Source organism: Allobosea sp. CRIB-10 (assembly GCF_900112185.1).
In the GTDB taxonomy this organism is placed as follows: domain Bacteria; phylum Pseudomonadota; class Alphaproteobacteria; order Rhizobiales; family Beijerinckiaceae; genus Allobosea.
In genome coordinates this window covers 1-115,343 of sequence record NZ_FOKP01000001.1, presented here as the reverse complement: position 1 = coordinate 115,343, position 115,343 = coordinate 1, and the positions used below count along the sequence as shown (strand labels likewise).

General features: G+C 66.9%; 96 protein-coding genes, 1 tRNA gene and 3 pseudogenes (1 of these 100 running past the window's edge). 39 read left to right on the top strand and 61 right to left on the bottom strand.

What is annotated here, in order from left to right; all coding sequences use genetic code 11:
• Both BMZ69_RS00490 and BMZ69_RS00485 read right to left on the bottom strand, forming a co-directional pair.
• Nucleotides 1-881: the 5' portion of a type VI secretion system ImpA family N-terminal domain-containing protein gene (locus BMZ69_RS00490; protein ID WP_092153712.1), read on the bottom strand. It extends 622 nt beyond the left edge of the window; only the first 881 of its 1,503 coding nucleotides appear in the window; it begins with the start codon at nt 879-881; its stop codon lies beyond the left edge, outside the window.
• 47 nt (nt 882-928) lie between these two features.
• Nucleotides 929-1,474 (bottom strand): OmpA family protein, encoded by a 546-nt coding sequence (locus tag BMZ69_RS00485; RefSeq protein WP_244543144.1) that lies wholly within the window; start codon nt 1,472-1,474, stop codon nt 929-931.
• A gap of 115 nt (nt 1,475-1,589) precedes the next feature.
• On the opposite strand from BMZ69_RS00485, the gene tssI reads away from it, so the two are divergent.
• From tssI to tagH, 3 genes are read left to right on the top strand one after another with little or no spacing between them, the layout of a single operon-like run.
• Nucleotides 1,590-3,449: a type VI secretion system Vgr family protein gene (gene tssI / locus BMZ69_RS00480; protein ID WP_092153710.1), complete on the top strand. Its 1,860-nt coding sequence runs from the start codon at nt 1,590-1,592 to the stop codon at nt 3,447-3,449.
• 7 nt (nt 3,450-3,456) lie between these two features.
• A complete protein-coding gene (locus BMZ69_RS00475; protein ID WP_092153708.1) occupies nt 3,457-4,014 on the top strand; it encodes a DUF6931 family protein in 558 nt (185 codons plus the stop codon).
• 60 nt (nt 4,015-4,074) lie between these two features.
• Entirely contained in the window at nt 4,075-5,454 is a 1,380-nt protein-coding gene (gene tagH / locus BMZ69_RS00470) for a type VI secretion system-associated FHA domain protein TagH (protein ID WP_092153706.1), read from the top strand.
• A 60-nt stretch (nt 5,455-5,514) separates the two neighbouring features.
• On the opposite strand, the gene BMZ69_RS00465 is transcribed toward tagH, so the two are convergent.
• The 5 genes from BMZ69_RS00465 to BMZ69_RS00445 form a co-directional block, all read right to left on the bottom strand.
• Nucleotides 5,515-5,793: a hypothetical protein gene (locus BMZ69_RS00465; RefSeq protein WP_092153704.1), complete on the bottom strand. Its 279-nt coding sequence runs from the start codon at nt 5,791-5,793 to the stop codon at nt 5,515-5,517.
• A gap of 119 nt (nt 5,794-5,912) precedes the next feature.
• Nucleotides 5,913-7,502, bottom strand: a complete 1,590-nt coding sequence (locus tag BMZ69_RS32440; protein ID WP_092153702.1) for a transglycosylase SLT domain-containing protein — start codon at nt 7,500-7,502, stop codon at nt 5,913-5,915.
• A 58-nt stretch (nt 7,503-7,560) separates the two neighbouring features.
• Nucleotides 7,561-9,120, bottom strand: coding sequence for a methyltransferase domain-containing protein (locus BMZ69_RS00455; protein WP_092153700.1), 1,560 nt, complete (start codon nt 9,118-9,120; stop codon nt 7,561-7,563).
• A gap of 41 nt (nt 9,121-9,161) precedes the next feature.
• Nucleotides 9,162-10,334: an OmpA family protein gene (locus BMZ69_RS00450; RefSeq protein ID WP_139218944.1), complete on the bottom strand. Its 1,173-nt coding sequence runs from the start codon at nt 10,332-10,334 to the stop codon at nt 9,162-9,164.
• Nucleotides 10,335-10,379: 45 nt separating this feature from the next.
• Nucleotides 10,380-11,906: a caspase family protein gene (locus BMZ69_RS00445; protein WP_092153698.1), complete on the bottom strand. Its 1,527-nt coding sequence runs from the start codon at nt 11,904-11,906 to the stop codon at nt 10,380-10,382.
• Nucleotides 11,907-12,047: 141 nt separating this feature from the next.
• Here BMZ69_RS00445 and BMZ69_RS31980 point away from each other — a divergent pair, with 141 nt between their 5' ends.
• Genes BMZ69_RS31980 through BMZ69_RS00430 form a run of 3 tightly spaced genes read left to right on the top strand, consistent with a single transcriptional unit; the run spans nt 12,048 to nt 15,559 of the window.
• Nucleotides 12,048-13,298 (top strand): DUF4399 domain-containing protein, encoded by a 1,251-nt coding sequence (locus BMZ69_RS31980; RefSeq protein ID WP_139218943.1) that lies wholly within the window; start codon nt 12,048-12,050, stop codon nt 13,296-13,298.
• Entirely contained in the window at nt 13,295-13,750 is a 456-nt protein-coding gene (locus tag BMZ69_RS00435; RefSeq protein WP_210187969.1) for a DUF4399 domain-containing protein, read from the top strand. The genes BMZ69_RS31980 and BMZ69_RS00435 overlap by 4 nt, the downstream gene beginning before the upstream one ends.
• A 57-nt stretch (nt 13,751-13,807) precedes the next feature.
• Nucleotides 13,808-15,559, top strand: a complete 1,752-nt coding sequence (locus BMZ69_RS00430) for an SUMF1/EgtB/PvdO family nonheme iron enzyme (protein ID WP_175506617.1) — start codon at nt 13,808-13,810, stop codon at nt 15,557-15,559.
• A 45-nt stretch (nt 15,560-15,604) separates the two neighbouring features.
• On the opposite strand, the gene BMZ69_RS00425 is transcribed toward BMZ69_RS00430, so the two are convergent.
• The 7 genes from BMZ69_RS00425 to BMZ69_RS00395 form a co-directional block, all read right to left on the bottom strand.
• Nucleotides 15,605-15,988, bottom strand: coding sequence for an SUF system Fe-S cluster assembly protein (locus BMZ69_RS00425; protein WP_092154553.1), 384 nt, complete (start codon nt 15,986-15,988; stop codon nt 15,605-15,607).
• A gap of 42 nt (nt 15,989-16,030) precedes the next feature.
• Nucleotides 16,031-17,269 (bottom strand): cysteine desulfurase, encoded by a 1,239-nt coding sequence (locus tag BMZ69_RS00420; RefSeq protein ID WP_092153694.1) that lies wholly within the window; start codon nt 17,267-17,269, stop codon nt 16,031-16,033.
• A 1-nt stretch (nt 17,270) separates the two neighbouring features.
• The gene (locus BMZ69_RS00415) at nt 17,271-17,480 is read right to left on the bottom strand and encodes a tautomerase family protein (protein ID WP_092153692.1); all 210 of its coding nucleotides are present in this window, start codon (nt 17,478-17,480) and stop codon (nt 17,271-17,273) included.
• Nucleotides 17,480-18,829 (bottom strand): Fe-S cluster assembly protein SufD, encoded by a 1,350-nt coding sequence (gene sufD, locus BMZ69_RS00410; RefSeq protein WP_092153689.1) that lies wholly within the window; start codon nt 18,827-18,829, stop codon nt 17,480-17,482. The genes BMZ69_RS00415 and sufD overlap by 1 nt, the downstream gene beginning before the upstream one ends.
• Nucleotides 18,829-19,581 carry a Fe-S cluster assembly ATPase SufC gene (gene sufC / locus BMZ69_RS00405; RefSeq protein ID WP_092153687.1) on the bottom strand — a complete coding sequence of 251 codons (753 nt, stop codon included), beginning with the start codon at nt 19,579-19,581 and terminating at the stop codon, nt 18,829-18,831. Before sufC ends, sufD begins: the two co-directional genes overlap by 1 nt.
• A 110-nt stretch (nt 19,582-19,691) precedes the next feature.
• The gene (gene sufB / locus BMZ69_RS00400) at nt 19,692-21,164 is read right to left on the bottom strand and encodes a Fe-S cluster assembly protein SufB (protein ID WP_092153685.1); all 1,473 of its coding nucleotides are present in this window, start codon (nt 21,162-21,164) and stop codon (nt 19,692-19,694) included.
• Between the two features lie 60 nt (nt 21,165-21,224).
• Entirely contained in the window at nt 21,225-22,430 is a 1,206-nt protein-coding gene (locus BMZ69_RS00395) for a cysteine desulfurase family protein (protein WP_092153683.1), read from the bottom strand.
• Nucleotides 22,431-22,721: 291 nt separating this feature from the next.
• Between BMZ69_RS00395 and BMZ69_RS00390 the strand changes: the two genes are divergently transcribed.
• Together BMZ69_RS00390 and tyrS are read left to right on the top strand one after the other, a co-directional pair.
• Nucleotides 22,722-23,393, top strand: coding sequence for an alpha/beta hydrolase (locus BMZ69_RS00390; RefSeq protein WP_092153681.1), 672 nt, complete (start codon nt 22,722-22,724; stop codon nt 23,391-23,393).
• A 132-nt stretch (nt 23,394-23,525) separates the two neighbouring features.
• Nucleotides 23,526-24,776: a tyrosine--tRNA ligase gene (gene tyrS, locus BMZ69_RS00385; protein ID WP_092153679.1), complete on the top strand. Its 1,251-nt coding sequence runs from the start codon at nt 23,526-23,528 to the stop codon at nt 24,774-24,776.
• 168 nt (nt 24,777-24,944) lie between these two features.
• On the opposite strand, the gene BMZ69_RS00380 is transcribed toward tyrS, so the two are convergent.
• Nucleotides 24,945-28,409 carry a hypothetical protein gene (locus BMZ69_RS00380; protein WP_092153677.1) on the bottom strand — a complete coding sequence of 1,155 codons (3,465 nt, stop codon included), beginning with the start codon at nt 28,407-28,409 and terminating at the stop codon, nt 24,945-24,947.
• A gap of 224 nt (nt 28,410-28,633) precedes the next feature.
• On the opposite strand from BMZ69_RS00380, the gene BMZ69_RS00375 reads away from it, so the two are divergent.
• Nucleotides 28,634-29,098, top strand: coding sequence for a peroxiredoxin (locus BMZ69_RS00375; protein ID WP_092153675.1), 465 nt, complete (start codon nt 28,634-28,636; stop codon nt 29,096-29,098).
• Between the two features lie 260 nt (nt 29,099-29,358).
• Nucleotides 29,359-30,684, top strand: coding sequence for a M23 family metallopeptidase (locus BMZ69_RS32320; protein WP_092153673.1), 1,326 nt, complete (start codon nt 29,359-29,361; stop codon nt 30,682-30,684).
• Between the two features lie 208 nt (nt 30,685-30,892).
• Here BMZ69_RS32320 and prfB read toward each other — a convergent pair.
• The 4 genes from prfB to BMZ69_RS00350 all read right to left on the bottom strand — a co-directional run bounded on the left by prfB (nt 30,893) and on the right by BMZ69_RS00350 (nt 36,307).
• Nucleotides 30,893-32,021 (bottom strand): peptide chain release factor 2 gene (gene prfB / locus BMZ69_RS00365; RefSeq protein ID WP_139218942.1). Its coding sequence is split into 2 segments (ribosomal slippage): nt 30,893-31,951 and nt 31,953-32,021, totalling 1,128 coding nucleotides; the frame shifts between segments, so codons are not numbered across the junction.
• A 99-nt stretch (nt 32,022-32,120) separates the two neighbouring features.
• Nucleotides 32,121-32,375, bottom strand: coding sequence for a hypothetical protein (locus BMZ69_RS00360; protein WP_092153669.1), 255 nt, complete (start codon nt 32,373-32,375; stop codon nt 32,121-32,123).
• Nucleotides 32,372-34,819, bottom strand: a complete 2,448-nt coding sequence (locus tag BMZ69_RS00355; RefSeq protein WP_092153666.1) for a penicillin-binding protein 1A — start codon at nt 34,817-34,819, stop codon at nt 32,372-32,374. The genes BMZ69_RS00360 and BMZ69_RS00355 overlap by 4 nt, the downstream gene beginning before the upstream one ends.
• A 156-nt stretch (nt 34,820-34,975) precedes the next feature.
• Entirely contained in the window at nt 34,976-36,307 is a 1,332-nt protein-coding gene (locus BMZ69_RS00350) for an N-acetylmuramoyl-L-alanine amidase (RefSeq protein ID WP_280142048.1), read from the bottom strand.
• 574 nt (nt 36,308-36,881) lie between these two features.
• Between BMZ69_RS00350 and BMZ69_RS00345 the strand changes: the two genes are divergently transcribed.
• Entirely contained in the window at nt 36,882-39,632 is a 2,751-nt protein-coding gene (locus BMZ69_RS00345; protein ID WP_092153662.1) for a ribonuclease E/G, read from the top strand.
• Nucleotides 39,633-39,813: 181 nt separating this feature from the next.
• Here the strand turns inward: BMZ69_RS00345 and BMZ69_RS00340 are convergent, their stop codons facing one another.
• The 5 genes from BMZ69_RS00340 to BMZ69_RS00320 form a co-directional block, all read right to left on the bottom strand.
• Nucleotides 39,814-42,078 carry a mechanosensitive ion channel family protein gene (locus tag BMZ69_RS00340; protein ID WP_092153660.1) on the bottom strand — a complete coding sequence of 755 codons (2,265 nt, stop codon included), beginning with the start codon at nt 42,076-42,078 and terminating at the stop codon, nt 39,814-39,816.
• A 59-nt stretch (nt 42,079-42,137) separates the two neighbouring features.
• A complete protein-coding gene (locus tag BMZ69_RS00335) occupies nt 42,138-43,328 on the bottom strand; it encodes a pyridoxal phosphate-dependent aminotransferase (protein WP_092154551.1) in 1,191 nt (396 codons plus the stop codon).
• Nucleotides 43,329-43,392: 64 nt separating this feature from the next.
• Nucleotides 43,393-43,959 carry an ImmA/IrrE family metallo-endopeptidase gene (locus tag BMZ69_RS00330; protein WP_092153658.1) on the bottom strand — a complete coding sequence of 189 codons (567 nt, stop codon included), beginning with the start codon at nt 43,957-43,959 and terminating at the stop codon, nt 43,393-43,395.
• A gap of 61 nt (nt 43,960-44,020) precedes the next feature.
• Nucleotides 44,021-44,989, bottom strand: a complete 969-nt coding sequence (locus tag BMZ69_RS00325; RefSeq protein WP_092153656.1) for a Gfo/Idh/MocA family protein — start codon at nt 44,987-44,989, stop codon at nt 44,021-44,023.
• Nucleotides 44,990-45,046: 57 nt separating this feature from the next.
• Nucleotides 45,047-46,273 carry a GGDEF domain-containing protein gene (locus BMZ69_RS00320; protein WP_139218941.1) on the bottom strand — a complete coding sequence of 409 codons (1,227 nt, stop codon included), beginning with the start codon at nt 46,271-46,273 and terminating at the stop codon, nt 45,047-45,049.
• 175 nt (nt 46,274-46,448) lie between these two features.
• On the opposite strand from BMZ69_RS00320, the gene BMZ69_RS00315 reads away from it, so the two are divergent.
• Nucleotides 46,449-47,363: a MerR family transcriptional regulator gene (locus BMZ69_RS00315; protein WP_092153652.1), complete on the top strand. Its 915-nt coding sequence runs from the start codon at nt 46,449-46,451 to the stop codon at nt 47,361-47,363.
• 6 nt (nt 47,364-47,369) lie between these two features.
• On the opposite strand, the gene BMZ69_RS00310 is transcribed toward BMZ69_RS00315, so the two are convergent.
• On the bottom strand, nt 47,370-47,837 hold the full coding sequence (locus BMZ69_RS00310; protein WP_092153650.1) for a DUF2214 domain-containing protein: 468 nt from the start codon (nt 47,835-47,837) through the stop codon (nt 47,370-47,372).
• Nucleotides 47,838-47,843: 6 nt separating this feature from the next.
• Complete coding sequence (locus tag BMZ69_RS00305; protein WP_092153648.1) at nt 47,844-48,233, bottom strand: DUF6152 family protein; 390 nt, start codon at nt 48,231-48,233, stop codon at nt 47,844-47,846.
• 161 nt (nt 48,234-48,394) lie between these two features.
• On the opposite strand from BMZ69_RS00305, the gene tenA reads away from it, so the two are divergent.
• From tenA to selD, 6 genes are all read left to right on the top strand, one after another.
• A complete protein-coding gene (tenA, locus tag BMZ69_RS00300) occupies nt 48,395-49,069 on the top strand; it encodes a thiaminase II (protein WP_092154549.1) in 675 nt (224 codons plus the stop codon).
• Nucleotides 49,070-49,178: 109 nt separating this feature from the next.
• Nucleotides 49,179-49,445, top strand: a complete 267-nt coding sequence (locus BMZ69_RS00295; RefSeq protein WP_092153646.1) for a heavy-metal-associated domain-containing protein — start codon at nt 49,179-49,181, stop codon at nt 49,443-49,445.
• 460 nt (nt 49,446-49,905) lie between these two features.
• Complete coding sequence (locus BMZ69_RS00290) at nt 49,906-50,409, top strand: TlpA disulfide reductase family protein (RefSeq protein WP_280142057.1); 504 nt, start codon at nt 49,906-49,908, stop codon at nt 50,407-50,409.
• The gene (locus BMZ69_RS00285) at nt 50,406-51,503 is read left to right on the top strand and encodes a transglutaminase-like domain-containing protein (protein WP_092153644.1); all 1,098 of its coding nucleotides are present in this window, start codon (nt 50,406-50,408) and stop codon (nt 51,501-51,503) included. Before BMZ69_RS00290 ends, BMZ69_RS00285 begins: the two co-directional genes overlap by 4 nt.
• A 53-nt stretch (nt 51,504-51,556) precedes the next feature.
• Complete coding sequence (locus BMZ69_RS00280; RefSeq protein ID WP_092153642.1) at nt 51,557-52,702, top strand: cysteine desulfurase family protein; 1,146 nt, start codon at nt 51,557-51,559, stop codon at nt 52,700-52,702.
• Nucleotides 52,703-52,718: 16 nt separating this feature from the next.
• A complete protein-coding gene (gene selD, locus BMZ69_RS00275; RefSeq protein WP_092153640.1) occupies nt 52,719-53,795 on the top strand; it encodes a selenide, water dikinase SelD in 1,077 nt (358 codons plus the stop codon).
• A 9-nt stretch (nt 53,796-53,804) separates the two neighbouring features.
• Here selD and BMZ69_RS00270 read toward each other — a convergent pair whose 3' ends face one another.
• From BMZ69_RS00270 to BMZ69_RS00220, 12 genes and pseudogenes are all read right to left on the bottom strand, one after another.
• On the bottom strand, nt 53,805-54,182 hold the full coding sequence (locus BMZ69_RS00270; protein ID WP_092153638.1) for a hypothetical protein: 378 nt from the start codon (nt 54,180-54,182) through the stop codon (nt 53,805-53,807).
• Between the two features lie 76 nt (nt 54,183-54,258).
• A tRNA-Sec gene (locus tag BMZ69_RS31455) sits at nt 54,259-54,354 on the bottom strand.
• Between the two features lie 108 nt (nt 54,355-54,462).
• Nucleotides 54,463-56,277 (bottom strand): annotated as a pseudogene (gene selB, locus BMZ69_RS00265) (selenocysteine-specific translation elongation factor); the annotation flags it as partial.
• A gap of 4 nt (nt 56,278-56,281) precedes the next feature.
• Entirely contained in the window at nt 56,282-57,025 is a 744-nt protein-coding gene (locus tag BMZ69_RS00260; protein ID WP_092153634.1) for a tetratricopeptide repeat protein, read from the bottom strand.
• Nucleotides 57,012-58,418: an L-seryl-tRNA(Sec) selenium transferase gene (selA, locus tag BMZ69_RS00255; protein WP_092153632.1), complete on the bottom strand. Its 1,407-nt coding sequence runs from the start codon at nt 58,416-58,418 to the stop codon at nt 57,012-57,014. The genes BMZ69_RS00260 and selA overlap by 14 nt, the downstream gene beginning before the upstream one ends.
• Nucleotides 58,419-58,443: 25 nt before the next feature.
• Nucleotides 58,444-59,364, bottom strand: coding sequence for a formate dehydrogenase accessory protein FdhE (gene fdhE / locus BMZ69_RS00250; RefSeq protein WP_092153630.1), 921 nt, complete (start codon nt 59,362-59,364; stop codon nt 58,444-58,446).
• 71 nt (nt 59,365-59,435) lie between these two features.
• The gene (locus BMZ69_RS00245) at nt 59,436-60,131 is read right to left on the bottom strand and encodes a formate dehydrogenase subunit gamma (RefSeq protein ID WP_092154545.1); all 696 of its coding nucleotides are present in this window, start codon (nt 60,129-60,131) and stop codon (nt 59,436-59,438) included.
• On the bottom strand, nt 60,115-61,032 hold the full coding sequence (fdxH, locus tag BMZ69_RS00240) for a formate dehydrogenase subunit beta (RefSeq protein ID WP_092153627.1): 918 nt from the start codon (nt 61,030-61,032) through the stop codon (nt 60,115-60,117). Before fdxH ends, BMZ69_RS00245 begins: the two co-directional genes overlap by 17 nt.
• A 10-nt stretch (nt 61,033-61,042) precedes the next feature.
• A complete protein-coding gene (fdnG, locus tag BMZ69_RS00235) occupies nt 61,043-64,126 on the bottom strand; it encodes a formate dehydrogenase-N subunit alpha (protein ID WP_139218940.1) in 3,084 nt (1,027 codons plus the stop codon).
• Between the two features lie 714 nt (nt 64,127-64,840).
• Nucleotides 64,841-65,641, bottom strand: coding sequence for a TIR domain-containing protein (locus BMZ69_RS00225; RefSeq protein ID WP_092153621.1), 801 nt, complete (start codon nt 65,639-65,641; stop codon nt 64,841-64,843).
• On the bottom strand, nt 65,625-66,008 hold the full coding sequence (locus tag BMZ69_RS30955; protein WP_139218939.1) for a hypothetical protein: 384 nt from the start codon (nt 66,006-66,008) through the stop codon (nt 65,625-65,627). Before BMZ69_RS30955 ends, BMZ69_RS00225 begins: the two co-directional genes overlap by 17 nt.
• A 177-nt stretch (nt 66,009-66,185) precedes the next feature.
• Complete coding sequence (locus BMZ69_RS00220) at nt 66,186-69,911, bottom strand: vitamin B12-dependent ribonucleotide reductase (RefSeq protein WP_092153619.1); 3,726 nt, start codon at nt 69,909-69,911, stop codon at nt 66,186-66,188.
• 703 nt (nt 69,912-70,614) lie between these two features.
• Between BMZ69_RS00220 and BMZ69_RS00215 the strand changes: the two genes are divergently transcribed.
• The 3 genes and pseudogenes from BMZ69_RS00215 to BMZ69_RS00205 all read left to right on the top strand — a co-directional run bounded on the left by BMZ69_RS00215 (nt 70,615) and on the right by BMZ69_RS00205 (nt 73,156).
• Nucleotides 70,615-71,313 (top strand): NIPSNAP family protein, encoded by a 699-nt coding sequence (locus tag BMZ69_RS00215; protein WP_092153617.1) that lies wholly within the window; start codon nt 70,615-70,617, stop codon nt 71,311-71,313.
• A gap of 72 nt (nt 71,314-71,385) precedes the next feature.
• Complete coding sequence (locus BMZ69_RS00210; RefSeq protein WP_092153614.1) at nt 71,386-71,796, top strand: NADH:ubiquinone oxidoreductase subunit NDUFA12; 411 nt, start codon at nt 71,386-71,388, stop codon at nt 71,794-71,796.
• A gap of 124 nt (nt 71,797-71,920) precedes the next feature.
• Nucleotides 71,921-73,156, top strand: a pseudogene (locus BMZ69_RS00205) (MFS transporter).
• On the opposite strand, the gene BMZ69_RS00200 reads toward BMZ69_RS00205, so the two are convergent.
• On the bottom strand, nt 73,131-74,024 hold the full coding sequence (locus BMZ69_RS00200) for an alpha/beta fold hydrolase (protein WP_092153612.1): 894 nt from the start codon (nt 74,022-74,024) through the stop codon (nt 73,131-73,133). The pseudogene BMZ69_RS00205 and the gene BMZ69_RS00200 overlap by 26 nt on opposite strands.
• Nucleotides 74,025-74,189: 165 nt before the next feature.
• On the opposite strand from BMZ69_RS00200, the gene BMZ69_RS00195 reads away from it, so the two are divergent.
• Nucleotides 74,190-74,774 carry a CGNR zinc finger domain-containing protein gene (locus BMZ69_RS00195; RefSeq protein ID WP_092153610.1) on the top strand — a complete coding sequence of 195 codons (585 nt, stop codon included), beginning with the start codon at nt 74,190-74,192 and terminating at the stop codon, nt 74,772-74,774.
• Nucleotides 74,775-74,910: 136 nt separating this feature from the next.
• Here BMZ69_RS00195 and BMZ69_RS00190 read toward each other — a convergent pair whose 3' ends face one another.
• A complete protein-coding gene (locus BMZ69_RS00190; RefSeq protein ID WP_092153608.1) occupies nt 74,911-76,257 on the bottom strand; it encodes an Nramp family divalent metal transporter in 1,347 nt (448 codons plus the stop codon).
• A gap of 235 nt (nt 76,258-76,492) precedes the next feature.
• Between BMZ69_RS00190 and BMZ69_RS00185 the strand changes: the two genes are divergently transcribed.
• On the top strand, nt 76,493-77,098 hold the full coding sequence (locus BMZ69_RS00185; RefSeq protein ID WP_092153605.1) for a DUF2155 domain-containing protein: 606 nt from the start codon (nt 76,493-76,495) through the stop codon (nt 77,096-77,098).
• 2 nt (nt 77,099-77,100) lie between these two features.
• The gene (locus BMZ69_RS00180; protein WP_092153602.1) at nt 77,101-77,481 is read left to right on the top strand and encodes a VOC family protein; all 381 of its coding nucleotides are present in this window, start codon (nt 77,101-77,103) and stop codon (nt 77,479-77,481) included.
• A gap of 5 nt (nt 77,482-77,486) precedes the next feature.
• On the opposite strand, the gene aat is transcribed toward BMZ69_RS00180, so the two are convergent.
• The 5 genes from aat to BMZ69_RS00155 form a co-directional block, all read right to left on the bottom strand.
• Nucleotides 77,487-78,164: a leucyl/phenylalanyl-tRNA--protein transferase gene (aat, locus tag BMZ69_RS00175; RefSeq protein WP_092153601.1), complete on the bottom strand. Its 678-nt coding sequence runs from the start codon at nt 78,162-78,164 to the stop codon at nt 77,487-77,489.
• 165 nt (nt 78,165-78,329) lie between these two features.
• Nucleotides 78,330-79,694: an acetyl-CoA carboxylase biotin carboxylase subunit gene (accC, locus tag BMZ69_RS00170; RefSeq protein ID WP_092153598.1), complete on the bottom strand. Its 1,365-nt coding sequence runs from the start codon at nt 79,692-79,694 to the stop codon at nt 78,330-78,332.
• Nucleotides 79,695-79,723: 29 nt separating this feature from the next.
• Nucleotides 79,724-80,191 carry an acetyl-CoA carboxylase biotin carboxyl carrier protein gene (gene accB, locus BMZ69_RS00165; RefSeq protein WP_092153595.1) on the bottom strand — a complete coding sequence of 156 codons (468 nt, stop codon included), beginning with the start codon at nt 80,189-80,191 and terminating at the stop codon, nt 79,724-79,726.
• 244 nt (nt 80,192-80,435) lie between these two features.
• On the bottom strand, nt 80,436-81,218 hold the full coding sequence (locus BMZ69_RS00160; RefSeq protein ID WP_092153593.1) for a DsbA family protein: 783 nt from the start codon (nt 81,216-81,218) through the stop codon (nt 80,436-80,438).
• A 152-nt stretch (nt 81,219-81,370) separates the two neighbouring features.
• Entirely contained in the window at nt 81,371-82,780 is a 1,410-nt protein-coding gene (locus BMZ69_RS00155) for a M48 family metalloprotease (protein WP_092153591.1), read from the bottom strand.
• Nucleotides 82,781-82,953: 173 nt separating this feature from the next.
• On the opposite strand from BMZ69_RS00155, the gene BMZ69_RS00150 reads away from it, so the two are divergent.
• Both BMZ69_RS00150 and BMZ69_RS00145 read left to right on the top strand, forming a co-directional pair.
• Nucleotides 82,954-83,235: a YARHG domain-containing protein gene (locus BMZ69_RS00150; protein WP_092154542.1), complete on the top strand. Its 282-nt coding sequence runs from the start codon at nt 82,954-82,956 to the stop codon at nt 83,233-83,235.
• A 156-nt stretch (nt 83,236-83,391) separates the two neighbouring features.
• Nucleotides 83,392-84,168 (top strand): bestrophin-like domain, encoded by a 777-nt coding sequence (locus tag BMZ69_RS00145; RefSeq protein WP_139218938.1) that lies wholly within the window; start codon nt 83,392-83,394, stop codon nt 84,166-84,168.
• A gap of 16 nt (nt 84,169-84,184) precedes the next feature.
• Here the strand turns inward: BMZ69_RS00145 and ppx are convergent, their stop codons facing one another.
• From ppx to BMZ69_RS00130, 3 genes are all read right to left on the bottom strand, one after another.
• Nucleotides 84,185-85,747 carry an exopolyphosphatase gene (gene ppx, locus BMZ69_RS00140; protein WP_092153587.1) on the bottom strand — a complete coding sequence of 521 codons (1,563 nt, stop codon included), beginning with the start codon at nt 85,745-85,747 and terminating at the stop codon, nt 84,185-84,187.
• Nucleotides 85,683-87,899 carry an RNA degradosome polyphosphate kinase gene (locus tag BMZ69_RS00135; RefSeq protein ID WP_092153585.1) on the bottom strand — a complete coding sequence of 739 codons (2,217 nt, stop codon included), beginning with the start codon at nt 87,897-87,899 and terminating at the stop codon, nt 85,683-85,685. Before BMZ69_RS00135 ends, ppx begins: the two co-directional genes overlap by 65 nt.
• Nucleotides 87,900-88,044: 145 nt before the next feature.
• Nucleotides 88,045-88,731 (bottom strand): TetR/AcrR family transcriptional regulator, encoded by a 687-nt coding sequence (locus tag BMZ69_RS00130; RefSeq protein ID WP_092153582.1) that lies wholly within the window; start codon nt 88,729-88,731, stop codon nt 88,045-88,047.
• Nucleotides 88,732-88,888: 157 nt separating this feature from the next.
• Between BMZ69_RS00130 and BMZ69_RS00125 the strand changes: the two genes are divergently transcribed.
• Nucleotides 88,889-89,518, top strand: coding sequence for a hypothetical protein (locus BMZ69_RS00125; RefSeq protein WP_092153580.1), 630 nt, complete (start codon nt 88,889-88,891; stop codon nt 89,516-89,518).
• An 82-nt stretch (nt 89,519-89,600) separates the two neighbouring features.
• Nucleotides 89,601-90,830: an acyl-CoA desaturase gene (locus tag BMZ69_RS00120; RefSeq protein ID WP_244543142.1), complete on the top strand. Its 1,230-nt coding sequence runs from the start codon at nt 89,601-89,603 to the stop codon at nt 90,828-90,830.
• A gap of 4 nt (nt 90,831-90,834) precedes the next feature.
• Here the strand turns inward: BMZ69_RS00120 and BMZ69_RS00115 are convergent, their stop codons facing one another.
• From BMZ69_RS00115 to BMZ69_RS00105, 3 genes are all read right to left on the bottom strand, one after another.
• Nucleotides 90,835-91,533, bottom strand: coding sequence for a P-loop NTPase family protein (locus BMZ69_RS00115; RefSeq protein ID WP_092153576.1), 699 nt, complete (start codon nt 91,531-91,533; stop codon nt 90,835-90,837).
• Nucleotides 91,520-92,614, bottom strand: a complete 1,095-nt coding sequence (locus BMZ69_RS00110; RefSeq protein ID WP_092153574.1) for an AI-2E family transporter — start codon at nt 92,612-92,614, stop codon at nt 91,520-91,522. Before BMZ69_RS00110 ends, BMZ69_RS00115 begins: the two co-directional genes overlap by 14 nt.
• A 70-nt stretch (nt 92,615-92,684) precedes the next feature.
• A complete protein-coding gene (locus tag BMZ69_RS00105; protein WP_092153572.1) occupies nt 92,685-93,215 on the bottom strand; it encodes a CDP-alcohol phosphatidyltransferase family protein in 531 nt (176 codons plus the stop codon).
• Between the two features lie 133 nt (nt 93,216-93,348).
• Between BMZ69_RS00105 and purM the strand changes: the two genes are divergently transcribed.
• On the top strand, nt 93,349-94,419 hold the full coding sequence (gene purM, locus BMZ69_RS00100; RefSeq protein WP_092153570.1) for a phosphoribosylformylglycinamidine cyclo-ligase: 1,071 nt from the start codon (nt 93,349-93,351) through the stop codon (nt 94,417-94,419).
• Nucleotides 94,416-95,036, top strand: a complete 621-nt coding sequence (gene purN, locus BMZ69_RS00095) for a phosphoribosylglycinamide formyltransferase (RefSeq protein WP_092153568.1) — start codon at nt 94,416-94,418, stop codon at nt 95,034-95,036. Before purM ends, purN begins: the two co-directional genes overlap by 4 nt.
• A gap of 135 nt (nt 95,037-95,171) precedes the next feature.
• On the opposite strand, the gene BMZ69_RS00090 is transcribed toward purN, so the two are convergent.
• The gene (locus BMZ69_RS00090) at nt 95,172-95,918 is read right to left on the bottom strand and encodes a helix-turn-helix transcriptional regulator (protein ID WP_092153566.1); all 747 of its coding nucleotides are present in this window, start codon (nt 95,916-95,918) and stop codon (nt 95,172-95,174) included.
• A gap of 118 nt (nt 95,919-96,036) precedes the next feature.
• Between BMZ69_RS00090 and BMZ69_RS00085 the strand changes: the two genes are divergently transcribed.
• Nucleotides 96,037-96,753: a glutathione S-transferase family protein gene (locus BMZ69_RS00085; protein ID WP_092153564.1), complete on the top strand. Its 717-nt coding sequence runs from the start codon at nt 96,037-96,039 to the stop codon at nt 96,751-96,753.
• Nucleotides 96,754-96,766: 13 nt separating this feature from the next.
• Here the strand turns inward: BMZ69_RS00085 and BMZ69_RS00080 are convergent, their stop codons facing one another.
• Entirely contained in the window at nt 96,767-97,075 is a 309-nt protein-coding gene (locus BMZ69_RS00080; RefSeq protein ID WP_139218937.1) for a hypothetical protein, read from the bottom strand.
• Between the two features lie 174 nt (nt 97,076-97,249).
• On the bottom strand, nt 97,250-99,340 hold the full coding sequence (locus tag BMZ69_RS00075) for a molybdopterin-containing oxidoreductase family protein (protein ID WP_092153560.1): 2,091 nt from the start codon (nt 99,338-99,340) through the stop codon (nt 97,250-97,252).
• Between the two features lie 226 nt (nt 99,341-99,566).
• Between BMZ69_RS00075 and BMZ69_RS00070 the strand changes: the two genes are divergently transcribed.
• A complete protein-coding gene (locus BMZ69_RS00070) occupies nt 99,567-100,391 on the top strand; it encodes a MipA/OmpV family protein (protein ID WP_175506616.1) in 825 nt (274 codons plus the stop codon).
• 75 nt (nt 100,392-100,466) lie between these two features.
• Here the strand turns inward: BMZ69_RS00070 and ndk are convergent, their stop codons facing one another.
• Nucleotides 100,467-100,889 (bottom strand): nucleoside-diphosphate kinase, encoded by a 423-nt coding sequence (gene ndk, locus BMZ69_RS00065; protein ID WP_057192434.1) that lies wholly within the window; start codon nt 100,887-100,889, stop codon nt 100,467-100,469.
• Nucleotides 100,890-101,034: 145 nt separating this feature from the next.
• Here ndk and BMZ69_RS00060 point away from each other — a divergent pair, with 145 nt between their 5' ends.
• Nucleotides 101,035-103,275, top strand: coding sequence for an alpha,alpha-trehalose-phosphate synthase (UDP-forming) (locus tag BMZ69_RS00060; RefSeq protein WP_092153556.1), 2,241 nt, complete (start codon nt 101,035-101,037; stop codon nt 103,273-103,275).
• Between the two features lie 24 nt (nt 103,276-103,299).
• On the opposite strand, the gene BMZ69_RS00055 is transcribed toward BMZ69_RS00060, so the two are convergent.
• On the bottom strand, nt 103,300-103,569 hold the full coding sequence (locus BMZ69_RS00055; RefSeq protein ID WP_092153554.1) for an SEL1-like repeat protein: 270 nt from the start codon (nt 103,567-103,569) through the stop codon (nt 103,300-103,302).
• A 363-nt stretch (nt 103,570-103,932) separates the two neighbouring features.
• Here BMZ69_RS00055 and BMZ69_RS00050 point away from each other — a divergent pair, with 363 nt between their 5' ends.
• Nucleotides 103,933-104,307: a DUF2147 domain-containing protein gene (locus BMZ69_RS00050; protein ID WP_092153552.1), complete on the top strand. Its 375-nt coding sequence runs from the start codon at nt 103,933-103,935 to the stop codon at nt 104,305-104,307.
• Nucleotides 104,308-104,619: 312 nt separating this feature from the next.
• Here BMZ69_RS00050 and BMZ69_RS00045 read toward each other — a convergent pair whose 3' ends face one another.
• Nucleotides 104,620-105,189, bottom strand: a complete 570-nt coding sequence (locus BMZ69_RS00045) for a TIGR00645 family protein (protein ID WP_092153550.1) — start codon at nt 105,187-105,189, stop codon at nt 104,620-104,622.
• Nucleotides 105,190-105,400: 211 nt separating this feature from the next.
• Between BMZ69_RS00045 and BMZ69_RS00040 the strand changes: the two genes are divergently transcribed.
• Both BMZ69_RS00040 and xth read left to right on the top strand, forming a co-directional pair.
• Entirely contained in the window at nt 105,401-105,853 is a 453-nt protein-coding gene (locus BMZ69_RS00040; protein ID WP_092153548.1) for a BA14K family protein, read from the top strand.
• Between the two features lie 127 nt (nt 105,854-105,980).
• On the top strand, nt 105,981-106,760 hold the full coding sequence (xth, locus tag BMZ69_RS00035; RefSeq protein WP_092153546.1) for an exodeoxyribonuclease III: 780 nt from the start codon (nt 105,981-105,983) through the stop codon (nt 106,758-106,760).
• Between the two features lie 13 nt (nt 106,761-106,773).
• Here xth and BMZ69_RS00030 read toward each other — a convergent pair whose 3' ends face one another.
• The 3 genes from BMZ69_RS00030 to ilvD all read right to left on the bottom strand — a co-directional run bounded on the left by BMZ69_RS00030 (nt 106,774) and on the right by ilvD (nt 109,879).
• A complete protein-coding gene (locus BMZ69_RS00030) occupies nt 106,774-107,142 on the bottom strand; it encodes a hypothetical protein (RefSeq protein ID WP_092153544.1) in 369 nt (122 codons plus the stop codon).
• Nucleotides 107,143-107,208: 66 nt separating this feature from the next.
• A complete protein-coding gene (locus BMZ69_RS00025) occupies nt 107,209-108,162 on the bottom strand; it encodes a tetratricopeptide repeat protein (protein WP_092153542.1) in 954 nt (317 codons plus the stop codon).
• Nucleotides 108,149-109,879, bottom strand: a complete 1,731-nt coding sequence (gene ilvD, locus BMZ69_RS00020) for a dihydroxy-acid dehydratase (RefSeq protein WP_092153540.1) — start codon at nt 109,877-109,879, stop codon at nt 108,149-108,151. The genes BMZ69_RS00025 and ilvD overlap by 14 nt, the downstream gene beginning before the upstream one ends.
• 658 nt (nt 109,880-110,537) lie before the next feature.
• Between ilvD and BMZ69_RS00015 the strand changes: the two genes are divergently transcribed.
• The 3 genes from BMZ69_RS00015 to BMZ69_RS00005 all read left to right on the top strand — a co-directional run bounded on the left by BMZ69_RS00015 (nt 110,538) and on the right by BMZ69_RS00005 (nt 115,183).
• Nucleotides 110,538-111,551 carry an extracellular solute-binding protein gene (locus tag BMZ69_RS00015; RefSeq protein WP_092153538.1) on the top strand — a complete coding sequence of 338 codons (1,014 nt, stop codon included), beginning with the start codon at nt 110,538-110,540 and terminating at the stop codon, nt 111,549-111,551.
• Complete coding sequence (locus BMZ69_RS00010; RefSeq protein WP_092153536.1) at nt 111,548-113,242, top strand: ABC transporter permease; 1,695 nt, start codon at nt 111,548-111,550, stop codon at nt 113,240-113,242. The genes BMZ69_RS00015 and BMZ69_RS00010 overlap by 4 nt, the downstream gene beginning before the upstream one ends.
• A gap of 192 nt (nt 113,243-113,434) precedes the next feature.
• A complete protein-coding gene (locus BMZ69_RS00005) occupies nt 113,435-115,183 on the top strand; it encodes an AsmA family protein (RefSeq protein WP_175506615.1) in 1,749 nt (582 codons plus the stop codon).
• Nucleotides 115,184-115,261: 78 nt separating this feature from the next.
• On the opposite strand, the pseudogene BMZ69_RS30950 reads toward BMZ69_RS00005, so the two are convergent.
• Nucleotides 115,262-115,343: pseudogene (locus BMZ69_RS30950) on the bottom strand (IS5/IS1182 family transposase); the annotation flags it as partial.

Sequence of the window (115,343 nt, the reverse complement as noted above, 5' to 3'; positions counted from 1 at the left end):
AGCGCGGCCTGCGCCTCGGCGACGGAGGCGCAGGCCCCGGCCGGGACCGCCACCTGGGCGACAGTGATCGTTCCGCCGGCGCCGGCCGGCACCTCCGCGACAGCGCTTGCCTGCCCGGCCGGCGCCTTGCGTTCGACCGCGCCTTCGAGAAATTCGGCGATCTGCTTGATCAGGCCGGCGAGCCGCGAGAAGGTCACGGCCTGGTCGGTACCGAGCTTCTCGCTCCAGATCTCGCGCAGCCGCGTGAGCGCATCGCGGATGGCGACGACATGGCCGAGCGTCGCCGTCAGATCCGACAGCTCCGCTTCCTTCAACGCCGCGGCGATGCCGCCGGCATCCGGATGCTGCTCGTCCTCGCCGGCGCGCAACTCGCCGAGCGCGATGAGCTGGCTGCGGAAGATCACCGGTCCCAGCCGCTTGCTGGTGAAGAGCGTCGCATGTTGCAGCGGCAGGACGATCGTCGCGTTCTCGTCGAGCCCCTGCAGCGCGACTTCGCGCATGATGAAATCGCCGTCCTCGGCCCTGGGGTAGACCTCCTCCCAATAGTCCCCGAGATAGCTCACGATCAGGCCGAGACTGCCGGCAAAACCGGCGATGTCGCGATTGAGCAGGCAGAACTTGGCCGCGAGCACGAAGCCGCGCAGGTCGCGGCTCTGCTTCAGGATCTTGCCGAGATCGCCGAAAATCGCCGGGAAATCGATCGCGCTGCGATCGAAAGACACCTGGCGGCCCTCGTCGTCGCGCCGGAAATAGGAGGTCGGCAGCACCACTTCGAGGCGCGCCAGCACGTTCATGATGTCCGGATCGGCATCCGGATCGAGGCCGCAGGGCTCGTCGCCCGGAACCGGCTTCGCCAGGTCAGCGAAATTCAGCGCAGCCATGCCCCCTCACGGTCGATCGAACACGGCCGGACCCGGCTGGCTCGGCGTCATTCCACCTGCAACCGCGTCTCGACCCGGCGATTATCGGCGGAGAATTTGTCGGCGGAGAGCGGTTTGGTCTGGCCCAGACCCCGCGGCACCAGCTTGGCGGTATCGACGCCGCGCTCGCTGAGATAGCGCACCACGGCCTTGGCCCGGCGATCCGAGAGGCTGAGGTTGTAGTCGGCCGTGCCGCTGGCATCGGTATGTCCCTCGACCAGGAAATTGCTGGTCGAAAGCTGCGGGTCCTTCAGCGCCTTGGCGAACTCGTCGAGATTCGCCTTCGCCTCCGGCTCGAGCACGTCGGAGTTGTATTTGAACTTGACGACGAGGTCGAAGGCGGTCGGCGGCTTCACGACGTGGCCGGCCTTGTTGCACTCGGCCTCGGTGCCGACGCACAGGCCGCGCGAGACACCCAGATTCGGCTTGGCGGCACCGAAGTGCTTGACGATGTCGTCCGCCTTGTAGGCTTGGGCCTGCGCGGAAAATGGCGACAGGGCGCAGAAGCCTGCGGCAAGAGCGGCACTAACCATGACAAGGGCCTGCTTGCGCACGGTCTTCCTCCCGTTTAGGTTCGCTGAGGCGGTTGAAGACTGACGGCGCAAATATGAACCGCAGCGTTTGCTGCGTCAATAGTCGTCTCTTATCGCAAGCCATGAGGTTTGGTTAATGGCCGCCGCCGTTGGACAATCGAAAAGACTTGCTTCCTTTACGACACCTGCGGGGCAAGATGTCTTTTCGCTTCTCAAGTTCGAAGCGCGAGAAGCCCTCAGTGAATTGTTCGCCTATCAGGTCGAAGCGACGAGCACGACTGCGAATGCCGACCTGCAAAGCTTGATCGGCGAGAAATGTGCCATCAAGATGACGTTGAAGAACGGCAAGGAACGTATCTTCAACGGCGTGCTGATAGAGGCGCAATGGCTCGGCCGGGAGAACGATCTCGACCATTATCGCTTCATCCTGCGCCCCTGGCTCTGGCTGCTCTCGCAGCGCTCCGATTGCCGGATCTTCAAGAACAAGACCGCGATCGATATCATCAAGGTGATCTTCGGGAAGGAAGACAAAGCGAGTTTCGACGACCGCGTCAGCGAGAAACCGCCGACGATCGACTATTGCGTGCAGTATCGCGAGAGCGATCTCGACTTCGTCCTGCGCCTGATGGAGAAATACGGCATCTATTATTACTTTCAGCATAGCGAGGGCGATCACAAGCTGGTCCTCTCGGATGCACGTAGCTCGCATGATCCCGTCACAGCCGCGGCGGAACCCACCTTCACTGGCGCCGGCAGTGCCTATCCGTTCATGCCGAAGGACAAGAGCCAGCGCCGGCATATCGAGCATCTGACGCAGTGGACGGCGCAGCGGCGGCTGCGCACCGGCAAGGTCGAGCTGAAGGACTACGACTTCGAGAAATCGACCTCCGACCTGACGTCCAAGGCCGAGGACGGCTTTCCGCGGACCAAGGCCTACGAGGCCTTCGACTATCCCGGCGCCTATCTCGACCGCGGCAAGGGCGAAAAGCTCGCCCGCATCCAAGTGCAGGCCGAGCAGGCGCAGGACGAGCGGCGACTCGCCATGGGCGAGGCTCCCAGCCTCAATCCCGGCACGCTGATGACCCTGGCCGATCATCCCGCCGGGGAGAATGGCGAGTATCTGGTCGTGCGCGCGACGCATGCTTACGGCGTTCAGAGCTATCGCTCGTCGCGGCGCACGGACGAGGCGATCTATCATGGCTCCTACGAGTTGCAGAAGGCCGACAAGCGCTTCCGTGCGCCACTGGCGACTCCCTCCCCCCTCCATATCGGCCCCGACACCGCCAAGGTGGTCGGCGAGAAGAACAAGGGCGAAGAAGGCGACATCGACGTCGACAAATACGGTCGTGTCTGGCTGCGCTTCCATTGGGATCGGGAGAAGGAATCGACCTCGTGCCGGGTGCGCGTGGCGCAAAGCTGGTCGGGCAAGAACTGGGGCGGCCAGATCATCCCGCGCATCGGCCAGGAGGTGGTCGTCTCCTATATCGGCGGTGATCCCGACCGGCCGATCATCACAGGCGCGGTGGTCAACGACCAGCACATGCCGCCCTACGACCTGCCCGCCAACAAGACCCAGTCGGGGCTCAAATCGGAATCGACCGATGGCGGCGGTAAATCGGGAAAGTTCAACGAGATCAAGTTCGAGGACCTTGCCGGCAAGGAGGTCTTCTCGATGCAGGCCGAGCGCGACCACAAGACCGAGGTCTTCAACCTCGAGACCCGCGATGTCGGCAAGAAATTCGAGGGCGGCCCGACCGATTTCGCCCGCACGACTCAGATCCTGAACGGCAGCGACAAGCTGCACGTCAAGCAGGGCAAGCGCTATGTCGAGGCGGCGCTGGAGATCAAGCTGGTCTGCGGCCAGAGCGAGATCACGATGACGCCGACCAACATCACCATCTCCTCGCCGACGATCACGGTGCAGAGCACCGGCAAGACAGAAATCCACGGCGGCGGTGCGACCACGATCACCGGCGGCATCATCAAGATCAACTGAGGCGGCGATGTCGAAACTTCGCTTCAGCACGGCGCAGCAGGTCTTCGAGGCCTTTCCGACGGCGCAGCAGGTCATCGGCACCGCGCCGACCACCGAGCCGCCGCTGACTTTCCTGCGCGGCCTCGTCGCCGCCGGCGAGCACAAGGACGCGATCGGCTTCTGCGCGTTCGTGATGCCTCGCCGCGAGACGGTGTGGTGGGCGCTGCAATGTGTCCAGCGCATGCAACCGGCGGGAACGCCGCCCGATCCCGCATTGAAGGCGGCAGAAACCTGGGTGCGGGACCCGACGGACGAGGCGCGCCGCACCGCCCTCGCGCTCGGGGAAGCGGGCCACCATGCCAGCCTTGGAACCTGGGTCGCGCTGGCGGCCGGCTATTCCGGAGGCAGCATGGTTTCGACTCATGCCGTCCCCTGCCCGCCGGACCTGACCGCGAAAACCGCGCGCATCGCCGTATTGACCGCGCTCGGCCGCGTTCCGGAGCGCGAGCGCGATGCCGCATTGCGAAATTGCGTCGAAGCGTGCATTCGTCTCGTCGATGACGAAAGCGGCAGGACGAGAGCATAGCATGGCCCCGGTGCCGGTGCGGCGCCCGGGTTGCGATGCCGGCGAAGCGAGCGGCCCGACATGGCGCTGACGCTGACAATCGAGAACCAGGCCTCGCTGCCGGACGGCGGCCCGCTCAGCGTTACGCTGAGCGGCGGGCGCGGACTCGACATCGGCCGAGATCAGCATCTCGACTGGTGCCTGCCGGACCCGAGCCGTGCCATCTCCGGCCGACATTGCGAGGTCCGCTTCAGCGACAACGCCTATTGGCTGCGCGACATCTCGACCAACGGCACCTTCGTCAACGGTGGGGCTTACAGGGTGCAATCACCCTATCGGCTGCAGCATGGCGACCGGCTCGAGATCGGCCACTACATCATCGCGGTTGCGATCGACGAGGCCGAGCGCGGGTCGCCGGGCCTGGCCGAGCGACCGCCGATGCCGCCGCCACCCGGTGAATCGCTCTGGGATTCGAATGGCGACGAAGCGCCACCGATCGCCCGGCGCGATCTGATTCCGCCGCAAAAATACCAGCCGGTGCACGCGCCCTTCATCGACTGGGCCGCCGATATCCCGACGCCATCCGAGCCGGCACAGGCCTATCCCGCACCGCCGCCGGCGGCGCCCGCTCCGTCATCGCGGCCCGACGATTTCGCCTGGGCTCCCTACCAGGCGCCGCCAGTACCCGAGCCCGAGCCGATCGCCCCGATTCCGACACCGCGCCGGCCGCCTTCGGCCGCACCGGCCAGCAACCCCTGGGACGAGGGGTCGGCCGAGCCACCGGCGCGCCCGAGCTTCGATACTCCCTACGAGCCGCCGCCGCGGCCCGCAGCTTCACCACCGCCACCGCCGATGGGCATCCCGGCCGGCGGCCCGTCGATCTCGGCGGCCGAGTTCATCGCTCGCTTCGCGCGCGGCGCCGGGCTGCCGGTCGAGGAATTATCCTGGCAGGATCCCGGCGCCTTCGCCGAGCAGACCGGCGCGCTGATGCGCCTGATCGCGATCGAGCTGAAGGCGCTGCTGGCGGCGCGCGCCGAGAGCAAGCGCATCGCCCGCAGCTCCAACCAGACGATGATCCAGGCCCAGGACAACAACCCGCTGAAGTTCTCGCCGACGATCGAGGATGCGCTGAAGCTGATCTTCGGCCGGCCGACCAGCGGCTATCTCAACGCCCAGAAGGCGTTCGAGGAGAGCTTCAAGGATCTCAAGGTCCACCAGATCAAGACTTATTCGGCGATGCAGCACGCGCTGCGCATGCTGGTCGAGGATCTCGATCCGCAGGCGGTCGCCGAAAGCCTCGAGGCGGGGCGCGGCCTCGACGGCCTGCTCTCGTCGCGCAAAGGCAAGCTCTGGGACGCCTATGTCGCACGCTGGGAGGCGAAGACCGCTCCTTACGAGGACGGGCTGGTCGACGCCTTCATGCTCTATTTCGCCGAGTGCTACGACCGCGGCGGGCGCTGAAACCGCGTCGTCATTTCTGGAGCGGGGGCGCCACTGTCCATCGACTCGGACCGACGATCGTCAATCCTCGCGGTAGAGCTCACCCCACTCGTCCTGCCAGAGGCATTCGGCATCCTCGACGACGATCGGCGCCTTGATCTCGTTGGCAAGGCGGACGGCCGAGCGGAAGCCCTCGACCGGATCGAGCTCGTCGCTGACGAAATCGTTGGCGAGATGGCCGGCCGCCAGCTCCGCCGGACAGGCGATACGGGCGAAAGTCTTGCCGTCGCGCTGGCCGAGGCTCAGCGTGATGGCATCGGGTTGCGGCTCATCGACCTGCTCGAACCGGTTCTTGGCCATCGTCGTCTCCTCGCCTCTGCGATCGGTTGATCATGGGCCAGCGCCACCTCGGCGGCAAATTCGCTGCGCCTGCAAGCGCTTTGGTCCGACCTGGCGGTTATTCGCCACCGGCCCCTACCCTACTTCTGTGGCTGCCGCGCCGGCGCAGCCGTGGGTCCGCGCACGACCTTGTAGCGGTCGAGCCTGACCTTGATCATCTCGTCGAACTTCTTGTGCACCTCGGAGACCGAGAGCGTCTTGGTCTCGCCGCCGGACTGGGCATAGAAGATCGGCCGGTTGGCTTCGGCCGGCTTCGGCAGCAAGGCGGCCGCGCTCGCGCCGGGCGTCTCCTCCATCGTCTCGATGAAGGTCTGTGCCGCGTCGGGCCCGAGGAAATGGATCAGGTAGATCTCGCCGCCGGTCAGATGGCGCCCCATCGCCTTCTCCAGCCGAAGCGTGTCGCGCTTCAGCATCTCGCCCGCCAGCAGCGCCGAGAGATAGGGTTCGCGCCTGAGATCGAGGATGCGCTGGCGCTCATTGGCGTCAGCGATGACGAATTGCCGGCCATTGCGGGAAATCAGAGCGGCCTCGGCATGGAGCCCATGCTTGCGGCCGAATTCGAAGATAACGCCGAACCAGGTCTGCTCGATGAACTGGTAGAGCCCGGTCGCCGAGGAGGTCTTCGCCTTCACCTCCGTCGCGAACGAGGATTCCTTGTCGGCGACGGCCATCAGCAGCGTGGGATCGGCACCGACGACACGCCCTGCCCTGACGATCATCTCGACCAGGTGCCGGCGGATCTTGATCGGCCCGAAGGTCAGGATCTGGTTGGGGTCGCCGGCATAGTTGATCGGCGCCTGCGGCAGCTGGCTGCGCGGCGCAGTGGCCGGAGCGCCCGGCCTACCGGGCAGCGTCGGCGGCACCAGGATGATGTTGGACGGCGGCATCACCGGGATCGGCATGGCCGGCTGGTTCGGCATCTCCGCCGCGACCTGCTCCTTGATCGCCGCCAGCGAGGGATCCGCGTTCAGCGCGAACTGCGTCGCCTGCCTGGCCGCTTCGAGATCGCCCTCGACCGAGGACAGGATCAGCGAGGGCCGGGTCGGCGCCTTCAATGACGGCGCCTCGACGCTCTCGATCGGCTCGAAACCGCCGCTCACCTCGGTGGAACCCGGCTTCAGCGTCGCGACCGCGACGCCGCCGGCGATCGCCAGCACCAATGCGCCGCCACCGACCAGGGAGGCGAGCCGAAGCCGTGAGCTGCCATCCGCGACTGCAAAGGGCACGCCGGCGGCAACATTGGCGGCGCTGGCGCCGCCGGCCACCGCCTTCTGCGCCAGAACCAGCCAGTCCGGCACCTTGCCGCCGGCGCCAGCCGTCGCCTGCAGTTCGGCGATCATCCGGCGCGCCTGCTGAGCGGGAACACTGGCCTCACGCTCCAGCGTCGCAGCGGCGGCGCGCGGCCCCTGCTCCGTCAGGGCCTTCAGCGCGAAGAACCAGAGCTGCAGCGAGATGCGCCGGCTCTCCAGCGGCGTGCCCTGGCAGGGCGAGACCAGGAAATTGCAATGCGGGCAGGCATAGGCGCGCAGCTTCACGCGCGGCGCGAAGGCCGCGGTCTTGCCGCAGGCCGAGCAGGTCAGCGTCGTGCCGCCTCGCCGCGCCCGCATGATGGTTTCGAGGCAGGCATCCTCCTGGAATGCGGCCTGAAACTGCTTGAAGCGCTGACTCATCCCTCGCTACCGCTGCTGCCGCCTTCCGCAATAGGCAGACGGCCTCTCCGCGACAAGCTCAGCCTGCCAGCAAGGCCAGCCGCGCGACATCCTTCAAATGCAGGTCGACCTCCTCCGCCGTGGCCCTCTTCGGCAGGGACGAGACGTCACGGCCGGATGCATGCGCCTCTGCCAGGAAGGCATTGACCTCGTCGAGCAGCATCGCCGGCGTCCGTGTCCCGTCGAGCAGGCTGACAAATTTGCGCACCACCACGCCATCGAGCGCGACCGCGCGATGGCGCAGATCGGTGACCTCATGGCTGCTCAGCGCCTGGCGCCGCGCCAAAAGGCTCGCGAGCGGCCGCTCGCTGATCAGCGTCGTCAACCGATGCGGCTCCAGGTTGATCTCGAGCAGGCCAGCCCGGTAGATCGCGGTCAGCGCCTCGTCGAGGCGGCCAGCCTCACGCTCGCTGTCGGGACCGAGGCTGTCCCTCGCCTCCCGCAAGGCCAGCGCCGCGAGCTCGGCATGAGCGATGCTGCCCGGCCAGGCCTTGCCGAGCGCCCGCAGCGCCGCGATGGCAGCCGGCAGATCGATGGCGAGGCGCACCCCGTCCGCGAACAGGAAGTTCACCGCATCCGGCCGCTTCTCATCCTTTTCCGCGATCTCCTGGACATTGGCGGCGAGATGGTAGGGCGTCAGACTGAACCGCGAGAAGCCGCGATGCAGCGCGACATCGGCGCGGCAGAGCAGGGTCTGGCGAAAGCAGCGGCCGATCAGGAGGTCGAGCGACTGCTCCTGCCGGAGCGGCTCGGTGATCGGGATCTCGTTCAGCACCTGTTGTGCGGGGCCGCGGGCGCCGCCGAAATTGTTCGGGAAGGAGGCTTCGGCGAGGAATTGCAGGCCATGCGGCTCGGCCGCGGCCAGCACCTCGTGCAGCGCGAAGGCGCGCGCGCCCGGATTGAGGTCGTCGTGATAGAGGACATTGTCCGCTATATCCTCGATCTGCTTCATCCGCTCGCGCAGCGCCGCGCCGTAGAAGGTCTCGGCATCGGTCGCCTCGGCGAATCGCTTGATCGCAGCGCGCGCCGCCCTGACTTTCTCGATGGGGTCGTCGATGTCGCGGGTCTCGAACAGCATGACGTCGCGGGCAAGATCGCGCATCCGGCAGCCCGGCAAGGCGTTGTAGCTGACATAGGCGATGCCCTGCGGCGTCAGCAGCTCGCCGAAGAGCGCCATGATCCGCTCGCGCACCATCTGGGGCACCCAGGAATAGACGCCGTGGACGAGGATGTAGTCGAAACGGCCGAGTGCCGCCGACGCCGCCATGATGTCGAGATGGTGGAAGCTGACATTACTCAAGCCGAGCTCCGCCGCCTCGGCCTTGGCGCGGGCGATCGCCCGCCCGCTCAGGTCGACACCGACGAGCTCCGCCCCGGGGCATTGCAGCGCCATCGGGATCAGATTGCCGCCGCTGCCGCAGCCGAGCTCGAGCACCCGCATCGCCGTCGTCGGAGCCGGCGTCATGCCATGGACATGCGCGATCGTCGCCAGATGTGCCGGATGCGTCTGCGAAAAGGCGTGCCCGGGATAGGCGACCGCGTCGTAAGGGTTCGTCGCCATGTCGTTCATCGAAGACATCCGCCTATCCGGTTCATCTCATTGCGTATTCGACCGCCCGATCAGCAGCCGATCACTTTGAACTCGACCCGGCGGTCGAGCGCGTCGCTCGCGTCGTCCTTGCCGGTGCCGATCAGGTTCTCGTTGAAGCCGCGCCCGGTCGCGATCATGCGGCCGCGGCTGTCCGGCGCGCCGGCCTGGAGCAGATCCATCACATATTGCGCCCGCAGCACCGAGAGCCGCTCGTTGACCAGCGGCAGGCCGGTGCGTGAGGTGTGGCCGACGATCTCGAGGCAGGCGCCCTTCTGCTTGGCGCGGGTCGCGATCTGGCTGAGCCACATCGGATAGGGCTCGGTGACCTGCGGATTGGCGATGAACTGGGTCGATCCGGGCTGGAACAGCAGCTTGACCATCAGCTGATTGCCGGAGAGGCCGCTGTCGACGAGATCGCCGAAGGCCTCGACCGCATCGTCCTTGCGTCCGAGCTTGCTGCTGGCGAGATAGGCGCCGATGCGGACCCGGGGCTGATCGCCGCCGGGCAGAACGCGCGCAGTCCGGTAGAAGGCGAGCGCCTCGCGATAATGCTGCGCCTCGTATTCGAGGATGCCGTCATTGATCAGGGCCGCGACGTTGAGGCGCTCGGCATAGGCCGGATCGATGGCGTCGCCGAGCTTGGTGGCCTGGCAGGTCTTGATATAGGCCTCGGTCGTCGGGTCCTTCGTCCACATCGGCGAGTCCCGGTAATAGCTCGTCGGCGTCACGTCGACGCCTTCGGGCTTGGCCCGGGCCGTGCCCTTCGAGACGATCCGCTTCGCCTTCAGGTCGGCCAGCGCGAGGCAGATCCGGTAGGCGTCGCGCGCCCCCTTTGCATCGCCGGCATTGTTGACCGCCGTGAAGGTGCCGATCAGCACGACCGGATTGCGCGCCAGCGTCTCGGTCGAAAAGGGCTGCATCTGGAAACGCGGATAAGACTTGCCGACCAGTTCGATCAGGCTCTGCTGCATCGAGCGCGTCGAGGTCGATTGGGCTCCGGATATGCCGTCGATCAGCGGATCGATCACCAGCTCGACGCGCTCCGCGTCGAGCTGCGCCTTGGAAAACAGTTCGTTGGCGGCGCGCTGCAGCGCTTCTGCAAACGGCACGGGAGTCGGGGCCGGCGGGGTCTGGGCCAAGCCAGCGGCCGGCGAAACCAGCAGCGCCAACAATGCGAAGCGGACGAGCGAAAAACGACGCATCGAAGCCCCCTGTTCCATCCCGCCGGAGCGATCCCCGGCCAGCCGTCAGCGGCAGTTCTTCGGGACGCCGCCGTCGCCGAGTTGGGCCCGCATCAGCGCATCGGTGCAATCGGGCGCACCGCCGCCACCCGGCCGGCGCCGGTTGTTGCGCTGTTGCGGCTCCGGCGTCGCCTCGATGCCGCCAGTCAGGACGCCGGTCGACTTGCGGTCGATCACCAGACGCTGCGGCGGCTTGACCTCGCGCGGCTCGTGCCGCTGGGGACGCGTGCCGGGCGCGGTGGGCAGCAGCGGCTTCGGCGGAGCCGGCAGCTCGGTCACGCCGCCGGAATTCATCCGCGTCGCCACCGCCTTCTCGCGCTCCTCGCGTTCCTGCGAGAGCTTGGCCTTCTCGGCTTCGAGCGCGGCGAGTTCCTGCTCCTTCTTGGCCAATTCCCTGGCGAGGCGGTCGCGCTCGGCCGCGTCGGCCTGCTTGGCCGGTGTGGCATCGCCGGGCTTCGGCACGGCGCGCTCGGTATCGGCGGTCTTGCCGGCGTCGCGGCCCGCAAGATCGGTCGCCGCCTTGGCGCGGTCCTTTTCGGCCTGCTGGACGCGGTCCAGCAGCGCCTTCTCCTTCGCCGCGAATTCCTGCTCGAGCTTCTCGCGCTCGCCGGCTGCAAGCCCGCGGCGCTCGATCAGGTCGAGCCGGGTCTTGGCGTCGACGGCGAAGAAGCTGGTCGGGAAGCGCTGGATGAAAGCCTTGATCTCGGCGGGGTTGTCGCTGCTGCGCAGGCGCTTCCAGATGTCGGCGTCGGTCTCCTCGCGGTTGAGGTAGAAATCGCCGAGCAAGGACAGCGACAGCTCCGGTGTCTGCTTGCCGCCGGTGGAATCGTAGACCGCCTTCTGGACGCGGCGGAACATGGTCGCGATCTCGAGGCCTGGCTGCTTGATCTCCTGGATCAGCGCCGCGGTGAACGGGCTGTTGCGGCCGGCGCCATCGGCGGCGACGTCGTTGGCCTGCGTCGCATAGGCGGTCACCATGCCCTGCGCCTTGACGATCGGCGCGAGGCCGGTGCCGACCGACATGCTGCGCGTCGTCGACTTCTTCGACAATTGGGCGAGGAAGGGATTGTTGCGGCAGGCGTCGAGCACCATGATCTTGACGCCCTTGGCGAAGCCGAGCGCGGTCGTCACCTCGCTGAGCTTGAGCGTCTCGTACTGGACCGAGACCTCGTCATCGATCTTGGCCTCGACCGGGACCAGGAAGTTCTCGCCGTTGAACTGGAAGCCATGGCCCGCGTAGTAGAACATCACCGCATCGGCATCCTGGGCGAGGCGCGCGAAGCGTGAGACGGCGGCATCCATGCCGCGCTTGTCGAGATCGATGCCATCGACCACCTCGAAGCCGACCTTGCGCAGGGCTTCGGCCGTATCGCGGGCATCGTTCGGCGTATTGGGCAGGGCCGGCGCGTTCTTGTAAGCGGAATTGCCGATCACCAGGGCGACGCGGCGCTCCTGGGTCTGCGCCAGCGCCGGCAAAGCGACGAGCTGGGCAAGAAGAGCGATCAGTGCACAAAATCTGACGGCTGCAGTCATGGCACCATTCCCTGCGTCACCCTAAAGAAAGCGACCGCTAGAATCCAGTTCTATGCGCCTGTCGTGACAGGCGCTTTGCTTGCTCCCCTCCCAGCCCGCTGCTAACTTTACGACGGTCACGCGCCGCGAGGAAGAGCGCCGATGCGGAGGCTTCGACTTCAGCTGATTGTCGGGGTTACGGCGGTTTTCGCCGCGGCCATGCCGGCGAGCATCGCGCAGGAGCGCGCCCGGACGCGCAGCCCCGCGCCCGCCGGCGCCAAGCTCGCCTTCGTCGACTTGCAGAACAATGCCCGCATCGCCAGCAAGGTGACGCTGCGCTTTTCGATAACCGGCATGGAGATCGCGCCGGCCGGCACGGCACGCCGCAATGCCGGCCACCACCACCTGCTGATCGACACCGAGCTGCCGCCGCTCGGCCAGCCGATCCCGAGCGATTTCAACCATCTGCATTTCGGCGGCGGCCAGAGCGAGGCCGAGATCCTGCTCTCGCCCGGCCGCCACACGCTGCAGCTCCTCTTCGCCGATCACGATCACGTGCCCCATGACCCGCCGGTGATGTCGGAGAAGATCACCGTCGAGGTCATGGCCGCGCCGGAGGAGAAGCCGCGCACCACAGCCGCGCCCAATGCCAAGGTCTTTTTCATCGGCCTGCAGGACGGCGCGGTGATCCCGCCCCGCTCTGTCGTCCGCTTCGGCCAGGAGAACATCGCGATCACCCCAGCCGGCACGAAGCAGGACAATGCCGGCCACCACCATCTCCTGGTCGATACCGAGCTGCCGCCGCTCGACCGCGAGATCCCCAGCGATTTCAATCATCTGCATTTCGGTCGCGGCCAGACCGAGACCGAGCTCACCCTGCCGCCCGGCGAGCACACCCTGCAGCTGCTCTTCGCCGATCACGAGCATGTCCCGCACGATCCGCCGGTGATGTCGCAGAAGATCAGGGTGCGGGTGCAGGAGGCCTCAGCCACGGCAGCAGCTACCCCTCCACCCGCCCGCGCCGCCTCCGGCCGGACGCCGGCGCCCAACGACGCCGCGGTCTATTTCATCTATCCGCGCGACGGCACGCGCATCTTCGCGACCTCGACCATCCGCTTCGGGCTGCGCAATATGGGCGTCGCGCCCGCCGGCGTGGTGAGGCCCAATACCGGCCACCACCACCTCCTGATCGACGTGCCGACGCCGCCGCTGGATGCTGCGATCCCCGCCGACCTCAACCACATCCATCTCGGCAATGGCCAGACCGAGCGCAAGATCACCCTGCCGCCCGGCAAGCATACGCTGCAGCTCATCCTCGGCGACGACCAGCACGTCCCGCACGACCCGCCGATCCTGTCTGAGCGCATCACCATCTATGTCGGTGCGGCCGCGAAGCGGAGCGCAAGGCGATGAATGCCACCGCTCGCCATCGCATGACAGCCGCGGTGCGGCTCCTGCCACTCGCAGTGCTGCTATCGACTGCGCCTCCGCTCTCGGCCCAGACGAGCCAGCGCCAAGCGGCGCCGCGCAATGCCCTGGTCTATTTCCACTATCCGCTCGACGGCTTGCGGGTGCCCGAGCGCTTCACCGTGCGGATCGGGCTGAAGGAGATGGGCGTCGCCCCCGCCGGCGTCGACAAGCCCGGCACCGGCCACCATCACCTGCTGATCGACACCGATCCCGGCCCGCCGGACCAGCCGATCCCGTCGGACTACAACAATATCCATCTCGGCAACGGCCAGACCGAGGTGGTCGTCACCCTGCCGAAAGGAACGCATACGCTGCAGCTGCTGCTCGGCGATCACACGCACACGCCGCATCGGCCGCCGGTAATGTCCCAGAAGATCACAGTCTACGTCAGATGAGGGTTGCGTGCGGCCCCGCCGGGTCGCGCAACTGGGCCGCAGCGAAGGATGAACGCCATGTCCTGGTATCGTTGCCTTGCCATCGCCGCGCTGGCCATCCTCGCGCCGCTTGTCCCGGCTCTCGCTCAGGGCAGCGACCGCTCGCCACCGCGCATCGCCCTGGTCGTCGGCAACGCCGCCTATCGCACAGCGCCCCTCGCCAACGCCGCCGCCGATGCCCGCGCGGTCGCGGATGTTCTGCGGCAGGGCGAGTTCGACCTCGTCAGCATCGAGAACGCCGACCGCGCCGCGCTCGAGCAGGCGCTCGCGACCTTTCGCGGCAAGCTCGCGCGCGGCGCCCAGGTCGTGGTCTTCTACGCCGGGCACGCCGTGCACTCGCGCGGCCGCAACTTCCTGGTCCCTGTCGACATTGCGCCGCGCGGCCCGGCCGAGGTCGCGCGCGACACCTTCGACCTCGACCAGCTTGTCGACGCGCTGATCGTCAGCCGGCCGGCGAGTGCGCTGATCGTGCTCGACGCGACGCGCGACAATCCCTGGCAGCCCGGCCTCGGCGGTGGCAAGGGCCTGGCTCCGATCGAGCCGGTCGAGGCGATCGCGTTCATGGCACCGGTCGCTCCGGGACGGACGATCGCCGAGACCCCGGGCCGCGCCAATCCGGCGATCGAGGAATGGCTGAAGGCGATCCGCACGCCCGGCCTCGACATGACGATGGCGCTGAGCCGCACCCGCGACGCCGTCAGCCGGGCGACTCGACGCTCGCAGCAGCTCTGGGTCTCCTCGCCACCACCGGCTGGATTGATCGTCACCCCGACCGGCCGACCGGTCGCGACCGCGCTCAACACCACTCGCGCCATCATCAGCGCACCGCCGCCGCCGGGCCCGCAATCGGACCAGCTCGGTCCCTACGAACTCTCCTTCTGGGAGACCATCAAGGACAGCAAGAACCCCGACGAGTACCGCGCCTATCTCGAAGCCTATCCGAGAGGCCGCTTCGCCGGGCTCGCCCGCACGCGCGAGCAATCGCTGCGCAGCGCCATGCAGCCCGCAGCGACACGGGCCCCCGCGCCAGCTCCCTCCCCCGCGGCGAGCACGACAGCCAAGACCCTGCGCGATTGCGAGGATTGCCCGGAACTCACCTTGATCCCGGCGGGCAGCTTCGAGATGGGCTCGACCGAGATGTTCGAGTTCGAGAAGCCCGTCCGCACCGTCACCATCGCCAGGCCGTTCTATCTCGGCACCGACGAGGTCACCTTCGCGCAATGGGATGCCTGCGTCGCCGAGGGCGGCTGCAGCCACCGCCCCGGCGACCGCAATCTCGGCCGCGGCAGGCGCCCGGTCACCGACATCCACTGGAACGACGCCAACGCCTATGCCGTCTGGCTGTCCTACAAGACCGGGCGCAAATACCGGCTGCCGACCGAGGCCGAATGGGAATACGCCGCCCGCGGCGGCACGACGACGAGCTATCCCTGGGGCAACTCGGTCGACAAGGAGATGGCCAACTGCCTTGGCTGCAACGCGCAGCCGCGCCGGCAGGCCAGCGAGGTAGGCCAGTTCCCGCCCAACCGCTTCGGCCTGCGCGACATGGCCGGCAATGCTGCCGAATGGGTCGCCGATTGCTGGAGCGAGAATTATCGCGCCGCCCCGCGCGATGGCAGCGCCTACGCGCCCGCCAGTTGTCGCGAACGCGTGCTGCGCGGCGGCTCCTTCAACAACGACCCGCGCTATCTGCGCTCGGCGGCGCGCTTCAAATACGAGAGCGATGTGCGCTTCTACACCAATGGCTTCCGCGTGGCGCGGGAGCCGTGACGACGAGCGCTCGGCTCGGGACCCTAGCCCGCCCCGCCGCCGGCCTCACCACATGTCGAGCGCGACCCGGGCCTCGTCCGACATGCGCGACTGGTCCCAGGGCGGGTCGAAGGTCATGTTGACGGTGACGCCCGAGACGCCCGGCACGGCGCCGACCGCATTCTCGACCCAACCCGGCATCTCGCCGGCGACCGGGCAACCCGGCGCCGTGAGCGTCATGTCGATCGTCACCTGGCGATCGTCGGCGATGTCGACGCGGTAGATCAGGCCGAGCTCATAGATGTCGGACGGGATCTCGGGGTCGTAGACGGTCTTCAGCGCCGCGACGATGTCGTCGGTCAGCCGGTCGATCTCCTCCGGCGGCAGGCTGGCGCCCGCATCCAGGCTGGGCTGGTTCGGCTTGAGGTCGCCGACGACGTTGTCGTTCATCATCACGGTTCCGTTCGGCCGAGAATGGCCATTGGGCAGGCTTCAGGAGAACAGCTCCTCGGCCTTGCGCAGCGCTTCCACCAATATATCGACTTCCTCCAGCGTATTGTAGAGGCCGAAGGACGCACGGCAGGTCGAGGTCACGCCATAGCGCGCCAGCAGCGGCATGGCGCAATGCGTGCCGGCCCTGACCGCGACGCCGGCCCGGTCGATCACCGTCGCGACGTCATGGGCATGGGCGCCGGCAAGCTCGAAGGCGATGATCGCCCCCTTCTCCTTCGCCTTGCCGAAGATGCGGATCGAATTCATCTGCCCGAGCCGTTCCATCGCATAGGCGTTGAGCCGCGCCTCATGGGCGGCGATGTTCTCGCGGCCCAGCGCCATCATGTAGTCGAGCGCAGCGCCGAGACCGACCGCCTCGACGATCGCCGGCGTGCCGGCCTCGAAGCGATGCGGCGGGTCGTTATAGGTGATCGCATCCTCGCTGACGGTCGCGATCATCTCGCCGCCGCCTTCATAGGGCGGCAGCTTGTCCAGCCATTCGCGCTTGCCCCAGAGGATGCCCGAGCCGGTCGGCCCATAGGTTTTATGTCCGGTGAAGGCGTAGAAGTCGCAGCCGAGCGCCTGCACGTCGACCGGCAGGTGGACGGCGCCCTGCGAGCCGTCGACCACCAGCGGGATGCGATAGGCCTGGCAGATCTTGGCGACCTCGGCGATCGGGACGATGGTGCCGATCGCGTTCGACATGTGGGTCAGCGCCACCACCTTGGTGCGCGGCGTGATCAGCTTCTCGAAGTCCTCGATGAGGAAATTGCCGTCCTCGTCAACTCCAGCCCATTTGATCACGGCGCCGTGGCGCTCGCGCCAATAGTGCCAGGGCACGATGTTGGAGTGGTGCTCCAGGATCGAGAGGATGATCTCGTCACCCTCCTGGATCTGGAGGTACTGCCCGAGCGAGGAGGCGACCGTGTTCAGCGCCCCGGTCGAGGATCGGGTGAACAGGACCTCCTCGATATGGGCGGCGTTGAGGAAGCGCCGGGCGCTTTCGCGAGCCGCCTCATAGGCCTCGGTCGAGGCGTTGGCGAGGTAGTGCAGGCCGCGATGGACATTGGCATAGTCCTCGCGCATCAGCCGCGTCATCGCCTCGATCACCGCTTCCGGCTTCTGGGCCGAGGCGGCGTTGTCGAGATAGACCAGCGGTTTGCCGTAGACCTCGCGCGAGAGGATCGCGAAATCCTTGCGGATCGCCTCGACGTCGTAGGGCTTCGCGATCGCGTTCATCTCAGGCCTTTCCGGCAGGCTCGGCGGGGCGGTCGGCGACGAGCGTGCCGGCATGTCCCCAATCCTCGCGCTCGATCTCCTGGATCACGATATGGGTGTTCTGCGGGTTCTTGCCGAGCACGCGGACGAGCGTCTGCGTGAACTCCTTGACGATCTCGGCCTTCTGCTGCCGCGTCGCGCCCTTGGTGATCTGCAGGTTGACGTAGGGCATCAGGCAGCTCCTGGCCTGGGTGCACCTTCGCGCTGGCCGAGCCAGCAATCGATCTCGCGGCTGACGATCTCGCGCACGCCCTCGTCGCCGACCATGTCCGAGACCTCGCCGACGAAGGCGGCGAGCACCAGCGCCTCGGCCTGCGGCCGCGGCAGGCCGCGCGCCATCAGGTAGAAGAGCTGCTCGCCGTCGATCTGCGCCACGGTCGCGCCATGGCCGCAGACCACGTCGTCGGCGAAGATCTCGAGCTCCGGCTTGTTGAACATGGTCGCGCCGTCGTTGAGCAGCAGCGCATGGCTCTTCATGCTGCCGTCGACCTTCTGCGAATGCGGACGGACGATGACCTTGCCCTGGAACACGCCGGTGCCCTCGCCCTCGGCGATGGTCTTGAACAGCTCGCGGCTCTCGCCATGGGCTGCGGCGTGGTCCATCACCAGCGTGACGTCGGAATGCTCCTGCTTGCGCAAGAGGTTGATGCCGCGTAGCGCCGCGCGGCTGTGCTCGCCGCCATAGCGCAGGAAGCTCTGCTGGCGCAGCACGCCGCAATTCACCGCGACCGCGACGGAATCGAAAGCGGCATGGGCGCCGAGCTCGACCAGCAGCGACTGCACCTGCACGGTCTCGGCGCGCTGGCGCGAGACCATGCGCACATGCTCGACCTCGGCGCCCTCACCGATGACGAAGGACGTCGCGTGGTTGACCTGCACTGGCGCTGCGCCGACGCTCTCCTGCAATTCGACGACGGTGACCTTGGCGCCGGCGCCGATCCTGACCAGCGAGCGCGAGACGATCGAGGCCTCGCTCGCACCGGTGCCGAGCGCGAGCAGGACGATCGGCTGGTCGAGCTCGGCGCCATCGGCGATCTCGATCACCACGCCGTCCTGAGCAAAGGCGGCGTTGAGCATCAGCGCGCTGTCGTCGCGCGCCACCTCCGGCGGAGCGAAAGCCGCCGCGATCTCGTCCGGGCTCTCGGTCAGCGCTTCGGCCAGGCTCCGCGCCCTGATGCCTTCGGGCAGGCCTGTCAGGTCGGAATCCTCAGCGCTGAACACGCCGTCGATGGTGACGAAGCGGCGGCCGGCGATGGTCTGCAGCGCCAGCCGGTCGGCGATCGCCTGCGGCCGGGTCGGGCGGCGCACCAGCGGCATCGCCTCGCGCACCAGGTTGCGCAGGTCGGTGTAGCGCCAGGATTCGAGCCGGCGATGCGGCAGGCCCTTGGCCTCGAAGCCGGCGAAAGCGTCCTCGCGGACCTTGCGCATCGCGCCGGCGCCCGGCAGCTCGGCCTTGATGTTGGCGAACTGCTCGACGAGCTGCTGCTCGGCCGCGGTCTTGAGCGGGGTGATGATCGCCATCACGCGGCCTCGCCATAGGAGGCATAGCCGCTCTTCTCGAGCTCGAGCGCCAGCTCCTTGCCACCGGTCCGCACGATCTTGCCCTTCGACATCACATGCACGGTGTCGGGCACGATATGGTCGAGCAGGCGCTGATAGTGGGTGATGACCAGGAAGCCGCGGTTCTGGGCGCGCAGCGCATTGACGCCCTCGGCGACGATGCGCAGCGCGTCGATGTCGAGGCCGGAATCGGTCTCGTCGAGGATGCACATGGACGGCGCCAGCAGCGCCATCTGCAGGATCTCCATGCGCTTTTTCTCGCCGCCGGAGAAGCCGACATTGAGCGGCCGGCGCAGCATCTCGCGGTCGATGCCGAGCTTGTCGGCGGCACCGTTGACCTGCTTGATGAAGTCCGGCGTCAGCAGCTCGGCCTCGCCGCGCGCCTTGCGCTGGGCGTTCATCGCTGCCTTGAGGAAGGTCATGGTGGCGACACCGGGGATCTCCAGCGGGTACTGGAAGGCGAGGAAGATGCCGGCGGCGGCGCGGGCATCAGCCTCCATCTCCAGCAGGTTCTCGCCGTTGAGCAGGATCTCGCCGTCGAGGACCTCATAGTCCTCCTTGCCGGCGATGACATAAGACAGCGTCGACTTGCCGGAGCCGTTCGGCCCCATGATCGCGGCGACTTCGCCGGCGTTCACGGTGAGGTTGAGGCCGTTGAGAATCTGCTTGTCCTCGTCGGCGATCTTGACGGTGAGATTGCGGATTTCGAGCATTGGTCAGAGTTCCATTCTGCTGGAGATGGTCGGGTCAGGCCCGACCATGACGCGCTTCATTCAGGCGTCATGCCCGGGCTTGACCCGGGCATCTCGGAAATGATCGGGCGTCAGCCCACGGAGCCTTCAAGGGAAATCGTGATCAGCTTCTGCGCCTCGACGGCGAACTCCATCGGGAGCTGCTGCAGCACCTCCTTGACGAAGCCGTTGACGATCAGCGCCACCGCCTCTTCCTCGGAGAGGCCGCGCTGCTGGCAGTAGAACATCTGGTCCTCGCCGATCTTCGACGTGGTCGCCTCATGCTCGAAGATCGCGGTGGCGGTCTTGGCCTCGATATAGGGAATGGTGTGGGCGCCGCACTGGTCGCCGATCAGCAGCGAGTCGCAATTGGTGAAGTTGCGCGCGCCGGTCGCCTTGCGGTGGGCCGAGACCATGCCGCGATAGGTCGAGTCGGACTTTCCGGCCGCGATGCCCTTGGCGATGATCTTCGAGGTCGTGTTCTTGCCGAGATGCAGCATCTTGGTGCCGCTATCGACCTGCTGGGCCCCGTTCGACACCGCGATCGAGTAGAACTCGCCGCGCGAGCCGTCGCCGCGCAAGATGCAGGACGGGTACTTCCAGGTGATCGCCGAGCCGGTCTCGACCTGTGTCCACGAGATCTTCGAGCGCTTGCCGCGGCAGTCGCCGCGCTTGGTCACGAAGTTGTAGATGCCGCCCTTGCCCTCGGCGTCGCCGGGGAACCAGTTCTGCACGGTCGAGTACTTGATCTCGGCATCGTCGAGCGCGATCAGCTCGACCACCGCCGCGTGCAGCTGGTTCTCGTCGCGCTTGGGCGCGGTGCAGCCTTCGAGATAGCTCACATAGGAGCCCTCGTCGGCGATGATCAGCGTGCGCTCGAACTGGCCGGTATTCTGCTCGTTGATCCGGAAATAGGTCGACAGCTCCATCGGGCAGCGCACGCCCTTGGGGATGTAGACGAAGGAGCCGTCGGTGAAGACCGCGCTGTTCAGCGTGGCGAAATAGTTGTCGGTCACCGGCACGACGCTGGCGAGGTACTTCTTCACCAGCTCGGGATGCTCGCGGATCGCCTCGGAGATCGAGCAGAAGATCACGCCGGCCTTGGCGAGCTCGTCCTTGAAGGTGGTGACGACCGAGACCGAGTCGAACACGGCGTCGACCGCGACCCGGTTCTCCGGCGCGACGCCGGCCAGGATCTCCTGCTCGCGCAGCGGGATACCGAGCTTCTTGTAGGTCTCCAGGATCGCCGGATCGACCTCGTCGAGCGACTTCGGATCGGCGCCCTTCTTCGGCGCGGCGTAGTAGTAGATGTCCTGGTAGTTGATCGGCGGATAGTTCACGCGCGACCAGGTCGGCTCGGTCATGGTCTTCCAGCGGCGGAAGGCGTCGAGGCGCCATTCCAGCATCCATTCCGGCTCGTTCTTGCGGGCCGAGATGTAGCGGACCGTGTCCTCGGTCAGGCCCTTGGCCGGCTTGTCGACCTCGAGTTCCGTGACGAAGCCGTATTTGTACTCGGTCACGTCGATCGACTTGACCTGATCAATGGTCTCCTGGACCGCTGCCATCTCTACACTCCTGTCGCGGGTTCAAGGCCCGCCGGTTCGGTCTTGCTCTTGCGGAAGGCCTCAGGCGGCTGCCTGAACCTTCCGGTTCGGGTTCGCAGCCAGCGCCTTGGCATAGGCCGCGATGAATTGGTCGATATCCGCCTCGCAGGTGGTCCATCCGAGCGAGGCGCGCAAGGCCCCTGCGCTCATGGCAGGGTCGACGCCCATGGCTGCCAGCACATGCGAGCGCCTGACCTTGCCCGACGAGCAGGCCGAGCCCGAGGACAGGGCGACGCCGGCAAGATCGAGCATGATCAGCGCCGTCTCGGCCTTGATGCCGGGCGTGGCGAAGGCGGAGGTATTGGGCAGGCGCGGAGCCCTGCCGCCGAAGATCGCCGTATCCGGCGCTAGCGCCATCAATCGAGCCTCCAGCTGGTCACGCAGCCCGGCCAGCCGGGTGGCCTCGGTAGCGAGCACCTTGCCCGCTTCCTCGGCCGCGACGCCGAAGCCAACGATGCCCGGCAGGTTCTCGGTGCCGGCGCGCCAGCCGCGCTCCTGGCCGCCACCGCGCAGGGGCTTGTCGGCGAGTTCGAGCGCGCCGGTGCGGAACACGATTGCGCCGACGCCCTTGGGGCCACCGATCTTGTGGGCAGACAATGTCAGAGCATCGACGCCCAAGCCATTGATATCGATCGCGATCTTGCCGGCGGCCTGGACGGCGTCGGAGTGCACGAGCGCGCCATGACGCCTGGCGATAGCGACGATCTCGGCGATCGGCTGCAGCACGCCCGTCTCGTTGTTGGCAAGATGGACCGAAACCAGAGCGCGCTCGGCCGGCTTCTCCGCCGCAAAGCGCGCAAGCCGCTCGTCGAGCCAGCCGAGATCGACGAGCCCGTCGCCATCAACCGGGATCGCCTCGGCTTGGCCGGCCGGGAAGCGATGGCCGTCGCGCACGCAAGGGTGCTCGCTGGCGCTGTACAGCAAGAGCGTCACTGGGGCCCGCACGCAATCGCGCGCGCCACTGCAATCGCTGAGGCCGGGCGACAGGATCGTCGCATTGGCCTCGGTGCCGCCGCTGGTGAAGACGACATTGCTCTCCTTGGCGCCGACGAGTGACGCGACCTGCTCGCGGGCCTGTTCGATCGCGCCGCGGGCCGCACGGCCCTCATTATGGACGGAGGACGGGTTTCCCAGCATCTGCAAGGCCTGCAGCATCGCCTCCGCCACCGCCGGGCGCACCGGCGTCGTGGCGTTGTGGTCGAGGTAGCTGCGGGTCGTCGCGAACACCTGCGTCTATGCTCCGTTCCGGAGGGCTGCTCGAAGACGCGGCACGAAATGCTTGAAATCGCACCCCTGCACCGTGCTATAGCCGCCCGTCCGAGCCGCGATGGACCGGAACCGCAAGCGGCCTTCGCCTGCATGTTCCAGTTCTGTTCACGGCTGTTAGAACCATTCTAAGCGCTTGATGTAGGGCGCGAGCGGCGGGGCCGTCAAGGGTGGAACGGGTACGCGGCGGCCGCATGGCCGCTTTCGCGCCCGCTTCACCGACGGTTTCGCCCAGCAAGAGGCGGAATCAGAATGCCTGAGGTGATTTTCAACGGGCCGGCCGGCCGGATCGAGGGCCGGTACCAGCCCGCCAAGAAGCGCGGCGCGCCGCTGGCGATCATCCTGCACCCGCACCCGCAATTCGGCGGGACGATGAACAACCAGATCGTCTACAACCTGTTCTACACCTTCGTGAATCGCGGTTTCTCCGCGCTGCGCTTCAATTTCCGCGGCGTCGGCCGCAGCCAGGGCCAGTTCGATCACGGCGCCGGCGAGCTCTCCGACGCCGCGGCCGCGCTCGACTGGATGCAGGCGCTGAACCCCGAGGCCAAGAGCTGCTGGATCTCCGGCGTCTCCTTCGGCGCCTGGATCGGCATGCAGCTCCTGATGCGCCGCCCGGAGATCGAGGGCTTCCTCTCGATCGCGGCGATGGCGAACCGCTACGACTTCTCCTTCCTCGCCCCCTGCCCCTCCTCCGGCCTGTTCGTGCACGGCTCGGAGGATCGCGTCGCCCCGGTCAAGGAGGTGATGGCGGTGATCGAGAAGGTGAAGACCCAGAAGGGCATCCAGATCGAGCATGCCGTGGTCGAGGGCGCCAACCACTTCTTCGACGGCCGCGTCGACCAGCTGATGGAGCAGGTCGGCGTCTATCTCGACCGCAAGGTCGGCCCCGAGATCCTCAAGAGCGAGCAGGAAAAGGCCTGATCGTCCACGCCGTCATGCTCGCCCCTGTGGCGAGCACCCACGTCTTGAACACCGCGCTTGGTGCGGGAAGACGTGGATGGCCGGGACAAGCCCGGCCATGACGCGAAAACCGTCAAACCATCGAGCCCCGTCATGACCGCCTTCAAGTCCGATTTCCTGCGCGTGCTCGACGAGCGCGGCCTGATCCACCAGATCTCCAATCCGGAGGAGCTCGACAAGCTCTGCCGGCAGGCGCCGCAGACGGCCTATGTCGGTTATGACGCGACCGCGACCAGCCTGCATATCGGCAACCTGATCTCGGTCACCATGCTCTACTGGTTCCAGGAGACCGGACACCGGCCGATCACGCTGATGGGCGGCGGCACCTCGATGGTCGGCGACCCCTCCTTCCGCGACGATCAGCGCAAGCTGCTCTCGATCGAGGAGATCAACGCCAATATCGAGAGCATCAAGAAGGTCTATTCGCGCATCCTGCGCTATGGCGACGGCCCGACCGACGCCCTCATGGTAAACAACGCCGACTGGCTGCTCAAGCTCAACTATGTCGAGTTCCTGCGCGATGTCGGCCGGCACTTCTCGGTCAACCGCATGCTCTCCTTCGATTCGGTGAAGCTACGGCTCGATCGCGAGCAGTCGCTGTCTTTCCTTGAGTTCAACTACATGATCATGCAGGGCTACGACTTCGTCGAGCTCAGCCGCCGCTATGATTGCCGCCTGCAGATGGGCGGCTCCGACCAGTGGGGCAACATCATCAACGGCGTCGACCTCTCGCACCGCATGGAGGGCAAGCAGCTCTTCGCGCTAACGACGCCGCTCTTGACCACCGCCTCGGGCGCCAAGATGGGCAAGACCGCCAGCGGCGCCGTCTGGCTCAATGGCGACCTCTTCAGCCCCTATGAGTTCTGGCAGTATTTCCGCAACACCGAGGATGCCGATGTCGGCCGCTTCCTCAAGGTGTTCACGCGCCTGCCGCTCGACGAGATCGCCAGGCTGGCGGCGCTGGGCGGCTCGGAGATCAACGAGGCCAAGAAGGTGCTGGCGACCGAGGCGACGGCGCTGCTGCATGGCCGCGAGGCGGCGGAGGCCGCGGCCGAGACCGCCCGCAAGACCTTCGAGGAAGGCGGGGCCGCGCAGGACCTGCCGAGCATCGAGGTCCCCGCTGCCGAGCTGAACGCCGGTCTCGGCGTGCTCAGCGCCTTCGTCAGCGCCGGCCTCGTGCCCTCGACCGGCGAGGCCCGCCGCCAGATCAAGGCCGGCGGCCTGCGCGTCAACGATGCCCAGGTCTCCGACGAGCGCGCGACGCTCTCGCCGGCCGATCTGGTCGATGGCGCGGTCAAGCTCTCCTTCGGCAAGAAGAAGCACGTCCTGCTGCGGCCGGTCTGACGGCCGCTGTCGCCAAAGGCCAACTGTTTCGAGTGCTCAGTTCGCCTCGCGAGCCGGGCGCTTTTTCTAGAGCAATTCCGCAATTCTCCGAATCGCGAGATTGCTCTATGCTTTTGTTTTATCGCATTTTCTTCACGCGAACCGGTGCCCACTTCGCTCGAAAATGCTCTAGCGCTCGGGCGTGCCGGGCACTGGCAGATTTCCGCCGGGGCGCGTCTGCTCCAGCGGCCCGCCGCCTAGCGGATCGACGAAGCGGCGCAGGATGCCGGGCGCTATCGCCGAAAGCGGATTCACCGTCATGGTCGGCTGGCTGGCCGAACCGGAAACGCGGAAATTCACCGCGAAGAGCCCGCCATACTGTCCGCCGCCTAGGATCATGCCGACGACGGGAACCTGGGCGAAGGCGTTGTTGAAGGCATAGCCCGGCACGAAGGTGCCGCCGATGTCGACCCGGTCGCGGGCATAGTCGACATTGCCCTGGATGGTAAAGCCGACCTGCTGGCCCCAGAGCACGGCGTCATTGATGTCGATCCGGCTGGCGCTGCGCACGAATTCAGCGCGCAGCTTGGTGAAGGCGACATCACTCGCATCGATGCGCGGCGCCGGCGCGCCGGTGCTGTCCTGCGCGCCCGGCCCTTGCGAGCCCGGCGGACCGACGACGCGGCGCAAAGCCGGCTCGTCCCGCACCGTGAAATTGCGCATCAGCAGCTCGCCGGGCTGGCGCCCCTCGCCGGCGCCTAACTGCAGGATCAGGTCACCGCCATAGGCGCGGCGATAGAGATCGAGGAAGCGCAAGATCGCGCCGCCATTCTCCGACTGCACCACGACCCGATCACCTTGTCTGACCTGCTTGATCGAGAGATCGGCCTTGCCGATGCGGCCCTGATAGCCGATCGAGCGCATCGCCCCGCTGCGGCGCGACAGCTTGAGCTGCGAATTGCCGAGCGCCTCGTTGTTGAAGCCGGTCAGAATCGGCACGTCGAGATCGAGATCGAAATCCGGACCGGGCGCCGCGTTCTGGTTGCCGCGTCCGCCGCGTGTCGGCGCCGGCGTATCGAAGATGTCGCGGACGAAGGGCCGGGCATCGAGAACCGTCCCGCGCACCGACAGCCTGGTCACGTTGCCATCGCGCCCAATCTCGACCTTGGTCAGATTATCGCCCGCCGACAGGCGCAATTGCGAAAAGCTGGCGCTCTCGAACGCATTCTGCTTGTTCAGCGAGATGCGGCCCTTGGCGAAAAGCGGCGCGCTCTCGATCGTCAGGTCTTCCAGGTCCGGGCCATCGTCATCGACGACATAGTTGAACGCCGCCTTCCCTGCCCGGCCCGCCGGCTTGCTCACGCCGGGAACGCCGGTGTCGATCGCGGCCCTGGCCAGGTCGACCTCGACCCGCGGCGGCGCGTCCGGGCTCCTGCCGAGAGGCTTGGTGACCTTGACCTGCAGCGGCCCGCTGATGCCGGTCTCGGGACCGAAGCCGCGCCGCTTGAGCGCGGCATTGTCGAGCATCAGCGTGACGGTCGCCTCGCCCTGCCCCTTGGCGTTCTGCTTGAGCTCGATCGGCGCCTTGTCGCCGCCGACCCTGCCCTCGCCCTTGATCGAGAGCTGGCCGCGGTCGTAGTGCAGCGCGAGATTGGCGCCCTCCAGCTTTTCGCCGCCGAGCAGGCTGTCGGAGGCGATGTTCGACAGCATGCCGCTGCTGCGGATCACGACGTCGCTGAAGGTCAGATCATTGATGAGCGGCAATGTGATCTGCTCGGTCAGGTCGATCGTCCCCCGCAGCGCACCCGGCTCGATCTTGAGCGGCGAGAACTCGCGCAGCGACGGGAAGTTGAGGAGCGCGACCATAGCATCGGCCGGTCCCGTCGACCTGAAGCCGATCCGCGCCTGCGGCCGCTCCGCCCAGGTGTCGGACATGGCGAAGGTGCCATCGCTCAATTGCAGCTTGCGGCCCTCGCCCAACTCGGCCGTGGCCTGGGAGATGACGAGATCGACGGTGCGGCCGGTCGTCGAGCCGACGACGCGCGCATCCGTCAGCAGCGGCAGGCCGGGATTGGGCAGGAAGCTGACCTGCGAAGCCTTCAAGCGTACGGCGACGGCATCGTCATCCATGCCCTTGCCGCTCCACAGCCGCATATTGGCCTCGGGCGACATCGTCACCTTGACGTCGATCTCCTCGACCCGGCCGCCCTTGACCATCTCGGAGAGAGCCCCATGCAACCCGGGCGAGGTGACCGCCGGCCAGACCGCGAGCGCGGCCCGCATGTCGGTATCCACGGCCCTGATCTGGAACTGATGCGAATTCTGCTCGTCGCGCCGACGCGCCATGCCGGAGCCCTCGGCATTGATCAGCGGCCCCTTGAACGAGAGGTTGCCCATCCGCACTTCGCCCGCAGCCGGATCGACCTCGATCTGCGTGCGCAGCGCCGACAGAACGACGGCGGCGTCCTTGCCGATGCCGGCCACCTGCCCGGAGCCGTCGAGCGCCAAATGCCAGATGCCGCCCTCGTTTCGCGCCTGCCCGCTTCCGGCCAGCTTGGTTTCGCCGGCCAGAATCTGGGCGGTCGCGACCTTGATCGTCTTGAGGCCGTCGTCGCTGCCGAAGTCGAGCTTCGCTCCCTGGACCTCGATCGGGTCGAGTCCGGCATTGTGGACCCGGATCACGCCCGGAGCGACGGCGAGCCCCGCCGCGAGCCTGCGCTCGCCGCTGCCTGTCTGGGTGAAAGAAATCTTGCCGCTGAGCGCGAGACCGTCGAGCGCAACCATGGCGTTGCCGAAAGCCAGCGCCACGGCCTCGGCCGGCTCGAAGCGCTGGATGTCGACGGTGGCGCTGCGGGTGCCGTCCGGCGCGCTCGCCAGATCGATCGCCAGCTCCTTCCAGCGCGGCCCGATCCGTCCCCTCATCGACAATCGCGCCTGGCCGCCACCGAAGCGCTCCAGCTTGATGTCGACGTCTTCGAGGCCGGAGCGCTGTCGCCCTGCCGGGTCGATCAGCGTCACCCGCGCCCCCCCGATTCCGGCGACCTCGAGCGATCCGAGCAGGCCGTCATTGGAGACCAGGGCGCCGATCGCGTTCATGGCGCCGGCGAAGGCGTCCCAGTCCACCGGATCGCCCGCCACGGGCGTCTTCGAGACCTGCTCCGGCTGCGCATCCTGCTCCAGCAGCAGCGAACCATCCTGCCGGACGCCGAGCCGTATGTTGACGCCGCGCAGGTCGAGCGAGACCAGGCGGAAATCGCCGCGCAGCAGCGCCATCGGATCATAGCCAAGGACGGCTTCGGGTGCTCGGAAGGAGGCCCCGCCGGCATGTCGGAACGAGACTTCGCGCACCCGCAGGCGCGAGCGGCCATCGGTGCGGGTGAGCTCCGCCTGCGCGGCTTCGACTTTCCAGTTCGGCCCGAGCCGCTCCTCGATGGCGGCCGAGATCCGCCCCTCCAATCCCGAAAGCGGAATGAAGCCGCTGACCAGCAACACGGCCGCGGCGAACCCCAACGTGACGACGGCGACGCACGTCGTGACCGCAATGGTGACGACGCCGCGCCAGGCGCGCTTGGCCACGGCGGCCACTTCCTGACATTCCGCCTCGGCAGCCGTGGCGGGTGTGGGGACCGGGTCGATCTTGCTGTTCTCGCTCAAACGAAATCGCTTCTTGTCTTGCTGCTCGAATCGTGCGGATCGATGCGGCGGCTATAGCAGCCGAGCCGCCTTGCCGTCCGTATGATGCGCCTGATCCCGGGAGCCGTACAGCAGCGACAAGCTAGCTGATTCGTCCCGGTCGGTTCCGGTTTGTGGTCTGAGCCGGCTTGGTGCTCGCGGCTTGCCCGGCCGTTGCACGTGATCGCGACCAAAGGAAGGCGAAGATGGCGTTGAACGAAGGCATTCAGGCTCCCGACTTCACCTTGCCGACAGATGGCGGCGGCTCGTTGAAACTGTCCGGGCTGCGCGGTCGCAAGGTCGTGCTCTACGCCTATCCCCAGGACGATACGCAGAGCTGCACCAACGAGGCGCTTTCTTTCGATGCGCTGCTCGCGGATTTCACCGCCACCGGCACGAGCGTCATCGGCATCTCACCGGATTCGGTTAAGCGCCACGACAAGTTCAAGCAAAAGTACAATCTGAAACTGACGCTCGTCTCCGACGAGGAGAAGACCGCGATCGAGGCCTACGGCCTCTGGGTCGAGAAGCAGATGTATGGCCGCCACTATATGGGTGTGGAACGCAGCACTTTCCTGATCGACGCTACCGGCAAGATCGTCCGCGTCTGGGCCAAGGTCCGGGTCAAGGGCCATGCCGAGGCCGTGCTGGCAGCGGCGCGCGAGCTTTGAGGTCATCGCCAGGACTTCCCTTGGCCCTCATCCTGAGGAGCGATCGCAGATCGCGTCTCGAAGGATGCTCCAGCTTTCTCCAGAGCCTGCTGGACCATCCTTCGAGACGCCGCTGCGCGGCTCCTCAGGATGAGGGCTGAGCGTCCAAGGCAGCTTTGAGAAACCCCAGCTCGCATACGAGGAAACCCATGGCGATTTGCGATTGATTAACCCTAACGGGGTCTAATCACCCTATCGCAGCGTCACGTCCGGTTTTGCGTATGACCTCCTCGAATTCCCGCGTCCAAGCCACCGGCAACGAGCTTGCCGTCACCGGCCTCCTCTCCCGCCGGAGCTTCACGATCAGCCGCTCGACCGCCTTGCTCGGCCTCAGCCTGCTGGCTCTCACCACGGCCTGGAGCGGCGCGACGAGCTGGTACATCCTGCGCAAGGACGACCTCGCCGCCCGGCTGATCAGCCGCGAGACCTCCCGCCAATACGCCTATGAGGACCGGATCGCGGCACTGCGCGCCGATGTCGACCGGCTCGCCAGCCGAGCCCTGCTCGATCAGGACGGCGTCGAAGCCCGTGTCGGCGAGATCGCGATGCGCCAGGCCGAGCTCGAATCGCGCCAATCGCTGGTCAACGCCGTCGCCGAGAGCCTGCAATCGGCCGGGATCGGCGTATCGCAGGCCGCCAAGAACCCGCTGCGCCAGCGCATGATCAAGCCGGAGGAGCCGGTCCGCGCCTCCGGCGTCACCAGCTTCGCCCCGTTCGCCTCGGGCAAACCGACCCCGGCGCCGGAGACGCTGCCCTTGCGTGGCGCGGGTGAGCGTTCGGCGCCCTGGCAATCGGGCGAGATCGAGGAGCCGGTGCCACCGGCCAAGCGCGTTGCCGAAGCGCTGATCCAGCTCGATCAGTCGATCGAGCGCAGCTCGGCTACACAGCTCGCGGCCCTGCGGGAGATCGACAAGACCCTTGGCGACACCCAGAAGACGCTGCGCAGCGCTCTCGCCGAAACCCGCCTCGACACCGACAAGCTCGCCGTCGCGACCCCAGTGCCGAAGGGCGTCGGTGGCCCCCTGGTGCCGGTCAATCTCGACGCCTCGGCGGGGCCGTTCGAGGCGACCCTGAGTTCGCTGCAGCCGCGTATCGCGACAGTCTTCCGCCTGCGCAGCCTCGTCGAGCAACTGCCGATCCGCCGGCCGCTCGCGGGAGAGCTGGAGCTGAGCTCCAATTACGGCTACCGCGCCGATCCCTTTACGCGCGGCGCCGCGCTGCACACCGGAATGGACCTGCGCGCCGAGCACGGCGCACCGATCCGTGCGACCGGTCCGGGCAAGGTCGTGACGGCCGAGTATTCCGGCGGCTACGGCAATATGGTCGAGATCGAGCATGCCGGCGGCATCACCACCCGCTACGCTCACATGTCGGCGATCCTCGTCAGCGAGGGCCAGACGGTCGCCGCCGGCGCGCTGGTCGGCCGCGTCGGCTCGACCGGTCGCTCCACCGGCCCGCATCTGCACTACGAAACCCGCATCGACGGCGACCCGGCCGATCCGAATCGGTTCCTGCGTGCCGGCGACAAGCTCGCCGGGCAGCTCTGACACCTAACCGACCAACGCGCAAAATTCTTCAGAGCTTGCTGCAGCGCTCAGCTGCAGCAAGTTGTTCTATTTCGACAAACGTAGATATCAGACCTTGCTCTCGGAGCACATTCCGATCGGCCCGTACCCCAATTCGATCGGAAGGTGTCCTCCCTCTCAAAGCAAGAGACGGCTTCACCCGATCAGATCGATTCGATCTGATCCAGCCCTAGTCAATATCCTCGACTTCGACGCTCGTGCCGTAGACCCGCTGCGCCAGCGAGGCCTCCATGAACGGGTCGAGATCGCCGTCGAGCACGTCGGAGGGCGCCGTCGACGAGACCCCGGTGCGCAGGTCCTTCACCAGCTGATAGGGCTGCAGCACATAGGAGCGGATCTGGTGGCCCCAGCCGATATCGGTCTTCGAGGCCTGCTCGGCGTTCGCCTTCTCCTCGCGCTTCTTCAGCTCGACCTCGTAGAGGCGGGCACGCAGCATCTCCCAGGCCTTGGCCCGGTTCTTGTGCTGCGAGCGCTCCTGCTGGCAGGCGACCGCGATCCCGGTCGGGATATGGGTGATGCGCACCGCCGAATCGGTGGTGTTGATGTGCTGGCCGCCGGCGCCTTGCGCCCGGTAGGTGTCGATCCGGCAGTCGGATTCCTTGACGTCGATGACGATGCGGTCGTCGACGACCGGATAGACCCAGACCGACGCAAAGGAAGTCTGTCGGCGAGCATTCGAATCAAACGGCGAGATGCGCACCAGACGGTGCACGCCGGATTCGGTTTTCAGCCAGCCATAGGCGTTGTGGCCCTTGAACTGCAGCGTCGCCGACTTGATGCCGGCCTGGTCGCCGTCCTGATAGTCGAGCGTCTCGACCTTGAACTTCCGCCGCTCGCCCCAGCGCCGATACATGCGCAGCAGCATCTCGGCCCAGTCCTGGCTCTCGGTGCCGCCGGCGCCGGGATGGATCTCGACATAGGTATCGAGCATGTCGGCCTCGCCGGAGAGCAGCGATTCGACCTGCAGACGGCCGGCTTCGGCCTCGACCGCCTTGATCGCGGCCTCGCCCTCGGCGATCGTCGCCTCGTCCTCTTCCATCTCGCCGAGCTCGATCAGCGTGAGCGCGTCCTCGACGTCACGTTCGAGCTTGGTGATGCCCGCGATCTGCGTTTCTAGCTGCGTGCGCTCGCGCATCAGCTTCTGCGCGGCTTCGGCGTCGTTCCAGAAATCAGGGCCTTCGGAAAGCGCGTTCAGCTCCGCCAGGCGTCGTTGTGCGACATCCCAGTCAAAGATGCCTCCTCAGCAGTCCGATCGACTGCTTGGCGTTGTCGAGTTGCGTCTGGATTTCGGGGCGCATGATCGTTCGTCTTGGTCCGTCGCTTGAGGCTGACTGGCTGGGCCGCTGACATAGGCACGAAGCGCAGCCGTGTAAATGGTGCTGGCGCCGTCCGATTCGTCAGAAAGCGCAGGCGAGGCATTCGCCGCCGTGACGATACTCCGCTTTCCAGTAATGCGGATCGTCGACGACCTGATAGGCCAGCCCGGCGGTGAGCGGATAGCGCTTGCGGAACGGTCGGGCGAGCAGGACGAAGAGGTCGCAATGCGGCAGCCATTCGCCGTGGTCGAGAACCCGGCTGCCGCGCGCCAGCTCGGCCTCGAGGATCGCCTGGAGCGGCGCGGCCGTCAGCGCCGCGCCCTTGGCTTTCCTCAATACAGTCCGCCCGTGCCGGAGCCGACCGAGCGACCGCCCGCCGGGGCGACGCTCATCGCCCCGCCAGTGCCGTCAGAGGCGCCGATCACCGAATAGCTGTCCGGCGGCGCCGTGCCCGGCTTGAAGGCTTCGAGGATGCCGCCCTCGCCGCCGGCGCGCATGCCGGAGCGCGGGTCGACGCGGATCAGCTTGATGCCGGGCGGCACGCGGAACGGCGTCGCCGGCTTATCCTTCAACGCGACCTGCATGAAGTCGCGGAAGATCGGCGCGGCATACTGGCCGGCGGTCGCCGAGTTGCCGAGCGATTTCGGCTTGTCGAAGCCCATATAGACGCCGACGGCGAGGTCCGGCGAGAAGCCGACGAACCAGACGTCCTTGGCGTCGTTGGTCGTCCCGGTCTTGCCGGCCAGCGGCTTGCCGACCGACTTGACCACCGTCGCAGTGCCGGCGTTGACGACGCCTTCCAGCATCGAGACCATCTGGTAGGCGGTCAGCGGATCGAGCACCTGCTCGCGATTGTCGACCAGGCGCGGCTCGCGCTGATTGGCCCATTTGTCGGCCTCGCAGCCTTCGCAGACGCGCTGGTCGTGCTTGTAGATCGTCGCGCCCCAGCGATCCTGGATGCGGTCGATCAGCGTCGGCCGGATGCGCTTGCCGCCATTGGCGAGCATCGAATAGGCCGCGGTCATGCGCATGACCGTCGTCTCGCCGGCGCCGAGCGACATCGAAAGCACCGGAAGCATGTCGTCATAGATGCCGAAGCGGCGGGCATATTCCGCGATCAGCGGCATGCCGACATCCTTGGCGAGACGCACGGTCATCAGGTTCTTCGAGAACTGGATGCCGTAGCGCAGCGTGCGCGGGCCGGTGAACTTGCCGTCGTAGTTGCTCGGCGTCCACATGCCGAGCCCGCCGCCCTGATCGACCTCGATCGGCGCGTCGAGCACGATGCTGGAGGGGGTGTAGCCGTTGTCGAGCGCCGTCGCATAGACGAAGGGCTTGAAGGACGAGCCCGGCTGGCGCAGCGCCTGCGTCGCCCGGTTGAACTCGGACTGATCGTGCGAGAAGCCGCCGACCATGGCGAGAACACGGCCCGAGAACGGGTCCATCACCGTGATCGCGCCGTTGACCTCGGGCATCTGGCGCAGACGGACCTGGCCGGGCTTGCCGTCGATCGGCTCGACATAGACCACGTCGCCCGCCGAGACCGCCTGCGAGACGCGGGTGCGCCGCGTCCACTTGATGCCCTCAGGGCCGAGGGTCGCCGTCTCGCGCTCCGGCCTGAGCAGGCCGGAGGTCTCGCGGATCGGCTGCAGGCCGACGCGGGCGCTGTCGCCGGCAACGTCGAGCACGACGGCGAGGCGCCACGGCCTGACGTCGCCGAGCACCGGCAATTCGCCGATTGCGAGGCCCCATTCGCGGCTTGCCGCATCGATCTTCTGGATCGCGCCGCGCCAGCCGCGGGCCTCGTCGAAGCGGACCAGACCGTCGACCAGTGCCTTGCGGGCCATCAGCTGCATTTTCGGGTCGACCGTAGCGCGGACGGAGAGGCCGCCTTCGAGCAGCTTCTTCTCGCCATAGCGATCCTGCAGCTCGCGCCGGATCTCCTCGGCGAAATAGCCGGCGGCGATCTGGTTCGGCGAAACCGTGCGCGGGTTGACGCCGAGCGGCTGCTTCTTGGCGGCGTCGGCGTCGGCGCGCTTGAGGAAGCCGTTCTCGGCCATGCGGTCGAGCACATAGTTGCGGCGCTCGATCGCGCGCTCGCGGTTGCGGAACGGGTGCAGGTCGGTCGGCGCCTTCGGCAGGGCGGCGAGATAGGCCGCCTCCTGCGCGTTGAGCTCATGCACCGACTTGCCGAAATAGTTCAGGGCCGCCGCGGCGACGCCATAGCTGCCCTGCCCCGGCGCCGGCGCGCCGAGATAGATCTCGTTGAGATAGAGCTCGAGGATCTTGTCCTTCGAATAGGTCGACTCGATGCGCAGCGCGATCAGCGCCTCGCGGATCTTGCGCTCGATGCTCTGCTCGGAGCCGACCAGAAAGTTCTTCGCCACCTGCTGGGTGATGGTCGAGGCGCCCTGCGGGCGACGGCCGGAGCCGCGGTTGCGGAAGTTCGCGATCGCGGCGCGGGCGAGGCCCTCGGGGTCGACGCCGAAGTGCTTGTAGAAGTTCTTGTCCTCGGCCGAGAGGAAGGCGTCGATGATCAGCTTCGGCACTGCCTGGATCGGCAGATAGAGCCGTCGCTCACGCGCGAACTCGGCGATCAGGCTGCCATCGCCGGCATGGACGCGGCTCATCACCGGCGGCTCGTAATTCCGCAGCTGCGCCGAATCGGGCAGGTCCTTGGAATAGTGCCAGATCACGCCGGCAGCGCCCGCGACGCCGATCACGAACAGGATCGTGCCGGCGGCGAACGCCCATCCGAAAAGGCGCAAAATGAACCGCATCGAGAACTTTGACCTCGGCTAGCGGCAGTATTCGGCGCCCTCCCCCTTCGGCGTCGCGACCTGCCCGGCTGATCTTCAACTCGTCTCTATATCATGCCGGAGATGGCGGAACCGTGGCTTTGCGACCACAAATCGCCATGTTCGACCATTGCCCCGTCAAGGCTTGCTTTGCGCGGCCTTGCCCGGGGTCTGCAAGCGCTCGAAATACTGGTCGACAGCCTGCTGGACCGCGGCCGCCGCCTGATTGCGCCAACCCTCGGAATTCAGCAGCTCGGCATCCTTCGGGCTCGACATGTAGCCGAGCTCGATCAGCACCGACGGCACGTCGGGGGCGGTCAATACGCGAAAACCTGCCGAACGCAACGGCACCTTGTGCATCTTCACCGAGCCGCCGAGCTTCTCGACCAGATTTCGGGCGAAGATCGTCGAGAAGCTGCGGGTCTCGCGCTTAGCGAGATCCATCAGGATCCCGGCGACATCCTGCACGTCCTCGCTCGAATCGAGTCCGGCGACGGCGTCAGCCTGGTTCTCCTTGGCCGCCAGCCGGGCCGCCTCGGCGTCGCTGGCGCGCTCCGAGCCGGTATAGATGGTCGCCCCACGCACGTCCTGGGCCTGGGCCAGCGAATCGGCGTGGATCGAGATGAAGAGATTGGCCTCGACGCCACGCGCGATGCGCACGCGATCGTTCAGCGAGATGAAGGTGTCGTCCGAGCGGGTCATGATCACCCGATAGCGTCCCTGCGCCTCGAGCTGCTCCTTCAGCTTCAACCCGAAGGCGAGCACCACGGCCTTCTCGGCGATTGCCGCGACCTGAGTGCCGGGATCGATGCCGCCATGACCGGGATCGATCACCACGATGCGGCGCGAATCGCCCTCGGCCTTGCGCTCGACCGGAATGCTGGGCAACTGCGTCTTCGCCGCCGCTTCGCGGGCAAGCGCTGCGAATTCCTCGCGGCTCGTGCGCTTCAGTTCGACGACGAGTTCTCCGAAGCCGCCGCGCACCGGCTTGACCGAGACATTCACGATCGCGGCAGGCTGGGCCAGGTCGAGGATGATGCGGGCCCGGTCGGCCATGAACAGGCCATAGCGGAAACCGGAGACGAAACCTGCCGACTTGCGCCCCTGCTTCCCGTCGATCTGGAAGTTGATCGAGGGCATATCGACAATGACGCGATCCGGCCCGGCCATGACCGAAGCGGCGGCCGTGACCGGCCGGGACAGCGCCATGGTCAGCCGAACGACCTCGCCCTGAACCTCCAGCCGCGCGTCGGTGGCGACCGGAAGCTCATTGCTGGCGCGGCCGGGTGAGTTCGCTGTCGCGAGAGAAAGAAACGACAGAAGCAGGGCCGCACATGCGAACAGCCGCAGCGCCGGGATGGCGATGCAGCGCGGGACGCCCCTTAAAGACAGGCGAAGCCGGTGAAGCAGGAGGAAACTCCTCGATTCGCTGGTTCGACGCTTAACGAGCCTTAACCATAGCGTCGCCAATCATTGACAACCCGTTACCACGGCCGACCGGCAGCGGAAACCGCGCCTGCCCGATCTCCCACCGTTAACGCGCTTGCAAAAATGCATCGCCTGTCTGTAATGGAGAAGGTTGCATCGCGAAGGCTACCGCAGCGCACAAGCCGGGCCATAAGCCCGCCGACGCCCTGCGAAACGGCCGAACGACCGGATCTGTCACATGATCCGCGCCGGCGCGGGGGCAGCCAACAACGGAATCGTCCGCGGACGGGCCTGCGCCAGGCAGCAATCGGCGCCGGTACTCTTGTCCGCGAGCGTGTCAAACGCGGTGCGCTTTCCGGCGCGCCGCAGGTCAAAGGTAAGATGTCGGGGCAAACGACGCCGCTTTCTCTTTCGGTGTTTCGTCGAAACCTCTCAGGTGGTGACGGGCTGTCCGCCCGCTCCGCCGCCCGCTTCCGTCGTCCTTCCCTGATCGAACTCCTCTCCCTGCAACATGCCGGCTTCAGCCGGTCGACGCGCGGCGCCCCTGCCCGCGGCCGCGGACTCACGTCCGCAGGCCGGCGGATTGCCAAGGCTGCCGCGCCAATGGAATTGTCCCATGGCCAACAAGATGCTCATCGACGCCACCCACCCGGAAGAGACCCGGGTCGTGGTGTCCCGCGGCTCGCGTATCGAAGAGTTTGATTTCGAATCAGCCAGCCGCAAGCCGCTCCGCGGCAATATCTATCTGGCGAAGGTGACGCGGGTGGAGCCGTCGCTCCAGGCCGCCTTCGTGGAGTATGGCGGCAACCGCCACGGCTTCCTCGCCTTCTCCGAAATCCACCCCGACTACTATCAGATCCCCGTCGCCGACCGGCAGGCCCTGCTCGCCGAGGAAGCCCGCGCCGAGCGCGAGGAGGAGCGTGACGAGGAAAAGCGCGAGCGCCGTGGCCGTCGCGGCCGCCGCGATCGCGACAACCGGCCCAAGCGCGCCGCCGAGACCGGCGAGACCGTCAGCGCCGAGGTCGAGGCCGGTGAAACCGGCAACGGCCATGTCGAGACCGACGGCAAGGAAGCCGCCATGGTCAACGAGGGCGCGCCGGCGTTCGGCGAGACCTTCGCCCCGACCGTCGCCGAATCCGACGGCGAGGACGTCGTCGAGAACGCCGCGCCGCTGACCTTCGAGACCACGACGGAGGCGCCAGCTTCAGAGGACGGCGAGGAAGCGGCTGAAGCGCGCCGTCCGTCGCAGGACGACGAGAACGGCGACGACGAGAATGGCGGCGAGGACGCGCAGGAGGAGCCGGAACAGCTCGGTGGCGGCGATGCGCTCGACGACATCGCCGAGCGGCCGCATCGCCATTCGCGCCGCCAGTACAAGATCCAGGAGGTGATCAAGCGCCGCCAGATCATCCTGGTCCAGGTCGTCAAGGAAGAGCGCGGCAACAAGGGCGCGGCCCTGACCACCTATCTCTCGCTCGCCGGTCGCTATTCGGTGCTGATGCCGAACACCGGCAAGGGCGGCGGCATCTCGCGCAAGATCACCAATGCCGAGGACCGCAAGCGCCTCAAGGAGATCGCCCAGGAGCTGGAGGTGCCGGAGGGGATGGGCATCATCCTGCGCACCGCCGGCGCCTCGCGCACCAAGCCGGAGATCAGGCGCGACTACGAATATCTGATGCGGATGTGGGAGAGCGTGCGTGAGCTGACGCTCGGCTCTGTCGCCCCGGCGCTGGTCTATGAGGAGGGCAACCTCGTCAAGCGCTCGATCCGCGATCTCTACAACAAGGATATCGACGAGGTTCACGTCGCCGGCGAGAGCGCCTATCGCGAGGCGAAGGATTTCATGCGCATGCTCATGCCGAGCCATGCCAAGAGCGTGAAGCCCTATCGCGAGCAGACCCCGCTCTTCGCCGCCTTCGGCGTCGAGAGCCAGCTCGACGCGATGTTCTCGAACACGGTCACCCTGAAGTCGGGCGGCTACATCGTCATCAACCAGACCGAGGCGCTGGTCGCGATCGACATCAACTCGGGCCGTTCGACCCGCGAGCACAATATCGAGGACACCGCCCTCAAGACCAATCTCGAAGCGGCCGAGGAAATCTCGCGCCAGCTGCGCCTGCGCGACCTTGCCGGTCTCATCGTGATCGATTTCATCGACATGGAGGAGAACCGCAACAACCGGGCCGTCGAGAAGAAGCTGAAGGAGTGCCTGAAGAACGACCGGGCTCGCATCCAGGTCGGCCGCATCTCCGCCTTCGGCCTGCTGGAGATGTCGCGCCAGCGCATCCGGACCGGCGTGCTCGAGAGCTCCTCGGTACCCTGCCCGCACTGCGCCGGCGCCGGCCTCGTCCGCTCGACGCCGTCGATTGCGCTGCAGATCCTGCGCGCCCTCGAAGAGGCGCTGATCAAGAGCGCCTCGCATAATCTCGAGGTCCGCACCCGGCCCGAGGTCGCGCTCTACGTGCTCAACCAGAAGCGCGCCCATCTGCGCGACCTGGAGGAGCGCTTCAATATCGCGATCACCATCTCGGCCGACGCCGCTTTGCTCGGCACCCGCTATTTCGAGGTCGAGCGCGGCGAGTTCGTCGGCAACGAGAACCGCGTCGTGCCGGTCTCCAGCATGCGCGCCGAGGCGATCATCGACGAGCCCGAAGACGAGGAGATCGTCGAGGTCGAAGTCGAGGAGACCGAGGGCGAAGGCGAGAGCGAGACGGCTGCGCGCGCGTCCGGTGATGGCGAAGGCCAGGAGGGTCGCGATGGCCGCCGCCGGCGTCGCCGGCGCCGTCGGCGGCGCGGCGGCGAGCGTGACGGCCAGGGCCAGCTCGAGGGCGCGGCCGACGAGGCCGGCGACCATGACGAAGGCGAGGATGGCGACGACGCGACCGTCGGCGAGTCCGACGATGCGGCGCCCGCCGCAGTCGCCGCGCCTGTCGAGGAGACGGCCGAGGCCGTGAGCGAGGCGCCCGCCACCGAGCCGGAGGCCGATGCCAAGCCGAAACGTGCGCGCCGCAGCCGCAGCAAGAAGGCCGAGGCGGAAGCCGAGGCCGCGACTGCCGAAGCAGCCAAGACTGTCGACACCGCCGGCGAAGCCGTCGCCGAGCCGGCCGAGAAGCCGAAGCGCAGCCGTTCGCGCAAGAAGGTCGTGCCGATCACCGAGGACGGCGTCGCTGCCGCTCCGGCCGAGCCGGCGCCCGCTCCTGAGCCGGCTGTGGCCGAGGTTGCAGCGCCCGAGCCGGAGCCCGTCGCCGCGGAGCCGGAGCCCGCGCCGCGTGTCGTCGAGGAGCCGGTAGCGGTCGTGCTGACGCCGCCGGATCCGGACAGGCCGAAGCGCGGCGGCTGGTGGAACAAGCTGGCCGGACGCAAGTAGAAATCAGGGTCTGGACCTCAGGGCCGCCGCGAGGGATCGCGGCGGCCTTTTTTGCGATAGGAGAATGCGTCCGCCGCGCAGCTGTGAGCGCCTGCTGGACCGGGCGATCGCCTGCTCTGCTTCGGCTTCGTCCCGACGCTGGAGTTCGGGCATCGGCCCGGCTGAGGCGGTCAGCCAGCGCTCATTCCGCCGCCGGCACCAGCGGTGTCGGCGGCGGCACGGCCGCGATCGCCGCAGCACCGCTCTTGCCGCTGCCTTCCTTCACGGTAACGGCATTCGACGCGAACGGCACCTGCGCCTCGATCAGGCCGCGATAGACCCGCTTCAGCGCCTCGCGCTGCAGCATCGAGGCCTGGGTCGGCTTGCTGGTGAACTTCAGCCGGATCACGATGGCCGAGTCGGTGATGTCGGCGACGCCCTGCATCTTGAGCTGGGCGATGAAATGCGGCCCGTATTCGGGGTCCTCCAGCAACGCCGCCCCGATCTTCTTGATCGTCTTGCGCGCCTTCTCGATGTCGGCGGAGTGGTCGAGCCGGACGTTGAACTTCACCGTCGCCCAGTCGCGGCTGGCATTGGTCAGCGACTGCACCTGGCCGAAGGGGACCGTGTGGACCTGCCCGCTCTGATGGCGCAACTGCATCGAGCGCAGCGAGATCTTCTCGACAGTGCCCTTGAGCCGGCCGGTATCGACATATTCGCCGACGCGGAAGGCATCCTCCAGCATGAAGAAGAAGCCGGAGACGATGTCGCGCACCAGCGCCTGCGAGCCGAAGGAAACAGCAAGGCCGAGGATGCTGAAGGCCGCCAGGAGCGGGCCGATATCGACGCCGAGGCGCGACAGCAGGACGAGCCCGGTCAGGCCGAACACGGCCGTGAGCACCACGCCGCGCAGGATCGGCATCACGGTCGCCAGCCGTGACGGCACATGGTCGTGCGGAACCGCATCCTCATCGGCCGGGCCGGTCGCGGCCGAAGGCGGCGCATAGGCGTCGAAGAAGCTGCGCAGGAAAACGATCGCGACCCAGCCCGCAAAGGCGAGCACGGCAACGCCGCCCGCCTGGCGCATCAGCACGGCGAACTGGTCGGAACTGACACCAAAGAGGAAGCCGGCCCAGAGCCGCGCCAGCAGATAGAAGCCGCCGGCCCAGATCGCGCCGCCGGCGGCAGCCCGTAGCGCATGACCGACCGCGAGCGAAAGCGGCGCCCTCTCGCCCATCACCGCCGCATGTGCCTGCCGGCAGGCCATCAGGCTGGTGATGCCGACCGCCAGGATCGGCGCGAGCACGATGATGAACTGCGTCAGCGCTGCGGCCTCGGCCCAGCGCGCGCCGCCCTCCATCATCGATGATGCATTGCCGACCATCCAGATCAGGATGGCGAGCGCGGCATAGAGCCAGCCCGTCGTCAGGGCGATCGTGCGGCGCGCCGGTCCTGGCTCATGTGCGGAGTGGAGGATCAGCGCCGCCAGGTCGTGCCGCGCATCGATGAACCACCAGACCTTGAACACGGTCGAGACAATGCCGACCAGAGCGAACAGCCCGACCACGGCTCCGGGGCCGGTGGCATGCTGGATCGACACGGTCGCCGTGAGCAGGACGGGCGTCAGAACGCCGAAGACGATCAGGAAGTTGAAAGCTCGCTCGGCCCGCGGCAGCGGCATCACCCGACGTTGAGGGGCGCCGGGAGCAAGCAGGAAGCGTCCGATGATCAGATAGCCGGCGCCGATGGTGAGGCCGTTGGCGATGGTGCGCAGCACCATATGGGCGAGATCCGGCTCGGGCAGCCAGAATTTGCGGATCGCATGCAGCACCGCGAAGCCGAGCCCGAGCGTCACCAGATCCTGCAGCAACCCCCAAGAGGACGCTATCAGGCGCGGCGTGAACTCCGGCCCTTCCGGCTGCAGCCGTTGTGCAAACCAATTTTTGGTTGCGAGCCGGAATAGCCCGGCAATGGCGAATGCGAGCAAGAGGCCCGCAGCGAGCCGCCAGCCGGCCGAAACCCCGTTAACGCCGTTACGGTTCTGCGCCCAGGCGGCGCGCCAGGCCTGCGGCACCTCGGCCAGGCGCGGCACAGCTGCGAGGCCTTGTGACATCCCATCGACGAAGTGGTCCCAGAACGCCTCCGCCGGGGTTTCATTCTCTGCAGGAGCATTGCTCGACGATGGCGGCAAACCTGCACCGGCGGCAGCAGATGCCGGTGGCGCATGAGCGGTGGCCGCATCGTCCTTGCCAGCGATCCTGATCTCGACCTTGCGCCCACCGGCCGAGAGCGCGTCGACGAGCTTGCGCACCGTCTCGGGCGTCTCGTCGCCGCGCAGCGTCAGCACGGGCGCCGCGTCTGCCTTGTGCTGTTGCGCCGCCAGCTGTGTCGGGCCTGCAACCGCGCCGGCCAGCAACGCCGCCGCGCACAACGCCATGGCTTTCAGCCAGTTCCGCATTGCGACCATGTCCTGCCCCCAAGCCGGATCAGATTGAGTTTACCACTTCGCCTTGGCAAGCGCCCGCTTCAGCGCGCCTTCAGCCAGCGCCCCAGGCGCGCCACCGCCTCTTCGCATTCGGCGAGCGAGCCGGCGAAGGAGAGCCGCACCGTCCGCGCGCCGCGCTCCTCATCGAAATCGAGCCCGGGCGTGATCGCGACACCGGCATTTTCCAGAACATCCCGGCAGAAGCTCATGGAATCGTTCGAATATCGGCCGATGTCGAGATAGATGTAGAAGGCGCCGTCGACGGGCAGGAAGTCGCCGAGGCCGATCTCCGGCAGCGCCTTCAGCAGATAGGCGCGGTTCTCCGCATAGCCGGCCTTGATCGCCTCGCATTCCTGGATCGCGTCGAAGGCCGCCTCGCCCGCCACCTGGCTGAGCATCGGCACCGAGATCGAGAAATTCTGCTGCAGCCGCTCGATCACCCGCACGAGCCGCTCCGGCACCACCAGCCAGCCGACGCGCCAGCCGGTCATGCAATAGTATTTCGAGAAGGAGTTGACGATGATCGCGTCCGGATCGGCGGCGAGCGCCGTCGTCGCCGGCCGTTCATAGGTCAGGCCGTGATAGATCTCGTCCGAGATGTACCAGAGCCCGAGCCGCCGGCACTCGGCCGCCACCGCCGCGATCGCTTCGGGCGCCATCACTACGCCCGTCGGATTGGCAGGGCTCATCGTCAGCACGCCGGCGAGCGGCTTTTCGGCATGGGCCCTGGCGATCAGCTCCGGCGTCAGCGCATAGCGCGTCTCCGGCCCGACCGGGATAGCCACCGGCTCCAGTCCGAGCGCGATCAGGATGTTGCGATAGGCCGGATAGCCCGGAGCCGTGATCGCGATGCGCGCGCCCGGCTCGAAGCAGGCGAGGAAACTCAGGATGAAGCCGCCGGAGGAGCCGGTCGTCACGACCACCCGCTCGGCCGGCACCTCGACACCGTAGGTGTCGCGATAATGCCGCGCGATCCTCGCCCGGAGCGATCCGATGCCGAGCGCCTGGGTATAGCCGATGCGACCGTCCTCCAGCGCCCGCGCCGCAGCCGCCCGGATGCTGGCCGGCGTCGCCGCCGAAGGCTGGCCGACTTCCATGTGCACGACCGAGCCGCCGCGCCGTTCGATCGCCTCGGCCGCATTCATCACGTCCATGACGATGAAGGGCGAGACGCCTTGCGCCCGCCGGGCGGGCTTCGGCGCCGGCGGCAGGCCGGGAACGGCGATGGTCATGGCAGCCTCGATGATCGTCACGTTGCCCGAGCCATGCCCTGCGGGCGCGCCGACCGCAAGCGGCTCAGAGGTCGAGCATAGCCTGCCGCAATGGCAGGGTCTGTGCGCTTTCGCCCGAGCGCAGCTCGCTATGACGCACGATCGCAGCGCTCATGCTGACCCGGTAGCGCTGGCTCAGCGCGGTCGCGTCGAGCCGGCGCACCGCCGGCGTATCCGGGATCAGGAAGGCGGCCGCATAGCGCCGTGCCTGATATTCCATCGAGCGCAGCTTGGCCGAGACCCTCTCGGCTCGTCCGCCGGCCGGTCCCCGGTTCAGATTGCCTTCATGGCCGAGCAGCGCGTGGCCGACCTCGTGCGCCACCGTCATCAGCGCCCTGCCCTCGCCGCGCTCGGCAGCCCGGAACACGGCCTCCGGGATCAGCAGCCTCCTGGCTTGTGAATCCCACTGCGCCTCGGCCCCGCCGAGCGAGCCGTCCGGTACGCGCTCATGCAAGAATTCGGGATAGCGTGCCTTGAGCCTGGCCAGCAGCGCCAGGACCTCGACGGCTTCGTCGTCATGAAAGCCGAGCCCGCGCCGGTGAGCCAGCGCGCGGGCGTCGATCTGCGCATCGGTGAGGAAGGCATGGCGCATCGGCAGGCCTCCTGAGCCCGCCGATCATAGCCCTCCTGCCATGTCGCCTCAATGAAGGCGTCTAGCTGGCGAGAATCGCCTCGACGATCTCCTGGACGTTCAACGCCTCCTCCAGCGTCGCCAGCTGATGCGGCTCGCCGTGGGCCAGCTTGGCGACGCCTTCGAGCTGCCGTTTCAGCGCGACGGGCCGCGCCTCGAGCTGGGTCAGGGCATCGGGCGCGCGCTGCCAGGAGCCGTCCGGCTGGCGCTGCTCGGCCAGCGACCAGTCGCAGAGCCTGATCGCGCCGCCCTCGCCTTCCAGCATCCAGATATTGTGGTCGTCCTTCTGTGTCGTGCCGACGCTGCCGGTCAGTGTCACCGGGATGTCGCCGGCCAGCAGGCGCGCCTCGATCCGGCGCTCCGACCTGTCGGCCTCCGGGAACGAGACGCTCGCTTGCAGGCCATGCAACGTCCCGCCGAGGCGGCGGCTCAGGAACAGGAAATGCGAGACGACCTCGCGGGTGAAGCCGCCTTGCTCGCGTCGATCGAGCCAACCTGCCGCATCGGCCTGCCAGGAGCGCGGCCAGGTGGCGAAGGCGACCTCGATCACGATCCGCCGGCTGCCGCCGACCGTCCCGGCCGCAACCCAGTCCTGCAACTGCGAGACGGCAGGCGAGGAGGCGAAGGGAAAGTTGACCGCGCCGCGCCCGCCCGCCTCGGTGACGAAGGCACGGGAATCGGCGACGTCGATCGCGAGCGGTTTCTCGCAGAACACGCTCTTGCCGGTAGCGAGCGCTGCGCGGGCATGGCCGAGATGGGAGGCCGGCGGCGAGGCGACGTAGACGCAATCGCTCGCCGCGATCACCGCAGCGGGATTCCGCATCCGGGCGACCTGCGGCAGCTCGCCGGCGATGCGCGCCATTGCCTCGGCGGACGGGTCCCAGATCCCGGCGGCACGCACGAGCTCCGGCGATTGCGCCAGGATCGCGCGCAGCATGCGCTCGCCCATGATGCCGGCGCCGATCAGGCCGATGGAAACGGGTGCGGACATGGGGATGCTCTCATCACGGCGGAAGCAAGCCGCATAGCAGCTCTGGAGCGGGCCGGGCTAGCCCGCCCGACGCGTGCGGTTCTCGCCGAGCTCAACGCGGTTCCGACCCGAGCTTTTGCCAGCGTAGAGCGCGGCATCGGCGCGGCGATAGAGCTCGGCCGCCGTCTCCTGGCCGTCGAAGCCGGCGGCCCCCATGCTCACCGTGATGTATTGCGCCGTCGGCGAGGCGGCGTGCTCGATCCTGAGCTCGGCGATCGCCTGCGCGACCCGCTGCAGCCGTTCCTGAGCCTTCTCGGGCGAGGCATCGTAGAGCAGGAGGCCGAACTCCTCGCCGCCGAGCCGCCCGACCATGTCCATCGGCGGGCGCAGCTTGCTGTCGATGGCGCGGGCGATCAGCGCCAGAGCGATGTCGCCGGCCTGATGGCCATAGCGGTCGTTGTAGCGCTTGAAATGGTCGACATCGAGCACGGCGAACACGACCGGCGCCCGGTCGCGCCGCGCCTGCAGCAGCGCCATGGCGACATGCTCCTCGAAGCCGCGCCGGTTGGCGATGCCGGTCAACGCATCCGACATCGCCCGGCTGTGCAGCATGCGCCGCAGCAGGAACTGGTCGCGCTCGGCCCGCTCGCGCAGCCAGGCACCGACGGCGCTGACGAAGACGGCGAAGAACAACAGAACCGAGAGCCGGCCGTGCTCGGCCAGCTGCGCCGGCGCGAGCATGACGAAGCCGAGCACGGTGGTGAACACCGCGATCAGCAGGGCGATGCCGAGGCTCTGGAAGAAGGTCAGGCCGACCGGCAGGAACACGGCAGCGATGATCACCAATTGTGCGATGTCCGCCTGCGGCAGGCCGCGCAGCTTGTACATGTTGGCGATGAAGGCACAGGTCACCCCGATCAGCGCCAGCGCCAGCATGGTGAGGTGGTGATAGGCGTGGGCCTGCCGGTTGCGGCGCACGACCCAGACCAGCTGCAGGATCACCGCGAGCGTCCCCAGTCTCAGCGCGATGGCGAGCTCGACCGAGACATCGCCGTCGCCGATCGTGGCGAGATTCTCGAGCCGGGTGAGGTCGAGCCCGATGAAGGTCAGCCAGATGCCGAGCGCCGTGACGAGGCAGACCAGCGTGCTGCGGCGCTGATCGGCGCGCATATGCTGGCGGAACTCGCGTTCCAGTTCCGGTTCGAAACCGAGTCCGTCGACCTGGCGCGGCCCCGCGGCCGCGCTTGGCGCGTCGCTCGCCGGTTCGGCGTGCCTGGAGATCGGGTCGTGGCGTGGGGCGTGCACGCGCAGGAGAATGGCCGCGACTGGCTAACGCCGCTTTGACGCATTGCCACAGACACACAGTTTTTGTCGGACAGGGTTTCCTTGTCCTTTTCGAGGTCTCTCGCATTCGAACGATCGCAAGATCGGGTCTCGGGCCGCTTGACCCTCCATCTGGTGGAGGCGCTACCAGACCGCCATGACCGACCAGCGCTACACCATCGGCGAACTGTCCCGCCTCTGCGGCGTGCCCGTACGGCGCATCCGCTTCTATTCCGACAAGGGGCTGCTGCCGCCGGCGACCCGCACCATGGCGAACTATCGCGTCTATTCCGATGCCGATGCGGCGCGCCTCGACCTGATCCAGGCGCTGCGCGTCATGGGTGTCGGCCTCGCCGCGATCCGGGGCATCCTCGCCCGCAAGAGCTCGCTCGCCGAGCTCCTGCAACTGCGCCTCTCGGCCCTCGAAGCCGAGATCGCCGGCAAGCGCCTGATCGCCGCGACCCTGCGCGCCGCCCTGCGCCATCCCGAACCCACCGCCGACGACCTCAGGAGACTCTGGACCATGACCAGCCTGTCCAATGCCGACATGCGCGCCCTGACCGAACGCTTCTACGACGAGGTCACCGGCGACAGGATGAACCCGGAATGGAAGCAGAAGGCGATCGCGGCCGGCGCGCCCGAACTGCCTGATGACCCAACCCCGGAGCAGATCGACGCCTTCGCCGAGCTCAGAGCGATGCTTTCAGACGAAGCCGCCATCGCCCAGGCCAAGGCCGATGCCGAGCTGATGTGGACGCCCGACTTCGACCCCGCCGCCTATCACGCCGCCGCCGAGCGCATCTTCGCCGAGGCTCGCAAGGCGATGACGGCGGGCGAAGCCCCCGACTCGCAAACCGGCAGCGCCATCGCCCGCAATTGGCTCGACGCTTCGGCCAGGGCGATGAAGCGCGAGCCAGATGACTCCTTCCGCACCTGGCATCTCGACCAGTATCGCCGTCATCACGACCGCTCGCTGCGCTACCAGCAGCTGCTCGCGACCCTGCGCGGAGAGGATGCGCCCGGCCGCGAATGGTGGTGGATCAACCAGGCTATGACGGCGCTCGTGGTCTGAAGGCCTTCACAGGAAGCCGATCCAGCGCCCGGCGACCAGAACGCAGAGCCAGAGGGAGGCGGAGAGCACGGCCAGGACGCGACCGCGCAAGCCGATCTCTCCCCCCGCCAGCGCCGGCTTCAGCCCTCGATGCTGGAGCGCGATATTGCCCAGCGCCAAGGCAAGCAGGCCGAGCTTGATCAGGAAGGCGGTGTTGCCGAGATACTCGGCCGGCTTCACGGTGAACAGCCAGAAGCCCGTCGCTGATGCGAGCGCCAGCCCGCAGGCGGCCGTGCGGATCAGGATCGGGCCGACCAGCGGCAGCGCCGAGGCGCGCAGCACGCCCGCCAACCTCAGATCCAGCGGCAGGATCGCGCCGAGCAGCAGGCCGATGCCGAGGATGTGCGCGGCGTTGACGAAAAGATAAGCCGTACCGGAGCGCTGCAGCAGTATCGCTCCTGGCCAGCCGCCGAGCCAGTCTACGAGAGCAGACATCGGCGCTCAGTTGGTCTTGATCCGCTCCGGATACATATCGTAATTCTTGCCGCCGATGGTGATGCGCACCGCCTTCATCTGCTTCTTGCTGGCATCCTGATGGCGATTGCCGAGCACGGTGACGGCATCGCCGACCTTCGCGGTGTCGCCGGTGAAATTGGCCCGCGCCGTCTGGCTGGGATTGCCGAGATCGATCTGCCAGAGGACGCCGTCCGTGGCCGCGACCTGCAGCGTCGGATGCGGCGGCGCCATCGAGATCGCGCGGATCGTGCCCTTGAGCTCGCTCTGCTCGTCGACGGCCCAGCCCCAGCCATGATGCGCCAGGGCCGGCAAAGCGAGAATGGACACGGCCGCGCCACAGAGCAGAACCCGTCGGCCGATCGCGGAATTGGTCATCGTCGAACTCTCCCGGTTGCACGAACGAGCGGAGGCTAGCCCGGCTCATGGCCGCTGTCGCGGCAGCGACGGATCAAACCTGCGTCATCCGCGACGCGCCAAATGGGGATAGTTTGCGCTATGACTGCCGCGCGAATCCGATCCGGAGGGAGGCTCAGGCCGTGGACATCTTCGACAGGTTGAAGGCCGCCGCGGCAGCCGATTGGACGTCCTATGTCGAGCACGATTTCGTGCGCCAGATGGGTGATGGCTCGCTGCCCGAGGCCGCCTTCCGGACCTATCTCGTCCAGGATTATCTCTTCCTGATCCAATTCGCCCGCGCCTATGCGCTGGCGACCTACAAGAGCCGCACTCTCGCCGACATGCGCGCCGCCAAGGCCGGGCTCGCAACGATCCTCGACGTCGAGATGGAGCTCCATGTCCGGCTCTGTGAGCGTTGGGGTCTCTCGGCGGCACAGCTGGAAGCCACGCCCGAGCATCGGGCGACGGTCGCCTATACCCGCTTCGTGCTCGACTGCGGCGTCTCCGGCGACCTGCTCGATCTGCATGTCGCGCTCGCCCCCTGTGTCGTCGGCTATGCCGAGATCGCCGATCGTCTCGCCCGCGCTCTCGGGCCGGCGCTCGCGAATCATCCCTATCGCGACTGGATCGGCGAATACGCCGCAGCGCCTTATCAGCAGGTCGCCCACGATGCCCGCCGTCATCTCGACTCCCTCGCCGCCCGCGCCATGACCGAAGCGCGCTTTTCCGAGCTTGCCGCCCTGTTCGGGCAGGCTGCGCGATTGGAGGCCGATTTCTGGCAGATGGGATTGGAGGGCGCGCAAGCCCGACGCTGAAGCCGTCCAGTCCGAGCTGAAAGAACGCACGCAGAGAAAAAGCCGCTTGACCTTACCACGGTGGGAAGGAGCATGCTCCTGCCATCGCCTTCGAAAGGACCAAGCCGAGATGTGCTCTTGCCAGCCGCATTCGACCTCGACCGCAGAGACGGCCGTTCCGAGCTCCGACGCACTGGCCTTTCAGGTCGAGGACATGACCTGCGGCCATTGCGCCGGCACGATCAAAACCGCGATCGAGACGAAACTGCCCGGAACCAGCGTGACCGCCGATCCCGGCTCCAAGCAGGTGAGTGTGCGAGGCTCGTCCGACTTCGCCGCGATCCAGTCGGCCGTCATCGCAGCCGGCTACACGCCGGGCCCGGGGCGGATCGGCTGAGGCCACATGCCGGCCTGCATGCCCCGGCCGCCCTGCCGAGTTCGGGCAGGCCAGATCGCGAAGGCCTCATTCGGCTGCTCCAGCCTGACCCTGCCGAAATGGGTAACGCGCACGCAGGCCGGGAGGATCGCCGGTCGTCTCGACCATCGCACCGAAATCGAGGCCTGCCGGGCTGAGCCCGATCTTGCGCTGGACATTGCGGAACTGCGCCTCGGCCAAGACAGCGGCGCAACAGCTTTCGTTCCTAGCATCGAGAGACGATCGATCTCTGGGTGTCGCGACACCATAGCGCCCGCGCAGCGCTGCCCCGTTTCTCTCAAAAGTAGAAATTGACGCCTCGCCGCCCTTGCTCGCATGATGCGGCGTGGTCGCCGTCACGGCTCCCGAGTTTCGGGGCGCTCATCGACTGAATTCCGGGCTTGCGCTGTTTCGGCGGACCCTGTCGGTCGCCTTTTGGCTTGTGATCGCCAGCGATCCCGCCGCCGCCGATGCATTCAGGCCATGGGGCGCCGAGGCGCCACCAGTGCTCGCGCTCGATCAACTCGACGGGCCCGGAATCGATCTGGCCGACTTGCGCGGCAATCCTGTCATCGTCCACTTCTTCGCGACCTGGTGCGCCCCCTGCATCGAGGAGATGGCCTCGCTCAACGCCCTCGCTGCGACGGCAAAGGGCAACCCGGCCATCCTCGCCGTCAATGTCGGCGAGATCGACGCGCGCCTGCGCAACTTCTTCCGCCAGCGCCCCGTCGCCTTTCCCATCCTGCTCGATCGCGATCGCGGCGCGATGAAGGCCTGGAAGGTCGAGGCCCTGCCGACCAGCTTCGTGCTCGACCGCGATCTCAAGCCTGCGTTGAAGACCGAAGAACCGCTCGACTGGGCGAGCCCGCCGGTCGCGGCAGCACTCGCGGTCTTGTCGTCTTCACAGCCAAGAAACGACCAGAGGGAAAAGGAGACGCCGCAATGATCAATCGTCGCGACATGTTGAAGACCGGCGCCGCCGCAGCGGCCGCCCTCGCCGTCCCGCGCCTCGCCGCCGCGCAGGATGCCCCCTTTGCGCCGAAGCCCGGCGCCTGGCGCGATTTTTCGGTGGCGACCCGCCTCGATCTGTCGGCGAACGGCAAGGCCCAGGCCTGGATTCCTCTGCCCTCGCTGCGCGAGGACGAGTGGATCAAGCCCGGCAAGAACAGCTGGGAGACCAATGCGGTCTCGGCCGAGGTGGTGCGCGATCCGAAATACGGCGCCGAGCTGCTGCACGTCGTCTTCAAGGATGGCGAGACCGCGCCGAGCGTCGAGGTCCGCAGCCAGTTCTCGCTGCGCGATCGCGCCGAGGATCTCGGCACGAAGAGTGCCGTGCCGGCCTTGAGCGCCGCCGACCGTAAGCTCTATCTCGAGGCGACCGAGCTGATGCCGACCGATGGCATCGTCAAGGAGACCGCCGAGAAGGCCGCCACCGGCAAGGCTGGTGATCTCGACCGGGCCCGGGCGATCTATGGATGGGTCGTCGCCAACACCTTCCGCGACGCCAGGACGCGCGGCTGCGGCACCGGCGACGTCGCCTCGATGCTGCGGACCGGCAATCTCGGCGGCAAATGCGCTGATCTCAACGCGCTCTATGTCGCCCTGGTGCGCAGCGTCGGCATCCCGGCCCGCGACATCTACGGCATCCGCGTCGCGCCCTCGAAATTCGGCTACAAGAGCCTCGGGGCCGGCTCGGAGGTCATCACCAAGGCGCAGCACTGCCGGGCCGAGATCTGGCTCGACGGTTACGGTTGGGTCGCGACCGACCCGGCCGATGTCCGCAAGGTCGTGCTGGAGGAACCGCCCGGCAACAACGCGGCCGACAATCCCAGGGTCATGGCGGCGCGGCAGGCGCTGTTCGGCGCCTGGGAGGGCAACTGGCTCGGCTATAATGTCGCGCACGACCTCGTCCTGCCGGGTTCGAAGCACAAGGTCGGCTTCCTGATGTATCCGCAGGCGGAGGTCGCGGGAGCGCTGCTCGACTGCCTTGATCCCAATACCTTCAAATACACGATCAAGTCGGCCGAACTGACGGCCTGAACCCGATCGCGGAGCGAAGGCGTCGCCTCGCCCCGTTCTTGAGAGGATTTTCGATGCGGCCGGTCTATCTCGACTATAACGCCACGACACCGGTCGCGCCCGAGGTCCTCGCGGCGATGATGCCGTTCCTGACCGGCGGCTTCGGCAATCCCTCCTCCAGCCATGCGCTCGGCCGCCAGGCGCATGCGGCGGTCGAGCGCGCGCGGGCCGAGGTCGCCGGGCTGATCGGCGCGGAGGCAGACGAAATCCTGTTCACCGGCGGCGGGACGGAGGCCAACAATCTTGCGATCCGCGGTACGCTCGCCTCCGGCGACAACCGCGCCGTCGTCACCACCGCGATCGAACACCCGGCGACAGAGGAGTGTTGCCGCCTGCATGAGGCCGCCGGGCGCCTCGTCCGCCGCGTTGCTGCCGGCCCCGACGGAGTCGTCCGCACCGCGGACATAGCGGAGGCGATCGCCCAGGGCGCCGGGCTCGTCACGGTCATCCTCGCCCAGAACGAGATCGGCACCTTGCAACCGGTCGCCGAGATATCCGCCCTCGCCCGCTCCGCCGGCGCCCTGGTCCATACCGATGCGGCGCAGGCCGTCGGCAAGCTGCCCGTCGACGTGCACGAGCTGGGCGTCGATCTCCTGTCGATCGCCGGCCACAAGCTCAACGCCCCGAAAGGGATCGGCGCCTTGTTCATACGGCGTGGTGTCACCGTCAGGCCGCTGCTCGTCGGCGGTGGGCAGGAGCGCGGCATCCGGCCCGGCACCGAGAATGTCCCCTACATCGCCGGCCTGGGCGCCGCCTGCGCCTTGGCCGGCGAGCGCTTGACGCATCGGCGCGGCATGCTCGCGGCCTTGAGCCAAAGGCTGCTGACCGGCCTGCGCGAGGCGGTGCCCGGGCTGGTGCTCGTCGGCGATCCCGAGCGCCGGCTACCGAACACGCTGAACGTCCTCTTCCCCGGCGTGTCCGGCCGGCGCCTGCTCGAAACCTGCCCCGCGGTGATGGCCTCGGTCGGCTCGGCCTGCCATGCCGACAGCGAGGAACCCTCCGCCATCCTGACCGAGCTCGGCTTCGAGCGTGCGGCCGCCCTCGGCGTCGTCAGGCTGTCGCTCGGCTGGGACAGCACGGCCGAGGACATCGACACCGCGATTACGGAGCTTGCCGGCGCCTGGCGCTCGCTCGCGTCGGTGCGGCAGAGCGCCGCTTAATATGGAGACCAGAGAGATGAGCGACACGATCGAGCTCGACGCCCCGCAGCGCGCCGCCGCGCCACGCCTGACCAGCCTGGCCCATGGCGGCGGCTGCGGCTGCAAGCTCGCGCCCTCCGTGCTGCAGCAATTGCTCGCCGATCACCCGGCTGCCGGCCCCTACAAGCAACTGCTCGTCGGCACCGAGACCGGCGACGACGCCGCCGTCTGGCAGGTCGACGACGAGACCTGCGTCGTTGCGACCACCGATTTCTTCATGCCCATGGTCGATGATCCCCATGATTTCGGCCGCATCGCCGCGACCAACGCGATCTCCGACGTCTATGCCATGGGCGGCACGCCGATCATGGCGCTCGCCATCCTCGGCATGCCGCTCGACAAGCTGCCGATCGAGGTGACCCGCGAGATCCTGAAGGGCGGCGCCTCGATTTGCGCCGAGGCGGGCATCCCCGTCGCCGGCGGCCATTCGATCGATGCGCCCGAGCCGATCTACGGCCTTGCCGTCATCGGATTGCTGAAGCCGAAGAACCTGCGGCGCAACAGCGGGGCAAAGCCGGGCGATGCGCTGATCCTGACCAAGGCGCTCGGCGTCGGCATCTATTCGGCCGCCTTCAAGAAGGAGCAATTGTCGCCGCAAGCCTATGACGAGATGATCGCGTCCGTGACGCTGCTCAACCGGGTCGGCGCCGAGCTCGCGAGGGATCCCGATGTGCACGCGATCACCGACGTCACCGGCTTCGGCATCCTCGGCCACGGGCTCGAAATGGCGCGCGGCTCCGATGCAACACTGAAACTGCGACTGGCCGATCTGCCATTCCTGTCGCAGGCCGAGCGATTGGCTCGCGAGGGCCGCGTCACCGGCGCCTCGCATCGCAACTGGGCAAGCTATGGCGATGGCGTCGATCTGCCGGCCGGCCTGCCGGACTGGCAGCGCCACCTCCTGACCGATCCGCAGACCTCCGGCGGGCTGCTGGTCTCCTGCGCAGAGGAGCGGGCAGCCGAGCTGCTCGCGCGAATCCAGGCGGCCGGCTACCCGTCGGCGCGGATCATCGGCTCGGTCGAAGCCGGCGCAGGGCGTGTGGTCGTGGGATGACGTGACGCCTCACGCCTCCGCGACCTCCAGTCGTCGACCCCAGACGTCGAAGAACTCGCCCTTGTTGAGCACGAGCCGGTCCTGATCCAGCGCCGCCTCGAGTTCACGCAGCCGGGCCCGCGCCAGATCGTCCGGTACGAGCCCGCCATCCTCGCGCGTCGGGAAAAAGGCGGCGCCGTCCCAGCTGACGCCGGCGCCGCGCAGCAGCAGCACGATGTCGCCCCAGTCGAGCTCGTCGCCGACGACATGGACGAAGGTCGAGCGCAGCGGCTCCAGCTTCGGCTCGGCGATCCGGACGAGCACGATCAGTGCGGTGAAGTGCCCCTTGCGGAGCATCTTCCCGAGCCAGCGCTCGAAATCCGTGCCCAGCCCCTTAGGCTTCGACACGCAGGTTCTCCGGAATGGAGCGCTCGAACAGCGCGCAGGTTTCGCTGCCGGTCTGCGTCATGGCTCCTCAGTGAACTGGCGGAAGAGAATGGGAGTCGAACCCACCAGAGACCGTCTGACGGCCCCTCCCGGATTTGAAGTCCGGACGCCCCACCGGGGACGCTTCTCCTCCAGCTGGTGCATCGGGCCGCGGCCCGAACAAATCGAGCCGTTGCCGGTTGATGCGCCTGAGATCGCCGCGGCGGATGGTGACGCCGTGGCGATCGAAGAACTCCAGGATCTGGATCGCGACCTTGCGGCCATTGTCGAGCCTGTCGCGGAACTGCGCGGCGTTGAAGCCGGCGGCATCGGCGGCTGCGAGCTCGGCCGCGATACCGACCATCTCGGAAACCGTATCGCGCAGGAAGAAGTGGTCAAGCGCGACCTCGTGTACATCGCCGCGCCGGCCGGCGAGGCGGAAGAGCCGGCGGATATCCTCCTCGCGGCGGCCAAGCAGCTGGCCGATATCGCGCACGCGCGGCGGCCGGAAGCGCTCGCCGGCTCCGATCAATGGCGCGATGCAGCTCCAGAGCGCCTCGTCCTCCGGCGTCAGCCTGATCTCGTGCTCGGGCCGCCTGATCCAGGAGCCGATGACGACCAGCTCGCCAGCCGCCGCGAGCTGGGTCAGCGCGGCGCGGAACAAGGCGGCAGGCAGGCGCGGCTGGAGCGAGAGCCGCAACCGCTCCAGACCTATGCCCTGCTGGTCGGGGTTTTCGGCGTGATAGGCCTTCAGTGTCTGGGCCAGCGCCTGCCAGAAGCGCTGCCAGACCTCCGGCAGCATGGTGGCGGCGCCGATTCGCACCAGTCCCAGCTGCGCGGCTAGTGCTTCGGCCTGTCCAGGGCCGAGGGCACGGTCGCGGGCGAAGGCGTCAAGATCGGCATGATGCGGCGGCGCATCAAGCAGAGCACGCAGCGCCTCGGCGTGGTCGTTGCTCGCGAGGGCGGCAAGCTGCGCCCGCCGCTCCGGGCTGCGACGCTTTCGCTCCGGTGCGCGAAGATCGAGAAAGCGGCCGCCGCCGAGCGTGCGCGAGGCGCTGGTGTCGCGCAGCACGAACCGGTCGAGCGCGGCAGCCGCGATCGGCGTCTCCAGAGCGAGCTGGACCAGCCCGGTCGTGCCGGGCGCGACCTCGTCGCCGAGCAGGACGATGCGCGCGCCGGTCTCGCTGGCGCCATGGTGCAGTCGCACCGGTTGCCACATCGCAAGCGGCTTCCTCTCAGAGGCGAGGACCGTCAGCTCAGCGTCGATCCGTGTCGTCGGCGCGTGCAGAGCGGGCGAGACGATCATGTGCCCGCGCAGGATCGCATCCTTCGAGACGTCGGGACCAGCGAGGTTCAGCGCGCAGCGATCGCCCGCCGCACCGCGTTCGGCCGGACGGTTCTGCGCATGGATCGAGCGCACGCGCGCGGCGATGCCGGAGGGCGAGATCGTGACGCTATCGCCAACCGAGGCGCTGCCGGAGAGCACGGTGCCGGTGACGACCGTGCCGGCGCCGGGTAGCGTAAAGCAGCGGTCAACAGCGAGCCGAAAGGCGCCGTCGCTGCGGCGCAGCTGCGCCGCTTGGGCATGCTCTCGCAGCAACTGCGCGAGATCTTCGATTCCGCCGCCCGTGACCGTCGAAACCGGCAGGATCGGCGAATCGGCAAAGGGCGTTCCCGCCAGGAGCGTCTCGACCTCTCCCTGCGCCTCGATCAGACGCTCGTCCTCGACCAGGTCCGCCTTAGTCAACGCCACCACCGCCCGCTCGATCCCGAGCAGGCGGGCGATGTCGAGATGCTCGCGCGTCTGCGGCATCACCCCGTCATCGGCCGCGACCACCAGCAGCAGCAGGTCGATCCCGGAGGCGCCGGCGAGCATGGTGTGGACGAGCTTCTCATGGCCGGGCACGTCGATGAAGCCGACGATGCGGCCATCGGCCAGCGGCCAATAGGCGAAGCCGAGCGCGATGGTGATGCCGCGCTCCTTCTCCTCCTTCAGGCGGTCGGTGTCGACGCCGGTCAGCCGCCGCACCAGCGAGGTCTTGCCGTGGTCGATATGGCCGGCCGTGCCGATGATCATCGCCTCAGGCCTCCGCCGGAGCGACGGCGGCGCGCGCGGCCTTGACGAAGGGCGCGGCGAGCAGGCTGCCATTGCTTTCGGCCTCGAGCAGCAGCGCGAGCGCGCGGGCCGGATCCTTGTCGACCCCCTGCCCCAGCAAGGTGGCGGCGCCGAGCATCGCCATGGCGTCGGCATCGCCCGCCTCAGTGCCACGCCGCCACCATTGCGCCGCCAGTGCGGCATCGCGTTCCACGCCGAGCGCATCGTGATGGATCATACCGAGCCGGGTCATGCTGGTGGCGATGCCGGCCTCGGCCGCCGCTTGCGCCCAGCGCAGCGCCTCCGGCCGATCGGCCTCCAGCCCGGTTTCGAGCAGCATCCAGGACAGCATGTCCTGCGCCGGCGCGTCGCCCTGCTCAGCCGCGAGGCGATAGAGCCGCATCGCCTCGCCATTGTCCTGCTCGACGCCCTCGCCCTTGAAATACAGCGTCGCGAGATTGCGCTGGCCAACCGGGTCGCCGTGCTCAGCCGAGAGCGTCAGCCAGCGCAGAGCGAGCGCCGGATCACGCTCGACCCCGAGACCTTCGGCGAAGCAGGCGCCGACATTGTTCTGGGCGCGGGCGACGCCGGCATGGGCGAGCGGTCCCCAGATCGCCAGCGCGGCCGCATGATCGCCGTGCTCGACCGCCGCGGCCGCCTCGGCCATCGCGACGCCGATATCGGCGGGCACCGCTTCGTCCTTGCCGAGCAGGCGGTCAAGCCAGCGCATGATGCGTTCCAGGCTTCAACTGACCCAACTGACTGGCGAAGACCGCCTCGTCCTCCAGGCAGCGCAGATCGAACAGCAGCGCCCCTTGCGAGATGCGGCCGATCACCGGCAGAGGCAGGGCGCGGAAGGCTGCGGCCAGCCCTTCGACGGCGGAGCCGGACGCCTTGCCGGAAGGCTTCAGCGATAGCCCCGCGCTCGGCAGCGTCTCCAGCGGCAGCGCGCCGGAGCCGATCTGGCTGGAGCAGTCGACGATCGCGGCGGTCCAGTCGGTCCCTACGGCTGCCGAGAGCGCCGGCAGCAGGCGCTCGGCCAAGGCGCGCAGCTCGGCAGCCGAACGGGTGAACAAGCGCAGCGTCGGCAGGCGCTGGGCCAGCCGATCGGGATCGCGATAGAGCTTCAGGGTCGCTTCGAGCGCCGCCAATCTCAGCTTGTCGAGCCTGAGCGCCCGCTTCAGCGGATTCTTGGCGAGCTTTGCTATGAGATCCTTCCGGCCGGCGACGATGCCGGCCTGGGGACCACCGAGCAGCTTGTCGCCGGAGAAGGTGACGAGATCGGCGCCGCCCTTCAACGCGTCCTGTACCGTCTTCTCATGGCGCAGGCCCCAGCGGGCGAAGTCGACCAATGTGCCGGAGCCGAGATCGTCGACGAAGGGAAGCCCATGTTCGCGGGCAAGCTTGGCGAGCTCGACCGGCTCGACCTCGGCGGTGAAGCCCTGGACGAGATAGTTGGAGGTGTGGACCTTCATCAGCAGCCCGGTCTGCGGGCCGATCGCCTCGGCATAATCGCGCAGATGGGTGCGATTGGTGGTGCCGACCTCGCGCAGCACCGCCCCGGCGCGCGCCATGATGTCGGGCATGCGGAAGGCGCCGCCGATCTCGATCAATTCGCCGCGCGAGACGACCGCTTCGCGCTCCCTGGCGAGGGTGTTGAGCACGAGCAGCACGGCCGAGGCGTTGTTGTTGACGAGGACGGCGTCCTCGGCCCCGGTCAATTCGCGGATCAGGCCGCGCACATGCGCGTCGCGCTCGCCGCGCTGGCCGGCCGCGATCTCGTATTCGAGATTGGTCGGCGCCCGCATCGCCGCGACGACGGCCTCGATCGCCTCCTCGGCCAGGAGCGCACGGCCGAGATTGGTGTGCAGCACGGTGCCGGTGAGGTTGATGACCGGGCGCTGCGAGGGTCGCTCCCGCTCCTCCAGGCTCGCCAGCGCCCGCTCGGCGATGGCCTCGACCGGAACCGCCGCCACGCCCTCGTCCCGGCGCAGGCGCTCCAGCACCTGCCGCACCGCGCCGGTCGCGGCCTGGCGGCCATGGCGGGCGATCGCCAGCTCGCAATGCGGGCTGCGCAGCACCTCGTCGACCGATGGCGGGCGAAAGCGTTCGGGTCTGTTCATCGGCTCCCTCCGGGAGACAGGATGGTCAATATCCCAGCAGGAACGGATTCACGCCGGCGCGCCGCCAGCCGGCTTCAGAGACGAGGATGTCGAGCCCCAGGCTCGCGACATCGTCGGCAACCGGCTCCAGCTCAGGATCCTTTCGCTGGTTCAGGATTTTCACATAGGTTCTGCACTCGTCGCAGGTCTCGGCCTTGATCGTGTCGGCGATGCCCTCGATCGCCTGATAGTGGATGCCCTTGGTCGAGCCGCAGGAGACGCATTTCACCCGGACATGGTTCCATTGCGCGGCGCAAAGCGAGCACTGGACGTAGCGCACCCCATCGATGTCGACCGTGGCGATGACCGCACTCGTCACCGGCGGGCCGCCGCAGCAGGGGCAGACGCCGTCGGCGACGGGTTGCGGCAGCAGCGCATCGAGCCCCGCCGTCCGCTTGGCCGCGACGACCTGAAGCGCCGCCGCCGCGAAGATGTGGTCGGCGACGGTCTCGGCCGGCACCGCATCGCTGAGCACGGCCGCGAACATGACACGCCGGGCCTCCTCGTCCGCAGCCCTGGCGCGGCCGAGCGCCTCGCGCGCCAGCTCGGGCATCGCGACCTCGTCCATCAGCGCCATCAGCCGCGTGAAGCAGGCGGCGGCAGCTTCGTCCTCGGCCAGCTCTTCGCGCGGCACGACAGGCATTGCATTCGCGGCGCGGCGTCGCTGCTCGTCGAGCGAAGGCAGCGACGGTGTATCGACCTCGCCCGCCAGCCTGTCCTGCGCCTGCGACAGCGCCGCGAGCAAGCGCAGATAGGGTTCGAGCTGGTGGCCGGACGCAAGCGCACTGAAGCGCATGGCGCGCAGGCCGAAGAGCGATCGCGGCTCGGGCAGACGCAGGAAGGGCGGCTTGTCACGCTCGGCGATGCCGACATCCTCGAATGTCGCAAAGCCCTGGTCTTCACTCATCAGGCACAGACCTTCCGAACCACACGGGTCACGTCGGGAAGCAAGGCGGCCTTGGCCGCCCTGCGATTGCTCTACTCGGCCGGGCGCGCGTTGTGGCCGCGCGGCGGTGTCTGGCGCTCGTCGATCACGCCCTCGCGCGCTTCGCCGCGCAGCCAGAGCCGATGATGACGATAGGCCCAGCCGCCGGTGACCTTGCCCTCGGTCATCGCGCTCATCGTGCCGCGGACATAGAAGCCGGCATAGATGTGGACGATCACGACGAGCAGCATCGCGATAGCCGCCAGCGCGTGCACGATATGGCCGAGGCGCTGCTGCTCGATGGTGAAGCTGGCGCCGAAATGCTCGTACCAGATCACGATCCCGCTCACGAACAGGACGATGATCAGCAAGGTCATCGACCAGAAGACGAGCTTCTGCGCACCGTTGTACTTGCCGATTTCCGGCAAGTTCTCCTCACGGCCCGACATCACGTCGCCGATCTGGCGCATCCATTGTGTATCGACCTTCGCCCAGAAATTGTAGCGCACCATCTGGATGAACAGGATGGTGAAGCTCGCCAGCAGCACGACGCCGAGCCAGGGATGCAGCCAGCGCGTGTTCGAGCCGCCACCGAAGAAGCTGCTCAGGAAGAACAGCGAGGGGTGGAACAGCGCCGCCCCGCTGATCGTGAGCAGGATCAGCGAGATCGCGGTGACCCAATGATTCACACGGACCCGGCCGGGATAGCGGTCGACGGTCGTGCGCGCTTCTTCACGCCTTACGGCCACGGGCGGCCTCCTCGTCGATCAGATGCTCGGCCTCGCGGTCTTCGGCGCGGCTGACATCGTTGCGCCTCGCCACGGTCGCATGGACGAAGGCGAAGGCGGCGGCGAAGCCGACCGCAGCCATGCCGGCATATTTGGTCAGCCCCTTCCACAGCTCGACCACCTGGCTGATCCGCGGATTCTGCGGCAGGCCGGCATAGAGCTGCGGCTGGTCGGCATGATGCAGCACATACATCACATGGGTGCCGCCGACGCCGGGCGGGTCGTAGATGCCGGCGTTCTTGAAGCCGCGCGACCTGAGATCGACGAGCCGCGTCTGGGCGTGGTCGAGCATCGCCTTCTTGGTGCCGAACACGATCGCGCCGGTCGGGCAGGCCTTGGCGCAGGCCGGCGCCTGTCCGACCGAGACACGGTCGGAGCAGAGCGTGCACTTATAGGCCTTGTGGTCGGCCTGGCTGATGCGCGGGATGTTGAAGGGGCAGCCCTTCACGCAATAGCCGCAGCCGATGCAGTTCTCCGAGACGAAGTCGACGATGCCGTTGTTGTACTGGACGATCGCGCCCGGCGAGGGGCAGGCCTTGAGGCAGCCCGGATCGGCGCAATGCATGCAGCCATCCTTGCGGATCAGCCATTCGAGATTGCCGCTCTGCGGGTTCTCCCATTCGGTGAACCGCATCAGCGTCCAGGTGTTCGGCGTCAGGTCGTGCGGGTTGTCGTAGACGCCCCGGTTGATCCCGATCTCCTCGCGCAGATTGTTCCACTCGAGGCAGGCCGACTGGCAGGCCTTGCAGCCGATGCATTTGGAGACATCGATGAGTTTCGCCACCTCGAAATCGTGGCGGACATCCGGCGGCCGGAAATTGGTGGCCGAGATGCGGGCGAAGTCCTGACTCTGCAATCCCATCGCCGCCTCCCTAGCTGACCGCCGGTCCGTTGGACGGCTCGACATTCACCAGGAACGCCTTGAATTCGGGCGTATCGGTGTTGGCGTCGCCGACGAACGGGGTGAGGCTGTTCGGGCCGAAGCCCTTCTTGGCCGCACCGGTGAAGCCCCAGTGGAGGGGTATGCCGACGACATGGACGGTCTTGCCGTCGCAGATCAGCGGCTTGATGCGCTTGGTCACCACCGCCTTGGCATGGACCCAGCCGCGGTTGGAGGAGACCTTCACCCAGCCTCCCTTCTGGATGTTCTTCTCCTTCGCGAGCTGCTCGCTGATCTCGACGAAGAACTCCGGCTGCAGCACCGCATTGACCCAGACATGCTTGGTCCAGAAGTGGAAATGCTCGGTCAGGCGGTAGGAGGTCGCCGCATAGGGGAACTTGTCGGAAGTCCCGAGCGCGGCGAGGTCGTCCTTGAAGATGCGCGCGGCAGGATTGCCGCGAATCTTCGGCGCCAGCACATTGGCCACCGGACTTTCGAACGGCTCGTAATGCGCCGGGAAGGGCCCATCCCGCATCAAACCGCGGGCGAACAGGCGGGCCGAGCCTTCCGGGTTCATGATGAACGGGCCGACATCCCTCGGCTTGGCGGTCACCGCGATGTCCGGCACGTCGTATCCGGTCCAGGCCGTGCCGTTCCACTCGATCAGCTTGCGCCTGGGATCCCAGGCCTTGCCGTCGAGATCGGCCGAGGCGCGGTTGTAGAGGATGCGCCGGTTGGCCGGCCAGGAGAAGGCCCAGTTCGAATAGGCCCCGGTATTGCCGGGATCGTTGGTGTCGCGGCGGGCCATCATGTTGCCGCGCTCGGTCCAGCAGCCGGAATAGATCCAGCAGCCGCAGGCGGTCGAGCCGTCGTCGCGCAGCTGGCCGAAAGTGTCGACCTGCTTGCCCTTCTCCAGGACCACCTTGGTCGGATCGGCCGGATCGGTGACGGTCGAGACGACGTAGCCGTTGAGCTCCCTGGCGACTTCGTCCGGCTGCGGGTCCTGCGGATCGCGATAGGGCCAGTGCAGGTTGACGATCGGGTCGGGGAAGGCCCCGCCCTCCTTGCGGTAGAGCTCGCGCAGCCGCATGTGCAGCTGTGCCATGATCCAGGCATCGGTCTTCGCCTCGCCCGGAGGCTCCTGCCCCGGCCAGTGCCATTGCAGCCAGCGGCCGGAATTGACCAGCGAGCCCTCGTCCTCGGCGAAGCAGGTCGTCGGCAGCTCGAAGACCTCGGTCTGGATCGACTCCGGCTTGACGTCGTTGTGGACGCCTTCGTCCTTCCAGAAGCGCGACGTCTCCGTCTGCAGCGGATCCATCACCACCAGGAACTTCAGCTTCGACAGCGACGCCGTGATCTTGCCGCGGTTCGGCGCGGACAGCAGCGGGTTGAAGCCCTGGCAGAAATAGCCGTTGACCTTGCCCTGGTGCATCAGGTCGAAGGTGCGCAGCATGTCGTAGCCGGACACGTCGAGCTTCGGCAGCCATTGATAGGCGAAGTCGTTTTCCGCCGTCGCAGCCGGACCCCACATCGACTTCAGGAAGCTCACCATGAACTTCCTGTAGTTCTGCCAGTAGCTCATCTGGTTCGGCCGCAACGGCTTGAAGCCGCGCGTCGACATATAGGCCGCGAAATCCGGCTCCCTGTCCTTCGGGATCGCCAGATAGCCCGGGATCAGGTCCGACATCAGGCCGATATCGGTCAGCCCCTGGATATTGGAGTGGCCGCGCAAGGCGTTCATGCCGCCGCCGCGCATGCCGATATTGCCGAGCAGCAGCTGCACCATCGCCATGGTGCGGATGTTCTGCGCGCCCTTGGAGTGCTGCGTCCAGCCGAGCGCGTACATCGAGGTCATGACCTTGTCGCGCGCCGAGCACTCCGAGATCATCTTGCAGATCGCCAGGTACTTGTCCTTCGGCGTGCCGCAGATGCGCTCGACCATCTCCGGCGTGTAGACGGAGACGTGCTTCTTCAGGAGCTGGTAGACCGAGCGCGGATTCTGCAGGGTCTCGTCGACCTGCACATAGCCGTCCGGCCCGAGCTCGTACTCCCAGGTCGAGCGGTCATAGTCGCGCTTGGCCTCGTCATAGCCGGTGAACAGGCCGTCCTGATAACCGAAGCCCTCCTTCACGAGATAGGGCGCGTTGGTGAAGGCGCGCACATAATCGTGCTGGATCTTGTCGTTCTCGATGCAGTACCGGATCACCCCGAGCAGGAAGGCGATGTCGGTGCCCTGCCGGATCGGCGCATAGAAATCGGCGACCGAAGCCGTGCGCGTGAAGCGCGGATCGACGACGATCAGCTTGGCGCCACGCTGGGCTTTCGCCTCAGTGACCCATTTGAAGCCGCAGGGATGCGCCTCCGCGGCGTTGCCGCCCATGACGATGACGAGGTCGGTGTTCTTGATGTCCGTCCAGGAGTTGGTCATCGCACCGCGACCGAATGTTGGGGCCAGACTGGCCACCGTCGGTCCGTGTCAAACGCGCGCCTGGTTGTCGAACGCCAATATCCCGAGACTTCGGACCGTTTTATAGGTCAGGAAAGCGGTCTCGTTTGTCGTGGCCGAGGCCGCCAGGAAGCCCGTGGTCAGCCAGCGATTGACCGTCACCCCGTCCTGATTCGTCGTGACGAAGTTCTTGTCGCGATCATCCTTCATCAGCCTGGCGATGCGATCGAGCGCCTCGCCCCAGCCGATCTGCTTGAACTCGCGCTGGCCCGGCCCGCGATATTGCGGATGCTTGGTGCGCGTTTCGGAATGGACGAAATCGAGCAGCGCCGCGCCCTTGGGGCAAAGCGTGCCGCGATTGGTCGGGTGATCCGGATCGCCCTCGATATGGACGACGGCGGAATGGGCGTTCTTGGATTTGTCGCCCAGGCTGTACATGATCACGCCGCAGGCGACGGAGCAGTACGGGCATGTGTTGCGTGTCTCGGTGGTCTGCGCCAGCCTGAACGGGCGCACAGCCTGGGCAAGCGCCTCCTCCGGCCCGCCGAAGCCGAGTGCAGCAATGGCCGAGCCGGCTAGTCCGGCCCCTCCCCCTGCTAAAAATTGGCGGCGTGATAGCTCCTTCAGCATCTCATACCTCCCAGAGGGCGCACATCGCCGGTCTCTTAGTTTGGAATAGTGTAACTCTGCAAGTCCGGCGTCAAGGCGACACTTTGGCATGGACCCCTGATCCATGTATGTGGTGCGGCGCAACGCCGCGTCCGCAATATTGCGCTGCAACAAAACTGTATTTCCGGCCTCGCGGCTTTGGCGGACTGGCTGCGCAGTCTTGGCGTGCCGTGAGCAGTGCTGAAGATCACGCGCCGAATATTCCGCTAGGGGTGGAGATCATGAACAAGAATGGACTGCCGGAATGCCGACTTCTCATAGCGGAGCGATCTCTTGTCGAGCGACGACCCGCATGTTCCAATATCCGGCCAGCAGCTCCGACATCAATGCGCAGGAAGCTCGACCCAACCTTATCCCGGATGGGAGAAGGTGGCGCGGAGCGCCGGATGAGGGCCTGCCGTTTCCGTAGAAGGCCGCAGCGGTGCCGGCGCGTTCAGATGATCAGCGGCGGGCCCTCATCCCTGCCCTTCTCCCACACAGGAGAAGGGTTCCCCGCGCCTAACAGTCACGCAGGGCGGATCGAAGCGGTCAAGAAGGTGAAGCTGCATGGCAGAGTCGGCGGCAGCATCCGGAGCTGCTCGGCGGCGGCACGGAACTCCGGAGGCGCGAGGGCGCATTTGGGCAAGGAAGATATAGATACAGACCAACATGGCCGGAGACCACGCGGAACTTCCGCTAACGGCCTACCATCTGCGCCGCGCGATCAATCCAAAGGCCGATATTCTTGCTACCGTTGTCCGTTGCGAAGCAGTACTCGGGCGCACCAGTGGACAACGGCGTGACATACCCCGGGGCAGGCCTCGCTAGATAGGCAGGCAGAGAAATTGCGTGAGTGTAATCTTCGTACCGGCGCCATTCCCAGCGATATTGCGGGTACGCATAGCCTGTCGCCACCGCAAATTTCTCAAAAAGGTAGAACCGGCCAAATTCATCTTGCCCAACGGCAAGAAAATTTAGAGGGTTAGGCCCAAGGCGATCCGGGATCCGCCGCTGGTGATGATTCAAGCCATTAATATGGACCGTGAGTAGCCCCCGATTATCAATAACCGCGCGCGCGATTTCGTACTTAACCCAGCGGCGCAACCAAGTTTCAGAGCCCGCCAGGACGCAAACGGCCGAGGTATGCTCAACCCCTTCGCGAATAAGCTTCTTTAGAGCGTCTGAGCCCTCCAGCTGCTTACTCTCCCATAAGCTACTGTCAGTGAAGCTCGGGACTAGGATAGTTCCGGTGCTATGTGTACGCCACGACTGACGTACATTGTTTACCCGCATGATATCTTCGAAGTGAAAAGAGAAAAATGCACGCCGCCTGACCGGCTTTACAAATAATGATGCGAGGCTACTGAGACCTTGCGTCGATGGGGAAGGACCGCCCAGACCCGCAAGCAGCGAGTTGCGTGGTGCCGATTGGCCCAAACTACCGAGTGAGCTAAAGCCCAACCTCGGCGGAGTTCCGCGACTAAACGAACCGCCCATGGGCCAACCTCATGATGATAGTTAAACCTATGATGCTGCCTACAAGAGCGCCATAGAAAGTAATAACTGACCAGCTAAAAAATGCGGACCAAAAGCTCGCCGACGGCGCCGGGCTCATGTCAAACGTAGTTTGCACTGCCCAATCTTCAGAACGAATCTTATCGAAATGGCTTCGAAAGCGGCGCTCATTACGCAGGTACTGAGCATCAAGAGCTGAGAACAAAATGATAGGCAGCAATGCAAGTAGAAAAACTGCCGGCTTTTGCAAAGCAACCGACAATCCGCAGATCGCGGTACAAAGTGCGAGGCAATAATTTTTTATTGAAGCGCCACTCCCAGCAAGGCGTGACACAACGACCTGCGTCATCTCTAGGTGCTTGACTCGGAGTTCAGCCAATTTTTCCGGCGGCAACAATTAATCACCCCCATTCGTTTAACATTAAATGCCTCTGCACTTTGTTGAATCTATCGGAACAGCACGAAACGAAATTTTCTAGAGTGGCCGGAAATCCCGACCACTCTTGTTGCGCAAAATTACTCGTATTTACGAACACCCGGTCGTCGAACCGCAGGTGTTGCACTTCAAACAAGTGCCGTTGCGCACCAGCGTGAAGTTGCCGCACTCACCGCAGCTGTCGCCGACATAACCCTTCATGATCGCCTCGGCCCGGCGCTCTGAAGTCGTCGGCTGGGCGGCCGGCGCGGCGAAGCCGAGCTTGCTCATCTCAGCTTCGCCGAACTCCTCCGGCTCCTCCTTCAGCGCGGTCGCGCCGGCGGTGGCGAGGCCGGTGACATTGCTGACCGAGCGGGCGACCGCGTCATTGGCCGCCGCCCCGCCCTGGATGGCGAGCAGGTTGATCGGCTTGCCGCGGCGGAAGCCCGACGAGGCCAGTGGGGTCGAGGTGATCGGCCCGGCCGCATCCGGCGCCCGGCCCTGATCGACGCCGCCGCCCATCACGTCATGGCCGATCTCGCTGGGATCGACATGGGCGAGGTCGTGCCGGCCGAGATAGGAGATCGCCAGCTCGCGGAAGACGTAGTCGAGGATCGAGGTCGCGTTCTTGATCGACTGGTTGCCCTGCACGAAGCCCGAGGGCTCGAAGCGGGTGAAGGTGAAGGCCTCGACATACTCCTCCAGCGGCACGCCGTATTGCAGGCCGAGCGAGACCGCGATGGCGAAGTTGTTCATCATCGCCCGGAAGGCTGCGCCCTCCTTGTGCATGTCGATGAAGATCTCGCCGAGGCGGCCATCGGCATATTCGCCGGTGTGGACATAGACCTTGTGGCCGCCGACCACCGCCTTCTGGATGTAGCCGGTGCGGCGCGCCGGCATCTTCTCGCGGTCGCGCACCCGCTCGACCCGCTCGACGATGCGCTCGACGATCTTCTCGGCGATCTGCGTGGCGCGCGCCGCCATGGGCTGCTGGTGCAGCGTCTCGACCGCGTCGTCGGCGTCGTCGTCCTCATCGGCGATCAGGGCCGAGTTCAGCGGCTGCGACAGCTTCGAGCCGTCGCGATAGAGCGCGTTCGCCTTCAGCGCCAGCTTCCAGGAGAGCAGATAGGCGCTCTTGCAATCCTCGACGGTGGCGTCGTTCGGCATGTTGATGGTCTTGGAGATGGCGCCCGAGATGAAGGGCTGCGCCGCCGCCATCATGCGGATATGGCTCTCGACCGAGAGATAGCGCTTGCCGATGCGCCCGCAGGGATTGGCGCAGTCGAAGACGTTGTAGTGCTCCTTCCTGAGGTGCGGCGCGCCTTCCAGCGTCATCGCTCCGCACACATGGACGTTGGCGGCCTCGATCTCGGCCTTGCTGAAGCCGAGGAAGGGCAGCAGCTCGAACGACATGTCGTTCAGCTTCTCGGCCGGAACCTTAAGCGTGCCGGTGAGGAAGTCCTCGCCCAGCGTCCACTTGTTGAAGACGAACTTGATGTCGAAGGCGCTCTTCAGCCCCTTCTCGACCGCCTCGATCTTCTCGTCCGTGAAGCCCTTGGCCCGCAGCGAGCCGGGGTTGATGCCGGGCGCCTGCTTCATCGAGCCATGGCCGACGGCATAGGCCTCGATCTCGGCGATATCCGCCTCGCGGTAGCCGAGGGCGCGCAGCGCGTCGGGAACCGCACCGTTGATGATCTTGAAGTAGCCGCCGCCGGCGAGCTTCTTGAACTTCACCAGCGCGAAATCGGGCTCGATGCCGGTGGTGTCGCAATCCATCACCAGGCCGATCGTGCCGGTCGGCGCGATCACGGTCGACTGGGCGTTGCGGTAGCCGTGCTTCTCGCCGAGCGCCAGCGCCTCGTCCCAGCTCGCCTTGGCCCGCTCCGACACCGTCACCGAGGAGCCGCCGAGGCGCTCCAGCGTGGCATGGTCAAGCGGCACCGGCGTCACCTGCAGGCCCTCATAGCCCGTGGCCAGACCATGGGCGGCGGTGCGGTGGTTGCGGATGACGCGCAGCATGTGGCTGGCGTTCTTCTTGTAGCCCGGGAAAGGGCCGAGCTCGCCGGCCATCTGCGCCGAGGTCGCATAGGCGACGCCGGTCATGATCGCGGTCAGTCCGCCGGCGAGCGCCCTGCCCTCGTCGGAGTCGTAGCCGAGGCCCATGGTCATCAAGAGGCCGCCGATATTGGCATAGCCGAGGCCGAGCGTGCGGTACTCATAGGAGAGCTCGGCGATCTCGCGGCTCGGGAACTGCGCCATCGTCACCGAGATCTCGAGCACGATGGTCCAGAGGCGGCAGAGATGCTCGTAACCGGCGACGTCGAAGGCCTTGGCCTGCCGGTCGTAGAACTGCAGCAGGTTGGCCGAGGCGAGGTTACAGGCGGTATCGTCGAGGAACATGTACTCCGAGCACGGATTCGAGGCGCGGATGCGTCCCGAGGCCGGGCTGGTGTGCCAGTCGTTCATCGTGGTGTTGAAGTGCAGGCCGGGATCGGCCGAAGCCCAGGCGGCGTAGCCGATCTTCTCCCAGAGGTCGCGCGCCTTCAGGGTCTTGGTGACCTTGCCGGTGGTGCGGGCCTTGAGCTCCCAGTCGCCATCGGTCTCGACGGCCCGCAGGAAGTCGTCGGTCAGCGAGACCGAGTTGTTCGAGTTCTGGCCGGAGACGGTGAGATAGGCTTCCGAATCCCAGTCGGTGTCATAGGTGTCGAACTGGATCTCGGTGTAGCCCTGCTTGGCGAACTGGATGACCCGCTTGATATAGTTGTCGGGCACCATCGCCTTGCGGGCGAGCTTGATCTCGCGCTTCAGCGCCGGGTTCTTCTCGGGATCGAAGCAGGCATCGTCGGCGGCCTCGCAATTGACGCAGGCCTTCATCACCGCCTTCATCGCCTTCTGGACGGCCTTGGAGCCGGCGACCAAGGCCGCGACCTTCTGCTCCTCCTTCACCTTCCAGTCGATATAGGCCTCGATATCCGGATGGTCGGCGTCGACCACGACCATCTTGGCGGCGCGGCGGGTGGTGCCGCCCGACTTGATCGCGCCGGCGGCGCGATCGCCGATCTTGAGGAAGGACATCAGGCCGGAGGAGCGGCCGCCGCCGGCGAGCTTCTCGCCCTCGCCGCGCAGCATCGAGAAGTTCGAGCCGGTGCCCGAGCCATACTTGAACAGGCGGGCCTCGCGGACCCACAGATCCATGATGCCGCCCTCGTTGACGAGGTCGTCCTGGACGCCCTGGATGAAGCAGGCATGCGGCTGCGGATGCTCGTAGCTCGACTTCGACTTCACCAGCTTTCCGGTCTTGAAGTCGACGTAGAAATGGCCCTGGCTCGGCCCGTCGATGCCATAGGCCCAGTGGAGGCCGGTGTTGAACCATTGCGGCGAGTTCGGCGCGACCATCTGCGAGGCCAGCATGAAGCGCAGCTCGTCATGGAAGGTGTGTGCGTCCTCCTCCGAGGAGAAATAGCCGCCCTTCCAGCCCCAATAGGTCCAGCAGCCGGCGAGCCGGTCGAAGACCTGCTTGGACGAGATCTCGGAGCCGAAGCGCTCAGCCTCCGGCAGCTTGGCGAGCGCGGCCTCGTCGGGAACCGAACGCCAGAGGAAGGACGGGACGTCGTTCTCCTCGACCTTTTTCAGGACAGCTGGGACGCCCGCCTTGCGGAAATACTTCTGCGCGAGCACGTCGCTCGCGACCTGCGACCAGGCCTCGGGCACCTCGATGCCTTCGAGCCGGAAGACGATCGAACCATCGGGATTGCGGATCTCGCTCACCGCCGAGCGGAACGGGATCGCCGCATAGGGCGACTGGCCGGCGGTGGTATGGCGGCGCTCAATGCGCATAAGCTTCGTCCCCAATGCTTGCCGCGGACGCATCCTGGCGCCCCGCGCGGCCGGTTGCTCACCGGCTCCTGATGTCAGACCAACTCGGTTTGCTGCCCCTGGATCCCGCGACGGTGTGACCCCGCCATCGGTCTCCTGATGCGACCAGCCGGAGACGCACGTCGCCGTTCGCCGTCGCCGTCTCTGGCGCGCCGCGGTGATCATCCGACCCATCTGGGAACTCGTTTCGCGGGTCGAAAAAGGCGTCTCCGCCAACCGTCACGCGACCGTCAAAATTTAGTCCCGATTGGGTCGCGCCGTCAAGGATTAGTGCGAGGCGATAGGTGTGGATACGACATCTTGTAGGAAGATGTGGATCGCGGGGATAAGTTTCAAGGCACCCGCTAAGCCCAAGGAATCACATGCGGAATCGTCACGCCGTTGCGAGCTTGCAACGATCCTTGCCGGTGTGAAACCACTAAAATCCACCGGACCATAGTTAACGAAGCGTCACCCGTGGTCGGCGAATGCTACCAGCGGAAGCGCGCTCTGCAGCGGCAGCCACAAGTGCTTGAATCCGCGCGATGCTTGGTCGCTTGGCGCGATCCATGGGCCGATTCCCGCCATCTCGAATCATGTCCGAATCGTGGCGGAGATCGGATGACACTGCTGACGTATCCGGGCGGGCTCCCCGCCTAGCTGCGAAGGCCGCCGGAGAACCGCCATGACCGACACCGTCTTCGAGTTGCGCCGTTACACCCTGAGGCCTGGCGCGCGCGAGGCCCTGATCGCGGTCTTCGATACCCATTTGGTCGAGACGCAGGAGGCGGTCGGGATGAGCGTGCTTTGCCAGTTCCGCGATCCCGCGGCGCCCGACCAGTTCGTCTGGTTCCGCGGCTTTGCCGATCAGACGGCGCGGACCCGCGCCCTCCCCGCCTTCTATGGCGGCCCGGTCTGGGCTGAGCACGGCCCTGCCGCCAACGAGACCATGCTGGAATGGCACGACGTGCTGATGCTGAAGCCGGCGGCGGCGCTGGGCTCCGGCTTCGCTACCAGTGGGCGCGAACGGCTGCCGCCAGGAACTGCCGATCTGGAAGATGGTCATCCCTATCTGGTCGCCATCCACCATCTCGCGCCGGACACGGCCGACGACAAAGCCTCGCTCGCCGCTGACGTGATCGCCGACGCCCTACGGGCCACCGGCGGCAACATAGTCGCCAGCCTGATCAGCGATCGCAGCGAGAACGGCTTCGCGCGCCTGCCCGTGCGCGAGGGTGAATGTGTCGTGGTCACGCTCATCCGGCCGGCCGTCCCGCAGGCGATACCAGCGCTCGAAGCAGCCTTGCGCGAGATTGCCGTGGGAACCGGGCGCGCCCCGGACATCGCCCGCCTCATTCCGACCGCGCGCTCGCTGCTGCGCTGAGCCGCACTGGACATCGCACGCCCGCATCTTCATAAGTCGCGCGACGGTACCGACCTGCGCGGACGCGAAGCGATGACCAAGACCCTGCTCCAGCTCTTCACCTGGTGGAACGGCCAGACCATCGGCACCCGCTTCCACACCTGGCGCTTCGGCGAGAAGGTCGGCGAGGACGAGTTCGGCAATGTCTATTACCGCACCAAGGGCGGCGTGAAGGACAAGGCGCTCGGCGTCCAGCGCCGCTGGGTGATCTATAACGGCCCGATCGAGGCCTCTACGATCCCGCCCGGCTGGAACGGCTGGCTGCACCACACGGTCGACGTCGCCCCGTCCGAGGAAAAGTATATCCCGCGCGAATGGCAGAAGCCGCACCAGCCGAACCATACCGGCACGGCCCTGGCCTATCGCCCGCCGGGTTCGACGCTGGGCGAGAACAAGACCCCGGCCGCGACCGGCGACTACCAGGCCTGGACCCCGGGCCGCTGACGAACGACCAGGAATCGAGATCAGTCGGCGGTGCCACGCATCGCCGGCTTTTTTGTGCCCGGACGTAAGGGAACCACGCTTGCTCTCGGCCGTTGATCCGCGCCGTTCCGACCGAGAGATCGACATGGGCCCTGATCGCACCGCTTCGGCTCGTCGGCCGCTCGACGCGTTGAACTTCTTCCTCGCGGACGTCCGCGACGGCCTTGGCCCCTATCTCGCGATCTACCTGCTGACGGTCCAGCACTGGGATGAAGCCTCGATCGGGTTCACGCTCTCGGCGGCGGGAATTGCCGGCATCGTCGCGCAGACACCCGCCGGCGCGCTGATCGATACTGTGCGGGCGAAGCGCGCCGTCCTCGTCGCAGCGGCGGTCGCGATCACGGCCGCCTCGCTCGCCATCCCGCTCTTTCCCGGCCTGGTGCCGGTGACGATCCTGCAGGCGATCTAGGGGGTCGCCGGCGCGGTGTTCCCTCCGGCGATCGCCGCGATCACGCTCGGCATCGTCGGGCCGAAGGCCTTCGCGGCGCGCATCGGCCGCAACGAGGCCTTCAACCATGCCGGCAACGCTGTCGCCGCACTGCTCGCCGGGGCCCTCGCCTACTGGCTCGGTCCCGTCGCCGTCTTCTGGCTGATGGCGGCGATGGCCGCTGCCAGCATCGTCGCCACGCTGAGCGTGCCCGCCGCCGCGATCGACCACGACGTCGCGCGCGGCCTCGACAGTGCGTCCACCGGCTCAGGCGAGGCGCACCCGTCGGGCTTCAGCGTGCTTCTCGCCAGCCCGCCTCTGCTGGTCTTCGCCGCGTCGACGACGCTCTTCCATTTCGCCAATGCCGCGATGCTGCCGCTCGTCGGCCAGAAGCTGGCGCTGGCCAATCGGGAGCTCGCCACCACCTGGATGTCGGCCTGCATCGTGGCCGCCCAGCTGGTAATGGTCCCGGTCGCCCTGGTCGTGGGCGCCAAGGCCGATCGCTGGGGCCGCAAGCCGATCTTCGCGGCCGCGCTGGCGGTCCTGTGCCTGCGCGGCCTGCTCTATCCGCTCTCTGACGCCGCGCCCTGGCTGATCGGCGTGCAACTGCTGGATGGCGTCGGCGCCGGCATCTTCGGCGCGCTCTTTCCGCTGATCGTCGCCGATCTCACCGCCGGCACCGGCCATTTCAACGTCGCTCAGGGCGCGATCGCGACCGCGCAGGGCATCGGCGCTGCGTTAAGCACCTCTGTCGCCGGGGCGATCGTCGTCGGCTACGGCTACGGCCCAGCCTTCATCACGCTCGGCATCGCTGCCGGCATCGCATTGGCGCTGCTGCTCCTGCTGATGCCGGAGCCCAGCACCCGGGCTACCGTGCAGGCAACCGTGCCATGAACGCCCGGATGTGCTCGGCGATCTCGCCGGCATGCGTCTCCAGTGCGAAATGGCCGGCGTCGAACAAGTGCACCTCGGCGCCGGGAACCTGCTGCTTCAGATAGTCGACGCCCTTGAGCGTGAAGAACGGATCGCTCTTGCCCCAGACGATCAGCATCGGCGGCTGGCGCTCCGCGAGATAGCGCTGCCAGGCCGGGTAGACGGCGAAATTGCTCTGGTAGTCGTGCAGCAGCCGCAGCTGGATCTCGCGATTGCCCGGCCGGTCCAGCCCGGCCTGATCCATCGTCCAGGCATCCGGCGAGAGCCGCTCGGCCCGCGCAGCGCCATGGGTGTACTGGAAGCGCGTCGTCTCCGGCTTCAGCAGATCGGTGAAGGGCTTCTCGGTCTCGGCGTTGCGTTCGCGCCAGAACGGCCCCATCGACGCGGTGATCTCGGGATTCCAGCCCTCGGCATTGGCGACGGCGTTCTGCACGATCAGCCCGCGCACGCGCTCCGGCCGGCGCAGCGCCAGGCGGAAGCCGACCGGCCCACCATAGTCCTGCAGATAGAGCACATAGCTCTTCAGCCCGAGCCGATCGACGAGCTCTTCCACCACATCGGCGAGACGGTCGAAGCGATAATCGAACTCGGCCGGCGACGGCGCGCCGCTATGGCCGAAACCGGGGTAATCCGGCGCGATCACCCGGTACTGCCCGGAAAGGCGCGGAATGAGGTCGCGGAACATGTGCGAGGAGGACGGGAAACCGTGCAGCAGCAGGAGCGTCGGCGCGTCCTGCCGACCGGCCTCGCGATAGAAGATCTCTGTGCCGGCAATCTTGGCGGTGCGGAAATGGGTCGGAACGGGCTCGGCTGCGGTAACGGACGTCATGGCGAGAACTCCTGTGGCGAGGGTGATGGCGACGAGGCGGCTGGGGAATGGATCATCGCGAGCGATGTAACCTCTGTTTATGTAATTCAAAGGTGTCACTTGATTTGACACCTGTCAATCGATAAGTAAGCGGTTACAGACCGACATGCCGCTCCGAGGTCCGAAATGGCGTCCGTGACACAGGCTTCCAGCGAATTCCGCGACGGCTTTCCGTTCGTGGGAGGAGCCACGTGGCTGGATCTGCTCAACACCACGCCAATCGGCGAAACCGGCCCCCAGGAGCTGATCGATGGTCCCGAGCGGGCATTGGCCTGGCTGAGAGCAGCCCGCCTCGGCGATGCTGCCGGAGATGCAGACGAGGCAATGGCCGAGCTGCGCACCCTGCGCGCGGAATTGCGGCCGGTCTTTGAGCGGCTCGAGGCAGGTCAGCCGCTGTCCGATGCCATTCTGGCGTCAGTCAACCGCCGGCTGGCTGGCCTCAACGGCCACCATGTCCTGCAGCGCGGGGACAATGGACCCACGCTCGGATTCGCGTTCGAGCCCGCCGGCCCGGCCGCACAGATCGCGCTCGATCTCGCCCGTTTCGTCTGCGAGGCCGAGCCGGCGCGGCTGAAGCGCTGCGCCGCCGATCATTGCACGCTCGTCTTCTATGATCGCGGGCGCAACAACACCCGGCGCTGGTGCACGATGAGCCTCTGCGGCAACCGCGACAAGGTCGCCCGCTTCCGCGCCAGGCGCGCGGCACGCTAGCGCATTTCCGCAATTCTTCGAATCGCGGAAATGTTCTAGGTCGTTGTTTTATCGCATTTTCTTCACGCGAACCGGTGTCTACTTCGCTCGAAAATGCTCTGGAGCGGCGCAGCCGGAAAGGCCGCGCCCCCATTTCTCAGCCTGCCCCGCCGACGAAATCGACCAGCAGATTGACGTTCAGCGCCGCGATCACCACCGCGATCAGATAGGCGAAGGCGATGAGCCAGCGCGGCGCGACGAGCTCGCCCATCTTGGCCTTGTCGGCGGTGAACATCACCAGCGGGAAGACGGCGAAGGAGAGCTGCAGCGAGAGCACGACCTGGGTCAGGATCAGTAGCCGCGCTGTTCCCGCATCGCCGTACCAGATCGTCACCGCCGCGGCCGGGATGATCGCGATGCCCCGCGTGATCAGCCGGCGCAGCCAGGGCGCCAGTTTGATCTTGAGGAAGCCCTCCATCACGATCTGGCCGGCGAGCGTCGCGGTCACCGTCGAGTTGATGCCGCAGCAGAGCAGCGCGATGCCGAACAGGGTCGGCGCGATCGCCACGCCCAGCAGCGGGCCGAGCAGCTTGTGCGCGTCGCCGAGTTCGGCGACCTCGGTCTGGCCGGTCTTGTAGAAAGTCGCCGCCGCCAGGATCAGGATCGAGGCGTTGATCAGGAGCGCGAACATCAGCGCGACCGTCGAGTCGATCGTGGCGAATTTCAGCGCCTGGCGCTTCTCCGGCAGAGTTTCGCCATAGGCGCGCGTCTGCACGATGCCTGAGTGCAGGTAGAGGTTATGCGGCATCACCGTCGCGCCGAGAATGCCGAGCGCCAGATAGAGCATCTCCGGATTGGTGACGATCTCGGTGGTCGGCGCGAAGCCGCGGATCACCTGCCCCCAGTTCGGATTGGCGAGCGCGATCTGGATCGCAAAGCAGACCGCGATCACGCCGAGCAGAGTGATGATCAGCGCCTCGACCCAACGGAAGCCGAGCCGCTGCAGATAGAGGATCAGGAAGACGTCGAGCGCCGTGATGATGACGCCGAGCTCGAGCGGGATGCCGAAGATCAGGTTGAGGCCGATCGCGGTCCCGATCACTTCCGCGATGTCGGTGGCGATGATCGCGGTCTCGGCTAGGACCCAGAGCACATAGGCGACAGGCTTCGGGAAGGCGTCGCGGCAGGCCTGGGCGAGGTCGCGCCCGGAGGCGATCGCGAGCCGCGCGCAGAGCGACTGCAGCACGATCGCCATGATGTTGGAGACCAGCGCGACGACGAGCAGCGTGTATCCGAACTTGGAGCCGCCGGCGATCGAGGTCGCCCAATTGCCGGGATCCATATAGCCGACGGCGACGAGATAGCCCGGTCCGACAAAGGCCGCCGCGCGGCGCCAGCCTGGCCCGGAGCTGCGCACCGCGATCGACCGGTGGACATCGGCGAGCGAGGCATCGCCGCGCTCGGTATGCCAGCCGGGGGGCGTTCCGTCGACCCGCGCTTCCATGGAGACCCCGATTCTGCACTTGCAAGGCAGTGGCAGGATACGAATTTGCAAATGGATTGCAACTGCATGATACCCCGTTGCGAGCATGACAGCTATGGCGGGGATGCAATACATTCGCCGCCTCTGACGGTGCCGATCCCGGCGCATGCCGCGTTCCGCCCTTTTTCCGCTGCGATTAGCGTGCTACTGCGCCCCGTCGCGCGCGGCCGCGCTGAAAGAGATTCGCCAAGCCAGCATGTCTTCCTTCCGCAGAGCCCTCGCCCTCGCCGCCATCTCAGGCGCAGCGCTCGCGCTGGCCGTCCCCGCCAAGGCCGACCGCATCCGCAATCCGACCGCGGTCTTCGCCGGGCTCGACAAGATCACCGGCCGGATCATCTCCTTCGAGGTGGCGATCGACGAAACCGTGCAGTTCGGCGCGCTGCAGATCACCCCGCGCATCTGCTGGACCCGCCCGCCGACCGAGGCGCCGCAGACGACCTCCTTCACCGAGGTCGACGAGGTCACCTTCAACAACGAGTACCGGCGCATCTTCACGGGCTGGATGTATGCGTCCAGCCCCGGTCTGCACGGTGTCGAGCACGCGATCTATGATGTCTGGCTGACCGACTGCAAAGGCGGCACGGAGCTGGTGGTCGATCCGAAGGAGCCGGAGGCGGCGCCGCCACCGCTCACTCCCGAGCAGCGGCGCCCTGCCCGCCCGGCCCAGCAGACGCCGCCGCCGAACCAGCGCATCGATGTCGCCCCGCCGCAGGGCGTGCCGGTGCAGCCGCGCCAGACTCCGTCGCAGCGCTTCTTCCCGACCAATCCGGTCCCAGGCCGCGACCCGACCGGCAGCAACTGACGATGGCGCGAGTCACCGGCATCGGCGGCTTGTTCTTTCGCGGGCGCGACCCGCAGGCCCTCTCGGCCTGGTACGAACAGCATCTCGGCATCGCCGACATGAACAAGACGGTCTGGAGCCAGGACGCCGGGCCGACCATTTTCGGCCCCTTCGCCGCGACGACCGAATATTTCGGCCGGCCCGAGCAGCAGTGGATGGTCAATTTCCGCGTCGACGACCTCGACGCGATGATGGCTTCGTTGCGCGCCGCCGGGATTGCCGTCGAGACCCGGCCGGACTGGGATTCGGAGGTCGGCCGCTTCTGCCGGATCCACGATCCCGAGGGCAATCCGATCGAGCTCTGGGAGCCGTCGCCGATGGCGGGCGGCGAACCCGCCGCCTGATCGGATCAGCCCGGCAACTCGGCCAGCGCCTCGTGGCCCCGGACGTCCTGCCCCGGCGGCCAGCCCCACCAGTCGCCATCGCTCGCGATCGCCGCGTCGAGCAGGACGCGATAGGCCTCGCGCGGGATCTCTCGCGTACCGAACTGCGAGAGATGCGCGGTCTGGAACTGCGTATCGAGCAGACGATAGCCGCCGCGCCTCAGCCGGGCGACCAGGTGGACGAGCGCCACCTTCGAGGCGTCGGTCTCGCGATGGAACATGCTCTCGCCGAAAAAGGCCCCGCCGAGCGACAGGCCATAGAGGCCGCCGACGAGCTTGCCTTCGCGCCAGCATTCGACCGTATGCACATAGCCGAGATGGAAGAGCTCGCCATAGAGCCCGCGAATGCGGCCGTTGATCCAGGTCTCGGCCCGGTCCGGCCGGCTTTCGGCGCAGGCCGCGATCACGCTGGCGAAGTCGTGGTCGATCCGGATCTCGAACCGATCCGAGCGGACAGTACGCGCCAGCCTGCCCGGCAGATGGAAGGCATCGAGCGGAATGATGCCGCGGATGTCCGGCTCGACCCAGAACAGGCCGGGATCGTCGGCGCTCTCCGCCATCGGGAAGACGCCGGCCGCATAGGCGCGCAGGAGGATTTCCGGCGTGATCGCCGGCGCGCGCGCGGGTGTGGAACGGGCCTTCATGCGGCGATGGGAGCGCGAGCGGGCGGCCGAGTCAAACCCTAGTCGTCATTCTCGGGCGGAGCGAAGCGCAGACCCGAGAATCTCATGACAAGAGGCAGTCGATTGGCGCCTCACTCGGCCTGAGATGCTCGGGTCAAGCCCGAGCATGACGGGAGGCGCCGAGGCTCAAGCCTCGCCCGACTGATCCATGCCGCCATTGGCGAGGAATTTCTCCAGCCAGTGGATGTTGTAGTCGCCGTTGAGCATGTCCTGATTGCGTACCAGCGTCCGGAACAGCGGCAGCGTGGTGTCGACGCCGTCGACGACGAACTCATCGAGCGAGCGGCGCAGGCGCATCAGGCATTCGGCCCGGTTGCGGCCGTGCACGATCAGCTTGCCGACCAGCGAGTCGTAATGCGGCGGGATGACATAGCCCTGATACGCAGCCGAATCGACGCGCACGCCGAGCCCGCCAGGCGTATGGAACGAGGCGATCTTGCCCGGCGAAGGCCGGAAGGTCGCGGGGTGCTCGGCATTGACACGGCATTCGATGGCATGGCCCTCGATGACGACGTCCTTCTGGCTGATCGATAGCGGCGCGCCGGCGGCGATCCGGATCTGCTCGTTGACCAGGTCGATCCCGGTGATCATCTCGGTGACCGGATGCTCGACCTGGATGCGGGTGTTCATCTCGATGAAGTAGAACTCGCCGTCCTCATAGAGGAACTCGATCGTGCCGGCGCCGAGATAGCCCATATCGGCCATCGCCTTGGCGCAGATATTGCCGATCCGGTCGCGCTCGCCGGCGTTGAGCGCAGGCGACGGCCCCTCCTCCCAGACCTTCTGGTGGCGGCGCTGCAACGAGCAATCGCGCTCGCCGAGATGGATCGCCCGGCCCTTGCCGTCGCCGAGCACCTGGATCTCGATATGGCGCGGCTTCTCGAGGTATTTCTCGATATAGACGGCGTCGTCGCCGAAATTTGCCTTGGCCTCGCTGCGGGCCGTGGCGAGCATGACGGACACCTCGTCCTCGCTGCGCACCACTTTCATGCCCTTGCCGCCGCCGCCGGACGCCGCCTTGATGATGACGGGCAGGCCGATCTCGCGAATGATCCGCAGCGCCTCCTCGTCATCGGCGACGCCACCCTCCGAGCCCGGCACGCAGGGGATGCCGAGGCGCTTGGCGGTGCGCTTGGCTTCGATCTTGTCGCCCATGCTGCGGATATGCTCGGCCTTGGGGCCGATGAAGGCGATGTTGTGCCGCTCGAGGATCTCGGCGAAGCGGGCGTTCTCGGAGAGAAAGCCGTAGCCGGGATGCACCGCGTCGGCGCCGGTGATCTCGCAGGCCGCGATCAGGGCCGGGATGTTGAGATAGCTCTCGCGCGCCGGCGGCGGGCCGATGCAGACGCTCTCGTCGGCGAGGCGCACATGCATGGCGTTGGCGTCGGCGGTCGAATGCACGGCAACGGTGGCGATGCCGAGCTCCTTGGCAGCCCGCAGCACCCGCAGCGCGATCTCGCCGCGATTGGCGATCAGGATCTTGTCGAACATCTTGAGCCCGCTCCCGCCCGGATGAATCCTCACTCGATCACCAGCAGGGGCTCGCCGTATTCGACCGGCTGGCCGTCCTCGACCAGGATGGCGACGACCTTGCCGCCGCGCGGCGCGACGATGTCGTTGAAGGTCTTCATCGCTTCGACCAGCAGCACGCGCTCGCCTGCCTTCACTTCCTGGCCGACCTCGATGAAGGGCTTGGCCTCCGGCGACGGCCGGCGATAAGCGGTGCCGACCATCGGCGAATTGACCGTGCCGGGATGGGCGGCGGCCGCCTTGGCATCGGCCGGTGCGGCGGCAGGCGCAGCAGCGGCCGGTGCCGGGGCGAAGGCAGGCGCGGCCGCGACCGGCGCCATCACGGTCGCAGTGATGGTGCGGGCCACGCGGATGCGCAGGTCGCCCTTTTGCACCTCGATCTCGGTCAGATCGGTCTCGTTGATCAGCTGCGCCATCTCGCGCACGAGTTCGGGGTCGATGGGGCTCTTGGTCGCCATGGCGGATTTCACCGTCTTCGTGAGCTCGATGGGCGGGACGGCAGGTCCCGAAGAGGATGCGCATATGCGAATGAATGGCGCCGGATCAAGCCGGCAGCCTCGCGATGTCGCGCGTCTTTACCCGGAACAGTGGGTCAGGAAAAGGGCGAAGGCGCCCACGGGGCGCCTTGCCTATGCAAATCAATGCTGTTTCAGCCGCTGGTCCACAGAAACGACGCGGCAAAGGCCTGCTTCAGCAGGAAACTCAGCCGCTGCAGGTCGCCTTGCCGCACTTACGCACGGCCTCGATCTTCTGCTTCAGCGCCGCCTGGCCGACCGCGCCGAACACCACCTCGTCGCCGACGATGAAGGCGGGCGTGCCGGTGAGGCCGAGACGGTCGCCCAGCGCGACGGTCTGCTCGATCACCGCGCGCGTCGCCGGCGCGTCCATCTCCTTCTTGACGCGCTCGATGTCGGCGCCGGCCTCCTTGGCGATCTCAAGTGCTTTGGCGCCGTTGATGCGGCCCTTGGTGGCCATTAGTTTGAGATGGAAATCCCAGTATTTCTGGCCCTGGAGCTGGTTCTTCACTGCGATGGCGACGCGGCTGGCCTCGACCGAATCGGGGCCGAGGATCGGGAAGTCCTTGATCACGACCTTGAGCTTGGCATCGTCCTTGGCGAGGGCGCGAACGTCTTCCATCGCCCTTTTGCAGAAGCCGCAATTGTAATCCATGAACTCGACAAGGGTGACGTCACCCTGCGGGTTGCCGGCGATCACCGAGGTCGCGGGATCGGTCAGGCTGGCCTTCTCAGCGGCGAGCGCATTGCGCTGCGCCTCGACCTGGGCGACCTGGTTGCGCTTCTCGAGCTCGACCAGCGCTTCCTGGATCAGCTCGGGATTCTTCAGCAGCGTCTCCTTGATCAACTCGACCACGGCCTTGCGCTGGTCTGGCGAGAGCGCCTGCGCCTGCGCCGGTGCGACAGCTCCGGCGAGCGCGCAGGCCGCGATGCCGGCGAGCGCCAGACGGCGCAGCGAAGAGAAGATCATGACGACGGTCCTTTCCAAGGGCGCGACTCGGGCGCCATTAGATCACGATGATTTTGGATCGGGTCGATCCAAAATCATAAGACGTGATCGATTCTAAAGGTTTAGAGCAGGATTCCTGCGAAAAACCGGTCCCCACTTTTTCGCATCCTGCTCTATCGTTGTTTGTCGGGAGGAACATACTCGACGATGTCCCGAGCGCGCAGCGCCGCAGGCGAGCCCTGCGGCAATTTGGCCAGAGCCCGGCTCGCCTGGGTGTGGGCGACTGTCCAATCGCCCTTGGCGAAAGCGTGCCGTGCGGCCGACAGCTCGGCCATGGCGATGTTGCCCTTGGCGGCATAGGCATTCGAGAGATGCTGATGCACCTCGGCCGAGTCGGGCTCGCGCGCCGCGGCGTTCGACAGCTCGCGGATCGCTTCGTCGAGCAGGGCCTTGTCGCCGGTCTGCTGCAGCGCATGACCGAGCATCTGCCGGATCAGCCCCGCCTGCGGCGCCAGCGCGACCGCCTGGCGCAACACCGGCACGGCCTCGCGTGCCCGCCCGGCCTCCAGCAGGGCCTGGCCCTTGAGTTCGAGGAAGTAGGCATTTTTGGGCTGCTCGCCGATCAGCCTGTCCATGGCCGCCAGCGCCTGCGCCATCCTGCCGGAGCGGTAGTCGCTGATGGCGCGGGCATAGCGCGCCGCCATCGACTGGTCCGCCATGCCGTAGCGGCGGGCGACGCCGGCCTCGCGCTCGACGAAACCCATCAGCTTGGCGCGCATCAGGTCGTGACGTGCCTGCAGAGCCGGCGGATCGAGCTTGTCGAAATGGGGGCTCTGCTTCGCCAGCGTCTCGAGCTGGGCGATGCGCTCGCTCGGCATCGGGTGGCTCAGCGTGTAGGGATCGATCGCCTTCGACAGGAAGGCGCTGTTCTCGGCGAAGCGCCGGAAGACGGTGAGCATGCCCTTGGCCGACATGCCGGCAACCGAGAGGAAACGCACAGCCGCGCGATCCGCCGCCTGCTCCTCGGAGCGCTGATAGGCGAGCAGCGAGCGGCGCACCAGCTCCTGCGGCCCCGCGATAGCCCCCATCGCGCCGACGCCGGCATTGCCGATCGCGGAACCGCCACTGCGCGCGCCGGCGACGACGCCGCCGACGCCGACGAGCAGACCGGCGATCGAGAGGATCTGGGCGTTCTGCATCTCCTGCCGCAGCCGCGCCAAATGCCCGCCGGCGAGATGGCCGCTTTCATGAGCGAGCACGCCGATCACCTCGTTCGGCGTTGCCGCATCCATCAGCACGCCGATATTGACGAAGATCGACTTGCCGTCGGCGACGAAGGCGTTGAAGGCGCGATCGTTGATCAGGATGATCCTGGTTCCGCCGGCATTGATCCCGGCCGCCTTGAAGATCGGCGCCGCATAGTCGCGCAGCAACTGCTCGATCTCGGCATCTCGGATCAGCGAGACCGAGCGCTTTTGCGCCTGCGCCATGACGGGTGCGGCCGCCGCGACCAACGTCAGCCCGACGGCGATCGAACGCCGCAGGCGGACGAGATTCGGACGAAGAAGGCGAAACGGCTGCATGACCTTGCGGTTCTTCTCCCCCGCGAGCGCGGCAGCGTCAATTCACAGCTTTGCCAGCGGAGCGATCACGCGCTCCTGCAACAGGATCGTGATCCTGCCATGGCAGAACGCGAAAAGGCTTGTCCTGTCCGCAAGGGCCGGCAGAGATGGTCGCGCAACCGCAAGAGGTCGTCATGTCGACGCTGCTCCTTCCTGCCCTCGCCCTCGGAATCGCCCTGCCCTTCTTCGCGGCCGCCACGCCGGCGGCGGCGCAGAGCTGCGAGGACCTCTGGTATCAGCGCAACGAGATCTACAAGGCGCAGGGCTATTGCTTCCGCACCCAGCGCGGCATCAGCGCCTTCGGCAATGCCGGCTGCCAGTACGACAATGTCGAGGACGTGCCGCTTTCGGCGACCCAGCGCCGCGTCATCGCCGACATCCAGCGCGCCGAGCGCACGCACCGCTGCCCGCGCTGACGGTCATCCACGATCCGCCCCTCATCCCGGCTCGTGAGCATCCGATCGTCGCCGCCACGACAATTGTCCTCGGCTTTCCGAAGAAGAGACTTGTCGGCCGAGACCGAGCTGGGCTCTGCTGTCGCCGTCTGAGTGCGGGCGGAGTCCGGGGGCGACGTGTTCATCCTGTTCCATCAAATGCCGCTGGCGGCGATGTTCCTCGCCGTGCTGGCGCTGAGCCTCGCGGTCTGCTGGCTCCTGATCGGCCTCGTCCGCGTCGGCATCTCGCGCTTCGGCCGCCGAATCGACCAGCCCCTGCCGATCCGCGATTCGATCATCAACGCCTGCGGAGCGTTGTTCGCCCTGATCGTCGCCTTCTCGGCTGCCGGCATCTGGAACGACGCGGTGTCGGCACGCACCGCCGTGCAGCGCGAGGCGGATGCGGTCGAGACGGCGCTCACTCTGTCCGTGGTGCTGCCTGAGGGAACGCGGTCGGAACTGACCGCGGGGCTGCAGGCCTATCTGCGCGATGTGGTCGGCGTCGATTGGCCGGCCATGGCCAAGAGTACGCCGCTCAGCGATGCGGTTTTCGAGCAGTCTGAGAAGCAGCTGCTCGGTGCGATCCATCTGGTGTCGCGACTCAACACCGCCGCGGCCTACACGCCGTTGCTCAGCCAGCTCCTGGAAATCCGCCATGCCCGGCTGGCGCGGCTCACCGCTTCGGTCGCCGGCATCACCTGGGCGCAATGGTTCGCCATGTGGCTGATCTCGACGACGACCCTGCTCGCGATCATCGTCTGCAACAGCCACGCCTTCCGCATGCAGATCGTCGCCGCCCATCTTTATGTTCTGGTCGTCTCGGCCGCCTATTTCGTCATCCTGGCGCATGACCGGCCATTCATCGGCCGGATATCGATCCAGCCGACGGCGTTCCAGCAGCTTATGCCGCGCTAGGTCAGGTCTTTCCGCCCTATCGGATGTCGATCTCGCGCCCAAGCAGCTTGGCGAGCTGTTTCAGCCGTCCGGTGACACGCTCGCTCGCCAACGACTTCAGGTCGTCGGGCAGGCGCATGACGAGCCGGCTGTCAATGCAGGTCAGCGATGCTCGCGACAGGATGCCGGGCATGCCTGCCGAAATCAGATAGGCGACCCGGAAAGCCGCGGCGAGGATGTGGACGCGTTCGAGCGTGCGCGTTGTCAGCAGGCGCCGCAGCCCTTCGACCGCCGGGGCGGAGGCCTTCAGGCCGGCATAGCGGTAGAACGCCGTCAGCGCGAGAAAGGCGCGGCCGACATGGTCGACGCCGCTGAACGAGGCATGGGCGATGACGTTCAGTGTCTGCTCGCCGCGATAGTCTGGATGGGCGCGCCAGCCGATGTCGGAGAGCAGGCAGGCGGCGAGCTGCAGCCGCTGCAGCGCCGGGTCGTCGTGCGGATAGGCGCTGGCGACGAGCTTCTCGGTCCAAGCGATCAGGTCGGCGGCATGACGCGGATCGCGGGCGCGCAGCTGGTTGTAATCCTCGGCGCCGCGCAGCAGCGCGTCGGCGGAGCGCTCGCTCTCGTCGAGCTGCTCGTGCAGCAGACCTTCGCGCACGCCATTGGCGGAGATCACGACATTGCGCGGCCGGCCGCGCTTGATGATCTGGTCGAGCACCAGCGCGCCATAGGCGAGCAGCGGACGGCGGGCCGAGGAAACCGACTCGATCGCCTCCAGCATCGAGGCATCGGCACGTTCGACCAGGCGGACGAAGTCGCTCGCCTCTCGGGCCGGCACGATATAGCCGTGCATAACGTTGAGCGGATAGCCCGACTGGCGCTGGTGCAGCGTCGCGAGCGCGCGCCAGGTGCCGCCGACGGCATAGAAATCACGCCCGCGCATCGCGGCGAGCTGCGGATGGTGGTCGAGATCGTCGCGGACGATCTTCTCGGCCGCCTTCATCGAATTGCCGGAGCGGTCGATCAGGGCGAGGCCACCGAGCGGCAGGCTGATACCCTCGCCCACCTTGCCGCCATCGACAGAGATCAGCTCGAGCGAGCCGCCGCCGAGATCGCCGACGACGCCATGCGGCTGGTCGAAGCCGGAGATCACGCCGAGCGCCGAGAGATAGGCCTCGCGATCGCCGGAGATCAGCTCGATCGGCTGGCCGACGGCCGCTTCGGCGCGGGCGATGAAATCGGGGCCGTTCGAGGCATAGCGGGCCGCAGCCGTGGCGATGACCCGAAGCTGCCCGACATGCATCGCCTCGCAGAGGATGCGGAAGCGCACCAGCGCCGAGAGCGCCTTGTCGATCGCGTCCTGCGCCAGCATGCCGGTCGAGGCGACCTGCCGGCCGAGGCCCGCCATCTCCTTCTCGTTGAAGACCTGCGCGGGCGCCCGCGACAGGTTCTCATAGACGACGAGGCGGACCGAGTTCGAGCCGATGTCGATGATCGCGATGGTGTTGCCGACGCTCAGCCGGCCCGAAGCCTGCTCAGGCCTTCTTGCCGGCGCGGCGGGAGAGGCTGCGCGGGCTTGAGCTCGAAAGAGATTTTCCACGACCTGACAGGCTCGGATTCGTCATGAAATACTTGTGGGCGTTGAACGACTCTTCGGCCGATGGCGGGACAATGCGTCGCGAGCCGCCATCGGGCAAGATGGTCCAGCTCTGTTCGTTGTCGAGAAAGTTCGCCAGCATGATCTGCTCGAGCATCTGCTGGTGGACCGTCGCGTTCAAAATCGGCGTCAGCGCCTCGACGCGGCGGTCGAGATTGCGCGGCATCAGGTCGGCCGAGGAGATATAGAGCTTGGCCTTGGCCGAGGGCATGCCGTGGCCGGCGCCGAAGGCATAGACGCGGGTGTGCTCCAGGAAGCGCCCGACGATCGACTTGACGCGGATATTGTCGGAGAGGCCCGGCACGCCGGGCCTGAGGCAGCAGATGCCGCGCACGACGAAATCGATCTGCACGCCGGCCTGGCTGGCGTCGTAGAGCGCATCGATGATCTCGGGATCGACCAGCGAGTTGCACTTGCCCCAGATCGCGCCCTTGCGACCCGCCTTCACATGCGCGACCTCCTCGGCAATATCGTCGAGCAGGCGCTTCTTGAGGTTGACCGGCGAGACCGCCATGCGCTCCAGCTCGGCCGGCTCGGCATAGCCGGTGATGAAGTTGAAGATGCGGGCGACGTCCTGCGCCATCACCGGATCGGCGGTGAAGAAGGAAACGTCGGTATAGATGCGCGCCGTGATCGGGTGATAGTTGCCGGTGGCGATATGGCAGTAAGTCGCGAACTGGCCAGCCTCGCGGCGCACCACCATCGAGAGCTTGGCGTGGGTCTTGAGCTCGATGAAGCCGTAGACGACCTGGACGCCGGCGCGCTCCAGATCCTTGGCCCAGCGGATGTTCGCCTCCTCGTCGAAGCGCGCCTTGAGCTCGACCAGCGCCGTCACCGACTTGCCGGCCTCGGCCGCTTCCGCCAGCGCCTGCACGATCGGCGAGTTCGAGGACGTCCGGTAGAGCGTCTGCTTGATCGCGACGACGTTGGGGTCGCGCGCCGCCTGCTGCAGGAACTGCACGACGACGTCGAAGCTCTCATAGGGATGATGGACGATCAGGTCCTTCTGGCGGATGGCGGCGAAGCAGTCGCCGCCATGCTCGCGGATGCGCTCGGGAAAGCGGGCATTATAGGGCTTGAACTTCAGGTCCGGGCGATCGACGCCGACCAGCTGCGAGAGCTCGTTCAGACCGATCATGCCATCGACGACGACGATCTCATCCGGATCGACCCTGAGCTCGCGGATGATCATGTCGCGCAGATGCGCCGGCATGTCGGCATGGAGCTCGAGCCGGATGACGACACCGCGGCGGCGCTGCTTCAGCATCGTCTCGAAGACGCGGACGAGGTCCTCGGCCTCTTCCTCGATGTCGAGATCGGAGTCGCGGATGATGCGGAAGGAGCCGGTGCCCTTGACCTCATAACCGGGGAAGAGCTTGCCGATGAAGAGCGCGACCAGATCCTCCAGCATGATGAAGCGCTGGACGCCCTCGCGGGCGAGATCGGGCAATTCGATGAAGCGATCCATCTTCACCGGCACGCGGATCAGCGCGTCGAGCGCGCGCCCGTCGCTGACGCGCTCCAGCGCCAGCGCGATGGTGAAGCCGAGATTGGGAATGAACGGGAACGGATGCGCCGGATCGATCGCCAGCGGCGTCAGCACCGGGAAGACATAGTGCAGGAAGCGGTCTTCCAGCCAGATGCGGTCCTGCGCGCCGATATCAGCCGGCCGCAGCAGCACGATCCGATTCGCCTCCAGGTCGTGCTTGAGTTCGGTCCAGCGGGTCTGCTGGTCGCTCGTCAGAGCGTGAACGCCCTCGCCCAGCGCGGCGAGCTGCTCGGCCGGGCTGAGGCCATCCTGGCTCGGCGTCACCACGCCGGCCTTGAGCTGCTCGCGCAGGCCGGAAACGCGAACCATGAAGAACTCGTCGAGATTATTCGCCGAGATCGAGAGGAAGCGCAGCTGCTCCAGCAGCGGATGGTTGCGGTTGGAGGCCTCCTCCATCACGCGCCGGTTGAACTGCAGCCAGGACAATTCCCGGTTCATGAACCGCTTCGGCGACTGCCGCAGCGCCTCGTCGAGATGAAGGTCGCCGCCGGCCGGCGCCTGGGCCGCAGCCTTCGCAACCGATGCTTCCGCCACATCCTGGGTCATGCGCTTTGCTCTCGCTGTCGACGCTGCTCGTGCCACTGCCGGTCCTGTAGCTCTGCTCTGTGTCGTTTTGCTTGCAGCCGCAGCGGCCGCCTTCGCTTTGAAGCCACCGTAGCGTGACGGTTCGATGACAGGCGAGGCGCAAACGTCATGAGCGACCCGGGTCAGCGGATGCTGGGGCCTTGAGCAGGCCGGCAAGGAAAAGATCGAGCGAGCGCTCCATCACACCCTCGGCTTCGTCCTCCGTGACGCCCCAGCTCGGAAACTGCCCGTCGATCAACATGCGCGCCAGGCCATAGACCAACGCGCGACCGGTGATCTGGATCAGAGCGGGATCGTCGACGCGCAGAAGCCCGCGCCGCGCCGCTTCGTCGAGCAAACTCACCATCTGCGCCTGGATTTCGGCGTTGCTCGCGCCGAGCGAGGCCGACCCGGCAAAATCGATCGCCCGGCGCGAGGAGATGATCTCGAAATGCGTCGGATTGCGCCGGGCCCAGTCGAGGAAGGCCTTGCCGATGGCGCGGATGCGCCGGATCGGGTCGTCGCTGGTCTCGCGTTGAAGCGAGACAACGATCTCGGCCCGGAAGCGTGCCATAGCCTCCTCGGCGACGGCGGTCATCAGGGCCACCTTGTCGGGGAAGTGCCGGAACGGGGCAGCCGGCGAGACGCCGGCTCGGCGCGCCACCTCCCGGATGCTGACGGCGTCGAGGCCGCCTTCTGCCGCCAGCGCCAAGCCCTCCGCGATCAGCACCTCGCGCAGATTACCGTGATGATAGGTCGAGGCGCTGGCTGCGCTCCCTCTCGACCCCGTCCGACTCGCTTTCGTCGTGCTCATCGCCGCGAGCCTAGACCAGTTTCCCGCCCGGCAGCAGCCGGGCTGAACCCCATGCCAGCCATCACGATCATGTAATCATCGATTACATCTCATTGCCGCACAGGCTGTGACATGTAATCATTGATTACATGTCACGGTCACTCAGGGGAAAAGCGCGATGTCGCACGAAAACAGGCGCAGTCCGGCCCTTCCGGCCGGCCTGGAGGGCTGGCCCCTTCTGGGCGCTCTCGCAGCGATCCTGACTGTCGCAAGCGTCGCCGCCTTCGCCTCCATCGGCGGGAGCGATGGCATCCGCATGGCGATTCGGCTGACGGCGCGGACCTCGCTCGCCCTCTTCCTGCTCGCCTTCACCGCCTCCGCTCTGTTCCGCATTTGCCAGAATCCGTGGACGCGCTGGCAATTGCGCAACCGGCGGCAGCTTGGGCTCGGCTTCGCCGTCTCGCATCTACTACACGCCATCGCCATCATCGCGCTCGCCGTCACCGACCCGCAGCTCTTCGCGGAATTGGGCGGATCGAGCATGCTGATCGCCGGCGGCAGCGCCTATCTCGTCATCGCAGCGATGGCGGCGACCTCCTTCGATCGGACAGCCGCATTGATCGGCGCGGTCGCCTGGCGCCGGCTGCATCTGTTCGGCGCCTGGTACATCTGGCTGAGCTTCATGGTCACCTTCGGCAAGCGCGCCCAGCTCGACATGGCGTACTGGCCTTTCATCGCAGTGCTACTCAGCGCCGCCGCGCTGCGCTTGATCGTCAACGTCCTGCCATTTCCTGTGCTGCGGCGCTGAGGGCGCTTGCGCCCGCCCCGCCCCTGCTGTTTGGTCGGCATGCGAATCCCGCATGCCTTCAAATGCAGTCCAGAGAACGACCTTGTCAGAGCAGCAGCACGCCGACGATCACGGCGATATCGTCTACCCCTCGGCCATTCCTTTCGTGCTGGCGCATCTGGCCTGCTTCGGTGCGCTCTGGAGCGGCGTCAGCGCGACCTCGCTCTGGCTCGCCTTCGGCCTCTACTGGCTGCGCATGTTCGCGGTGACCGGCGGCTATCACCGCTACTTCTCGCACCGGACCTACAAGACCAGCCGGGCCGGCCAGTTCGTGCTCGCTCTCCTCGCCCAGTCGACGGCGCAAAAGAGCGTGATCTGGTGGGCTTCGAAGCACCGGCACCACCACCGCTTCTCCGACACCGAGCACGACGTTCATTCGCCGGTGCTGACTTCGTTCTTCTACTCCCATGTCGGCTGGATCTTCAGCAACGGCCATGACCGCTGCGACACCTCGACCGTCACCGATCTGACGCGTTTTCCCGAGCTCGCCTTCCTGCACCGCTTCGAATTGCTGCCGGCGGCCGCGCTGGCACTGATCTGCTTCGCCATCGACGGCTGGAGCGGTCTGTTCGTCGGCTTCTTCTGGTCGACGGTCGCCGTCTATCACGGCACCTTCTGCATCAACTCGCTGGCGCATGTGCATGGCGACAAGGACTATGTCACCGGCGACGAGAGCCGGAACAACTGGTGGCTGGCGATCATCACCATGGGCGAAGGCTGGCACAACAACCACCACGCCTATCAGTACAGCGTCCGCCAGGGTTTCCGCTGGTGGCAGTGGGACCCGACCTATTACCTCATCCTCGGCCTGTCGAAGCTGCGCCTGGTCTGGGACCTGAAAGCGCCGCCGCAGGCGGTCATCGAGCGCTCGCAGGCGCTGCCGCCGCGCGTGATCGAGCGCTCGGCCGAGCGGCTCGCGGCCTCCGTCCCGGTGGAGCGCATCGTCCAGGCCTTCCGCGACGCCTATGCCAGCGCACCCGGACTGCCGGAGCTGCATCTGCCGACGCTCACGCTGCCGCAGTTCCGCGAGGCCCTAGCGGCGATGCAGGCCCGCGCCGGCGAGCGCCTGCACGCCGTCCAGGCGCAGGCGCAGGACGCAATCGCGCAGTGGCACATGCCGGCCCTGCCGAGCCGCGAGGAGTTGACCGAGAAGGCCGCCGCCATGTTCGTCAAGACGCCGTCGCTCGACGCGATCGCGGCGCGGGCGCATGATCTGCTGATCGAGACCGTCCATGCCCGCCTGACCGGAACGGCGGCCATAGCAAAGGCCTGACGCCTCACTCCTCCGGGAAGAGCGAGGCGACCACCTCGGTGGCCATGGCGCGGGTGACGCGCCGGCCGCGCTCCAACGAAAGCTTGTCGAGCGCGTCGACGAGATCGCGCGCCGCGGCGAAGGAGCGTTCCATCCGCAGCGCCAGCGCCTCGATCGTGCCGGTGTCGACGATGAGCTGACGGTCAACGAAGAGCTTGACCAGCAGCGCGCGCAGCAACGCATCGTCGGGCGGGGCGATCTCGGCCTGCGGCGCGAGGCGCAGGCGCGAGAGCAGGTCCGGCACCTTCAGGCCCCATTGCCCCGGCTCAGAGCGTGCGGTCAGCAGCACCGAAGCGCCGCGCGCCTTGGTGGCGTTGAGCAGGTGGAACAGCGCCGGCTCGTCGAGCGGAGCCCGGTCGCAATCCTCGATCACCAGCGCGCCGCCCGAAGCCAGATGTGGCACCTTGGCCTCGTCGAGCTCTTCAGCGGACAGCGTCCAGGCGTGGGCGCGCGCCGCCCAGATCGCGGCGAGATGGGTCTTGCCCGCCCCCTCCGGCCCGACGAGGCGCAGCCAGGAGGCTGGCCAGCCCGGCCAGCTCTCGATCAGCCCATAGGCCTGCTCGTTGGAGGGGCCGACGAGGAAATCCTCGACGCCATGGCGAGCGTCGACCGGCAGGTCGAAGGCGAGCTGACGCGGCTTCACCGGCGGCTCACGGTTCGGCATGGGGCGCGGGAACCTGGCCGGAGCGCCCGCGGTAATAGGGGCTGGCGAGGTATTGCCGCAGCACGAAGCGGGCGAGCACGCCGATGACCGCTGCGAGCGGCACCGCGAGCAGCAGGCCGACGAAGCCGAAGAGCGAGCCGAAGGCGAGCAGCGCGAACATCAGCCAGACCGGGTGCACCCCGATCGAGTCGCCGACCAGCTTGGGCTGCAGGATGTTGCCCTCGATGAACTGGCCGGTGGCGAAGACGGCGAGCGTCAGCAGCGGCATCGTCCAGTCCGGCCAGAACTGCACGGTGGCGACACCGACCGAGAGCACGAGCCCGGTCAGCGAGCCGACATAGGGGATGAAGGACAGGAAGCCGCTGATGATGCCGATCAGTGCGCCGAAATTGACGCCGACCAGCGACAGCCCGATCGCATAGAAACTTCCAAGCAGCAGGCAGACCAGGGCCTGGCCGCGCAGGAATCCGGCAATGGCGACATCCATCTCGTGCAGCAGGCCGCGGATCGTGTCGCGGTGGTCGAGCGGCAGCCAGCTGTCGACGGTCGCGACCATGCGGTCCCAGTCGGCGAGCAGATAGAAGGCGATGACCGGGGTCAGCACCAGCAACGAGAACACGCCGATGATCGCGGTGCCGCCCGACCAGAGCGACGCCAGCAATCCACCGACCCATTTCGTCGCCTCGCCGACGAGATTGCCGAGCGAGCTCTGCGCATCCTCGGCGAGCTTGGCGCCGCCGAAGCGCTCGATCAGCGGCGCGCCGCGCTCCATGATCAGCGCCTGCAGCTTGGCGGCGTCGCCCGGCAGGCGCGCCACCAGGCCGGCGAGCTGCTGGCTCAGCAGCGGCGCCAACAGAACCGTTCCGATGATGAAGACGAGCAGGAACAGGCAGAGGATCGCGATCGTCGCGGTGAGCCGGCTGAGGCCCCAGCGCTCCAGCCGGTCGGCCAGCGGGTCGAGCAGATAAGCCAGCGCCAGCGCCGCGATGAAGGGCAGCAGCACGTCGCGGAACAGCATCAGCGCGAGCACGAGGACGGCGAGGGCGAGCAGCCAGAAGAGCAGTTGACGCTGAAGACTCATGCACTCGCCTCTACGGAACCTCTCGGCCCCTGATTATGGTGATCCGCCGGGGATCATCCAAGCTGTCGGTTCAGCCGGCCATGTGCCGCAGCCAGAGCGCGAGGTAGGCGCCCATGGAGGCGAGCGTCAAGGCCGCGACGATGATCTGCGCCCCCGGCATGATGGGACTGGCGTCGATCTCGAAGGATTTCGAGCCGAGAACCAGCGCGGCGAAGACGAGCTGGGCCGCTGTGTTGAGCTTGCTGACGACGATCGGCGCGATCGTCACCGGCTTCTCCATCAGCCAGGACAGGATCACCGCCGCGACGATCATCAGGTCGCGCGAGACGACGACGATCACCAGCCAGACCGGGATGATGCCGACGATGGCGAGGGTGATGTAGATCGAGACGATCAGCGCCTTGTCGGCGAGCGGGTCGAGATAGGCGCCGAGCTCGCTCTTCATGTCGAAGCGCTTAGCGATGAAGCCGTCGATCGCGTCGGAGACGCCTGCCGCGACGAAGAGGAAAAAGGCCTCGTCCCAGCGGGTATTGACGATCATGACGATCACCAGCGGCACCAGGATCAGCCGGGCAATGGTGATCAGGTTCGGAAGCGTCATCGCGGGAGACCTGCCGGCTGAATCGCAGCTCAGGGTAGAACATGGACGGGAGAAGTGCGAAACGCTTTCGCGGAAGGGCTTGCCCCCCGCCCTGCCCTTGCCTATTCGCTCGCGAAGCGAAGGAGTGACACTGATGACGAAACCGGGCGCCAACGGGCTGACCTATGCGCAGGCGGGCGTCGACATCGATGCCGGCAACGCCATGGTCGACGCGATCAAGCCGCTGGTGCGCTCGACGCGCCGGCCCGGCGCAGACGCGGAGATCGGCGGTTTCGGCGGGCTGTTCGACCTCAAGGCCGCCGGCTTCAGCGACCCGATCCTGGTCGCGGCCAATGACGGCGTCGGCACCAAGGTCAAGATCGCGATCGAAAGCGGCCGGCACTCGACCATCGGCATCGATCTCGTCGCCATGTGCGTCAACGACCTCGTCGTCCAGGGCGCCGAGCCGCTGCTCTTCCTCGACTACTATGCCACCGGCAAGCTCGACCCGAAGGCCGGCGTCGAGATCGTCCGCGGCATCGCCGAGGGCTGCCGCCAGGCCGGCTGCGCCCTGATCGGCGGCGAGACCGCCGAGATGCCGGGCATGTATGCCGGCAACGACTACGACCTCGCCGGCTTTGCCGTCGGCGCGGCCGAGCGCGGCACGCTGCTGCCGCGCGCCGATGTCGTCCCCGGCGACGTCGTGCTCGGCCTGCCCTCTTCCGGCGTGCATTCTAACGGCTATTCGCTGGTCCGCCGCATCGTCGCCCTCTCGGGGCTCGCCTGGGAGGCGCCCGCCCCCTTCGCATCGGAAAAGACGCTGGCCGAGGCGCTGCTGGAGCCGACTCGGATCTATGTGAAGAGCCTGCTGCAGGCGCTGAAGGCGGCGCCCGGCATCAAGGCGCTGGCGCACATCACCGGCGGCGGCTTCCCCGACAATATCCCGCGCGTCCTGCCCGACGATCTCGGCGTCGCGATCGACCTGCCGGCGATCGCCGTACCGCCTGTGTTCGGCTGGCTCGCCAGCGTCGGCGGCGTCGCCGAGCGCGAGATGCTGCGCACCTTCAACTGCGGCATCGGCATGATCGTCGTCGCAGAAGCGGCGCAGGCCGATGCCGTCATGGCGGCGCTGACCGAAGCCGGCGAAAAGCCGGTGCGGCTCGGCGAGGTCACGGCGCGCGGTGCCGAGGAAGCCGTCACCTATCGCGGGAAGCTTGCCCTGTGAGCACGGCAAGGCGGGTACCGACCGCGATCCTGATCTCCGGGCGCGGCTCGAACATGGTCGCGCTGATCGAGGCGGCCAGGGCTGCAGACTTTCCGGCGGAGATCGTGCTGGTCGCGGCCAACCTGCCGGATGCCGGCGGGCTGGAGCGGGCTGCTGCCGCCGGCATCGCCACGGCCAGCGTCGATCACCGCCCCTTCGGCAAGGATCGCGAGGCCTTCGAGCGCGCGCTCGACGCGGAGCTTCAGGCCCACGGCATCGAGCTTGTCGTGCTCGCCGGCTTCATGCGCGTGCTGACCCCCTGGTTCGTGACACGCTGGCAGGGCCGGATGATCAACATCCACCCCTCGCTGCTGCCGGATTTCCGCGGCACGCACACCCATGCGCGGGCGCTGGAGGCCGGCGTCGCCGAGCATGGCTGCACCGTGCATTTCGTCGTGCCCGAACTCGACGCGGGCCCGACCATCCTGCAGGCGAAGGTCCCGGTCCTGCCCGGCGACGACGAGGCGAGCCTGTCGGCGCGCGTGCTGGAGCAGGAGCACAGGATCTACCCGCTGGCGCTGGCGCTGGTGGCGTCGGGGGCGGTGAAGCTTGAGGACGGAGTAGCGGTCGGCGCCTAGAGGCCGGACTCAAAGCGTCATTCTCGGGCGGAGCGAAGCGCAGACCCGAGAATCTTATGACGAGAAGGTGCTGCCCGGAGCCTCGTCCGGCCTGAGATGCTCGGATCAAGCCCGAGCATGACGCGCGCCTCTTCATTACTGCACCGTCACCGCTTCGCCCTGCATAGCCTGCTGCTCCATCGCCCGACGCGCGGCGGCCTCCTGCTCCTCCTTCTGCCAGCGCCGGAACAGATCGGCGCGGCGGGCGGGATAGCGCTCCTCGCGGGCAGTGAGCTCGGCGATGCGGTCGGTGCGGAAATGGCGGAAGGCCTGCCGGAGCTCGCACCAGGCGATGACGACGCGGACCCGGTCGAAGAAGGTCATGCCGATCGGCCAGATCATACGGCGCGATTCGGCGCCGGCCTCGTCGCGATAGGCGATGTCGAGCTTGCGGCCATTGCGGATCGCGGCCCGGATCGCGGCGGCGTCGACCTGGTCGACAATCGCGGAATCCTTGCAATAGGCCGGCGCGAACAGGGCGCCGTCGAGCAGGATCGGGCGCAGATGCGGCGGCAGCACCGCCGCGACCTTGGCGACGACGTCCTCGGCGGCGCGCGCCAAGGTCGGGTCGGCGCGCTCGGAGAGCCAGCGCATGCCGACCAGCACCGCCTCGATCTCGTCGGGCGAGAACATCAGCGGCGGCAGGTCGAAGCCGGCATCGAGGACATAGCCGATGCCGGCCTCGCCGCGCACCGGCACGCCCTGGCGCAACAGGGCGGCGATGTCGCGATAGACGGTGCGGACCGAGACATCGAGCTCGGATGCGAGCGTCTCGGCGGTGACGGGGCGCCGCCTGCGGCGCAACCCCTGAATCAGATCGAGCAAGCGTTCAGCGCGCTGCATGGCGTAGTTCCGCTGATAGGAAGATGGCGTAAGCTCATCCTGCTCTACTCGCCCTGACATCAATTGTCAGGAGCGTGGCAGCAGCATGCTGCATACCGGACACGGGGAAAGACAAGACATGCTGGAGCTTCACGTCTTCGGGCCCGCCTTCGGCCAGCCCGACCCTAGCCCGTTCTGCATGAAGGGCATCATCCTGATGGAGATGTCCGGCCTGCCCTATCGACGTGTGCGCGGCAATCTGCAGAAGGCGCCGAAGGGCAAGTTCCCGGTGTTGCGCGACGGCGACAAGATCGTACCGGACACTACCTTCATCCGCATGCATCTGGAGCAGGCGCACGGGATCGACTTCGACAAGGGCCTGTCGGCCGAGCAGCGCGGCATCGCCTGGGCCGTCGAGAAGATGCTCGAAGACCACATGTACTGGATGGTGGTGCAGGAGCGCTGGGCCAATCCCGCCAATTTCGACCGCGGGCCGCGCCGCTTCTTCGACGCGGTGCCGGCGCCGTTGCGGCCGCTGGTCGTCGCCATGATCAAGCGCCAGATCCGCCGTAACCTGCACGGCCATGGTATCGGCCGGCACAGCGACGCCGAGCGGCTGGAATTGGCGCGGCGGGCGCTGGCCGCGATCGCCGGTATCCTCGGCGGCAACCCCTATCTCACCGGCCCCGACCCGAGCGGCGCCGACGCGACGCTCGGCGCCTTCATGACCGCAGGGCTGTGCGAGATCTTCGACTCGCCGATCCGTGGCGCGCTACAGGAGCACGCCAACCTCGTGGCCTATGCCGGGCGCATGCGCGAGCGCTATTTCAAGGACGCGGCAGACAAGGCGGCATGAGCCGCCTTCACCATCACGGCCGCTTCAGCTTGCAGCGATCGATGAAGCCATAGCCCTTCTCGCGGGCCGAGTCGTTGAAATAGCCGGTGTCGCGGAAGGCCTGGAGCTCGTCCTTGGTCATGGCGTTGACCGTGCCCTTGGCGTAGCAGCTGCACGGGGTGTGCACCGCCTCGCGCGTCGTGTTCATCAAGCGCGACTGGGTGATCAGGCAAGCGTCGAAGGCGCGCAGCTGGATCATGTAGGGCGTCAGGTTCTTCGCCGTCGGATCCGGCGGCGGCAGCGCGCTCGTGCTGCCCGCGGCCAGCGCCGCAGCGGCGGACATCAACAGGGACAATCCAGCGGCCCACACGACCGCACCAACCCGCCGCTTGATCATCTTTCGCACTGTCCGTTTCCGCGGCTCGAGCCCGGGAGACCCGAATCTCCCCCGACAGGCCATGCCGTCGCCCGGGCGCGGATGGTCCATAGCGCCAGCAAAAAAGCAATGACGCAAAGGTCACACCCCCTTGCGAATCCAGACCTTGTTGTCGTGGAAGGCGGCGCCGCCATAGGGCGCGGGCGAATCCGCGCCGGTGATGGTGTTGATGCCGCGCCCGCCGCGATGGGCGCGGTTCGGCCAGATCGACTCGGCGATGACGACGCCGCGCACCAAACCATCGAACAGGACCGCGTCGAGCTCGACCTTGCCGCGCCGGTTGCCGACGGTGACATGGTCGCCGGCGGCGATGCCGAGCGCTGCCGCATCGTCCGGATGCAGCATCAGCGTCGGCGCGCCCTCCTTCTTCTGCGAGGTCGGCGTCTCGGTGAAGCTGGAGTTCAGGAAATTGCGGGCCGGGCTCGTGGCGAGCCGGAACGGATGCTCGTCATCGGCCTGCTCGATCACCGCCCAGTGATCCGGCAGCGCAGGCAGCGTCTCATGCGGGCCGACGAGACCGGCATTGCTGTTCGGGACCTTGGTCCAGTCCGGCTTGAAGCGGAACCTGCCGTCGCGCCAGCCGAAGCCCTTCAGATAATGCGCTGTCTCGAAATCCGGCTGGATGTCGATGAAATCATTGGCGATCAGCTCTTCCAGCGTGCCGCGGCCGGTCTCCTGCAAGGTCCAGTCGACGATCTCGCGCGGGGTCATCGTGAAGCCGCGATGCTCGGCGCCGAGGCGCTGTGCCAAAGCGCAGATCACCTCATGGTTCGAGCGGCATTCGCCCGGCGGCTCGACGAGCTTCCCGCCCCACATGATGTGCTGGTGGCCGCCGCCCTGATAGAGGTCGTCATGCTCCATGAACTGCGTCGCCGGCAGCACGATGTCGGCCATCTGCGCCGTTTCGGTCATGAACTGCTCGTGCACGACGGTGAAGAGATCCTCGCGGGCGAAGCCGCGCTTCACCAGTTCCTGCTCCGGCGCAACCGTGACCGGATTGGTGTTCTGGATGAACAGAGCCCTGACCGGCCCACCCTGGCGCAAGGCGTCGGCATCGCCGGTGAGCACGCGGCCGATCTGCGACTGGTCGAGCTGGCGTACGTTGCGGTCGATCTTGTCGAGCCCCTCGATCAGGCCCTTGCGCCATTTGTAGATGCCGCTGTTGGAATGGAAGGCGCCACCGCCTTCATACTGCCAGGCGCCGGTCACGGTCGGGATGCAGGACGCCGCGTGGATGTTGACCGCGCCGTTGCGCTGACGGGCGAAGCCATAGCCGAGCCGGAAGAAGCTCCTCTTGCGGGTGCCGACGAGCGTGGCGAATTCCTCGATCTCGGCGACGCTGAGGCCGGTGATCGCCGCCGCCCATTCAGGCGTGCGGCTGGCGAGATGCGCTTCCAGCTCGTCGGGCGCATCGGCGAAGCGGGCGAGATAGTCGCGGTCGGCATGGCCGTCGCGGAAGAGCACGTGCATGACGGCGCAGGCCAGCGCGCCGTCCGTGCCGGGCTTGAGCACCAGCGGCAGATCGGCCTGGTCGAGCGTGGCGTTGCGATAGATGTCGATCGCGACTATCTTGGCGCCACGCTCCTTCCGCGCCTTGACGGCATGGTGCATGACATTGACCTGGGTGTGCACCGGGTTGGTGCCCCAGATCACCACGCAATCCGATTTCGCCATCTCGCGCGGGTCGGGCCCGGCAAGCCTGCCGGTGCCGGCGATGAAGCCGGTCCAGGCGGTTGTGGTGCAGATCGTCGAGTACTGGCCGGAATAGCGCTTGGCGTGGCGCAGGCGGTTGATGCCGTCGCGCATCACGAGGCCCATGGTCCCGGCATAGTAATATGGCCAGACCGCCTCGGCGCCGTGCTCGGCCTCGATCGCGAGGAAACGCCTGGCGATCTCGTCGAGCGCCTCATCCCAGGAAATGCGCTCGAAGGCGCCCGAGCCTTTCGGCCCGGTGCGGCGCAATGGGTACAGCAGCCGGTCGGGATGGTGGATGCGCTCGGCGTAGCGGGCGACCTTCGCGCAGATCACGCCATCGGTGTAGCTCTGGCGCTTGTTGCCGCGGACTCGGCCGATGGTCTTGCCGTCGATGACCTCGACTTCGAGCGAGCAGGCCGAAGGGCAATCATGCGGGCAGACCGAGGGCTGGCGCGCGATACGCGGAAGCTCTGTCATGTGCTCTTCCTAGAACAGGTCCAGGGTCGACGGAAGCGGGACGGTTGCATTGCCGTGCCGCCAGGGGGCAAGGTACCGGCATCCGGCGGCTGGGGATTCGGCCGGGCCATCAGCCATACGAGCAGCGATGTCGCAGGCGGCTGCTCGTCAACTCCGGGTTAAGACTAATGATTCAGTTTGGCCGCATCCGAGTAGTCCAAGGCGCCATGGCGCCGGAGTTCTGACGATGCGTTGCGTTGCGTTCCTTGCCGGCCTTGCGGCCGCGTGCCTTTCTCTCGCGCTCAGCGCGCCGGCGAAGGCCCAATCCTCGCAGTACAGCCAGTATACCTCGCCGGAACCGGTCCAGAACTGGCATCTGACGCTCGGCGCCGGGCTACGCTACCAGCCCGACTACGCCGGCTCGAACGATTACGTCTTCCGCCCGCGCGGGATCATCTCGCTGGCGCGCGGCACCAAGAGCACCTGGTGGACCTCGGAAGACGACGCGATCAGCATCGGCTTCTTCTCCGGCAAGGCATGGCGCGTCGGCTTCTCCGGCAATCTGCTCTGGGAGCGCAAGGCCGACACCAACGCCGCCCTGCGCATCACGGGCGTGCCGGACACCAAATTCGGCGCCGAGGCCGGCGCCTTCGTCGAGTTCTACCCGACCTCCTGGCTGCGCACCCGCGTCGACCTGCGCCGCGGCATCGTCGCACATGATGCGCTGGTCGCGGAGGCCAAGGTTGATGTCTTCCAGCGCATCGGCGCCTGGTCGCTTGGCATCGGACCGCGCATGACCATCGTTGGCGCCGACTATGTCCGCACCTATTTCGGCGGCACGGCCGCCGGCACCGGCGGCCTGCTGCAGCGCTACAATGCCGGCGTCCACTCGGTCGGCGCGATCGCGCAGGCGACCTATAACTGGTCCGACAAGCTGCAGACCACCGCCTATGTCGAGTACAAGCACTTGATGGGCGACGCGGCCAAGACGCCGATCGTCAAGACCTATGGCGACCGCGACTCTATCACCTTCGGCCTCTCGGCCAGCTACGCCTTCGACCTCGGGTTCTGAGGCGCTCCAACCCGGCAAAGAAAAAGGGCGGGTCCGACGGACCCGCCCTTCCCACTTCCAGGACACGAAATCGGCTCAGCCGACGATCTCGTTGCCGGCGAAGAATTGCGCGATCTCGATCGCGGCGGTCTCCGGCGCGTCCGAGCCGTGCACGGTGTTCTCGCCGACCGACTGGGCGAAGAGCTTGCGGACAGTGCCCTCGGCAGCGTTGGCCGGGTTGGTGGCGCCCATCACCTCACGATACTTGGCGATCGCGTCCTCGCCTTCGAGGACCTGCACGACGACCGGGCCGGAGGTCATGAACTCGACGAGCTCGCCGAAGAAGGGACGCTCCTTGTGGACGGCGTAGAAGGTCTGCGCCTGCGCCGTGGTCATCTGGATGCGCTTCTGCGCGACGATGCGCAGGCCGGCCTTCTCGATGACCGCGTTGACCGCGCCGGTGAGATTGCGCTTCGTCGCGTCGGGCTTGAGAATGGAGAAGGTACGCTGGACAGCCATCGTTGTGATCCTTGCGGGAAAATCGGGGAATGCGGCGCGCTTATAGCGGCGCCCTCCCCGCGCCACAAGCGCCGGTGGCGGCCGTATCCCCGCCGAGGGCCGGTTCGGGGTGTCCTTCGGGCGTGTGATCGGCTAGCCTTGGCAGATGCGACTGCTGTACCGGTTCGCCCTCCCGCTGCTCGGCGTGCTGACGCTCATGGCGGTCGCCGTCGCTCCGCTCGCCGACGGGTTGATGGCGCGATGGTTCCAGCATGACGTCGAGATCAGATCGAAGCTGATCGTCTCCTCGATCCGCGACAGCGTCGCGAGGCTCGTCGACGAACCGGCTCCGCTGCAGCTCGAAGCCCTATTCGAGCGGATCGCGGAAGACGAGCGCATCCTGGCGATCGGGCTGTGCGCCGCCGATGGCTCGCTCATCGCCGGCACGCGCATCGGACGAAACCTGGTCGCCTGCCGCAGGAAGGTCGCGGGCGAGGAAGGCTCGTTCCGTGCGATCGAGCTGCCGAGCGGGCCGGTGCTGGAGGCCCGCCTCGCGGTCGAGACCAAGAGCCAGGGCCTGACCCAGCTGGCGATCGTCCACGATCTCAGCTTCGCCAGCGCCCGCAGCCTGTCGGCCCAGCTCTACCTGATGGGCTTTATCGCCCTGCTCGGCATCGCAGCCGCGGCGGTGACTCTGCTCATGGCGCGGCTGACCCTGCGCGGCTGGCTCCGCTCGGTCCGCGAGGGAATCGCCGGCGGCAGCGACAGCGGCCGCCAGGACCCGCAGATCGCCCCGGTGATGGGCGAGATCCGGCAGTTGCTGCGCGACCTCGATATCTCGCGCCGAACCACCGCCGGCATCCGCGTCGATTGGTCACCGGAAACCCTGCGCCAGGTCGTCGACAACGAGCTGCCGGGGGCCGAGGTCATCGTGGTGTCGAATCGCGAGCCCTACATCCACAACCGCGACGCCGATGGCTCGATCAGATTGCAGCGGCCGGCAAGCGGCCTCGTCACGGCGCTGGAGCCGATCGTGGCAGCTTGCGGCGGCACCTGGATCGCGCATGGCAACGGCTCGGCCGATACCGCGACAGTCGACAAGCAGGACCGGCTTTCGGTGCCGCCGGAGGCGCCGGCCTATACGCTACGCCGCGTCTGGCTGAGCCCGCAGGAGGAGGAAGGCTATTATTTCGGCCTGGCCAATGAAGGCCTATGGCCCCTCTGCCATATCACCTTCGTGCGGCCCGTGTTCCGGCAGCCGGATTGGGAGCGATACCGGGCGGTCAATCAGAAATTCGCCGATGCCGTGGCGGCCGAGGCGCAAACCGATGCGCCGATCGTACTTGTGCAGGATTATCATCTTGCCCTGGTGCCGCGCATGGTGCGCGAGCAGCTCCCCAACGCCACGATCATCACCTTCTGGCATATCCCATGGCCGAATGCCGAGATTTTCGGCATCTGCCCCTGGCGCAAGGAGCTTCTCGATGGCCTGCTCGGCAGCTCGGTGATCGGCTTCCATACGCAATTGCACTGCAATAACTTCATCGAGACGGCCGACCGCTTCATCGAGTGCCATATCGACCGCGAGCAGTCGATGGTTTCCGCTCGCGGCAACAGCGCGGTCGTGCGTCCCTATCCGATCTCGATTGCCTGGCCGCCCGAACCGCTGAAGCGCCAGGCGCCGGTGGCCGAATGTCGCGCGGAGATCTGCCGCCGCTACGGCCTGCCGGCGGATGTGCGCCTCGCTGTCGGCGTCGAGCGCTTCGACTTCACCAAGGGTATTCCCGACCGTTTCCGGGCGGTCGAAATTCTGCTGGAAGAGCACCCCGAATGGCGCGGCCGCTTCGTGATGCTGCAGATCGCCGCTCCGACCCGCAGCAAGCTGCCGGCCTACCAGGCGCTGCGTGTCGAGGCCGAGAGCGCCGCCGACAAGATCAATTCCCGGTTCGGACGGCAGGGCTACCGGCCGCTGATCCTCGAAATGCGGCATTTCGAGCCAGATCAGGTCTACGAACTGCTCCGCGCCGCCGATCTGTGCATCGTTGGCAGCCTGCACGACGGAATGAATCTCGTTGCCAAGGAGTTCGTCGCGGCGCGCGACGATGAGCAGGGCGTGCTGTTGCTCAGTACCTTCGCGGGCGCCTCGCGCGAGTTGATGGAGGCGCTGATCGTCAACCCGTTCGACGCCCGAACCACGGCAGAGACGATCGATACGGCGCTGCGGATGCCGGCCGCCGAGCAGGAAGAGCGCATGCGGCTGATGCGCGACATCGTCAGCGAGAACAACGTGTTCTACTGGGCGGGGCGAATGCTGCTCGACGCCTCGCGGCTGCGCAAGCGCAACCGGATCATCTCCAGCATCGACCGCGTCGCTGCCACCCCGCCGGGGCTGCGCAGGATCGCCTGAAACCGATCCGACGATGCGGGCTCTTCAATGCCGAGTCAGGAACCTGCGCGCCTCGCGCAGCGCTTCGGCGACCTCGTCGCGGCTCATCTCGGATGCCAGCTCGGCACGGTGCGAGGCGGCACGGGAGCAGCCCTTGGCGAAGGCGACGTTGAACCAGGTCTGCGCCGCGACCAGATCGACCGGGCCGGAGCGGCCGGACGCATGCATCAGGCCGAGCTCGTAATAGGCGTCGGCGGAGGCTTCCATCGGGATCGCCAGCGAGGCCGGGATCGCGCTCATTTCCATGCGTGCCATGACAAACTCTCCCTGTTTTCCTTCGATACCGGCCCGTTTGGAGGCCGCGGCTTGTGAGGAGAGGTTCGGGCCGGGCGGTAAAACACTCCGCTAAAGTTTGAGATGAATCGAAGCTCAACGAGTCGCAAACGAGCGGTTAAAGCAAGATTCGATTCAGGCTTCTGCGCTGAATTCAGCAATGATTTCAATCCATTCCGAATCCGACGCCGGCGAGCGCGTCAACCTGGGATTCACCTTGCCCCAAGGTCAGCGCGGCGACCGGGCCTTGATGAAGAGCCATCTTGGAAGCTGGCGCGGCTTCAGATATGGTTTATATCTGAACCATCTGAGCGACAGAGATCGCCAGCAACGAGGAGGAACGCCATGGCTATTCGCCTGATCACTGCCGCCGCCGGCCTGCTGCTTGCCTTCGCCGTCCCCGCTTCGGCCCAGGACGTCACCGGCACCTGGCTGCGCGACACCGGCGCCTCCAAGGTGCGCTTCACCAAGTGCGGCGAGGCGATGTGCGGCACCATCTCCTGGCTCAAGGAGGCCGGCGGCCCGGCCAAGGTCGGCCAGCGCATCTTCTACGACATGAAGCCGTCCGGCGCCGGCAAATGGAACGGCAGCGCCTTCAACCCCGAGGACGGCAAGACCTATTCCGGCACGATGTCGCTCGCGGGCGACACGCTGACGACCGCCGGTTGCGTCTTCGGCGGCATGATCTGCCGCTCGGTGAAGTGGTCGCGCAGCAACTGATCTAACGCACGGCGAGCTTCGTCATTCCATCGTGGCCGGGCTTGTCCCGACCGACGGGTCTCGAAGCGCCGGCACAGCTCGCGCCTTCCTGCTGCGCCGGATGCACGAACGTCCGCCCCATCTCGCCCATCGACACCTCCCGCTACGGCAGGGACGATCCTCCAAGGAGCCTCGTCCCGCCCATCGGACCGTGCGGGTCATGTCACCGAACACCGGTCGGCAATCGCTCGAGAACAATGATTTGTGGCGAGCGCGACAGCCTGAAGTGGCTCTAGCGAGCCGGGCTCACCGCTTCGCGGTGCCCGGCAAGCCTCAATGCCCCTTGCTGGAGCCGCCGAGCGTCATCTTGTCGACCCAGGCGATGCCGATCGCCGAAGCGATGAAGATCGAGTGGATCAGCGTCTGCAGCAAGACACCCGTTGTGGTGTAGTTCGTCGCCGTCGGTCCGCCGATATTGCCGGCCTCGATGAAAGTCCGCAGCAGGTGGATCGAGGAGATGCCGATGATCGCCATCGCCAGCTTGATCTTGAGGATCGAGGCGTTGACGTGGCTGAGCCATTCCGGCTGGTCGGGATGTCCCTGCAGGCGCAGGCGCGAGACGAAGGTCTCATAGCCGCCGACGATCACCATGATCAGCAGGTTCGAGATCATCACCACGTCGATCAGGCCGAGCACGACCAGCATGATCTGCTGCTCGCTGAAGTCGAAGGCATGAGTGACGAGGTGCCAGAGTTCCTTCAGGAAGAGGAAGACGTAGACGCACTGCGCCACGATCAGGCCAAGATAGAGCGGAACCTGCAGCCAGCGCGAGGCGAAGATCACCATCGGCAGCGGCTTCAGGCGTCCGGTGGGAAGGTCGGCGGGGTCGGCGGGCTGCGACATGGGGCTCCCAGATGGATTGTGCGTTGCGGAAACGTCCGCCAAATGGGGCCTGCCGCGGCGGCGTGCAAGCCGAAAAATGCAAGGAGCCAATGGAAGTCGTTGAAATTTCGCCGCGTTTTGCGTTTACTCTTGCAGGTAAGGTGACTGTGTTCGGGTAGCCGATGAATTCGCCCGAAGAATCCTCCCAGCCGGGAGGGACAAGGAGTTCGAGATGATCAGGACGACGTTGATCGCCGCCGCCCTCGCTGGCGGTTTTGCCCTCGCCACACCGGTTGTCGCTGCTCCGCTCGCACCGGCGCAGGCCGCCGTTGCGACCGCCGGCTCGCCGAACCTGGTCGAGCAGGTGCAGTATCGTCGCTATTACGGTGGGCCCCGCTACGGCTATCGCGGCGGCTATTACGGCCGGGGCTATCGCTACAACCGCGGCGCGGCCGTGGGTGCAGGCATCGCCGCCGGTGCGCTCGGTGCCCTGGCTGCCGGCGCCCTGCTCGCCCCCGGGCCGGTCTATGCCGCGCCGCCGCCGCCCGTCTATGTCGCGCCCGCCCCGGTCTATGCCGCGCCGGACGCCGACGCGATCGCCTATTGCTCGCGCCGCTTCCGCAGCTATGACCCGTCGACCGGCACCTATATCGCCACCGGCGGCGTGGTCCGCGCCTGCCCGTAAAGGCCGTCGCAGGCTGAGCTCTTCGAACCTCCCGGCCCCGGCCGGGAGGTTTTTTCTGACCGCTGCTGACTTGCATTGACGGCCCGGCCGTCTCTTAGTCTCCGCTCGTCTGAATCGGAGCCGGCCCGTGCGCATCGCCACCTGGAACGTCAATTCGATCCGCCAGCGGCTGAGCCATGTCCTCGCTTTCCTGAAGGAGGCCGAGCCCGATGCGCTCTGCCTGCAGGAGCTGAAATGCGTCGACGCCGATTTCCCGCGCGCCGAGATCGAGGAAGCCGGCTGGCAGGTCACCACTCACGGCCAGAAGGGCTTCAACGGCGTCGCCATCATCTCGCGCAACAGGCTCGAGGATGTCAGGCGGGGCCTGCCGGGCGATGAGAGCGACGAGCAGGCGCGCTATCTCGAAGGCGTGCTGACGCTGGGCGACGGCGTCGTCCGCCTCGCCTCGATCTACCTGCCCAACGGCAACCCGCCGAACACCGAGAAGTACCCCTACAAGCTCGCCTGGATGGAGCGGCTCGCCGTCCACGCCAAGGGTCTGCTGGCGCATGAGGAGCCGCTGGTGCTGGCCGGCGACTACAACGTCATCCCCGAGCCGCGCGACGCCCGCGATCCCGCCGCCTGGACCGGCGATGCGCTCTTCCTGCCGCCGACCCGCACCGCCTTCCGCAAATTGCAGAGCCTCGGCTTCACCGAGGCGCTGCGCGCCACCACCGACGCCGCCGGCCTCTACACCTTCTGGGATTATCAGGCCGGCGCCTGGCAGCGGAACAACGGCATCCGCATCGACCATCTGCTGCTCTCGCCACAGGCCGCCGACAGGCTCGGCGCCGTCTCGATCGCCAAGCATGTCCGCGGCTGGGACAAGGCCTCCGACCATGTCCCAGTGCTGATCGAGCTGAACTGAGGCCTCGGCACACCTATTCCGGCGAGCCGCGCCTGACGCCACCCTTGATGAAGACGCGGAACGGTGTCGTGCCGCTGGCGCTGCCATCGGCCGAACGCCAACGGCCCTTGCTGCAAAGCACACCGCCTTGCCTCTCGACAGCCTCGAACTCGATCAGGTTGTGATAGGTCGTTCCATTCGGCTCGACGGCACGGAACTTTGTCGTGCATTTGCCATCGGCAACGATCGGATCGTAGTCGTGGATCATGATGCCGCCGCCGCCCGTGCTCGGGAACGGGTCCGTCAGCGGGGGCCAGTCTTCGAAGCGCTCCTGCGCGCCCGCGCCGTGAAAGGCGAGCGCGGCACAGACCGCGATGAAGCTGAAGAAGGCGGCGTCGCGCATGGCGGGAACTCCGAGGTCAGACACCTCGGCTACGCCGCTATGCCAAAGCTGGATGCAGCCAGTCCCTTAGCGCCGCTCGGCGCGGACGTGCTGGCGCTCGACCAGAGCCAAAGCGGCCGTGCGGTCGCTCGCGCTCGCACTAGCGAAGGCGGCATCGTAGCGCTCGACGATCCAGCCCTCGCGGGCGGCATCGGCGCCCTCGCGGGCCAGCGCCAGCCACATCAGCCCGATGATCGGGTGGCGCGGCACGCCGTCGCCGCCACGCAGCAGCATGTCGCCGAAGACGGCCCGCGCCGGGGCATGGCCTTTCTCGGCCGCGAGCTTCATCCAGCGCGCCGCCTGGCGCGGATCGCGCGAGACGCCGGTGCCGTTGAGATAGAGCCGGGCGAGATTGTACTGGCCCTCCGGGTCGCCGAAATAGGAGGCCGCGTAGTGGAACATGTCGAAGGCGCGGTCGGGATTGGGCTTCACATAGCTGCCCTTGATCCCGTCGAGGAAATAGCCGCCGAGCGCGACGAAGGCGGCCGCGACGATGCGCCCGTCAGAGGTGCCGGGAATCCTGTCTGCATTCTCGTCCGCGATCTTCGAGAAATACTCGAAGGCCTTGAGATCATTGGTCGGAACGCCGTCGCCACTGGCATAGACGCGGCCGAGCTTGAACTGCGCGGCGAGATGGCCCTGCGCAGCGGCATATTCGAGCGCCTTGACGGCACCGGCCTGATCGCCGGCGGTCGAATCGCGCATCCAGGCCTTCAGCGCGTCGCGGGCGCTGCTGAACGGGGCGATCGGCAAGGCGGTGTGAGCGGCTGGCCCACTCGGCGCCGGCGCGATCGCGCCACGGCCAGGGGCGAGCGGGATGGGCGCGGCGCGGTTGTCCAGCTCCGGCTCCGGCAGGGCGGCGCCGGGAATCGGGAGCGGCGGCAGCGGCACCCGCTCCACGGATGCGTTCTGCGCCCAGGCTGCCTGCTGGCAGCCCAGAGCGAGCAACGCTCCGGCAATGATGGCCTCAGATATCCGCATAGCACTGTGTCTCGGCTGCGCCTCCCGGATGGGTGACGGCGCCGCCCTTGGCGGATCCGACCGTCTGCGCGTATTTCCAAAGCGCGCCCGACCGATAGTCCGTCTGGCGCGGCGTCCAGGCCTTACGACGCGCTTCAAGTTCGGCATCAGAAAGGCGGACTGCGAGCTTTCCTGTGATGGCGTCGAGCTCGATGATGTCGCCATCCTTGAGCAGGCCGATCGGGCCGCCGACGGCGGCCTCGGGACCGACATGGCCGACGCAGAAACCGCGGGTCGCGCCGGAGAACCGGCCGTCGGTGATCAGCGCGACCTTGTCGCCCATGCCCTGGCCGTAGAGCGCCGCGGTGGTCGAAAGCATCTCGCGCATGCCGGGGCCGCCCTTGGGGCCCTCATAGCGGATCACCAGCACATCGCCGACCTGGTAGTCGCGATTGCTGACGGCCTTGAAGGCATCCTCCTCGCAGTCGAAGCAGCGCGCCGGACCGGTGAAGACCAGGCTTTCCTGCGGCATGCCGGCGATCTTCACGATCGCGCCCTCGGGAGCGAGGTTGCCTTCGAGACCGACGACGCCGCCGGTCTGGGTGATCGGCTTGTTCGCCGGGTAGACCACGTCCTGCTGGTCATTCCATTTCACCGAGGCGAGGTTCTCGGCGATGGTGCGGCCGGTCACGGTCATGCAGTCGCCGTGCAGATAGCCGTGGTCGAGCAACGTCTTCATCAAGAGCGGGATGCCGCCGACCTCGAACATGTCCTTGGCGACGTATTTTCCGCCCGGCTTCAGGTCCGCCACGTAAGGCGTCTTCTTGAAGATCTCAGCGACGGCGAACAGGTCGAAGTCGATGCCGCACTCATGCGCGATCGCCGGCAAATGCAGCGCCGCATTGGTCGAGCCGCCGGACGCCGCGACGACCATCGCCGCATTCTCCAGCGCCCTGCGGGTGACGATGTCGCGCGGGCGGATGTTCCTTGCGATCAGCTCCATCACCATCTCGCCGGCGGTGTAGCAGAAGGTGTCGCGGACATCGTAGGGCGCCGGCGCGCCGCAGCTATAGGGCAGCGCCAGGCCGATCGCCTCGGCGACCGTCGCCATGGTGTTGGCGGTGAACTGGGCGCCGCAGGAGCCGGAGGAGGGGCAGGCGACCTCCTCGAGCTCTTTCAGGTCCTCGTCCGACATGGCGCCGACCGAGTGCTTGCCGACGGCCTCGAACACGTCCTGGACGGTGACGGGGCGGCCCTTGAAATTGCCGGGCAGGATCGAGCCGCCATAGATGAAGATCGAGGGCACGTTCAGGCGCACCATCGCCATCATCATGCCGGGCAGCGACTTGTCGCAGCCGGCGAGGCCGACCAGCGCATCGTAGCAATGGCCGCGCATGGTGAGCTCGACCGAGTCGGCGATGACCTCGCGCGAGGCCAGCGACGACTTCATGCCCTGGTGGCCCATCGCGATGCCGTCGGTCACGGTGATCGTGCAGAACTCGCGCGGCGTGCCATTGGCGGAGGCGACGCCCTTCTTCACGGCCTGGGCCTGGCGCATCAGGGCGATGTTGCAGGGCGCAGCCTCGTTCCAGCAGGAGGCGACGCCGACGAAGGGCTGCGCGATCTGCTTCCCAGTCATGCCCATCGCGTAATAATAGGAACGATGCGGCGCACGAGCCGGTCCGACACTGACGTGCCGGCTGGGCAGTTTCGACTTATCGAATACGCGCGCGTCCATTCAAACTCTGTCCCGCCACCCCACCTGACGGGCGCCAGATGTGCCACGCCGCCGCCCGCTGGTGCAATCATCCGCCCCTGAACGAGCTACGAAGCACTATTCTGCTCCACAGCCTGCCCGAAGGGGCTTAATTCTTCCGTATCTCAGATAGTTACTGAAGTTCGCAGCTGGGGCCGCTTTGTGGCGGCTTCGCGGCAATCATGGCAGCCCGCCCATGCAGCGCTGCAATAGCTGCCGATGTGGTAGAAATGTCACGAATTTTAGCAGTCGCGATCGGACGCATGGCACGCCCCACCGCAACCAGACCGCGCGACAGACGGGCACGACCGGTTCACGATCGCGACATCGACCCGATGCCGAAGCGAAGCGATCGGACCGAACCGGATGGAGGTTTCGAAATCAGGCACTTCCCGCAACGCAGGTTCACCTCGCCCAACGCATTGGAGTCCTACGACTTTTGAATCAGGCTCCAGAGAAACAGGCGAGCAGGTCAAGCAGGTTACGATACTCAGATTAGAATTTCTATAATCAAGATGTACTTTAGAATAAGTATAACACATTGAAATAAAAGGGAAATTTCTTGACCAAGCCGCCGTCTGCTTCTACCGCTCCGTCCTGCATGGCCGATTTCAACAGCCCCCGCCCGAAGGAGCGAGACATGACCATCAAGACCGCGCTTGCCGCGACAGCCCTGGCCTCCTGCCTGCTGGCCGCCCCTGCCCTGGCGCAGAGCGTCAACCTCTACACGACGCGCGAGCCGGCTCTGCTTAACCCGGTCATCGAGTCCTTCACCAAGGATACCGGCATCAAGGTCAACGCCGTCTTCCTGAAGGACGGCCTGCAGCAGCGCGTCCAGGCCGAAGGCGCCAATAGCCCGGCCGACGTGATGCTCGTCGTCGATGTCGGTGAGATCCAGGCCATCGCCGACGCCGGCATCACGCAGCCGGTGCAGTCGGCGCTGGTCGACAAAACGGTCCCCGCCGCCCTGCGCGGCGCCGGCAACAACTGGGTCTCGCTGACCCAGCGCGCCCGCATCGTCGTCGTCTCCAAGGACCGCGTGAAGCAGGACGCGATCAGCTATGACGAGCTCGCCGATCCCAAGTGGAAGGGCAAGTTCTGCATCCGCGCCGGCCAGCACCCCTACAACAACGCCTTCTTCGCCGCCCATCTTGCCCGCAACGGCGCCGAGAAGACCGAAACCTTCCTGAAGGCGATCAAGGCGAACGTGGCCCGCAAGCCCGGCGGCGGCGACCGCGACGTCGCCCGCGACATCCTCTCAGGCCAGTGCGACATCGCCATCATCAACACCTACTATATCGGGCTGATGAGCAAGGCGACGAACGAGCAGAAGGGCTGGTATGAGGCGATCAAGCCGCTCAAGACCACCTTCGCCGGCGGCGGCACCCATGTGAACGTCTCGGCGGCGGCGATCGCCAAGAACGCGCCGAACAAGGACAGCGCCGTCAAGCTGATCGAGTACATGCTCGGCGAGAAGGCGCAGACCCTCTATGCCGACGGCAATTTCGAGTACCCGGTCAACCCCGACGTCAAGGAAGCCGCCGCGGTCAAGCTGCTCGGAGCGCTGACGCCCGACACGACCCCGCTCGGCGACGTCGCCAAGAACCGCAAGGCCGCCTCCGAGCTCGTCGACAAGGTCGGCTTCGACAATTGAGCCTGTGCGCATCCACAGCACATCGAGAACGGCCGCCAGCTCGCTGGCGGCCGTCGACGCGTCTGGTCCACGTCACCGCGGCCGCCGCCGGCCTGGTCACGCTGCCGGTTCTGGCGCTCGCCTTCACCGCCTTGTCGCGCGAGGCGCTGGCAATCTGGCCGCACTTGGCGGCCAACGTCCTGCCGGTGGCGCTCTGGAACACGGCGCTGCTGCTCGCCGGCGTCGGTCTGTTCTGCGGCGCGGTCGGCACCGGCGCAGCCTGGCTGGTGACGCAATACGACTTCCCGGGCCGCCGCAGCCTGGAATGGCTGCTCGTGCTGCCGCTGGCGCTGCCGACCTACATCACGGCCTATGTCTACGTCGAAATCCTCGGCTTCCAGGGGCCGTTCCAAAGTGCGCTCAGGGCGCTGACCGGCTGGCGTAGCCTACGCGACTACTGGTTCCCCGATCCGCGCAACCTGCCGGGTGCGGTCCTGATCCTCGGGCTGGTGCTCTACCCTTACGTCTATCTCAGCGTGCGCGCGCTCTTTTCGATGCAGAGCGCCGCGCTGATCGAATCCGCCCGCACGCTCGGCACCAGGCGCTGGCCGCTGTTCTGGCGCATCGGCCTGCCGATGGCCCGCCCCGCCCTCGCCGCCGGACTGACGCTCGCTCTGCTCGAGACATTGAACGACATCGGCGCCAGCGAATATCTCGGCGTCCGCTCGCTGACCATCTCGGTCTATACCACCTGGATCAATCGCGGCTCGCTGGCGGGCGCCACCCAGATCGCCTGCGTCATGCTGCTTGTCGTGGTCGGGTTGATGGCGGCCGAGGCGCACACGCGCGCAGCCCGGCGCTTCGCGCTGCCGGTGAAGCGACCGCGGCCGGTCGGACGCATCCAGCTCTCGGGCGCTCGTGCCTGGACGGCAGCGACCGCCTGCTTCCTGCCGGCGCTGTTCGGCGCGGTGCTGCCGCTCATTTACCTCATCGGTGAGTTCTGGCGCCGCGATCTGGTCGCCCAGGCCGATGCGACGCTCTGGCGGGCGCTCGCCAACACCGTCGCGATCTCGGCGCTGTCGGCCGCGCTGATCGTCGCGACCGGGCTTGCCATCGCCGCGGCTCTGCGGCTCGGCCGCGAGCGCGCACTGCCGCTGCTCGCTCGCATCGCCTCCCTCGGTTATGCCCTGCCGGGCACGGTGCTTGCGCTCGGGCTGCTGGTCCCGCTCGCCGCCTTCGACAACCTCGTCGCCGATGCGAGCCGTGCGCTCTTCGGCGCGAGCCCGGGCCTGCTGCTGCTCGGCTCGGGCGCGGCGCTGGTCATCGCCTATCTCGTCCGCTTCCTGACCATCGCCGTGAACGGGACCGAGAGTGGCTATGCCCGCATCTCGCCGCGCATCGACGACGCCGCCCGCTCGCTCGGCGCGAACAGGCACGAGCTCCTGCATCGTTTGCATTGGCCGCTGATGCGCCCGGCCATCGCGGCGGGCGCCCTGCTCGTCTTCGTCGACTGCATGAAGGAGCTGCCGGCGACGCTGCTGCTGCGCCCGCTCAACTTCGACACCCTCGCCACGCTGGTCTATGGCCACGCCGCCCGCGGCGTGTTCGAGGACGGCGCGCTGGCGGCGCTGCTGATCGTCGCGATCGGGATCTACCCGGCGCTCAGGCTCGCGCGGGCCGGCGAACAGCAGCCGGCTTCACGAGACAATTGAGATGTTTCCCCGGCTTTGGAACGCCATTGCCGGCGCCGAACTCGACATTCGCGAGCGGGCGGACTAAACCCTTGCCGCGCGACGCATATCGGCCTCCCCAGCCGATTCGGCCGCGGTGTCAGCTTGCCTGACGACGACAGCTCCGCCGTCGGGCCGATGAAGGCCACATACCAGGCCATGCCACGCCACGCCATGTCACGACGTGCACTCATCTTCGGCCTCGCTGCCGCTGCGCTGTTGCTCACGCTCGGGCTGCAGTCGTGGAATCTGGCTCTTTCGCAGGTCGAGCGCCTGGTCATCGCCGGCATCGAGGCTCGCACCGGGCTCAAGGTGACGAGCCTGCGCCGCGCCGAGATCGCGATCCTGCCCCTGCCCCGGATCAGCCTGTCGGACGTGACCTTCGTGGATCCACAGGGCGTGCTCTCGGGCAAGGCGGCGCGCATGCGCGCCCGCACAAGGTTGCTCACGCTGATCGGTGGCCAACTCGATTTCGATCGCATCGAGCTGGTCGTGCCCGAGCTCGACATCGCAGTCGCGGAGACCGGTGGCAGCTCCGCTGATTGGCAAAACCGCGTTTTCGACTATCTCACCCGCCTCGAGAACCAGTCTCGTCTCATCCTGACGTCCGGGAGCGTCATGATCCGCGCGGATGGTGCGGTCCGGACCACGCTGCGCGATGTCAACCTGCTGATCGAAGAGCGGACCGCCGACGCCCCGATCGCGCTAGCCGGCTCCTTCAACTGGCGCGGCGAGCCCACCAAGGTGGATCTCCTTTGGCCGGTGACGGGAGATCGCGCCCGCGCCGCCTTTTCGGTCGGCTCCCGGCTGATGGCTCTGCGCTTCAACGGCACACGCTCGGCCGCGCAGAACATCGCCAACGGCCAGATCGCCTTCAGCACGAAATCGCTCTCCGACGCCCTGGCCTGGTTCGCTCCGCGCCCCCGCATCGCCTCGCTGGTCCAGGAGGTCGAGTTGACCGCGCAGGCCCAGGTCAACAACGGCAGTGTTTCGCTCGACACGGTCGTCGCCATGGCCGACGGCAACCAGCTCGAAGGCGCGCTCAAGCTCGACGGCGCCATGCCCAACTGGGCGCTCTCCGGAACGCTCGCCGCTGCCGAATTCGACCTTGGACGCCTGCTGCGGCAAGCCGAGCCGCGGCTGTCGTCCGGAGCCGGCGAAACCGGCAACACGCCGCTCGAATTCGACGGCTGGACCACCAACGATATCGACCTTCGTCTCTCGCTCGATTCCGCCCGGATCGGCAACGCCCGCTTCGGCGATCTCGCAGCCCAGCTGCTGATCCGCAAGGGCCGGTTCGAAGCATCGCTCCTGCGCGCCTCGGCCTATGGCGGCTCGGTCCGTGCCCGCATCCTCGCCACGCCGGTCGCGGCGGGCGCCGACGTCAAGCTGCAGCTCGGCCTGGAGAAGGTGAATCTCGCGCAGGCGGCCGACGATCTGCCCGAGCTCGCCCGCCTCACCGGCGCGGCGACCGGACAGCTCGCTTTCGAAGGGGCTGGCGGCAGCGTGGAACAGGTCGTGAATTCGCTGACCGGCCGCGCCAATCTGACGGTCCGGCAGGGCGAGTTCCGCGGTATCGCCTTCCCCGATCTGCTGCGGCGGGCCGAAAAGCCCCCGACCTCGGCGCGCGACTGGCGCCAGGGCAAGAGCAGCTTCGAGACTCTGCAACTGTCCGCACTCGCCAATCTCGGCGTGCTCTACCTCACCGAGACCCAGCTCGCAGGTTCCGGCTACAATGTCGTCCTCAACGGCACTGCCGATCTCGGCCGGCGCTGGCTCGATCTCAACGGCGCCCTGAACTCGACCACGACCTCGACGCGCGTGCCCTTCGAGCTCCGCGGCCCCTTCTTCGGCGCCGCCTTCACCCCGGCGATCGATGCCTCGCTGCGGACGCCGGGACCGGCGATCCCGGTTCTGCGCTGACCCACTTCCGCGTCATTCTCGGGCGGAGCACAGCGCAGACTGGAGAATCTTTTGACGAGAAGGCGCTATGGTCGAGACTCAACGCAGCCAGTAGGCGACGAGAGCGGCGAGGCAGAGCGAGGCCAGATAGTTCCTGGCGAGCTTGTCGTAGCGGGTCGCG

Coding starts and splice junctions, on each gene's coding strand:
- tssI (WP_092153710.1), top strand. CDS start 1,590: ATGGCCGCCGCCGTTGGACAATCGAAAAGACTTGCTTCCTTTACGACA.
- BMZ69_RS00475 (WP_092153708.1), top strand. CDS start 3,457: ATGTCGAAACTTCGCTTCAGCACGGCGCAGCAGGTCTTCGAGGCCTTT.
- tagH (WP_092153706.1), top strand. CDS start 4,075: ATGGCGCTGACGCTGACAATCGAGAACCAGGCCTCGCTGCCGGACGGC.
- BMZ69_RS00465 (WP_092153704.1), bottom strand. CDS start 5,793: ATGGCCAAGAACCGGTTCGAGCAGGTCGATGAGCCGCAACCCGATGCC.
- BMZ69_RS32440 (WP_092153702.1), bottom strand. CDS start 7,502: ATGAGTCAGCGCTTCAAGCAGTTTCAGGCCGCATTCCAGGAGGATGCC.
- BMZ69_RS00455 (WP_092153700.1), bottom strand. CDS start 9,120: ATGTCTTCGATGAACGACATGGCGACGAACCCTTACGACGCGGTCGCC.
- BMZ69_RS00450 (WP_139218944.1), bottom strand. CDS start 10,334: ATGCGTCGTTTTTCGCTCGTCCGCTTCGCATTGTTGGCGCTGCTGGTT.
- BMZ69_RS00445 (WP_092153698.1), bottom strand. CDS start 11,906: ATGACTGCAGCCGTCAGATTTTGTGCACTGATCGCTCTTCTTGCCCAG.
- BMZ69_RS31980 (WP_139218943.1), top strand. CDS start 12,048: ATGCGGAGGCTTCGACTTCAGCTGATTGTCGGGGTTACGGCGGTTTTC.
- BMZ69_RS00435 (WP_210187969.1), top strand. CDS start 13,295: ATGAATGCCACCGCTCGCCATCGCATGACAGCCGCGGTGCGGCTCCTG.
- BMZ69_RS00430 (WP_175506617.1), top strand. CDS start 13,808: ATGTCCTGGTATCGTTGCCTTGCCATCGCCGCGCTGGCCATCCTCGCG.
- BMZ69_RS00425 (WP_092154553.1), bottom strand. CDS start 15,988: ATGAACGACAACGTCGTCGGCGACCTCAAGCCGAACCAGCCCAGCCTG.
- BMZ69_RS00420 (WP_092153694.1), bottom strand. CDS start 17,269: ATGAACGCGATCGCGAAGCCCTACGACGTCGAGGCGATCCGCAAGGAT.
- BMZ69_RS00415 (WP_092153692.1), bottom strand. CDS start 17,480: ATGCCCTACGTCAACCTGCAGATCACCAAGGGCGCGACGCGGCAGCAG.
- sufD (WP_092153689.1), bottom strand. CDS start 18,829: ATGGCGATCATCACCCCGCTCAAGACCGCGGCCGAGCAGCAGCTCGTC.
- sufC (WP_092153687.1), bottom strand. CDS start 19,581: ATGCTCGAAATCCGCAATCTCACCGTCAAGATCGCCGACGAGGACAAG.
- sufB (WP_092153685.1), bottom strand. CDS start 21,164: ATGGCAGCGGTCCAGGAGACCATTGATCAGGTCAAGTCGATCGACGTG.
- BMZ69_RS00390 (WP_092153681.1), top strand. CDS start 22,722: ATGCCTGAGGTGATTTTCAACGGGCCGGCCGGCCGGATCGAGGGCCGG.
- tyrS (WP_092153679.1), top strand. CDS start 23,526: ATGACCGCCTTCAAGTCCGATTTCCTGCGCGTGCTCGACGAGCGCGGC.
- BMZ69_RS00375 (WP_092153675.1), top strand. CDS start 28,634: ATGGCGTTGAACGAAGGCATTCAGGCTCCCGACTTCACCTTGCCGACA.
- BMZ69_RS32320 (WP_092153673.1), top strand. CDS start 29,359: ATGACCTCCTCGAATTCCCGCGTCCAAGCCACCGGCAACGAGCTTGCC.
- BMZ69_RS00355 (WP_092153666.1), bottom strand. CDS start 34,819: ATGCGGTTCATTTTGCGCCTTTTCGGATGGGCGTTCGCCGCCGGCACG.
- BMZ69_RS00345 (WP_092153662.1), top strand. CDS start 36,882: ATGGCCAACAAGATGCTCATCGACGCCACCCACCCGGAAGAGACCCGG.
- BMZ69_RS00340 (WP_092153660.1), bottom strand. CDS start 42,078: ATGGTCGCAATGCGGAACTGGCTGAAAGCCATGGCGTTGTGCGCGGCG.
- BMZ69_RS00335 (WP_092154551.1), bottom strand. CDS start 43,328: ATGACCATCGCCGTTCCCGGCCTGCCGCCGGCGCCGAAGCCCGCCCGG.
- BMZ69_RS00330 (WP_092153658.1), bottom strand. CDS start 43,959: ATGCGCCATGCCTTCCTCACCGATGCGCAGATCGACGCCCGCGCGCTG.
- BMZ69_RS00325 (WP_092153656.1), bottom strand. CDS start 44,989: ATGTCCGCACCCGTTTCCATCGGCCTGATCGGCGCCGGCATCATGGGC.
- BMZ69_RS00315 (WP_092153652.1), top strand. CDS start 46,449: ATGACCGACCAGCGCTACACCATCGGCGAACTGTCCCGCCTCTGCGGC.
- BMZ69_RS00310 (WP_092153650.1), bottom strand. CDS start 47,837: ATGTCTGCTCTCGTAGACTGGCTCGGCGGCTGGCCAGGAGCGATACTG.
- BMZ69_RS00305 (WP_092153648.1), bottom strand. CDS start 48,233: ATGACCAATTCCGCGATCGGCCGACGGGTTCTGCTCTGTGGCGCGGCC.
- BMZ69_RS00295 (WP_092153646.1), top strand. CDS start 49,179: ATGTGCTCTTGCCAGCCGCATTCGACCTCGACCGCAGAGACGGCCGTT.
- BMZ69_RS00285 (WP_092153644.1), top strand. CDS start 50,406: ATGATCAATCGTCGCGACATGTTGAAGACCGGCGCCGCCGCAGCGGCC.
- BMZ69_RS00280 (WP_092153642.1), top strand. CDS start 51,557: ATGCGGCCGGTCTATCTCGACTATAACGCCACGACACCGGTCGCGCCC.
- selD (WP_092153640.1), top strand. CDS start 52,719: ATGAGCGACACGATCGAGCTCGACGCCCCGCAGCGCGCCGCCGCGCCA.
- BMZ69_RS00260 (WP_092153634.1), bottom strand. CDS start 57,025: ATGCGCTGGCTTGACCGCCTGCTCGGCAAGGACGAAGCGGTGCCCGCC.
- selA (WP_092153632.1), bottom strand. CDS start 58,418: ATGAACAGACCCGAACGCTTTCGCCCGCCATCGGTCGACGAGGTGCTG.
- fdhE (WP_092153630.1), bottom strand. CDS start 59,364: ATGAGTGAAGACCAGGGCTTTGCGACATTCGAGGATGTCGGCATCGCC.
- fdxH (WP_092153627.1), bottom strand. CDS start 61,032: ATGGGATTGCAGAGTCAGGACTTCGCCCGCATCTCGGCCACCAATTTC.
- BMZ69_RS00225 (WP_092153621.1), bottom strand. CDS start 65,641: ATGGGCGGTTCGTTTAGTCGCGGAACTCCGCCGAGGTTGGGCTTTAGC.
- BMZ69_RS30955 (WP_139218939.1), bottom strand. CDS start 66,008: ATGACGCAGGTCGTTGTGTCACGCCTTGCTGGGAGTGGCGCTTCAATA.
- BMZ69_RS00220 (WP_092153619.1), bottom strand. CDS start 69,911: ATGCGCATTGAGCGCCGCCATACCACCGCCGGCCAGTCGCCCTATGCG.
- BMZ69_RS00215 (WP_092153617.1), top strand. CDS start 70,615: ATGACCGACACCGTCTTCGAGTTGCGCCGTTACACCCTGAGGCCTGGC.
- BMZ69_RS00210 (WP_092153614.1), top strand. CDS start 71,386: ATGACCAAGACCCTGCTCCAGCTCTTCACCTGGTGGAACGGCCAGACC.
- BMZ69_RS00200 (WP_092153612.1), bottom strand. CDS start 74,024: ATGACGTCCGTTACCGCAGCCGAGCCCGTTCCGACCCATTTCCGCACC.
- BMZ69_RS00195 (WP_092153610.1), top strand. CDS start 74,190: ATGGCGTCCGTGACACAGGCTTCCAGCGAATTCCGCGACGGCTTTCCG.
- BMZ69_RS00190 (WP_092153608.1), bottom strand. CDS start 76,257: ATGGAAGCGCGGGTCGACGGAACGCCCCCCGGCTGGCATACCGAGCGC.
- BMZ69_RS00185 (WP_092153605.1), top strand. CDS start 76,493: ATGTCTTCCTTCCGCAGAGCCCTCGCCCTCGCCGCCATCTCAGGCGCA.
- BMZ69_RS00180 (WP_092153602.1), top strand. CDS start 77,101: ATGGCGCGAGTCACCGGCATCGGCGGCTTGTTCTTTCGCGGGCGCGAC.
- aat (WP_092153601.1), bottom strand. CDS start 78,164: ATGAAGGCCCGTTCCACACCCGCGCGCGCGCCGGCGATCACGCCGGAA.
- accC (WP_092153598.1), bottom strand. CDS start 79,694: ATGTTCGACAAGATCCTGATCGCCAATCGCGGCGAGATCGCGCTGCGG.
- accB (WP_092153595.1), bottom strand. CDS start 80,191: ATGGCGACCAAGAGCCCCATCGACCCCGAACTCGTGCGCGAGATGGCG.
- BMZ69_RS00160 (WP_092153593.1), bottom strand. CDS start 81,218: ATGATCTTCTCTTCGCTGCGCCGTCTGGCGCTCGCCGGCATCGCGGCC.
- BMZ69_RS00155 (WP_092153591.1), bottom strand. CDS start 82,780: ATGCAGCCGTTTCGCCTTCTTCGTCCGAATCTCGTCCGCCTGCGGCGT.
- BMZ69_RS00150 (WP_092154542.1), top strand. CDS start 82,954: ATGTCGACGCTGCTCCTTCCTGCCCTCGCCCTCGGAATCGCCCTGCCC.
- BMZ69_RS00135 (WP_092153585.1), bottom strand. CDS start 87,899: ATGACCCAGGATGTGGCGGAAGCATCGGTTGCGAAGGCTGCGGCCCAG.
- BMZ69_RS00130 (WP_092153582.1), bottom strand. CDS start 88,731: ATGAGCACGACGAAAGCGAGTCGGACGGGGTCGAGAGGGAGCGCAGCC.
- BMZ69_RS00125 (WP_092153580.1), top strand. CDS start 88,889: ATGTCGCACGAAAACAGGCGCAGTCCGGCCCTTCCGGCCGGCCTGGAG.
- BMZ69_RS00115 (WP_092153576.1), bottom strand. CDS start 91,533: ATGCCGAACCGTGAGCCGCCGGTGAAGCCGCGTCAGCTCGCCTTCGAC.
- BMZ69_RS00110 (WP_092153574.1), bottom strand. CDS start 92,614: ATGAGTCTTCAGCGTCAACTGCTCTTCTGGCTGCTCGCCCTCGCCGTC.
- BMZ69_RS00105 (WP_092153572.1), bottom strand. CDS start 93,215: ATGACGCTTCCGAACCTGATCACCATTGCCCGGCTGATCCTGGTGCCG.
- purM (WP_092153570.1), top strand. CDS start 93,349: ATGACGAAACCGGGCGCCAACGGGCTGACCTATGCGCAGGCGGGCGTC.
- BMZ69_RS00090 (WP_092153566.1), bottom strand. CDS start 95,918: ATGCAGCGCGCTGAACGCTTGCTCGATCTGATTCAGGGGTTGCGCCGC.
- BMZ69_RS00085 (WP_092153564.1), top strand. CDS start 96,037: ATGCTGGAGCTTCACGTCTTCGGGCCCGCCTTCGGCCAGCCCGACCCT.
- BMZ69_RS00080 (WP_139218937.1), bottom strand. CDS start 97,075: ATGTCCGCCGCTGCGGCGCTGGCCGCGGGCAGCACGAGCGCGCTGCCG.
- BMZ69_RS00075 (WP_092153560.1), bottom strand. CDS start 99,340: ATGACAGAGCTTCCGCGTATCGCGCGCCAGCCCTCGGTCTGCCCGCAT.
- BMZ69_RS00070 (WP_175506616.1), top strand. CDS start 99,567: ATGCGTTGCGTTGCGTTCCTTGCCGGCCTTGCGGCCGCGTGCCTTTCT.
- ndk (WP_057192434.1), bottom strand. CDS start 100,889: ATGGCTGTCCAGCGTACCTTCTCCATTCTCAAGCCCGACGCGACGAAG.
- BMZ69_RS00060 (WP_092153556.1), top strand. CDS start 101,035: ATGCGACTGCTGTACCGGTTCGCCCTCCCGCTGCTCGGCGTGCTGACG.
- BMZ69_RS00055 (WP_092153554.1), bottom strand. CDS start 103,569: ATGGCACGCATGGAAATGAGCGCGATCCCGGCCTCGCTGGCGATCCCG.
- BMZ69_RS00050 (WP_092153552.1), top strand. CDS start 103,933: ATGGCTATTCGCCTGATCACTGCCGCCGCCGGCCTGCTGCTTGCCTTC.
- BMZ69_RS00045 (WP_092153550.1), bottom strand. CDS start 105,189: ATGTCGCAGCCCGCCGACCCCGCCGACCTTCCCACCGGACGCCTGAAG.
- BMZ69_RS00040 (WP_092153548.1), top strand. CDS start 105,401: ATGATCAGGACGACGTTGATCGCCGCCGCCCTCGCTGGCGGTTTTGCC.
- BMZ69_RS00030 (WP_092153544.1), bottom strand. CDS start 107,142: ATGCGCGACGCCGCCTTCTTCAGCTTCATCGCGGTCTGTGCCGCGCTC.
- BMZ69_RS00025 (WP_092153542.1), bottom strand. CDS start 108,162: ATGCGGATATCTGAGGCCATCATTGCCGGAGCGTTGCTCGCTCTGGGC.
- ilvD (WP_092153540.1), bottom strand. CDS start 109,879: ATGGACGCGCGCGTATTCGATAAGTCGAAACTGCCCAGCCGGCACGTC.
- BMZ69_RS00015 (WP_092153538.1), top strand. CDS start 110,538: ATGACCATCAAGACCGCGCTTGCCGCGACAGCCCTGGCCTCCTGCCTG.
- BMZ69_RS00005 (WP_175506615.1), top strand. CDS start 113,435: ATGTCACGACGTGCACTCATCTTCGGCCTCGCTGCCGCTGCGCTGTTG.